The organism is Methylomonas sp. 2F7, assembly GCF_057126975.1.
This window is the reverse complement of sequence record NZ_CP195203.1, coordinates 3,973,553-4,088,895: the sequence shown is the minus strand read 5'-3', so window position 1 is coordinate 4,088,895 and position 115,343 is coordinate 3,973,553. Positions and strand designations below refer to the sequence as shown.

Here is a 115,343-nt window from a genome sequence, read left to right as displayed (position 1 = left end):
CCAATGATTTTAGCGTTTGCATTTTTTCGATAGCGTCCTCGACATCTTGCAATACCATGCTTTCAGTCAATTCCAGTTTGAGCTTTGCCGAGTTGGCGCCTGTGTTGTTAAGAATCCTGCAGATTGACTCGACGAAATCGGACTGACGGAACTGTCTGGCGCTCACATTCACCGCAAGTTGTAAATGCTGGGTGAGCGGATTTTGTTCCCAGGCCCGAAGTTGCTCGCAGGCGCATTGCAATACCCACTCGCCGATAGGCAAAATCAAGCCGGATTCTTCGGCAAGCGGGATAAACTCAGCCGGCGAAATCATGCCTTTTTGCGGATGTTGCCAACGTAATAACACCTCTGCGCCAAAAATATGGGCGTTTTTATCTACCTGTGGTTGGTAATGCAGGCTTAGCTGTTCTTGGGCCTGGGCATGGCGTAAATCGAACTCCAGCAATACGCGCGATTCCAGTAACGCCTGCATCTGCGGATCGAAGAAGCGCAACGTGTTGCGGCCGGCATCCTTGGCCTGATACAGGGCCGCGTCGGCGCGCCTAAGCGTGTCGTCGAACGAGTTGTTGTGTTCGTCGAATATGGCTATTCCGATACTGATAGAGGCGAGATGTTCTTTGCCGTTTAACAACATGCCGGTGTTGATGGCGCGCAATATCTTGTGCGCCACTTCTTCTGCATTCGTGGTTGCCTCCGCTTGTGCGCTGCCCAGATTTTCCAGCAACACGATAAATTCGTCGCCGCCCAACCGGGCAACGGTATCGCCTTGACGGACGCAGGCCTTTAGGCGCGAGGCAATTTCTATCAATAGCTGATCGCCGATTTGGTGGCCCTGAGTATCGTTAATCGTTTTGAAATTATCGACATCTATCATCAACACCGCGCCATGCTTACGCGCGCAACGGCTGTTGTGTAAAGCCTGCTGCAACCGGTCTTGCAACAGGCGCCGATTAGGCAGGTCGGTGAGCGGGTCGTAATACGCCAGACGATGAATGGCAGCTTGTGCTTCCTTGTGCTGGCTGATGTCGGTAAAGGCCGCCACATAATTGCAGGTATGGCCGTCCGCGCCGGTCACAACACTGATCGTCAGCCATTTCGGGTAAATGTCGCCGTTTTTACGCCTGTCCCAGACTTCGCCTTGCCAGAATTTTTCGCGCTTCAGTGTGGCCCACATTTCCCGGTAAAACTCTTGACTGTGGCGGCCGGATTTTAAAATCGAGGGCTTGTTGCCGATTACTTCGTCCGGCTGGTAACCGGTCAGCCGGGTGAAGGCGTTATTGACGCGCAGGATGATATTATTTTCGTCGGTAATCATGATCCCTTCCTGGGATTCGATTGCCCTCTCGGCAATCCGCAATTGACTCTCCGCCCAGCGGATGTTGCTGATGTCCCGGCTAATCACCACCATGCCTTTGCGTTGGCCGTTTTCCTGATAAATCGGCGTTTTGCGTACCTCTATTTCGATCGAACGGCCCTCGTCGTTGACGATGTGATCTTCGAACATGATCAAGTGCCCGGCCTTCCATACCGCTTCTTCGTCCGAAAATAGTTTTATATGCTTATCCAGTGCGTCCGGTTGTTGATCCGCCAGCTCCAGATAGGTCTTGCCCTGCCAATCCATGCCGTCAAATCTGAACAACTGTTGCGCGTGCTCATTGGCGAATAACAAGCGGCCGTCGCCGTCTTTGAACAGAATGGCGTCGGGAATGGCTTCTATCAGGCTGATGAGTTGCTGGCTGAGGGCTTTTAGCTTGCTTTCGCTTTCCTGTAGATCCAGTTGCGCCTGCGTGCGCACGGCAATTTCGGCTGCCAGTTGCTGATTGCTCGGTAGTTTCAATGCATGCGGTACCAACTTGAGGAGCAATATGGCGGCGGCCAGGGAGATGGTTGCCGTCAAGGCTTTTATGCTGGTATCCAACCAATACAACGGTTGCCAGATCAGGAAGATGGACATCAAGTGCGATGCCCCGCAGGCCAGAATAAATGAGCTGAACATCAAATAGATGCCGCGAAACTTCAAGTCTCGGCGTTGCGATACGACGTAAGCCAGAATGACGGCAATCGCGAAATAGGCCAGGGTGATTAACGCATCGGAAATTACATACGACCAGAGCAGGCCGGGCGTCCACTTTAAGCAAAACCCGTGCGGCATTAGTCCACCCGCACTGAAAAAATCGAAGAATGGTGTTTTCACGCTAATTTTCCAGCACGGTTTGGTCCGGACGTGAACGTGGACGGGTTTTGTGTATCGGACAATCCTTGGCTAAGCTCGGTTTTGTGCGCTCCAGGCAGTCATGGCAGGCGGCGCGAACGAATGGTGTGTGTTTGCTGAAGTATTTATCGAATATGCCGGTATCGAAAACCTGATGTACGTCGCCGCCACAGCCTTGCAGATTCAGTTCGACGCCGGCCTGCATCCAGTCGCAGATTAGCGAGATGGTGGCAATGCCGCACATATTGAATGTAGGGATGTTCTCGAGCGTTATCTTGGCGCTGGCGCGCGGATTGATTTTTGCGTGGGCCTTGCATGACGCCAGCAATTTATGGCATTTTGCAAACTCCAACGTGTTACGGATAGTCACCTCAAACAATTCACCTGTTACCGATACTTGCATAGATGAACCCCGATGCATTCAAAATTTTGGATTCTGCATCATATGTAAATGTGGATCGTCTGAATATCAGTCAATCTGAAATTCCAGGCAAGTAAAGATGTAATTTTGTGTGGGTCCATTCCTGGAGTTATAGGTAAATGACTACATGTTCAGGCGGTGTGCATCATAGTAGCGGATCAATTCGGCGTTATTGCTGATGTGCAATTTTTCAAACAGCCGGGCTTTGTATGTACTGACAGTCTTGTTGCTGATTGCCAGGTCCTTGCCGATGTCGTTCAGGCTTTGGCCCTTGGCCAGTAACTGCAAGATTTGAAACTCGCGCTCGGATAGTTTTTCATGCGGTTTGTTTAGCTCGGAGCTCTCGAATTCAAAGACCATTTTTTCGGCGAGTTTAGGGTCTATAAAACGGCCGCCGCCGGCGACGCGGCGGATCGCTATCAATAACGTCTCCGGGTCGTTATCCTTGGTTAGATAGCCATTCGCACCGGTTTTCAACGCGCGTGAGACGATTTGTAATTCGTTATGCATGCTCAAAATCAGGATGGGCAATGTCGGATATTGGCCGCGAATCCGGCTGATCATTTCCACGCCGCCGAGATCGGGCATGGTCAGATCCAGTAGCACCAGATCAACAGAATTTTCATCGAGAAAACTCAACAATTGCTGGCTGTTTTCGGCTTCGCCGACGACGGTAATATCGGTGGAGAGTGCGAATAGTTGTTTGAGACCGCCTCGCACAATGGCATGGTCGTCGGCAATGATTAGTCGGATCATAGTTCTGGTCTTTTAGGGTTAGCGGGGATACGTACCTGGATAGAGGTACCTTGGCCCGGGACACTGGAAATAGTGGTTTCTCCGCCCAACATCAAGGAGCGTTCCCGTATGCCGATTAGGCCGAAAGATTTGGTCTTAGTGGGCGCATTCGCGTCGAAACCACGACCATTATCGTAAATTTCCAGGCAATAGTGGTCCTTATCCAAATTGACGGCAATTTTTACCGTGCTGGCTGCCGCATGTCGCAGCACATTGGTCAGCGATTCTTGGGCGATCCGAAAAATCACGATTGCACATTCCTCGTCCATATCGAAATCATCTTCCGGATACAACAGATCGCACTGAATCCCGGATTGTTCCGCGAATTTCCTTACCAGCCACTCCAAAGCCGGCACTATCCCCATTTCTATCGCCGAGGGACGTAACGAGGTTGCCACATCGCGGGTAACCTGGATAGTTTGGTCCAGTAATTCCATGATGTTGCGGATTTGTTCGGCCAGTCCCCGGTTGTTAATTGCGAATTTCATGCGAAGCAGCGACATTTCCATGCGCAGGGCCGTCAACATTTGTCCCAGTTCGTCGTGAACTTCGCGGGCCATGTGCTTGCGCTCTTCTTCGCGGGCCTTTTCCCGGCGGGCGGCCAGTTGCCGCAATTGTAAGCGGGATGATTCCAGGTCTTTTTCTATTACTTTCAGCTCGGTGATGTCCTGCGATGTGCCTATGCCGCGCACGAAACTGCCATCCCCGGCAAATACAAGATCGGCGCGTTCCCTAAGCCATTTTATCTTACCGTTCGCCACTATACGGTGTTGGATATCGTAAGGCGCACCACGCATGGCAGCCTGCCAGGCTTGGTGCACGTAATGACGGTCAGCCGGATGGACACATTCCATGAAGCGCTCGTAGCTTATAGGCGTGCCTAAAGGCATACCGAAAATTCGGTAATTTTCGTCAGACCATTTCAGAGAACTGTCGCCAATGTACAAGGACCAACTGCCTAAATGCGCCTGGGCCTGGGCGTGAGCCAGATGCGCTTCGCTTTCGCGCAAGGCATTTTCGATCAACTTAAAATTGCTGACATCCATGTTAACCCCGACGATTTTTTGCCTGCCGCTCTTGGGATCGCCGGCTATGATGGCTGAAGCCTGAATGAAGCGTAAGGCGCCGTCGCTCTTCCGGCGAATTCTAAACTCCCAATGCTTTTCCTGTTGGTCTCGAATTAACTTGCGTAGTGTGGCTTCAGTGCGCGGTAAGTCTTCGACCACTACCAAGGTAGCCCAGGTCTGGTAGTCTATGGGCGTTCCCACGGGAATACCGAACATCTCGTACATGCGTTCATCCCAATCCCCGACGCCCAACGCCAGATCCCACTCGCAAATGCCGATTGCAGCGGCTTTGGTGGCCAGGCCCAAGCGCTCACTGTAATTGCGAAGTCGCTCTTCCGCGCTCCGACTTTCGGTTATGTCGCGCGCCAGACCGATGGTGCCCAGCACATCGTCTTTATCGTCGATGATGGGCGCTTTGATCGTTTCAGTCCAAGTCTCTCGCCCAGCATCGAAAGCTCTCTCGGTCAGCGATACTTGTTGCCGAGTCAGCATCACTTCTTGGTCAACCGCGCGATAATGCTCGGCCAGGCTTTCCGGCCAGATATCGAAATCAGTCACATCTTCTGAATCACGCAGACTGTCGATGCCCACGGCGGTTAGCCAATGTTTGTTGGCTTGAATATATTTCCCGTTTTTGTCCTTCATCCAGGCCAAGAATGGCAGGCTATCGTACATCGCACGCAGACGGGCTTCCGACTCGCTGATGCGTTTTTGCGCGGATTTCAATGCGGTGATGTCGGTCACCAAGACGAAAAATCCTTTCACTTGCCCTACCGCGCCATCCGGCAAATAGGCGGCTTGCGTATGCCGAGCTGCGCCCGCGAAATTGACGATGGTGCGCTCAAAATACTGTGGTTCTCCTTTCAGCACGGCATCTATAAACGGCTTATTCAGCGTGTATAGTTCATCGCCGATGACTTCGCGAATATGTTTGCCGAGCAAGTTTTCGGAGGTAAAGCCGAACCATTCCTCATAGGCTTTGTTGCCAAATTTGTTGATAAGATTTTTGTCCCAGTAGCCGATCATCGCCGGCATATGGTTGAGTACGGAACGCAAATTCTGTTGGTGCTCTAAAACTTCGGCCGCCTTCTCCGGGTTATTTGGCAACGAGGTATCCGAAAGTATTGTTAGCCATGCCGATATAGTGCCATGCCGGTCCGTTAGACCTCGACCGCTGACGCTGACGCGGACATCGCTGCCGTCTGCGCGTCTTACGGTTAATTCGATAGCTTCCGCCATACCTGGGCCAACGGGCTTGAAACACGGTAAAAGCGCAACGGGAAAAGGCGTGTTGCCGTCAGCGGAAAAAAGGTAATGTTGATTCTGCCAATCGGCTGTTGAGCCAATCCCCAGCAAAAGTTCGGCGGAGCGGTTGACGCAGATGATTTGGTGCGTCGTGTCGAAAACGATGACGGCTTCTTTAATGCTGTCGATGATCCCGTACAGCAAGTCGGTTTCAAGTTCAAAATTACTCAAGTTGAGTCGGCGGTTTGGCATCTCGACGAATTAGCAATGGTTTGGGAATGCAAGCATAAACGAGCTATGACATTTTTCGGCAAAGAAATTAGCTGGCATTCTCGGGCAGCCGAGGGAATACCGTCCCGGCTTCACTTGTCGGCGGATTGGCCTACACTTTGGGCATTATCAATTCGAGAGTCGCCCGCATGGAATTTAAAGACTATCTAAAAATCCTCGTCCAACACGATGGTTCGGATCTGTATTTGACGGCTGGCGCCCCGCCGGCGGCAAAGTTTCAAGGCAGCTTAAAACCGCTGGAAAACGTGAAACTTAGTCGTGAACGCATCAAGGAAATTGCCGACGGCATTATGGACGCCGAGCAACGCGCCTCCTTCGAACATGTGCCGGAAATGAATTTGGCTATTAGCGAAGAAGGAATTGGGCGGTTTCGTGTGAATATTTTCAAACAACGCAACTGTTACGCGCTGGTGATTCGCAACATCAAGGTCGATATTCCCAGTGCAGACGCCTTGGGTTTGCCGCAAATCCTGAAAGATAAAATCATGGAAAAGCGCGGGTTGATTTTATTTGTCGGCGGTACGGGTTCCGGTAAATCGACATCCCTAGCAGCGTTGATTGATTATCGGAACAGCAACTCATCCGGGCATATCATCACCATCGAAGATCCTATCGAGTTTGTACATCCGCATAAAAAGTCCTTAGTGAATCAGCGTGAAGTTGGCGTCGATACCCTCAGTTATGAAGATGCGCTGAAAAACACTTTGCGGCAGGCGCCGGATGTAATTCTGATCGGCGAAATTCGCAGCCAGGAGACGATGGAGCATGCCTTGGCTTTTGCCGAAACCGGGCATCTGTGTTTGTCCACCTTACACGCTAATAATGCCAATCAGGCGCTCGACCGAATTATCAATTTTTTCCCGGAGGAGCGTCGTCCGCAGTTGTTGATGGACTTGTCCTTAAATCTGCAAGCGTTTATTTCGCAACGTCTGGTACCCACCGTCGAAGGCAAACGGGTGGCGGCTATCGAAATTTTGCTGGGTACTAAATTGGTCAGCGATTTAATCCATAAAGGCGATATTCACGCCATCAAGGAAGCGATGGAAAAATCCGAAAATATCGGCATGCAGACTTTTGACAGCCATTTACTCAAGCTCTACAAAGGCGGGGTAATCACCTTGGAGGAGGCCTTGCGCAACTCGGATTCGCCGAACAATTTAAAACTGAAAATCAATTTGAGCGAAGGTTTGGGGTCGGCGACCAAAAAGCCCAGTTCTCTGGCTGGCAGTCTTGCTTTGGAAGAAATCACCAAGAAAGAGGGTGATGAGGAAAGTGAGGGACATTAAGGAAACTCCAACGAATGTCCCAAACATCTTTGCTTTGTCGTACAACGAAAGCGGGAAGCCCGGAAATTCAAAAAACTGGATTTCCTATTTTGGGAATGATGGGGCTATCAAAACATAAAAACGGACGATGGGCCATTTTGCAAGCGAGTTGCAATCGATAGATTTAGCTATCGTATTCCCAATGGAATTAGCGTGTTCATAGAGCCTAAAACCGTTTTGAACAGGCTAGGATAAGTCTGCGACGCTGAGGATCCTATAAACCTCGTAGGCTGGCTGCTGATAAGGATGGCAAGCCAGCAAGGTTTGCACCACCGTTTTAATTAAATCATCGGCGCAAACCATTTCTATCTTATATTCAGCGACCTGCTGAATTTCACCGATACTGCCCAGATAAGGGTGGCTACCGGCGAGAGGCCGGAATTGGCCCTCGCCCAGCACTTGCCAGGCACAACTGTCGTAATCGCCGATACGCCCGGCCCCTTGCTCGAACAACGCTTGTTTTAGCTGTTCGGCATGGCTGACCGGCACATAAAAACTCAGTTTATACATAGTGCCGGATGCCAGGTGACCATGCCAAGCAGGTTAGGGTTACGAACATCAGCCGGTAGCCAGTAAAAACACGCCCCACAGCACTACAACCAGCGTAATTTCCTCGATCATGTTGATGGCGGCCTGTCGGTCCGCTCTGTTCAGCATGGCTGTTTGATTGGCTTTTTGATCGCGCATATGAACGGATTGATGAAGCATAATCTCCTCCTAGTGGTGGTTGGTATAGCTACGCATTTGTCCGACTAATACCCCTTGTATTTCCACTTGCTCGGGCCGGTAACGCATGGCCTGCATTGAGGAATTGGCGGGAATTAGCAGGGTTTCGTGTGGGTACTGCTCGATAAATTTCAATGTTGCTTCGGCTTTTTCAACCAATGCAACGACGATTTCGCCGTTACGGGCATGGCTGCGTTGTTCGATGATGACCCAGTCGCCGTCGAAGATGCCTTCTTCCTGCATCGAATCACCCTTTACTTTCAGGACATAACAAGGGTTCTCGGTTTTCAATTCTTCCGGCACAGCCATATAAGAAATGTTTTCGATGGCTTCTATCGGTCTGCCGGCGGCTATGGTGCCGACAAAAGGCAGCATGCCGGATGCCACGGTTTTGTTGACCAGCGATTTGGCGTGTTCGGTCAGGCGAATGCCGCGTTGCTTGCGCTCCGGTGCTTCAATCAAATTGGCGTCGATCAGTGCCTTGATCTGGCTGTGCAATGAACCGCGCGATTTCAAACCCATCGCCGCGCACAATTCTTCCAGTGTCGGCGGATGACTGAATAGCTCCTGATTTTGTAGCAGGAAGTCGAAAATTTCTTGTTGCTTACGGGTAAGTGTCATGTTTGTTCTGCATTTGTTTTGTAAAAGCATACAATGAAAACAAATGCAGAACAAATAATTTTTTCAGGTTGCCGGAAAAATTTGCTATTGGTGGGTTGCTGTGGATCAGGAGCGACGAAAAACAGGCTTTTCGAAGAGGCTATTTTTTAACCTGGCCCTTATATTTCCGTTGGCCGTCATACCCGTGAAAGCGGGAATCCAATTTAGCAACTGGGCTCCCGGCTTTACGGGAGCGAGCTTATTTAGAAGTGTGGTTAATAGCCGTTGCGTAAGGTCCAGTGAGACTGAAACCGGTCATTCTGCAAAAAGCAGGCATTTTCGGATGTTATTGCCGCGCTGGGAAACGGAAGTAGAAAGCCGTTACCAGCGTTCCAACGGGGTGGACTGGGCGTTTTATCGAAAGTGTTATTTGCTTGCGTCAGTGACGCATTTCTTGGTGAAGCTATTCTTCGCAGCGCCTTTCAAGTTTTTCTCGGCAGCTTTTGCATCGCAGCCGGCTTTAGCGGCAGTGATTTTGGCGTCTTTCTCGCATTTTTTAAGAAAGCTATTTTTGGCGGCGCCAGCCAGCTTTTTTTCAGTAGCCTTGGCTTCGCAAGCTGCGTCGGCTGCATACGCCGTTTGGCTCAAGAAAAATAAAGCTACTATTGCCAAAATAATATTTTTCATTAGGTATCCTCCGAATAGATTAATAGAGCGCTTATTCTGTAGTTGCTGAGGTTTGGATGGCTCTCGCAATTGACCCTCTGTTGCTTGCCGTTTACCGCAAGAGGTCTTTATGCCCCAACAATCGTTATTTTCAACGCAAGCGGCTAAGTGTCGCGTGATGAACGATTTTCTCAACAGTAAAACGCTAGCCCTTCAGCACTATGGTTTCGACGTGGTCTCCCCCTCTGGCCGACAGCGTGATTTTGTCCTCCTGAGCCAACCAACCGATACTTCTTTGAATGATGGCCTCTTCCTCCGGCAGTACATAAACTAATTTGGCAACCGGTGTCGCGCCGTTTTCAGCCAAATGATGCCAGATAACCCCAGCGGTCAAACCTATGCGTTCGTGCATGGAAATTACGATTGGCGCGGTTTCACTTGGCTCTGCTTCCACAGTAGGCTCTACTTTAGCGGCTTTGGGCTTTGGATTAGCTTTTTTCGCGGCTGCTTTAACAGTGGGCGCCGGGGCTTTTTCGGTACTTTCCGGGGCAGTCGGTGCTTCAGTAGCTGTTTTTACGGCTTTAGGCGTTGTAGTTGCTTTGGGTTTAGCTTTGGTTTTGCCCGGTGCGGTGGACATTTCTTGTGCTGTTTTAACGGCAACGGATTTGGTAGGGGATTTTTTAGTCGCTTTCGCTGGAGCAGGCTTTTCAGTGGCAGAGACTGACGTTTCAGATGTTGGCGTAGTTTTTTTCATATTGGCTTTCAGACGGTCAAGGGTAGAGTTGTTTCCAGCATTCGGGCTTAGCGTATTCCGTTACTGAGAGTTTAATCGAGATTTTAACCGGATTTACAAATCGATTGCTTGTTAAACAAACGGCCATAAAAAAACCGGTATCAGCTTAGCCGATACCGGTTTGATATTACGAGCCCAAGCTGTGTTTAGTGTACGTCTTTCCAGTACTCTTTTTTCAACAGATAGGCTAGTGCGATAAACATCAGGATAAAGAACAACACGTATTTACCCATTTGTTGTCTTTCCAGTTGCACCGGTTCGCCGACGTAAACCAGGAAATTGACCAGGTCGTTGACCATTTTGTCGAATTCCTGAGGTGTCATTTGCCCCGGTTGTTCCAGTTTCAGACCGGTAATGACGTCATGGCCGTCGATTTTCTGGGTAATCGCCGATTGCGTACCTTGCAATTGCCAGAACACGTTGGGCATGCCGACATCAGGGAACACGACATTGTTAACGCCCAAAGGTGCTTTTCCCGGCTCGGCATAGAAGCTGCGCAGGTAGGTATACAACCAGTCGGCGCCGCGCGAGCGGGCAATCAGCGACAAATCGGGCGGCGTGGTGCCGAACCATTTTTCCGCATCGTGCGCGTTCATCGCCGAATGCATCTGATCGTAGATGCCGGCCCCAAAAGGTGCCACCACTTTCAGAACTTCCGCTTCATCCAGCTTCAGATCGATAGCGATACGTTTGTAGCGGATATGTTTTGCCGAATGGCAGCCCAGGCAATAGGTAACGTAATATTTCGCGCCGCGCTCCATCGCCATGGTGTCGCTTAAGTCGATGTCGGCGCTGTCGAGTTTGACGCCACCGCTGGCCAGCACGTTGAAAGGCAGCAAAAATAAAAGAGTGTAGAGTATCTTTTTCATGGCTTAATCCAGGCTCTTTTTCAGGTTTTTTGCAAAACGAATCAGTACGGCAGATATGCCGGACCAGTTCGGCCTTTTCTTGGCGATAGTGCCGCCGATATTGTCGGGAACTTGCTGTACCTCAACCACTTCATCGACTAAGGCCAGTAGAGCCGGAATGCGATCTTCCAGGCTCGGCTGGTCGGTCAGGCGATTCGGTACCGGTTTGGTTTTTTCCCAGCGGGTATACAGAGGCATCAACAGGAAAAATCCGAAGTAAACTGCGGTCAATACCCGAGCAACAGTGGTGGCACCTGGCGTAGCAGGCTGAGTTCCCAAATAACCCAAACCGATAAAGGCGACTACAAACAATGCCACGGCTTTTTTGAAGATGCCGCCACGGTAACGGATGGATTTGACCGGGCTACGATCCAGCCAAGGCAGCATGAACAGCACCACAATCGCGCCGCCCATCGCAATCACGCCGGCAAACTTATCCGGTACTGCGCGCAAAATGGCGTAAAACGGAGTGAAATACCAGACCGGCGCAATATGTTCCGGGGTTTTCAATGGATCAGCCGGGATAAAGTTGGCGTGTTCCAGAAAGTAGCCGCCCAATTCCGGCATGTAGAAAATCACCGTGGCGAAGAAGAACATGAACACGCCGACGCCGACGATGTCCTTGACGGTGTAGTAAGGATGGAAAGGAATGCCGTCGACCGGATGTCCCCAAGGGTCTTTTGATTGCTTGATTTCAACGCCGTCAGGGTTGTTGGAACCCACTTCGTGTAAGGCGACAATATGCAGGAACACCAGGATTAACAATACTAGAGGCACGGCGATGACGTGAAACGCGAAAAAGCGGTTCAACGTGGCGTCGGACACCACATAGTCGCCTCGCACCCACAGCGATAACTCGTCGCCGATCACTGGAATCGCGCTAAACAAGGAGATGATGACCTGGGCGCCCCAGTAAGACATCTGTCCCCAAGGCAGCAGGTAACCCATAAACGCTTCCGCCATCAGGCAGACGAAGATCAGCATGCCGAAGATCCAGATCAGTTCGCGCGGTTGCTTGAACGAGCCATAAATCAGGCCGCGGAACATGTGCAGATAGACCACGATGAAGAACGCCGAGGCGCCGGTGGAGTGCATATAACGCACTAGCCAACCCCAGTTGACGTCGCGCATGATGTATTCGACCGAGTCGAAAGCCAGTTTGGCATCCGGCTTGTAGTTCATGGTCAGTAAAATGCCGGTGATGAACTGATTGACCAGCACCAACAGGGCCAACGAGCCGAAAAAATACCAGATGTTAAAGTTTTTGGGCGCGTAGTAATGCGCCATGTGTTCATTCCACAAATCGGAGAGTGGAAAACGCTCCAGCAGCCATTCGCTGCATTGATTCATTTTTTGCTTCATGCTGGGTTTGCCTCGCTTTCTTCGCCAACGACAATCAGATTGTCTGTTTCATATCGATAAGGCGGTATCTCAAGATTGGTAGGGGCGGGAACGCCGCGATACACACGACCGGCCAGATCGAACCAGGAGCCGTGACACGGGCAGAAGAAACCGCCTTTCCAATCCGGGCCCAAATCGTTAGGGGCAATTTCCGGGCGAAACGTGGGCGAGCAGCCTAAGTGCGTGCACAGGCCGACCGCGACAAAAATTTCCGGTTTAATGGAGCGCAGCGGATTTTTGCTGTTCTGCGGCTGCATGGATTCGTTGGATACCGGGTCAGCCAATTTGCTGTCCAGAGTCGCTAGAGTGGATATGACCTCCGGCGTCCGATTCAAGACCCACACCGGCTTGCCGCGCCAAGCCACGCGAATTAGCTGGCCGGGTTCCATCTTGCTGATATCGACATCGACGGGCGCGCCCGCTGCCATGGCTTTGGCGCTGGGCTGCATTTGCGAGAGAAAGGGGACGGCCAAATAGCCGGCACCCACTGCACCAACCACCGACAGTGCCGAGGTCAGAAACTGGCGTTTGGAATGATCGACGCCTTCGTGGTTCATAAGTAACACTCCTGATGATGTGATGTATATCGCGATACATCGATTATTATAATTTTCAGCAAATATACCCTACTGTCCGTGATTATTGAAATTGTTCTTGCGACAGCGCTATTCAAGGGTTTCAGGCCTTTGCGGATAGTGAGAATCATCACTTTAAAGCAACTGTCAACGCGCTTAGAAAGGCTTGATTTTCTTCCGGTTTCCCGACGGTGACGCGCAGGCAATTGTGTAACAGCCCGCCTTGAGGGGACAGATTCTTGATCAACACGCCTTGCGACTTCAGTGAGGCAAATACGTCGTCTGCGGCTTTGTTAAGGGTGCGGAACAAAATGAAGTTAGCGGCGCTGGGGTAGGCTCGAACGCTAGGCGTCTCCTCTAAGGCTTGGAGAACCAAAGCGCGCTCCCCTCGTAGCGTTTGGGTTTGTTCTAACAGAAACTCGCCATGATCCAACGCAAATCCCACCGTGATTTGGGTCAGGCAATTGATATTGTAAGGTAAGCGGACTTTATGCAACTGCTCCACAATGGCCGAATCGCCGGCCAAAAATCCCAAGCGTAACCCGGCCAGTCCCAACTTGGAAACGGTACGCATCACCAGTAAATTAGGATAATGTTCCAGCTCGCCGATAAAGCTGGCGTCGGCAAACGGCGCATACGCTTCGTCGACCACTACCAATCCCGGTGCTAGGCTGAGTATTTCCTTGATGGCTGCGGCATCGAATAAGTTGCCGGTGGGGTTGTTGGGATAGGCGATAAAAATCAAGGCAGGTCGAGATTCGGCAATCGCCGCGCGCATGGCCGGCATGTCCAGTTCAAAACTGTCTGCCAGCAATGGCACGCCTCGGTAACGCAGGCCCAGGCTTTGCGCCACTTGTTTGTACATCACAAATCCGGGTTCCGGTGCCAACACGGCGGCATCGGCGCTTAAAGCCATTAGTAATATTTGAATGATTTCGTCGGAGCCGTTGCCGAGCAGCAAGGCCGCTTGCTCCGGAATGCTATTCGCCCGGCGCAATGCGACTGCCAGTGTCTTGGCTTCCGGGTCCGGGTAGCGGTTGATCGGGCAGGTCTTTAGCGATTCCAACCAGCGTGCTTGAATATCTTCCGGCCAGCTATAAGGATTTTCCATGGCATCGAGTTTGATGAAGTTGCAGGCATCGGCGACATGGTAGGCCGACATGGATAGAACTTCGGAGCGGAACAGCGTTTCGAGCGGTTGGGTTGGCATGTAGTCAAACTCTGCGGAATTGGAACGAGCGGCATTGATATTACACCCTAGGAAACTGGGTTGGCCGCGAGGGCAAAAAATCGGCGGGTTTTAACAAAGCGGAGGACGAACGTATAACCTTGAAAACCAGCCTCTTGCGTCCCCGTTGACGCGAGTCGCTCGCTACGGTGCGGGCGGATATAGGGCGCGGGGATAATAACACTGCTTGCTGGAGGTGGCAAAGGGATTAGGCGGCAGAGCGGGCTAATATGCCGATTTGCCTTTGGCGGCGGTGATGCTTATGGCGATACACTTTTATGGCGCGTCAATTATAGTAGGTCAGGTTGCCGCTATCGCGGCTTCCTGACGATTTGCTTTATAAGGTTACCACTGCGACTCGCCCGTTTCCGGGTCGTACATTTCGTGGAATATTTTGTGGCGGTTGGCGATCAATTCATCGATGCTGGGCGAGTTGCTCATCGCTCTGGAAATTGCCAGCTTCATGGCTTCGTAGTTAGTGCGGTACAAATCCTTGCGGTCCAGTTCCGGGTTTTCCGCGCAGGAGGGGTCGATCCAGATCATGGCAATGATGCACAACTCGTTGGCTTGTAGGCGCGGAATAATGCCGTCGGCGACGCTATCGATCACCGCGTCGGCAACTGCGGACTGTACCGGGCCGCCCAATAAGTTGACGTAAGCCGAGGATTTGATCGTGACTTTTGGCACCATGATGGTGGCCGGACGCACTTGTTGGTTGGTGGCGCGGATCGCGAACATGCGCGTGTGGCCCGCAGTTTGCCCCATCAGATTGGCAAAGGCATGACCGGCCGGGCCTTTGACGTCGCCAATCAGAATTTCCGGCATCGCGTCGGTGCCTTGGCCGTCGCTGGAAAATACGGTGGCTTCGCCGGTTCTAAACCAATAAGAGTCTGACATGGTGCGTCCTCGGAGTATGTTAGGAAAGGCCGCATTCTATGCCCACGCTGGGCTTGCGGCAATAGGCGGGCTTATCCGGCTTGGGGTTTAGATTGGTGGCTAACCATCTCTGTTTATTTGGGGCGGAGTGCTATTGGTGCATGCGATCCTTATGCACTCAGGTAAGGCTGGAGAACTAATAGGTCCCACAGCGAATCCAGTGTAGCCGCTCGTCTCCCGCCTGCGCGGGTATTTAAAGTCCGAGTAAAAAATGTCCAGTGGCGCTATACCTGCAAGGCTTTTACCGCACTGCGCAGCAACTGCAAACATTGGCGATTGGCGGCCAAATCCAGCGCGCTGAAATCGTCCTGCGTACTGAGTAGCGGATCGGCGCCGGCTTCCAGCAATTGCTTGACCACAGCGTGTTTGCCACTGGAGGATGCATAAGTCAGGGCGCTGGCGCCACTGGGATTTTGATAATTAATATCGATGCCGGCCTCTAGCAACAAGCCGATGCAATCGCCCGCTTCGGCAAAACATGCGGCCCACAGCGCGTTGTTGCCGTAAGCGTCCAGCGCGTTAAGATTTGCACCTTGCTTCAACAGATAGTTCAGTACATCGGCCCGGCCTTGTTGGGCGGACAGAATCAATGGGTGCTTGCCGTGCGGATTGAGGTCCAATTGAAAGCCGTTTTCCAGCAACCAGGCGTCTATTTCGGGAGTAATAGTCATGCGATAGGGTGCGGTTTAGACCAGCGAGGGTCGGTGGAGTAAGGACAGATGGCCGACACCGGCTGTTTTCAATTTGTCGGCCAGCTCGTGACGCGCCAGTTCGCCTTTGCCGCGCAGATACTTCAATTCGCTACCGGTCAGCAAGGTGATGGCGATGAGCTTTATTTCGCCGCCTGCAAGCGTTAAAGTTTTGGCGGGTTCGCTATTAGCCCCCAATAAGGCGCCAATTTGGCCGCGGCCGTCCTTGATGTGATCGATAGCAAATTCCATCGATAGCAGTTCCCCGTTCAATAGCCTTTCGCTTAAACGCGGGAAGCCGGCCAAGGTATGGCTGACTTCGGCGGTCAGCGGAAATAACCAGGTGTCGGCGAATTTAGCGAGCGGTGCGTTCTCGGCGGCGCCGGAATCCGGGCTTTCGATAAACACTTCCAAGCCCAGGCCGGTTTCCGGTCTGTCGCGCTCCACCCAGGGGTCGGATAAGCCATCGGAGATCACACAGGCGTTTTGGCCGTGCCGCGCAGCCAGCCAAGCAGCCCCGGCCGGCCATTCCGGGCCGTCGCTCATCGGACCCATCAAGGAAGTCAGGGCGGCTAGGTCGGAGCCCAGCCGTTCTTTCAAGGCTTGGTGGCGGGACTCGGTCGCCATCCGCAGGCGGTCCGCATAGGTCAGGCCGACGATGTGTTCAGTCTGCGGCATGCGTTGCCTCCATCGCTAAGGCTTCCCAGCGCTCACGAGCGGTAAAACTGACTTCTTCGTCGGCGTCGTCAAGCATCTGCTTCAGCAGTTCCGGCTCGGCGCGCAGCGCCACTTCATAGCGTACGGTCCAGTCTTCGTCCTTGCTCATCATGGCTAGATCGTCGACCTCCATGCGCTGCGCGACGATACGGCGGATGTTCACTTCTTGATCGTTGGCCATCAAGCCCAAACTCACGCTGGGTATGCGCTCCGCGACGGTGCGGCGTACTTCATTGTCCGGGTCGGCGACTAAACGGAATAGTCGGCCTTTGGGCAAGCGTTTGGCAACGTAAGTGCGTACCAAGTAATCCGGATCGTTGGCCATTAACTCGAGTTGGGTTTCCGGCAGGCGGTCGGCCACCGTGACTCGCACTTCCCGGTCGCTGTCCTGGCTTAATTCCAGTAGCCATTCCACCGGCACACGATAAGCCAGTACCCGGCGCACGGCCTCGTCGGGGTCGGTCAATAAGGGGCGTAAATGATTGGTCGGCAGATACTGGGCCGCAATTGCGCGCCGTTCCCAGAACGGGTCTTGGGTGTAATTTAACGCGTAGACCGGATGCGCTTTGAAAAAACGGTCGATTTGCCGGCCGCTTTCTGCTACTACGCAGCGATCACCCGGCTTGCAGGTGCCTGTGGCGAGTAAGGTATCCCGGTAAGCGCAGTGGGAGCAGTCGGCCAACGGGGTTAGATCAAATTGATCTTGTTCTGCTAAGGATGAGGCCGACATCTAGGCGGCCTCCGCCAAGACCGGCAGCAACTGCGGCGTGACTTGCGCCAGCCAGACTCTGATGCGCTCGTCGGTCAAATGCGGTTGGCCGCGTTGATCTAGTACCAGGCCGACGAATTGATCGTCGATCACCGAGTCGGAATGTTCGAAGGTATAGCCTTCCGTGCTCCAGCGGCCGATCATCTCGGCGCCGAATCCGTAGAATACCCGGTAAAGTTGGATCAGGGAGCTGGCGAAGCGCGAGGCGTAGCGTTCTTGATGGCCCAAGCCGAATAGCGCGATCCGTTTGCCGGAGAGATCGACGCCATTCAGGGTTGGTACGAACTCTTGCCAGCTGCGCTCCTGACATCCGGCTCCCAAACCGGGCAAGTCGCCTATGCCGTAGCTGGGAGTACCCAATATCAGCGCGTCGTATTGCAATAGTTCTTCGGGTTTAACCCGATTGATGTTTTTGGGCTTGTCGGCCAGCTCTTCGCCCAACAAACTGAAAATCTTTTTTGCCACTAGACGGGTGCTGCCGGTATCCGTTCCGAAAAAAATGCCGATTTTGCTCATAAATCACCTGTAATCGAGAGTGCGGGATAAGGCTTGTGCAGCCGTTTTAAGCTTCTCAGCAAATTTTGATCCAGATTTAAAATCAGTCTGCTTGTCTGATTTTTTTGTTTTAGATCAGTTAGATAGATATTTTTGCCGTATTTTCCGGTTGAGGTCTGTGCAGGCATGTCTACAATTGCAGGACGGTTGGGGTGATTTGTGACATAGCGGCGCGGATTGCCCGTTAGATTGAGGTTGGATTGTTAGCGTCAAAATGCAGCTCTCCAGCAAATGCACGAGGTCCCGTTATGTAGCAGTGACAGTATCTACGGCTATTGCAATAAGCCGGTTTCTTATAAAACGGGATGAGCTAAACGCCTGTTTTAGAGCAAGCTGATTAAGTGGTTATTCTCAATCCAGCCAAGCATATTCATTATCGTAAAAAATATTCAAGGACGCCTTATGGCAATTCTGCGCTGTAACAATTGTGCCTATATACGTGAAGTGCCGAATGAACATGTGGGCAAAACGGTTAAATGCCCGGTTTGCGAACAAGCATCGGCAATTCACGATACCGTAGTTTTTGTGAAGAAACTGATCGATAAATACGGCGTGTTGTTGGGTAAATATCGAGAGTTAGAGCAGGCGGGTAGCCCCGGTGCGGAAGTTTTGCGATCCGACACGCGCTTGCTTAAAGTCGAAGACGTGGATTTGCATAATACTGCGGTGATGACCAATAGTATGCAATACAAGCCTATTATCAGCTGGTTTGAGCGTAAGAATGTTCAGGTCGAAGTAAATCATAATGCCTTGGATACGCAAGGTTTTTATGATGAAGTGGCGGTTGAGTTGGGCGATAACTTTCCGGTCTTGCAGGAGGTACTGGATAAAATTAGAAAAGCCCAAAGAAATAACTACGCATCGGTAGTTTTGAATTTAAACGATTACAGTCAAAATCAAATTAAAACGATTACCGGATTTTGTAAAAACCTGTACGAATTCTCGTTTGTTGCCAAGTATTTTTATAATAAAAATGAAAAGAGAGTCCATCTAACTTTACAGAGTATGTCGGCCATCGTTGGATTTTTTAATGGTGAATGGTTGGAGTGGTATGTGTTTATGAAATTGCTGAAACACTTCTACGAAAGTAAAGGACTTTTCTCTTGCTTAAGAAACTTTAATATTCAGTTTGCGAATGAAGATAAATATGAAGTGGATGTGTTTTTTCTAATTAATGGGTGTATACCGGTATTTATAGAGTGTAAATCCGGAGAATTTCGTTCCTTTATCGAAAAGTACTGCAAAATGCGGCGCAGACTGGATATCGCCAAGGAAAACTTTCTGTTACTGGTCTTGGGTGTTAGTGATGAGCAGGTGTTGGGGCTAACCAAAATGTACGATATTACCTTCGTCAATGAGACGGGGTTTATCAAACACATTGCCGGGCTGACGGTGCAATAATCAATACCGTTTTTAGCTTGTGGTAATTGAGTTATTTTTCCCTCTTTTGCTGTTATTTCCAGAATCTATGGTAGTATGAAAAGGCTTTGAGCAAGCAACCGGATTAAAATATACAGTCATAAATTTGTAATTTTAATGTGGTTTAAAAAAACACTTAAATATCAATTGATAGGATTTGTATGAACACAGTAAAAAAAACCTTGGCTTCATTTTTAGTGATCGCCGCAGCATTAGTTTCCACATCAGCTAATGCAAACAGCGCTGGCGACGCCAAAGTTCGTGCAGCCGGTGAAGCTACCGTTGCCAAAGTAGAGGAAGCTGTAAGTTTGCTGGAAAAAGGCGACAAAGAAGGCACTTTGAAAGCGCTGGGCGATGTTCGTCAGTCACAAAAAGAGTTCCGCTACGAGCAAACCGAGCGTTTGCGTCAAAGAGCTGGTGACAAACTGAAAGTTGCCCGCGATGAGATCGAAAAAGGCGACGCTAATGCCACTGCTAGTTTGAAAGCGACTCTGGATCTCTACAAAGAAATGATGAAAGTATATAGCGCCGCTCACTAAGGACGCATCTAATCAATCCAAGCTGGATTGATTAACGGCTGCCACCGAAAGACCTGTTTTCTCGGTGGCTCCCAACTAAATAACACTGTTTTCTCGATGTTTATGCCTATTTGGCACCCCGCAAACATCGACTTTTTAAAGCTTACAATCGGCAAACAATTTCTCAAATTCCTGAGCCGGTAATGGCTTTGCGAACAAATAGCCTTGTCCGAAATCGCAACCTGCCGCAGTAAGCAAATCCCGTTGGCTTGACGTTTCTATGCCTTCGGCAATCACTTTTATTCCCAGTTTGTGGGCCATCACGATGATTGCCTCGCATAAGGCCATGTCGTCGGAGCCTATCGCCAGATTGCGGACGAAGCTCTGATCTATCTTCAGGTAATCGATGTCGAACTTTTTCAGATAAGACAACGAGGAATAGCCGGTGCCGAAATCATCCAGCGACACCTGAATACCTGCGTCGCGGAACGACAACAGTTGCTCGGCCACGCTGCTATTGGCATCCAGTAACAGGCCTTCGGTAATTTCGATGACGACGCTTTGCCCGGAAAGACTCAGCGCCTCCAATGTGTCCAGCCAATCGCGATGACTGTCGCGTTCATTCCGAAACTGGACCGGCGACTTATTGATACTGATCTGGAATTTTTCGTGTATCGATTGCCGCCAGCGGCTGGTTTGTTCGGCGGCTTCCTGAAAAATCCAATTGCCTATACTGCTGATCAAACCGGTTTCTTCGGCAATCGGAATAAAATCCGCTGGGTTGATCAGGCCGCGTGTCGGATGTTGCCAGCGGATCAGTGCTTCCGCTTTCCGCACAGTATTGGTAGCCAGTTCGACGATGGGTTGGTAACACAGATAAAACTGCTGCCCCGCCAAGGCCAGTCGTAGGTCGTTGCTTAGCCGTAGCCGCGCCTGCGCGGATTCCTGCATGGTCGGGATGAAGAAACAATATTGATTCCGGCCCTGGCGCTTGGCGGCATACATTGCCTGGTCCGCATGCTTTAACAGAGATTTCAGGTTGTCGGCATCGTCCGGGTAAAAAGCGATGCCGATGCTGGTGGAAATATAGGCAATTTCGTTACCCAACTGAAAGCATTCAGTCATTTTTTGCAACAGGTTGCCGGCTATGCGCTCGGCGTTGCCGGGCTCACCGACATCGCTCAGGATCACAGTAAATTCGTCGCCGCCCAGGCGGGCTACGGTATCGGTCTCCCGCACGCTGGCCAAAATGCGTTGGGCGGCGATTTGCAGCAACTCGTCGCCCATGTCGTGTCCCAGGGTGTCGTTCACTTCCTTGAATAAGTCCAGATCGATAAACAACAGGGCCAGACGCTTATGTTCCCGGTGGGCTTTTTTGATGTCCTGGCTCAGCCGGTCGTAAAACATGCGCCGATTCGGCAATTGGGTTAATGGGTCGAAATTGGCTTGTTGCCAGATCACGCCTTCGGTTTTTTTCTTTTCGGTAATATCGGAAAATAAAGCCACCCGCCGCTGCATGGTCTGCTGAGCATCGAAGATGGTATTGACGGTTAACCACTTGGCATATATCTCGCCGTTCTTACGCTTGTCCCAAATTTCGCCCTGCCAACTGCCCTTGCTTTGAATGGCTTGCCACATGGCTTCGCTGTGGCTGCTGCTGTTTAGAATGTCTATGTGCTTACCGACTACTTCATCCGATTGGTAGCCGGTAATGGTGGTAAACGCGGCGTTGATTGTGAGGATGCGATCATCTGAGTCTGCCAACAACATGGCCTCGCTGCTGTTTTGATAAATCAGCGCGGCCTGTTGTAGGGCTTCTTCGATACGCTTACGTTCGGTAATGTCCCGGGCGATAGCCAAGTTATAGCCGACGTTGGCGTATTCGAAATAATTGGCCACCACTTCCACCGGAAATAGCCTGCCATCCTTGGTTTTGTGGATGGTTTCCAACTTATTCGAGCGCTTAATTTTCAGTTCCGCCCAATGCGCGGCCCAGACTTGCCGTGGAAAGCAAGGGTCTACATCAAATACGCTCAACCGCAACAGTTCTTGATGGCTATAGCCCAAAGCCTTGCAAGATTGGTTGTTGACGTAGATGAAGCTGGCATTCTCGGTAATCAAATAAGCGCTGTCGTGCATTTGATCCATGCCAAAGCTTAATTGGGCTAAGCGCCTGCGCGAGGTTTTTTGCTCGGTGATGTCCCGAAAACTCCAAACCCGGCCGGCCGGTTGGCCGTCCAGATATTGTGGTTGGCAATAGCTTTCGATAAAGCGGCCGTCTTTAAATTCCAGTTCGCTGGCGTAGCGTTGCTTGGGGTATTTATAAATCTCTTTGATGCGGTTTAGGAAGGTGGTTCGATTTTTTAGGAGTTTCAGGGCATAAGTCAGCGATTTTTCGTCGTCGCCGATCTTTAAAGAACCTGCCGGGATGCCCCAAAGCCGCATGAATTGAGGATTGAAGGTGGCGATTTTGCCGAACAGATCGACTACCAATATAGCGTCGGTGCTGGAGTCGAGCGCGGCTTGAAGGATTGATAGCGATTTTTGCAAACTGGCTTGTTTCTGCTTGGATTGGACCATGACTCGGCTACACGTGCTAGCACGTAACTCTAGCAAAGGCTTATTTAAAAGGTTGTTTTATAAGCCTAGCCGATTCCGACAGTGCCGTACCTTTTTATATGGATCAATACCAAATGCTTATTGACCGGCAAAGTAATGCATCGCCCCCAGCAAGGGGGTGCGCGGATTCAAAGCCAACTTAACCGACAATTTGGCGAGCATGGGTTGAAACCGGCCCTTGGCGACAAAAGCCTGGATAAATTCCCCGGATTCCAAAGCCGATCTGATTTTCGGGCCGATACCGCCGCCGATGAATACGCCGCCGGTAGCGAAGGCTTTTAAGGCCAAGTTACCTGCTTCGGCGCCGTAAAGTTCCGCAAACAAGCGCACGGTTTCACGGCACAAGGGGTCTTCTCCGTCCACGCCCAGGCGGGAAATCAACGCATTACGATCCACACCGCGCGCTTCGGCTGCCGGAGGCACTGCCGGGCAGGGCGGGGCAAAGCGGATGTGCGCCAGAAAATCGTAGATATTGCTGAAGCCGATACCGGACAACACCCGTTCGCAGCTGACATGAGCAGGATAACGGTCGCGCAGATAAGTCAAAAGTTGGTCTTGTTGCGGGTTTTGCGGCGCAAAATCGCAATGACCGCCTTCGGTGGCGATGGGGTGATACTGGTTGCCGTCCCAATGCAGCATCGCTTCGCCGAGACCGGTGCCGGCGGCGATTACGGCGATGTTGCCGGTTTGCGGTTCGGCATTGGGGTTGAGTTCGATGAAGTCCTGGTCTTGCAGATGCAGCATGCCAATCGCCATCGCTTCCAGGTCGTTCAACAATTTCACGCGTTCGGTGCTCAAGCGGAGTTTGAGCTGTTCGCCGTCCACCAGCCAGGGCAAATTCGTCGTCTGACAGCGTTGATTGACCACCGGGCCGGCGATGCCGAAACAGGCTGACGACACTATTGGATTGTCGCTCAGAAACAGATCCAGAATTTCCTCAAACGTTTGAAACTCGCCGCTGGCAAAGGTTTGTTCTTGTAAACAGCTCAGCGTGCCGTCGGCTTGTCTGTCGAGTAAGGCCAGAACCGTTTTGGTTCCGCCAATGTCGCCGGCTAGAATCATATGCGTCCTCATGAGGTTGGGGTGGCGTTGTTGAGCAAGTGGATCAAGGCATCGAGTATCGCGTTGGCCAGCGCATGCGGCGGCAGCTGGTAAAACGCTTGCCAAGCCAGCGATACGCATTCTTCGTAATGATCGCGGTATTGCGGATGCTGCTGTAGCCAGCTAATTCTGACCGCATGGCCGATCAAAATATCCGTGACCAAGGTGTCGTCAATGTGTAGATCCGGATAATCGCGGACGATGGATGCTAGTGCGCGTAAGGCCTCGACGCTCAATTGCCGGTAAACCGGCGCCTGAATTTTATTCAGAATATGGTTGATATGCAGCCTGAAGCTTTGTTCGCCGGCGGTCATTTGCGCCAGCATGATCTCGCTGTCGATCCGGCGTTTGCTATTGTATTTTTCACCAACCATCAGGCCTTTGCAATGATGCAGCAAGTCCCAGACTCCGGCGAAGAAGGCTTCGTTCTCACGGCCGACGCTGCCTTGCTGTTCGCGCCAGGCATACCAATCGTCGGCGTCGCCGCGGTCTTTTGGGTTCATCGATTCAGGGAAACGCGCTGCGGTTAAATCGCGATGCGGACCTTCGCAGTGCAGGGTTTCGACTTGGCCGAGCTGGTTTTCACTGTTGTTGTAATCTTCCAGGGTCTCTTGCAATAAGTCCGCGACTTGATGCGGCGGCAGGGACAAAATATCGCTAAACGCCTGATCCAGCGAGCTGCTGCTCAGACGCTTTTGTCGGGCGATAATCAATTGCAGAATGTGGCCGACCCGGATCGTGTGCATGTCGGCGAACAACTCCGGCTTTAACTTGATCAGCATGCCCAGGTAGATAATCAATTCCTGCACGATGATCTGCTGGCTACTGTCGTTGGGGTTAAAGGTGCGGATGGTGTCCAGGATTTGCCAGGAATCGGTCGGACGACGCAAGGTGGCTTTGCCGCTGTAGGCGCGGCCCACGGTCAAGCCATGCTGGCGCACCAGTATCTCGGTGGCGGCCTGTTCCAGGTTGATGTCATATTTGCCCAGTAAGCTGGCGCAGCGACGTACCACATTCCAAGCGTGGCGGTCGCCGGCGCGGACATAGACTTCTTCCAACAAGTCGCGCACCCGTCCCGGCTGGTTATCATCGTTGCGTAAGCCGGTGTCGTAATCAAGCCCGTGACGTTGGCAGAGTAAGGTGAGAGCTTCCAACTGGGCATAGAGGTTGGGGTTATTGCGCAACTGTTCCACTAGTTGGTTGTCGTCACCGATTTCCCACTCGGTCAATACGAAGCTATCCAGTGCTTGCGAGGCTTGGTTGTTGTGGGCCAGCAAATTGGCGAAAGGGCGTTCGACTTCTTCCCAACTGGCTTCCGAGAAACTAAAACCGTGCAGGTTGCCGATTTTTTCGTGGCTGGCGGTTTGGACAAAATCGGTTAATAGCCCGAGCTTAACCGGCGTGCCTTGCACATTGCCCTGGCTGAGTTGTTCGATAAAGCCCAGCAACACTAGCCGGTCTTCATTGCCGAGCATGTTGTGCTTGATATTGATGACCAATAGAGGCTGAGCGGGGTTGTCCCAGTGGCGGATGATGTAGGCCAGTTCGGTACGCAACCGTTGAATCAGCAACTGGTTGTCCATCGCAATGTAGAATCCTTTTTGGTTCATAAATTGCGGTAAAAACAATAAAGGTTCGCCTGCAAGCACGTAAAGCTTGGAGGTGGCTAGCGTGCGTAGTTGCCTTAAGGGCCGACCAGTGAGTCCAATACGGTCGTTGCGGCCCACTTGGGTGTAAGCAGCGGCTAATTCGCTGGCGTCTCGCACTTGGATCGGCGCGATTTCAGTTAAAGTTTGCGACGGAATACCGCGCTCGCGCAATTCGGCCTGGACTTGTTCATCTTCCGCCAGCAAGGCGATCTGCAAAGTAGAGTTGGGGTATAAGCGGGTGGATTTGTAGCGCCCCAGCGGGTCGATGTCGTCCACGCCGATCAAGCCGTCTTGCAATAATCCGCCCAGGATATACAGACTCTGCGCCCAGACCAGCGGCACGTTTTCGTTGGGGACGCGAGTTTGGCTATGCGGATGGCGCTTTTCGGCGCTGATGGCGCTTTCCGGCACGATGTAAAGTTCCGGCAGCAACCATTGGCCGTTTTGTTCCACCAGCAGGTCTTCCAGGCGGCGGCGATAATCGCCAACCCCTTCAGTATCGCCGGCAAACAGCTTATTCAGTAATAAGTAGCAGAAAAACAGCGGCCATTCGCATTCGATGTCCATGAACTGTTTTAATTCATGCGGTTCGTAATGCAGACGCTGATGGTCTTCGATCACGGTTTGATGACCGTCCAGCAGGAAACGTTTGCAACCGTAGCGGCCTTGCAGTTTGTCGACAATCAAAGCCTCGGTGCGTTCGCGTAGCGCTTTATTGTCTACCGCGAAGGCCGGAAAGCCGGTAACGCTGAGCACCGCCGAATCGACTTCCTTGGAGATGGATTCGCGCGGCAGCAGAGCTTCCAATGTGATGCGGGTGCGGGCGATGTCGTCGCTGATCACGTGGATGATCGCAGTTTGCCCGCCGTCCTTGCCGAACAAATTGCAGCCTGACATGGCTTCCAGCGCGGCCTTGGCCATGCCTATCGAGCTGGCATTCAATTCCGCCAGACCGTGATTCATTTTATTGCCGCGTTCCCAGATGCCATAGTCTGGCGTGCGATAAGCCCGGCTGACGTAATGCACCAGGTTTTGCACGAAATTGACTTCGTCGATGCTGAACACAATCCGCAAGCCCGAGGCGGTCATTTGCGCCAGCATCAGCAGGAACAAGGAGGTCGCGTCCAGTTGCAAATGGCCCCATTCGCTGTCGCCCACCACCACTTCGCCGCTAGTGGTTTTGTATTTGGCGTGCAGCGAGTCCAGTGGGTCCTGGCTGTGTTTGAATTTTTCCACCTTTGCCGCTTGCCGCATCATCGCCGTCAACAGACCGCGCATCAGTTTGACGACGCTTTGTTCCAGTAAATAGGTGCGTTCCTGCTGGCCCTCCACTTTGCGGTAAGCCAGTCCCAGGCCCCAGGCCGCCAAAATGCTGTAGACATTGTCCCGCACCCAGGCGTCGGTGTAATTGCCGTGTGTGGTGACGGCGGTACTGGCCGGTAGCAGGCCACTTATCCAATCCTGGCGTTTCAGGATAATATCTTGAACTTGCTGATAATACTGGTCGAGCGTCTCGGTTTGACTGGTCGGCATCATGTATTTAATGGATTGTGAGGTGGCGTTTAAAGAATTGGGCACTCAAGCCTTGGGCAAGGTAACTCCGGTTTGGCCTTGATACTTGCCGCCGCGATCTCTATAAGAGGTTTCGCAGACTTCGTCGCCGCCGAAAAACAGCATCTGGGCGACGCCTTCGTTGGCGTAGATTTTGGCTGGTAGCGGGGTGGTGTTGGAAAACTCCAACGTCACATGGCCTTCCCACTCCGGTTCCAGCGGGGTGACGTTGACGATAATGCCGCAGCGGGCATAGGTCGATTTACCCAGACAGATGACGAGCACATCGCGCGGAATCCGGAAAAACTCCACGGTGCGTGCCAAGGCAAACGAGTTGGGCGGAATAATGCAGACATCGGATTTCACATCGACGAAGCTGCCTTCGTCAAAATCTTTCGGATCGACGATGGTGGAATTGATGTTGGTGAAGATTTTAAATTCGTTGGAGCAACGTACGTCGTAGCCGTAACTGGAGGTGCCGTAAGAAATGATGCGGCCTTGCGCGGATTCACGGACTTGCCCGGCCTGAAACGGCTCAATCATGCCGTGTTGCTCGGCCATGCGGCGAATCCATTGGTCTGATTTTATGCTCATGTTGCTGGTTGGGTAGGGAAAAATAACAGAGCGTTCAAAATAGCATATTAGGGCGGAAAAATCGCTAGTTGCCTTGCTGAAAGGGGCTAATTTGTTGAGGTCTGGCGCTTGCTTGTTTTCGGTTACAGTGCGACAAACAATCTCGGGTAGGTCACGGTGTCGCGAATGCGGTTACGTAACAAGCTTAAAGTGTCAGGGAGCGCTGCCGCACACCCTGACCTAGGCCAACCAGCTTGTTCTTATAAATTAGAAAAACTTATTTACAAAATAAGACGACCGGTCGCATAATAAGGCCCATGACGAAGTTAGCACCCAAACAGCTGAAAAAAGACAAGCTCCTGGAGCAGGGCGTCAGCTTGCTGCTGGAAAAAGGCTATCACGCCACCGGCTTGAAAGAGATCCTGGATACCGTGCAAATTCCCAAGGGCTCGTTTTACGCCTATTTCGAAAGCAAGGAACGCTTCGCGGCGGAAGCAATTCATCACTACATCGAGCCGTTTATTGTGCGTTTATCCGGCCATTTGCAAGACCCGGAAACGGACGGCTTGGCGGCGTTGAAGGCTTACTATTTGGGGTTGATAGCCGAGGTGGCGCAAACCGGTTTCAAGGGCGGTTGCCTGTTGGGAAACTTGATGGGCGAGATTGGCGATACTAGTCCCTTATGTCGCGATGCTTTATTGGATGCGGTTGGTCGCTACAGTGCCTTGCAGCAAGCGGCGTTGGAGCGCGGACAAAGACAAGGTTCAGTAAGGCTGGATCGCTCAGCGAAAAGCATGGCGGATTTGATGTTGAACGGCTGGCAGGGCGCGCTGTTAAGGATGAAAGTTGAGCAATCGGTAGAGCCGTTGCAGGCGGTTTGTCGGGATTTGTTGGATGATTATTTTAGGGTGTGAATAGATACAGTTTTCTGAAAACTGTCATGAACCATATTGCTTTTGGATGAGTTATTTGAAAATCCTATTTATCCTGATTCCACTGTGTTTTTGTTTAGGAGGATGTTCCGAGCAATCAGAGACAACCTCCTCAAAGAAGTCAGAACGGCCTGTTGTTGAACTTGTTGAAAAGCCAGAAGCGTTGGCAGCTGTTGTTTCAGAGAACCCAGTAGAGCCTCCCAAAAAGTCGGAAGCGATTCCTACAGAGCTCGCGGTCGACAATGCGGTAGCATTGATTTCCGAACTTCCCGAAATCAAAGCGTGGTCGGACTATATCGAACAAAAATCGCAAGGTAAGGTGCATGCGGCATTATTAACCCCAACTAAAGAGCCACAAGACATAGATGGAAAGCAATATTGGCCGGTTGATTTCTTTGAGAGTCAAGACACTCATATGCATCGTTGGGAGTCGTTTTGGGTGCGCATTGATGGAAAGGAAATATTGGTAGATGATTTGGCCGACGGTCTGATTAGCTTGCAGAACTGGCGAGATCAAAAGAAGCCGTTGGAACGAATACAATCTTAAAGAACCTTAGACATGCTAGACGCCGGAATCGCAACTTTTAAAGAGGTAACAACTGTGGACATTCCACCTGAGCAACGAATTATGAACAACGATCCTAAACGCATCATCGACGATGCGATGCAATTAGAACCCGCTATCCGCGCCTTCATTGCTGAAACGCTGTTGGAATCACTGGATTTTGAGGAAGACTTTCCAGTATCAGCCTCATGGCAGGCAGAAATTCAGCGTCGTTGTGCCGCCATTAATAACGGAACGGCTCGACTCGTCGATCACGAATCAGCGATGGCTCAATTGCGCGCAAGCCTTGCCTAATGCGGGTTATTTGGAATGATGAGGCATTGACCGAAGCGAATGCAGCTACCTTGTATTATCGGGAAAAACAAGCGGAGTTGGGGCAGCGTTTTGTCGATGCTATCGAGGACGCGGCAGCAAAAATCGCTCACCGACCATTGCTGTATCGCAAATTAGCGGGCGATGTTCGCAAATGCAAACTACCTCACTTCCCTTTCGGCATTGTTTACAGCGTTCGAGAGGATGCGATATACATCCTCGCCGTGATGCATATGCGACAAGAACCGGGTTATTGGAAGAATAGGATTAAATCGTAACTCTGACGCGAGAATTGCGTAGGCTGGGGTGAATGAAATGAAACCCAGCATTGACAAATGCTCAGCTGGGTTTCACTGCGTGGTCTTCGGCTCGCTTTCGCTCTACCCAGCCTACGAATCGAAATAACCGCTGCCCACCCGGCAGCATTTTTTAACGCCGGTAAATTAGACGACCGGTCATTTATTAGGAGGCCATCATGCCCAAATACATTATCGAACGCGAGATTCCCGGTGCCGGGCAGTTGACGCAAGCCGAACTGCAAGGCATTTCCCAAAAATCCTGTGGCGTACTGCGCGACATGGGGCCGCGCATCCAATGGCTGCAAAGCTATGTCACCGGCGACAAGGTGTATTGCATCTATATCGCCGACAACGAACAAGCGATTCGTGAACACGCCGAGCAAGGTGGTTTTCCGGCCAATCGCATCGAACAAATTACCACCATCATTGACCCGAGCACGGGCGATTGATATACCAAACCTCTGTAGGATGTGCTGAACGCAGTGAAGCGCATCGATCGCGAATGATGCGCCTCCTCACGTCGGCACATCCTATGGGCGAAACCACAATAAAAACACTCGGGGGAGAAACTCATGACATTTAAACTAAGCACCTTTACCGCCGCGCTAATGCTCGGCACCGCCAGCATGTCCGCCAACGCCGACGAAACCTGCGCCTCGCCGTACATGGCGAAAATCACCGGCCAGGAAGATTTTGTGTACATCTGGACCTTGGGCGCGGAAGGCGTTGGCGACGAGCAGGACAAACTGGTCACCGTTGACGTCAATCCCAAATCCAAACAATACGGCAAGGTGATCGGCAGCTTGTCGGTGGGTGGTCGTAACGAAGCTCACCATTCCGACTTTACCGACGACCGTAAATTTCTGTGGGCCGGTGGTCTCGATACCAACAAGATTTTCATCTTCGACGTGGCCACCGATCCAGCCAAACCCAAGCTCAGCAAAACTATCACCGATTTCGTCGCCAAGAGCGGCGGCGTGGTTGGCCCGCACAGCTTGTACGCCTTGCCGGGCCGGATGATCATCACCGGCTTGTCCAATAACAAAGATCACGGCGGCCGCACCGCGATTGTGGAATACAGCAACGCCGGCGATTACATCGCCACTTACTGGCTGCCGACCGACAGCAATCTGGAAGGGGCGATCAAATCCGGCAAATACGCCGACGGCTATAACTACGACGTGCGGGTACTGCCGCGTAAAAATTTGATGCTGACTTCCTCGTTCACCGGTTGGTCGAACTATATGATGGACTTCGGCAAGATGTTGGCCGATCCGGAAGCGATGAAACGCTTCGGCAACACCGTGGTGCAATGGGATTTACACAGTCGCCAGCCGAAGAAAGTCTTCGACGTACCCGGCGCGCCCCTGGAAATCCGCTGCGCCTGGGCGGAAGATCATAACTACTGCTTCACTAGCACCGCGTTGACTTCCAAAATCTGGCTGATTCATCAAGACGACAAAGGTGAATGGCAAGCCAAGGATGTCGCGGACATCGGCGAACCGGCCAAAATCCCGCTGCCGGTGGACATTTCCATCTCCAGCGACGACAAAACCTTGTGGGTCAACACCTTCATGGACGGCAAGACCCGTCGCTTTGACATCAGCGACCCGTTCCACCCCAAACAAGTGTTCGAGCAAAAAATCGGCGCGCAAGTGAATATGGTGTCCTCCAGCTGGGACGGGAAACGCTTGTATTACACCTCGTCGTTGCTGGCGAACTGGGATAAGAAAGGCGCGGACAACGAGCAATTTTTCAAAGCCTATAGTTGGGATGGTAGCAAGTTGACCGAGCAGTTCTCGATTGATTTCACCAAAGAGAAGCTGGGTAGGGCGCATCAAATGCGGTTTGGGGCGTATGCTTTATATGGCAAAGCGCCGAAATAGACGCTTTGGTTTTTGGGAGACGCAAGATTTTGCGTCTCTAAATTAAGCTGCCCGCAACATGAAATCTACATGTACAGCATCGTATGGAAAAATCACTTTGCCGCCATCTGTTTTATCCAGTAGGCCGCAATTCAGCAGGGCGGTCACATCACCATGCACCGCCTTGACATCGCGACCCAAGCGGCGTGCCACTTCACGGACCGTTAATTCGCCGGCGCCGGTCATGGTTTTCAACAGCTGCCAGCGTTTTACGGTTAGGGTTTTCCAGAGCTGCTCTTCGGATGAGAAACCGATAAACGCGCCTTGTGGCCGTCCGCTTTCCCAGGAAGCCAGAAATTGTTCGGTTGCCGTCTCGCGGCTGGTGATACCAATCGTTACTTCATTCATGTTGCGCACTCCACAGATCTACATCGTGCCAAAAATCGGCCAATAGGCGGCGAGGTGACTCAAACTGGTATAAGGTTTCAGTATCAGCACCCGTGTGTTTATGATCGCCTTTGCCCGCTTCATTGTTGTAACGCAACACACAGTCGCCGTTGACGACAAACGCCAGCCGGTATTTGAAAGCATGAGTACTTCCCGGAACAGGCGTTGGTAGTTGCCACAATACCAACTCGGCGAAACGATTGTCGTCGAGTATTACGCGCTGTTTGAGCAGTAATTCCGCTTTCCTGTTGGAGATAATAACAACAGGGCGGGCGGAGTGCCAACTTGGGGGTTATCGATATAGTGTCGCTGGTGCGACGGCTGGTTTAGTTGTCGGTTCTCGCACCGACAGGCGAGGTACTTTCTTTTGCTCCGCCAAAAGAAAGTACCCAAAGAAAAGGCGGCCCGGACGCCGCTTGTTTCCTGCGCTCCGAAGCTTTTATCGAGGGTCGGCAGAAGGGGTTTCCCAGCCCCTCCGCCGACGTGCGGCATCCCTGCCGCACCCCTTCGGGCTATTCTCGATAAAAGCTCCGGTGCTCGGCGCGGCATACGGGAAAACTCCTTCCCAAGTATTTACAGTGTGCATTAATGAATGACGTGCCTCACTTTGTTTCAACATTTCCAGGATGCTTGAACTTGTTGCTTGGACATTGACTATGATTAAAAAAAATAAAGTAATCTGAGAAAGCCTATGGAACGACTATTTCGCGTGCTTGAAAAAATTAACAGCATCTTGTTACTGCTTGTCTTTGTTGGGGTAGGCATTCTCGTCGGTGGGGTGTCGTTATTTAATAACGACCTGCAGCAAAATCGAGGAACTATAAAAGTTCCATCTGGGGAATCAGCCTCCAGAGACAAAATACTTCTTCGCCTTGATCGGGTTCAAAACATTATCGGTGCAAATGCCCAAATGGTGTCGTTGACTGCTGAGAGAGAATCAGGAGGTTTTTCCTCAGGTGGCTACAACAGTTCTGAAACAAGGAATATCCTTTTTTTGATGGGATCGGACAAAACGGCACGATGGTTGTTTCCTAAGCAAAGCAATGTAGTGCTGACTACTGAGCAATTACGAGAGGAATTTAAGGATGCACGAGATAATCCCACTAGAGCATTATATTTCGAGTATGTAACTCTGGACACAAATGCAGACGGAAAGCTTTCGTCTAAAGACTTATCCAGCATCGGTATTTCTAATCCTCAAGGTTTAGCTTTTATTGAAATGTTAACCGGAGTATCTCGGGTGCTTTCACATCAGCTGCTTGATAGCCAGCGTCTTTCAATCGTCTATCAGTCTGGAAACGTAGTAAGGCACGCAATCATTTCTATCGTAACCATGAAAATAGACAAAGACCAGGAGCTGATTCGTTTACCGGATGAGCTTTAAGCAAGTAGCGTCGATGAAGCACATCGTTCGCGATAGTAAATTTCGATATTCCGGGATGGTTTTCTTACCGTATGCCGCGCCCGAGCACCGGAGCTTTTGAACGGATCAGCCCGCAGGGGTGCGGCATGGATGCCGCACGTTGCCGAAGGGGCAGGAAGCCCCTTTCGGCAACCCCGTTCAAAAGCTTCGGAGCGCAGGGAACAAGCGGCATCCGGGTGGCTTTTTCTTTGGATACTTTCTTTTGGCCAAGCAAAAGAAAGTATCGCGGTTGTCGGTCCGCGAACCGACATTAACACAAGCTGTCGCGACAGCGACACCAAATCCCAAAAGTAAACAGCATCCATGAAAATTCTCTATCGCCCCAGTCTACTTTATCTGAAAGCCGACGCCGGAGCGTCCGCCGCAGCATTCCCGCGCTGGAGCATGGGAACGATAGGATTCGGTATTCTCTGTTTACTGACAAACACAGCCGTTCTTGCCGAAGAGCAAAATCAAAAGCCCTTAGCCCCCGGCTACACCGCCCTACCTTTCGAACCGGCAAAACCCGGCACCTACACCCTGCCAGTCATCAATCCAGCCGCCAACGGCAAAGTATTAACCACCAACAACCAGCCCAAAAAACTCCACGACTTGATGGGCGACAAAATCGTCATACTCAGCTTCATCTACGCCGCCTGCAGCGATGTCAACGGCTGTCCGCTGGCCACGCAGGTGTTGCACAAAATCAGCCGGCAATTGCAAAAACAGCCGGAATTGGCCGACAAACTCAGATTACTAACGCTCAGCTTCAACCCCACGCAAGACACGCCGGAAATTATGCGCCATTACGGCGAGGGCTTTAAAACCGGAGATTTTGATTGGCAGTTTCTGACTACGCGCGACGAGGCCGCTTTGCAGCCGATTCTGGATGGTTATCAGCAAAACGTGCAAAAAGTCTACGACGACAAAGGCAAATTCACCGGCACGTTTTCGCATTTGCTGCGGGTGTATTTGATCGATAAAGACAAGAACGTTCGCAATATTTATAGCGTGGATTTTCTGCATGCCGACACCCTGATCAACGATGTCAAAACCTTGCTGGCCGATGCCAAACCGCAAGCCGCGCCGCTACCGGCACAGGCTGAAATGTTGTTTCAGCCCGGCGACAATAAGCAAAACTACCAACAAGCCGATTACCAAACTCGCTCCTTAGCGCTGGCCCAGCGTCTGGGGCAGCCGGCTAACTTGCTGGCGTTTGCGGAACAGCCGCCGCTGGGTTTACCGAAATTGCCCGTGCCCAAAGACAATCCGCTCACGCCTGCCAAGATCTCGCTGGGCCGCAAGCTGTTTTTCGACCGGCGCCTGTCGCTGAACAACACGTTTTCCTGCGCGATCTGCCATATCCCGGAGCAGGGGTTTAGCAACAACGAAATGACCACTGCGGTGGGGATTGAGGGGCGTAGCGTTCGGCGTAACAGTCCGACCTTGTATAACGTCGGTTATGCGCAATTACTATTTCACGATGGCCGTGAGAATAGCCTGGAACAACAAGCCTGGGGGCCGCTGCTGGCGCATAATGAAATGGCGAACCCGTCGATTGGTTATCTGGTGGATAAGCTAAAAGCGAGTGCCGACTATCGCGGGCTGTTCGAAAAAGCCTTCAACAAAGGGCCGACTATGGAAACCATCGGTCAGGCCCTGGCCAGCTATCAGCGCACTTTGAATGCGGCCGATTCGCCGTTCGACCGTTGGTATTTCGGCAAACAAAAAGCGGCGCTCAGCGAGGCGGGGCAGCGCGGATTTGCCTTATTCACCGGCAAAGCCGGTTGCAGTGCTTGCCATAGCATCGGTGAAAAATCCGCCTTATTTACCGATCAAAAACGCCATAACACTGGTATCGGCTATACCGAGTCCATGCAAAAAGTTTCGGAAAAGCAAAGAGTGCAAGTCGCGCCTGGCGTGTTTGTGGATGTAAACAGCGACAACTTGAAAGGTTTGAATACGGAGAAACCGGGCGATCTGGGCTATTACGAGATCAGTCAAAATCCCGCCGACCGCTGGGCTTACAAAACCCCGTCGCTGCGTAATGTCGCGCTCAGTGCGCCCTACATGCATAACGGTTCCTTGCCGACTTTGGCTGAGGTGGTGAAGTTTTACAATCAAGGCGGCGTGGCCAACGAAAATTTATCGCCCTTGCTCAAACCGCTGGGCTTGTCCGAGCAGGAAAGCGCCGACCTGGTAGAGTTTTTAAAAGCGCTGACCGGTGCCAATGTCGGCACCTTGATTTCCGATGCTTTTGCTGCGCCGGTCGGCGATAGCGGAACGGCGGCGCAGCCGATACCGGACGGCGGTAAAGGTCGATAGCCGCCGGGTTGACCGGTTTTTTGTCACAAAATGGTAATATGACGCTGATAACTTAGCAGGATCATTGGACCTTTAGACTAAACATGCTTATGTCGAACTTGAAAATCCTGGTCGTGGAAGACGAAGACGCTATCCGGGAGATGCTGGTCATGGTGCTGGAGCAGGCCAATTTATCTGTGATCGCTGTTGGCAGTGCCGAGCAGGCAAGGGAGAGTCTGGCCGATAACATGGTGGATTTAATTATCTTGGACTGGATGCTGCCGGGAATCAGCGGCGTGGAATTGGCCAGACGCCTGAAAAACGAACCGGGTTACAAAGAATTGCCTATCATTTTGCTCACCGCGCGCGGCGAAGAAGAGGACAAGATTCGCGGTTTGGAAATTGGCGCGGACGATTATGTGACCAAGCCTTTTTCGCCGAAAGAACTCATCGCCCGGATCAAGGCCGTGATGCGCCGGAGCGGTAAGTTGTCGGAATCCGGTCAGCTCAGCGTTGGCGACCTGACCCTGGATGCCGAGCAGCATAAGCTGACCATCGCCGGCCGCAGTCTGGAAGTCAGTCCTACCGAGTTTAGATTGATGCAATTTTTTATGACCAATCCCGACAAGGTCTACAGTCGCACCCACTTGCTGGATCAGGTCTGGGGGCGTAGCGTGTACATTGAGGAACGAACTGTGGATGTGCATATTCGCCGCTTGCGCAAAATTCTGGCCGAATATGGCCGCGAGGAACTGATTCAGACCGTACGCGGATTTGGTTACCGCTTTTCGATGGCAAACTGATTTTTCATGCAGCGTTGGCAGCGGGAAATAAATATTGCGATTGCGTTACTGATACCGGCTTTGGTGCTGAGTTTTTTTGTCGGGCACTTCAGCCATTTTTTGTTGGCGATTACGCTATTTCTATATATCAGGCAGACCATCAGCGTCAACAAGCTGGAACGTTGGCTCAGTCAGGGCGGGGTCGGCGAGCGGCCCGATTTTAAAGGCATCTGGGGCGACATCTACTATCACCTGTATAAAATCCGCAAAAGTCAGAAACGCCGCAAGAAAAAGCTCGGCAAGATGCTGGAGAGTTTTCGCAAATCCACCAGTGCCTTACCCGATGCGATTGTGGTGTTGGGCGCGTATGGCGAGATAGAGTGGAGCAATAAGGTCGCCCACGATTTTTTGGGGCTGAAACGATCCGATAATGGCCAACGGATTCCTAATCTGGTGCGGCATCCGCTGTTTATTCAGTATCTAAAAGATCAGGATTACCAAAACAAGATCTGCATTCCATCGCCGATCAACGAAAACATGATTTTGCAAATCGGTATTTTCCCTTACGGTGCCGGCTTACGTTTGTTGATGGCACAGGATGTCACCCATCTGAAAAATATTGAACGGATGCGTACCGACTTTGTGGCCAATGTGTCGCACGAGTTACGCACGCCGATTACCGTGTTGCGCGGTTATCTCGAGACCTTGCAAGAACTTGACGACGGTACCGGTCCTTACGCGCGCTCGTTTCAAAACATGGCGGCGCAAACCGAACGCATGCAGGCATTGATAGACGATTTGCTGCTGCTGGCGCGCCTGGAAAGCAAAACTAAAAAGTTCGAATGCGTCAATGTTCCGGAGTTGCTCGGGCAGGTTTGCCGGGAAAGCGATCTGCTGGAACGGGACGAGCGCCGGGTCGAGCTGGTTTTGGATAGCCGAGCCAATGTACGTGGCGATATGGAGGAACTGCGCAGCGCTTTCAGCAATCTGTTGGTCAATGCCATGAAATATTCGCAGCCTAGCTCACCGGTTAAAGTGAGTTGGCGGGCCAAGCCCGACGGCAGCGTTTATTTTGAAGTGGAAGACTTTGGCGACGGAATCTCTAGTGTGGATATTCCCAGGATTACCGAGCGCTTTTACCGCGCGGAAATTAAACGCAATCAAAAAATCCCCGGCACCGGTTTGGGGTTGGCCATCGTCAAACATGTCTTGGTCAGGCATGATGCCAAGCTGGACATTGAAAGCCAACTGGGCAAAGGCAGTAAATTCCGCTGTGTGTTTCCGCGGCAGCGCGTGTGTTGAGGCGTGGCTGAATCGCGGTTAAAACGTGGCCGGCGGATTGGCGAATCGGTAAGTTTGCGAGGCGGATTTTTTGGCGGCATCCATGGCCGCTTGCTTCAGCGCTTCGGTATTGTCGGCATCATAAGGGCAGATGGCGATCCCGATACGGCAATTGAGTTGGGCTGTGTCGTGTTCCAGCGTAAACGGTTCGGCGAGTTTTTCGATAATTATTTTAGCGATGCGCTCCACGCTGTCGATTTTTTCCAGTTCGGTGAGGATAATCGCAAATTCCGCACCATCCATTCGTGCTACCAAATCGGTTTCGCGGACATTAGCCAGCACCCGTTGCGCGGCTTCCTGCAAAATGCTGTCACCTTGTGCATAACCGAAGCGCTCGTTAATGTCTTTGAAGTGCTCGATGTCTACCACCAGCAAGGCCAAAAACCAGCCACCGCGCTGCGCTTTTTTTATGTCTTGCTCCAGTCTGTCGTAAAACAGGCGGCGGTTACCAATACCCGTGAGCGGATCTAAATTAACCTGTTTCCACAGTTGTTCTTCACCGAGCTTGCGCTGGGTAATGTCGAAAAACAGGCCGATGCGCTTTAGCGGGATACCGTTGCCGTCGAAAATGGTGTTGATGTTGAGCTGCTCGACATAGAGTTCGCCGTTTTTACGTCTATTCCAGATTTCGCCCTGCCACTTCCCTTTGGTATTGATAGTTTGCCACATGGCTTGAAAAAAACTATCGTCATGCCGGCCAGAGCTCAGAATCCGGGCGTTCTTGCCGATTATGTCTTCGGCGGAATAACCGGTAATGCGGCTGAATGCCGGGTTAATCGAGACGATAGTGGCATCCGCTTCGGTGATCATCATCGCTTCGCTGCAATTTTGGTAAAACAACATGCCCAATTGCCGATCTTCTTCAGCCAATTTGTATGCCGTGATGTCTTGCAGAATACCGGTCATACGCGGGCTATTGCCGAGTTGGTGGCAACCGGAGCCGCGAATCCAGCGGATTGCGCCGTCGATGCGGCGAATGCGGCATTCGAAATCCCAATTGCTGTGCGTGGCGCGAGCATGCTGGAAGCCGGCATTGACCATGTCGCGATGCTCCGGTGCCACATGGCCGAGAAAAGTATGATAGGTCCAATGCGGCAGCAGATGGCTGTAGCCGAAGATTTGGTCGTGTATGTCTGTGCGTTGCACCGAATAATCTTGTAAGTCCAGGTCCCAGGCGCCGGTATCGATGGTTTCCAATGCAAAACTCAAGCGGGCTTCACTTTGTTGCAAGGCCTGGTTGATTTGTTGTTGATGGAATAAAGTCAGGGCTAGAGGTATGCCCACACTAGCGAGGATGAACAGGTAAAACCAGATGTTTAGCAGGCCGCTTTGCAGGTGTGTGGTGGCGAATGCGCCCAACTGATGCTGCAAACCCCACAAGGATTGAATGGCGGTCATTGTCACCAAAAGCAACACGCCGTGACGGCCGAATCTGACCGCCGCCCAAACCACGAACAGGAAGGCCCAATAAGTTTCGCCATAAGCGCTCAGCAGGTTGGGAAACCAGCTTAAAAACACCGCTTGGCCGCTCAAAAAACTCGTTGCTATTAAGGCCAGCGTTTCCAACGCGCGTTTGGGGGCAAACCAGTCTTTCGGCCAGTGTCGCCAGATCAGAATCAAGGGCGTGACCAAGGCGATTCCGAATACATCGGCCATCCACCAGTGCAGCATACTGGGCAGCAGGGCTTCGGCAGGCAGATATTTGCTTAAAAACAACGTCATGGGGCCGATCAGTGCGCTGAAGCAGGCGGCGATGATGCCTGTCAACGTCAGCCAGGCAAAATCTCGAGGATGCCGCAGCGATAACGAAAAGCTTGGGTTGCCGAGCAGCAGCCAGGCGCCAAGCCAGGATTCCAGGATATTGCCGGTAGCGATGCTGGCGGAGATTAGCCAGGAGTCGCCGACCAGCATGCCGGCAAGAAACGCGCCGATGAACACGCCCGGCCAATAGCGCTTACCGCCCAACAGAAAGGTGGCCATCCCCAGGCCGGCAGGAAACCAAACCAGCGTGACATTGCCGTTGTCGGAAAAAAAAGCCAATACCAGTTTGGCCAACATGGCGTAGAGCAGGGCGATACCGACTATTTTTAGTCCAACGATAATGCGCGGAGTAAAGCCCATGAGGTTTTGGAATGTGTGCTTGTAAGTTGAAAAGTGTATATCAGTAGTCTGTATTCTCCAGTTTTTCACTCTGGTTTTAATGCGAATCGGTCGAGAAAATCGCAGACAAGCAAGCGGATAACTCTATAATTGCCCGCATTTTGAGCTTGACCGAGGAGTGGGGATGATTTCCGAAACGGTTGTTGAGTTATCGCGGGCGCAGTTTGCGCTGCATGCGGTGCAATATTTTCTATTCGTACCGTTGACGCTGGGTTTGTCGCTATTGTTGGCGGGCATGGAATCCTGGTTTGTTATAAGCGGGCAGGGCGTTTACCAGCGGTTGACGCAATATTGGGGCAAGCTGTTTGTCATCGGTTTTGGCTTGAGCATGGCTTCTTCTCTGGCGATGGCTTGTCAATTCGGGACCAATTGGTCGTATTTCTCGCATTATGTCGGCGATGTGTTTGCCCTCCCTTTATTGCTGGGGTTTGCCGGTTTGTTTATAGCCGCCAATGGGCTGGGTTGGTTTTTGTTCGGTTGGCAGCGCTTGGGCAAGTGGTCCCATCTTGTGGTGACTTGGTTAATCGCTATCGGCTGCCACTTGAATTTGTTTGGCTTTCTGATTGCCAGCAGCTGGATGCAAAATCCGGTGGGTGCGGAATTAAATCCGCAAACGCTGCGGCTGGAGTTGCTCGATTTATCGCAGGTGCTGACCAATCCGCTGGCGTGGGCAAAGTTTGTGCATAGTTTGCTCGCCAGCTATGTGGTTGCTGCGGGTTTTGTGTTGGCTATCAGCGCTTACTATTTACTCAAGCAGCGCGAAATCGAACTGGCGCAACGTTCTTACCGCATCGCCGCGGCTTTTGGTTTGGTGACTGTGATTGCCACTATGGGATTAGGCGATGTCAGCATTTATGGCGCGGGTGCGATGCAGCATAACAAGCTGGCGGCCATTAACGGTCTGCCTAGTGATGCGACTCTGGAGCAAAATCGCCAGCGCATCAGCAATGGCGTAAAAGCTTATGCTCTGCTGCAAGAATTGCGCGACGACAAAAAGGAGCCGGAATTGCTGGCGGCATTTGCCGCCGCCAAAGTCGATTTGGGCCATGCCTTATTGCTGAAGCGCTGGCGGGAGAGCGTGACCGACGCCAACCCGGCGCAGATAGAATTAGCCGTGCGCGCCAGCGTGCCGGCTACCGCGCCATTGTATTGGGGATATAGATTGATGATTGCAACTGGCGGATTGCTGGCGCTGCTGTTTTTAGCGGCGAATGCCGTCAATATCCTCGGTTGGCGCCATACCTGGTTATATAAGGCCAATGTTTATGCCTTACCGTTGCCGTGGCTGGCGAGCGGCAGCGGCTGGTTTATCTCGGAGTTCGGCCGGCAGCCCTGGTTGGTTGCCGATATGTTGCCCACCTGGCAAGGTGTGTCCACGCTGACTGTCGCCGACCTAGCAGTCAGCCTAGCGGCTTACGGTTTGGCATATACCGGGCTGCTGGCGTTGGCTGTGATGTTAACTTTAAAATTTATCGAGCAGGGCAGTGTAGAAGTGTTGCCGTTTAACCAGGAGCCAAGTCATGTTGCTTGATTATGAAATGCTGCGCTTGGTCTGTTGGGGGGTGTTGGGCTTGTTTGTCGTGGGTTTTGTGCTGAGCAGCGGTATCGAGATCGGCGTCAGCATGTTGTTACCGTTTTTGAATGCCTCAGAAGCGCAGCGCGCCGAGCTGGTTGCCAGATTGGCGCCAACCAGCGCCGGCAATCAGGTCTGGCTATTGGCAACCATCGGTGTGTTGTTTGCCGGCTGGCCGACAGTGTATGCGGCGACGTTTGCCAGTTTTCAGCCTTTGCTGTTGTTGACGGTGTTATCGCTGTTCGTGCGGCCTTTGGGATGGTATTTCAGAGCTAGTGTGACTCGCGAAGACTGGCTAAAAAAATGGGATAAAGCCCTGTTTATCAGTGGCTTGCTGCCGGCGGCTCTGTTGGGGGTGATGGCCGGCAATCTATTGAAAGGTGTGCCGTTTCATTTGGCTAGCGATATGCACATTGCTTTTCTGGGCAGTTTTTCCGGGCTGTTCAGTCCGTTTGCCTCGCTGGTCGGTGCTACCTGCGTGGCATTATTGACGATGCATGGCGCGATTTACCTGCAAACGCATACCCAAGACGCGCTTTATCAGCGCAGTAAAGCCTTGGCGATGTCCGGCGGCCTGGCTTTTTTGGTGTTGTTTGCGCTGGCGGGCGGCTGGATTACCCATCTGGAAGGCTATCATGTCACTACCGACATCATGCCTAGTGGCGTTTCCAATCCCTTGACTAAATTCGTGAAGCGCGGCGACGGTTTGTGGCTGGACAATTACGAGCACGAACCCGCCTTATGGGCGTTGCCAGCTTTGGCTTTTGTGTGCGGGATAGCCGGGTTGGTGCTGTCGCGTCTGGATAAGGCTTATTGGGCGCAGCTGGCCAGCGCGGTGACGGTGGTGATGGTGATTTTGACCATGGGTGTGTCCCTGTTTCCGTTTTTGGCACCGTCCAATATATCGTTAAACAGTTCGCTGACTATTTGGGACGCCAGCGCCAGTCAAGTGACGTTGAGCTCGCTGCTGTGGGTGACTGGCGTGCTGCTGCCGCTTATGGCTATTGCGACGCGCGGCCTATATAAAATGTTACCTTGAGCCCATCAATGTTCATTTGGGAAGGACTACATGCATCGAGACTTCCTTAACCGGGCTAACTCTGCTAAAACCTAGTTTCCTAACAACTATAATTAATACAGGTAGGCGCATCATGAAGAAAATCCTTAATCACACCCTGATCGGCGTTCTGGCATTTATCCCGATTATGGTGATTGTGCAAATCGTCTTGTTCGTAAAAGACCGGCTTACAGATTTGTTTCAATTCGTTTACGGTTACTCCGACAATTATCTGGTGACGTTTCTGTTGTTTGCCGCCAGTTTCGCGACCATTACCTACGTGGGACATCGGGTCAGCCTGGGCCGGTTTTCCATCATTGCGATGTTCGAACACTTGATCGAGCGGATTCCGCTGCTAAGCACGATTTACCGCGTGACTAAAAAGCTGGTGAACATGATCGCCGGGCATCAGTTGCAAGAACCGCGTGAAGTGGTTTACATCGAATATCCTAAAGACGGCATTTGGGTACCTGCCTATGTCACCAACAAGACCGACGACCGTTATGTGTTGTTTGTGCCTACATCGCCCAATCCTACTTCAGGTTTCGCGGTGATTGTCCACGAATCGAAAGTGATCAAGTCGGACATGAGCATCGAGCAAGTGACTAGTTTTATCATCAGCGTCGGCGCCGATTTCGAAAAAGTCGCGGAAATCGCCAAACTACCCAAGTAAGTTTGTCTGTTTGTTGCAGCGATGACCTATCCGCTGCAACAAAATCCCTTCTCGGCTTGATGCCGTATCAGCTAACCGGACTGTCATGCACGATCCAAGCTATTTACTCGCCGAAGCACTCGGCAATCGCCTAAACATCCTAAGTCTACGTCTGGCCTTGTCCGAATCCTGTACCGGCGGCGGTATTGCCAAGGCAATTACCGATGTACCGGGCAGTTCCGGATGGTTTGATCGTGGTTTTGTTACCTACAGCAACGATGCCAAGATCGATATGCTGGGTGTCAAACCGGAGACTTTGGCGAGAGTGGGTGCGGTGAGCGAAGAGACTGCTTTGGAAATGGTGGCGGGCACTTTGACAAATAGTCTGGCCGATCTGGCTTTGGCCGTCACCGGTATTGCCGGGCCTGATGGCGGCACGCCGCTAAAGCCGGTCGGAACCGTATTTATCGCCTGGCAAAAGCGTGGCGCTAACGGTGCTTGCTTGAAGAAACAATTCAGCGGCGACCGGCAGTCGATACGGCAGCAGGCGACGTTGTTTTGCTTGCAGCAACTTTTACACATGCTGGAAAACGCGTAATCCCGGCGATTTTTATTTCTTTGGCAGCGGCTGACAAAAACAATCGAGGTGTTTCCAGGGACTGCTCTGCAAATAGCCTGGGTTCAATCCGGAGTTGGAACTGGGCTTGATTGGCCAAAAAGCTTTTAACCCCGGCCCACAAGTTACGCTAAAATGCCGCTTCTTTTCCTTGCGGATGTTGTCGCCATGTTGAAAAAACTCTTTCTTTGCACAGCTGTTTCCTTGTTGCTAAACGCTTGTGCCACCAGCCCCACCGGCCGCTCGCAGTTTATTTATATGCCGGACAATCAGGTCGATCAGATGGGTTTGCAAGCCTTCAGCAGTATGAAGAGCAAAAACCCGATCAGCGGCAATCAGCGCTACAGCCAGTTCGCCCAATGCGTGGCGTACGCTATTACCCAGCAAACCGGCGGGCAATGGGAAGTGGTGGTGTTTGAAGACGAATCCTTGAACGCCTTTGCCCTACCTGGCAACAAAATCGGCGTGCATACCGGACTGATCAATTTGGTGGATAACCAGGACCAGCTGGCGGCGGTAATCGGTCATGAAATTGGCCATGTGTTATCCAGACACAGCAACGAGCGCTTGTCGCAGGAAACGGCGGTCAGCACCGGTTTGGCCATGGTGCAAGCGGTGACGCAGCCGCAAACCGCCTTGGGTCAAACCGCATTGGGCCTGTTGGGCGTGGGCGCGCAATATGGCGTAATCCTGCCGTACAGCCGGATTCACGAAACCGAAGCCGATACCATAGGCTTGGATTTAATGGCCAAAGCCGGCTTCGACCCGCGGCAAAGCGTCAATTTATGGTTGAAAATGGACAAAGCCGCGCAGGGCGGTCAGCCTATCGAATTTATGTCCACTCATCCATCGCATGCCAGCCGCATCGATAATTTGAATCAAAATATGGGCAGAGCCGTCCAGCTACAGCAACAAGCCTGGGGTGCCGGCAGACAACCGCGTTGCAGCAAATAATGAACCCGCATTTATCCCAGTTACATCCGTACCCGTTTGAAAAGCTTGCCACGCTGAAACAAGGCATTACGCCGCCAGCCGATAAAGCGCATATCGCGCTGTCGATTGGCGAACCCAAACACGCCACTCCGCATTTTATTCAAGAAGCTTTGCTGCGGCATTTGCATGGCTTGACCCAATATCCCACCACCAAAGGTTTACCGGAATTGCGTCAGACTATTGCCGACTGGACTTGCCGCAGGTTTGGGATTCCGGCCGGCGGTGTGGATGCCGAAACCCAGGTATTGCCGGTCAATGGCACTCGCGAGGCTTTGTTTTCCTTGGTGCAGGCGGTGATTGATCCGGCTGAGAAGCCGGTGGTAATCATGCCCAACCCGTTTTATCAGATCTACGAAGGCGCCGCTCTGTTGGCAGGTGCCGAGCCGTATTATCTGAATACGGTCGAGGCCGACGGCTACTTGCCGGACTTTGACAGCGTGCCGGAGGCGATTTGGCAACGTTGCCAGTTGATCTTTATCTGCTCGCCGGGCAACCCGACCGGCACGGTGTTGACGCCAGCCGATCATCTGAAATTATTAGCTTTGGCCGAAAAATACGATTTTGTCATCGCTTCGGACGAGTGTTACACCGAGCTCTACGACGACGAGGCCCATCCGCCGCAAGGCTTGCTGCAAAGCGCTTATCAGGCCGGCATTACCGATTTCAAGCGCTGTGTGATTTTCCAAAGCTTGTCCAAACGTTCCAATGCGCCCGGCTTGCGTTCCGGCTTTGTCGCCGGTGACGCCGAGGTGTTGAAACAGTATTTTAAATATCGCACCTACCACGGCTGCCCGATGCCGGTGCCGACCCAGCACGCCAGCATCGCTGCCTGGAACGACGAGGAACACGTCAAGCTTAACCGCCAGTTGTACCGCGACAAGTTCAGCGCGTTTATCGAAATTTTGCAGGATGTTTGCGAGATCAGCCGGCCACCGGCCAGCTTTTACATTTGGCTCAAGACGCCGATCTCGGATACGGAGTTTGCGAGGAAGTTGTTTGCCGAGCAAAACATTACGGTATTGCCCGGCAGCTACTTGTCGCGCGACAGCGGCGGCATCAACCCCGGCGCCAACCATGTGCGGATTGCCCTGGTGGCTCCTATCGAAGAATGCGTCGAAGCCGCACAACGGATTAAAGCCTTTCTAAATGAAAACCACCCGTAGGATGTGCTGAACAAGGTGAAGCGCATCGGTCGAGAAAGCGATGCGCCTTCTGCGTCGGCACATCCTAACCCCGTTAATCACTAACCCTAAGAAATACCATGTCAAACCTGGAAACCATCATCAACGACGCCTTTGAAAACCGCGCCGAAATCAGCCCGTCCACCGTCTCCGCAGAAGTCCGCGAGGCAGTCGCGACCGCTTTAAATATGCTCGACAAAGGCGAGGCCCGCGTTGCCGAGAAAAAAGACGGCGATTGGGTCACCAATCAATGGCTGAAAAAAGCCGTATTGCTGTCGTTTCGCATCAACGAAAACAAAGTCATCGAAAGTGGTGACGTGCGTTACTACGACAAAGTGCCGACCAAATTCGGCCAGTACAGCGAAGCCGATTTCGCTCAAGCCGGCGTCCGCGTGGTGCCGAATGCGGTCGCCCGTTACGGTTCATACATTGCGCCCGGCGCGATCCTGATGCCGTCATACGTCAACATCGGCGCTTACGTCGACAGCGGCACCATGGTCGATACCTGGGTAACGGTCGGCTCTTGCGCGCAAATCGGTAAAAACGTGCATTTATCCGGCGGCGTCGGCATCGGCGGCGTGTTGGAGCCGCTGCAAGCCAACCCCACCATCATCGGCGACAACTGCTTCATCGGCGCCCGCTCCGAAATCGTCGAAGGCGTCATCGTCGAAGACAACTGTGTGGTATCAATGGGCGTCTACATCGGCCAAAGCACCAAGATTTTCAACCGCATGACCGGCGAAGTAAGCTACGGTCGCATCCCGGCCGGCTCCGTGGTCGTCTCCGGTAACCTGCCTTCTAAAGACGGCAGCCACAGCTTGTATTGCGCGGTGATCATCAAGCAAGTGGACGAAAAAACTCGCAGCAAAACCGGGATTAATGAGTTGTTGCGGGATTGAATTTAGCGTCAGAACGGTAAGCTGGGTAGCGCGGAAGTGAAACCCAGCCACGGTCAAAAACGGAAGGAGTGAGAGATGCTCAAAAAAACTAGAATGATTGTAGGTTTAGTTATCTCGTCGCTCGCCTTGGTGTCGATGTCTTTAGCCGCCAACGCAAGTAACGAATATGCAGAAAGCAGCATAGGTGATTTCAATTCCGGCCAATTGTTTACCTTGCAGGATACGAACAATATCTTTAAGGGCACCCATGGCTGGTCTGACGAAGGTAACTTCGATGGTTTCCGGTTTGTCGTTCAAGAAGGTCGGCAAGCCATCATAGATTTTAACTATTCCTTTATAGGGCTTGCGGCGAATGAAGCCCAAGCTTGGGTTTGGGATCTCAGTTCGTTACCGGCCGGTACTTCTGCTTGCACACCGCAAGCCGGTTTAGCTGACAGCTGTTCTTTCGTATTCGGTTCTCAGCACATCACTAGCCAAATCTTCGAGTCGCAAGCAGGTTTTGCCAATCCGTCTTCCTGGAATTTTGTCAACTTCGATCAACTCAGGTTAACTGCTGGAACTTATCTTTTGGCCGATAATTTTCGCTTTGATAACTTAGGTGCAAGCCAAACAATTACTGGGGTGTTTTCTTATTCCATCAATATTCAACAAACTCCGGTCCCATTGCCTGCGTCGGTGTTGTTGTTCGGAACTTTTTTTTGGATGCCGCCACTGTTTCGCCGATTGACCATGTAGCCTTGATCGAGCGAAGCGGAATATGGGGAGAAGGTCTGTCCGCTTCGTACCTACAAATTCAATAACTAACTCGAAAATCCCACTCTCTCCGCCCGAATCGTAAACACCATCACCAACTCTTCATCCTGTTGCAAGGTCAGCGGCGTCGGCAGGCCGTCCGGGCCGGGTTGCTGGCCGATGATAGGCTCGATGCAGACATACTCGGCTTTTTTATCGCTCCAAATACCAAACGCCAACGATAAATCTTCCGACAACGGCGATATATGGCAAGCCATCGTGACCGCGTAATCGGTTGTGCTCAATTTGACCGGTGCCGCTGGCGATTTCGCGTGGTGAACTCTTAAACTATCGTGCGGGAGCGTTGCAACTTCGATCTGGGTATCCGCAATGTCGATAAAGCTGTGGGGCGAAATCGAAAAATAAGGATGAAAGCCGGGGCGAACCAGCGCGGTTTCCGACACCGCGCGAATCCGGGTGCTGACCGTCAGGGTTTTGCCGTTTGCTTCCGTCAGCTCTTGCCAATCGGTGATTACCTCGACAGAGCCCCAATTCACATCAGCGGGCGCGGTGAGGTTTTTTTGATGCGGCAGGTCGCTGTCGCAAGGTGTTATCCGATATTCGCCGTGTTTAAGCGCGAAGGGCGGTGTTAATTCTTCAAAGTTGGGTATGCACAGATACACGCCGCCGCGCGAGCCGCCGTCTGGTTTGTCGTGTAAGGGTTGGATAATATGAATATCGTCTAACTGCCAATTGATCAGGGTGCCCGTGTCGGTGAATTTCATTGGGGAAATATGTCCTGTACTTTAATGGTGTTGCGGTATGGGGTGGGACGAGTTCGGCTCCGTGTATTGCAAGTGAATTGAATTGAGCTGATTTTCTCGGTTAAAAAAGTGCTTTAGCGGCTATTGTAAACAACGAGGCCAATAAAATGGGGGATTTCGGCTTGTGGTGCCGAAGTTTCAGCTAAACGATGCGCCCAAGTGACTATGGATTAACGCCAATTTGCCGGGCTATCGACTATGAGAAAATCAATCCGGACACGCGTTTTTTTCAAATCGAACTGATGCAAACAATCGATATTTTTTCCTTGAAAGATCATGCCGGTGACTATCAACACTGGCCGTTGCAGACCCAATTAATGATCAATGGCTTGCCGAGTTCTTGTTATGTACCGGGCTACCGGCTTTTACATCAATTTCAAACGCCGGCCCACGAATACCTATTAATCTGCGATTGGGATTGTCCCTTTGAAGAAGCCACGGAGATAATCTTGCTGGATGGCCAGCTCAAGGTGTTGGCGGCGCGTTCGTTTGCTGTGCCCTACGGCTCATTTTTGTTGAACGAGGTGTTGGTGCTGGACGAAGCCAATTTAAAACTGACGTTTTTTCGAGATGAACATTGGCAAGTGACTATTACGCCGCATAACTTGCCTTGCTTGCATTTTTCCAGCAGGAGTTGGCTGCCGGCATTAAGAACGCGGATACAGTTGAAACGGCTTTAGACATTTTGAGTGTCCGGCTGGCGTCTCTCGCTGTGAGTGTTGAGTCGGCATGAGGGATTTTCGAGGCCGACTAATGCATTTGTATATCGAGCTGGTAAGCTAGCGTTCGCGAATCAAAATACTGCGATACCAAGCAGTTGAATTCAGGACGGAAAATAGTTTTGCGCAGGAGCGTGGGGTAGGTGAGGGTACGTTAACGCATGGCAAGGATGAGCGGCTATGCGTTACAATGCTGCCACTAGTGCCAAGGAGGCCAAACAGCATGAATGCGAACCCTTTCGATACGCTGCAGCCGCGCACCTGATTTTAATGCCGCTTTGCCGGCTCCGTTTTTCTCTTCAATCCTAACCTGCGAGCACACCATGCCAGAAAATATTTCCAATAATGCCCTAATCCTCGCCCTGCTATCCCTGAACGGCGAGATCGCTATCCAAAAAGATTATCTGGAATCCGGCGAGATCCCGGAAGACGAGGTGACCGACGAGGAAGAAGTGCTGGACGATTTGGAGCAAGCCTTCATGGAATTTGTCGATGTTTACAAAGCCCGTGCCAAAGCCGACGACTCACTGCCCAGCATCGAAGAACTGCTGGCCGGCGAAGAAGGCTAACACTGCATGATCGTAGTTTACGGCATCAAAAACTGCGATAGCGTCAAAAAGGCGCGAACCTGGCTGGAAGCGCGGCATATTGCCTACCGCTTCCACGACTACCGTGTCGATGGACTGGAAGCAGCTTTGCTGCAAAGTTTTGTCGATGCGCTGGGCGTGGATGCCGTGCTTAACCAGCGCAGTACTAGCTGGCGCCAATTGGACGACGCCCAAAAATCCGATTTAACCCCCAACAAAGCCGTGCAACTCATGCTGGCTGTGCCGACCTTGATCAAGCGCCCGATTCTGGATGATGGACAGCAACTGATCGTCGGCTTCAATCCCGATCAGTACCCTACCGAATAATGAGCGAAACCCTTTCTTTGTTAGAAGCGCTGATTCGTCGCGAATCAGTGACCCCCACCGATGCCGGTTGTCAGGATTTGCTGGCGCAACGTTTGACCAAGCTTGGCTTTACTGACGAACGCCTGAATTTTGCCGACACCCAAAACCTCTGGCTGCGAAAAGGGCAACAGGCGCCGCTGTTCGTATTCTTAGGGCATACCGACGTGGTGCCGACCGGGCCGTTAGCGGCTTGGGATTCGCCGCCGTTCGAGCCGACCATCCGCGACGGCAAGCTATACGGCCGTGGCGCGGCGGACATGAAAGGCGGCATCGCCGCGTTTGTCACGGCAGTGGAGCGATTCCTCGCCGAGTATCCCGAACATAAAGGCTCGATAGCCATCATGATGACCAGCGACGAGGAGGGCATAGCCACTCACGGTGTGGTCAAAGTGGTCGAAGTGCTGGAACAACGCGGCGAAAAGATCGATTGGTGTCTGGTGGGCGAGCCGTCCAGCGATAAAAAAATCGGCGATGTGATTCGGGTCGGGCGGCGCGGCTCCTTATGCGCAAAACTAACGGTTTTGGGAATCCAAGGCCACGTGGCTTATCCGGAATTGGCGGAAAATCCGATTCATACGTTTGCGCCGGCTTTAAAAGAGTTGACCGAGGAAGTGTGGGACCACGGCAATCAATTCTTCCCGCCAACCCGCTTGCAGGTGTCCAACATCAACGGCGGCACCGGTGCGGAAAACATCATTCCCGGCCAGGTGGAAGTGCAGTTTAATTTGCGTTTTTGCACTGAGTTGGATGAAGCCACCATCAAGAGCCGCACCCAAGCGATTTTGGACAAACACGGTTTTAAATACGATCTGCAATGGCGATTGTCGGGTAATCCGTTTCTGACTTCGCAAGGCGAATTAATCGACGCCACGCATGCGGCGATTGAAAGCGTCTGCCGCTTCCAGACTTTGGACGATACCGGCGGCGGCACCTCTGACGGCCGTTTTATCGCGCCGACCGGTGCGCAAGTGATTGAGCTGGGGCCGTTGAACGCCAGTATTCACAAAGTTAACGAACATATCGGTCTGGATGAGTTGGAAGTTTTGAGTCGGATTTACCAACAGATTTTGGTGAACTTGCTGGCGTATTAAGCAGGTTCTTAAAATATCGGGCACTCCCGCTCCAGCGGGAGCCCAACTGCCCAGACAGGACTCGCACCCAACCTGTTTAAACAATTGCCTTCTCCCGGTCGTCACCTACTCGGCCTCTAATGCTTTGCCCAAACCGCTAGAAAGTTAGAGCAGCGCCGGCCACACGATTTAACTATTCCGAAGCGCCCAAGAGATTGTCTTCAAGCATTGAGTACCGATGGTTTGATGCCGACGCCGGATACTAATCGCAACGACCACGCTATACTTTTAAGCGCAGATTTAGGCGTTAATTTGGTCGACGGTCTGAAACGGAATATTCCGATATCAACAGGGGAAAGCATGACTACTGGCCCTGCTCCACAAAAGTTATTGGCGCGCTACCGGCATTACTATCCGGCACTGCTGATTTTGCTGATTTCGCTGTCTGCCTTGTTTGTGGCTTGGCAAGATCTGAATTGGCGTTATCAGCAGCGTTTACAGGAATATTTCGATTTCGAAACCCAACGCCTTACCAGCGACATCAGCAAACGCATGGCTTTGCATGGCCAAACGCTACGCAGCGCAGCCGGCTTATTCGCCGCCAGCGACGAGGTTACCCGAGAGGACTGGCGCGCTTTTGTCGAAATGCTGGAGTTGGATCGCAGCCATCCCGGGGTGCAAGGCGTGGGCTATACGGTTCGGATTCCCGCCGGGCAGCTCGAACAGCATATTGCCGATATTCGTCGCCAGGGTTTTCCTGACTATGTAGTTAATCCGTTAGAGCCGCGCACCGAGTATTCCAGCATTATCTACTTGGAACCGTTCAGCGGCCGCAATCTCCGCGCGTTCGGTTACGATATGTACTCAGAACCGATTCGGCGCAAAGCGATGGAGCGCGCGCGGGATAACGGCGAGTTGGCCTACACTGGTAAGGTGGTTCTAATCCAGGAAACCAAGGCCGATTTACAAGCCGGAATGTTGGCGTACTTCCCGGTGTATCGCAACGGCAGCATCCCGCAAACCTTAGAGCAACGCCGTTCCGCTCTACTGGGCTGGGTATACATTCCTTATCGTATGAATGACTTGCTGAAAGCCATCCTGGGACAGGATTTATTGGCCTTGCGCCTGGAAATTTTTGATCAGGACGATCTCAGCGCCGATGGCCTGCTTTACGATAGCCAGACCGGCTTGGTGCCGGCAGCGTTTAAAACCCAGGATGATGCGAAGACACGCAGCCAGCGTCTGGATTTGGGCGGGCATTTTTGGACATTGCGTTACACGGCCATGCCAGCCTTCAGCAAGACCGCCAAATTCGAGCCGCCCTGGGTTGAAGTATTGGCGTTGGTGCTGATCAGCTTTTTGCTGTTTTTTATTACCTGGGCCTATATCAATGCGCGCCGAAACGCGGCGATTGCCCTGCAATTGACCGAGTCGTTACGGCAAAGCGAAAGCCGGTTCCGCAGCTTGTTCGAAAACTCGCCGGTGGCTTATCTGGCAATGGATAGGCAAGGTAATTTGTTGGATGTGAATCCGCAATTGTGCGCGCTGCTGGACTACGACGTTGATGAACTGATAGGCCGAAAATTGTTTGAGTTTGTTGCGGCGGAATCGGTTCAGGATTTTCAATTAAAACTGCAAATGCTCAATCATTATGGTTTGTTGGAATGCGAATTGTCGTTGCTGACAAAATTGGGGCACATGCTGACCGTGATTCTCGACGGTCGCTTGCAAGGCGATAAAACCCGTCCGGCGGTTATTCATTGTATTTTGACCAATATTACCGAGCGTAAGCGCGCCGAAGATAAGCTGCAATTGGCGGCCAGGGTGTTTAGCGATGCGCATGAAGGCATCACCATCACCGATGCGGCCGGTAACATTATCGATGCTAATCCGACATTTTGCGCAATAACCGGTTATACCCGCGAGGAAGTGATCGGCCGCAATCATAGTATTCTGCAATCGGGAAAACATGATTCGCAGTTTTATAAAAACTTGTGGCAAACCCTGCAAACCGAGGGCTGTTGGCAAGGCGAAATTTGGAATCGCAAGAAAAGCGGCGAGTTATATGTCGAATTGCTGACGATCTCGGCGATGCGCAACCGCACCGGCGAAATTCTGAATTATGTCGGTTTGTTTTCCGACATTACCCAAGCCAAACTCCAGCAGCAGGAACTCGAGCGCTTGGCACATCACGATCCATTGACGCAATTGCCCAATCGTATTTTGTTCAACGACAGATTTTGTCAGGCCTTGGCGCGCTGTAAACGCGATAGTACGTTATTGGGCGTCGTGTATATGGATCTGGACGGTTTCAAACAGGTCAACGACCAGTTCGGCCATGAAGCTGGCGATACATTGCTGATCGAGGTGGCTGAGCGGATAAAGGCTAATCTGCGCGAGGATGATACGGTGTGCCGATTAGGCGGCGACGAATTTGCCTTATTGATGGGCGGTCTGGAATCCAAGCCGCAGTGTGAGCAGGCTTTGCTGCGTGTTCATCAGGCGATTTCCCAGCCCTACTATATCGGCGGGCAAACCGCGAAGATTGGTGTCAGTAGCGGTATTACCTTATGTCCGCTGGATGTGGGTACGCCGGATTGCTTACTCAGTCACGCCGATCAGGCCATGTATCTTGCCAAACAGCATGGCCGCGGCTGCTATGAATTTTTTCAGCTCGGTTGAGTCTGCTCAGCAAGCGTTTAATTTTTCAACTCAATAAGAGGATATACCTATGCGTTGCCATCAAGTCGATTTTCAGATTATCGGTCATGACATTCAAATGGTCGAAGTCGAGCTCGACCCCAAAGAAACCGTGATCGCCGAAGCGGGGGCGATGACCTATCTCGAACAAGATATCGACTTTGAAGCCAAGATGGGCGACGGTTCCGGCGGGGTGATGGATAAACTGTTTGGTATCGGCAAGCGTATGCTGACCGGCGAGTCGGTATTTTTGACTCATTTTACCAATCACGGTTCGCAAAAACGCCGGGTGGCGTTTGCCGCGCCGTTTCCAGGCTCAATCGCGGCATTGAATATGGCTGAATTGGGTGAGGAGGTGATTTGCCAGAAATCGGCGTTTTTGGCGGCGGCTTTCGGCACTCAAGTTGACATTGCCTTCAACAAACGTTTGGGCAGCGGCTTTTTCGGCGGCGAGGGCTTTATTCTGCAACGCCTGCGCGGTGACGGTATGGCTTTTATTCACGCCGGCGGCACGGTGATCCGCAAGGAATTGCGTAACGAAACCTTGCGTCTGGATACCGGCTGTCTGGTGGCCTTCAGCGGAGACATTGATTACAACATCGGCATGAGCGGCGGCTTGAAAAGCATGCTGTTTGGTGGCGAGGGGCTGTTTCTGGCGACCTTGAAAGGTACAGGTTCGGTGTGGATCCAAAGCATGCCGTTTTCGCGTTTGGCGGAGCGGGTGCTAAGCCAGTACCGGCCGTCGGTAGGGCAAGATACTCAATAGTTTATTACCGCAACGGTTCGGCGGCCGAATTTAAGACCGACGTTCGGCATCACGACCAGTATTTTACCCATAGCGCGCAGATTGACTTGTTCGTGTAGCGCCAGCCCTGCTAGGGCGAAAAGTTGATGCCATTCGCTAAGCGTACGTTCTCGGCCTTGGGTAGCCATAAACATCTGCATATCGAAAGCGGCACTGGCAAAATCAGCTGGGGAATCCGGCATGGCTAATTCCATAATGGCAATTACAGCCCCGGTGTCGCCAATCGCCGCGGCAAGATTGCGCAGGGTGCGAACGCAGTTTTGCTGGTCCATCCCGTGCAGAACCGCGCTGAGCAGGTAAATGTCTTTACCGTTTTTGGCGGCGGGTGCCCACTCTAACAGGTTGCCGGCCACGAAACTTACGCGGTCAAGCAGTTGCGGCGCGGCATGGATGGCCCAATGGTCAGCCGCGGTATCAATGACTTGTGGCCGGTCGAACACCACTGCGCTTAGATGGGGATGCAGCTTTAATAAGGTCAACGCTTTACTGCCTTTTGAACCGCCGACATCGATAACGCGCTCGAACCGTTCCCAGGCAAAATCACGGGCGTAACTGTCGCCCGTTAAAGCTTCGACGCTGTCCATCGCGCGGGCGAACAATGCATCGAATTCGGTATTTCGGTCCATATGTGCATACAGTTCGTTGCCGTGCACACTCTCGAACGGTATGTTACCGGTGCGTATGCTTGGCTCCAATTGTTCGAACCATGGCCGGCTCATCTCGGGCGCGTTGTGCATTAAAATCATCGCGCGAACATTGTTTGGATGATCTTCCCGCAAGTAATTCGAGAGTGCATTGTTTTTGAAAATTCGTGGCGAAATTTCTTCGAATATACCCAGCGCGGCCAGCATGCGCAGCAGCCGATAGACTGCGTCCGTTTGCGCCGAAACCCTTGCGGCTAAAACTTCGGCCGCAAGCGCTTGATTCGCCAGCGTCGTTGCTATATCCAGCCGAACGGCAACATATAGTGCCCGCGATTGCCAGAAAGCCGAACCGATCTGGATTAGCCTAAAGGGAGGCGGGATGATTTTACGGGGCAGTTGCTGCAACCAGTCCGCGAATTTCAGTAACTTGCTAAACAGGTAAACCGCACCGGCGTGCTTTTGTAATGACATTGGTTATGCTCCGTTTTATGCAGACGGCTTAGGCGCCAAGCCTGCGGAAAACAGGCGGCCGTTGAAAGCGGCGAGTTGCGCCAAGAATGCGGTATCCATCGGGTGGCCCATTTGCTCTTCGAAAATATCTTTCAGCAGCATCGGCATCATTGCCAGACTGACAAAAGCCAACCGCAGAATGTCGGGATCGATCGACGCGGACACTTGCCCGCTGGATTTAAGTTTTCCCACCTTTTTTGCGCCGTTCGTGCGTCCGCGAGCCAATAGTTGTTGAATAAAACGCCGGCCCGGTCCCTGTTTGAGTGCCAATACTTTCAAGATCAGCTTGGGGAATTCCGGATGTTCGGCCATGATTTGGTAATAAAGGTTGAGAAAGTCGGCAAAGCCATCGACCGAATCCAGCATTTGCCCATTCAGTACCTTTAACAGCGGTGCCATCGTGTCGCGGATCATCTCTTCGTAAAGGCCTTCTTTGTTGCCGAAGTAATAGCGAATCATTGACACATTGGCTTCAGCTTTCTGCGCGATCAGGCGAGTGGTGACTTTGTGGTAGTCGTCGGATAGAAAACTGTCGAGCGCTGCTTTTAACAGGCGTTCCCGCACTGGGTCGGCCGTGGGTTCCGGGTTGCAAGGCATCGGTTTCTCCGGGGTTTCGTTAAGCGAAAGCTAGATTAGCAATTGGAAGCGGGAGCCGCCAGGCGTTTTGTCAATCAACTTCAAGGGTTTGATTGAGCTACACTTTGCAGGCAGGCGGCGGAAAGCCTTTGGGGCCGTTATGTTCGTCTGACGCTATGCTTCGAAACCCGGTTTCGACCGAGCGAGTGAGTTTATAACAGTCCATGCTCCGCGAACGAAAAGGGCTGGCCGTCGCCGACGATGAAATGATCCAACACGCGAATATCGAACAGGCCTAGGGCCTGTTTCAGTTTGTCGGTGATTTGCCTGTCCGCCTGACTGGGTTCATTGATGCCGGACGGATGGTTGTGCGCAAAAATCACCGCTGCTGCGTGGTGAAACAAGGCCCGCTTTGCCACTTCGCGCGGATAGACGCTGGCACCGTCTATGGTGCCGCGAAACAGCTCTTCCCATTGAATCACTCGATGCTGATTGTCCAGAAACAGACAGGCGAACACTTCGTAACTGTAGCCGCGCAATTGGGCACTGAGATAGGCACGAGTGATCTCCGGGCTGGTCAATGCATTGCCGCGCTGCAGGATCTCGGCGAAATGCCGGCGGGCCATTTCCAGCACCGCTTGCAACTGGGCGTATTTCGCATCGCCTAAACCGTTACTCCGGCAGAAGCGTTGTTGATCTGCGCCGAGCAAAGCTTGCAAGGAACCGTATTCGCTCAACAAATCGCGGGCCATGTCCACCGCCGATTTGCCGGGGGTGCCGGTACGGAGAAAGATCGCCAGCAGTTCCGCGTCGGTCAGTGCGGTAGCGCCGCGTTGCAACAGTTTTTCGCGGGGTCGTTCGTCCGCGGGCCAATTCTTGATGCTCATCAACTCCTCCAGGCCGTTAATCATTGATTTTAAGCATAGAAGAAGCGTCTAGAGTTTGCCATGAGGCACAACTGAAAAGTTTAAATGGCCAATTGCTCCGAGAATTTAGGTATGTTGCACCCAAAGGTTGAGGAGAAGGGGGCGTGGGAGCCGCAACGCTTTGGCATCGTTGCCGCAGCTTGACGAAAGGAGCCTGCGCTACTTTCGTCAAGCTTATCCAGCGGGAAATGCTTACTTCAGATGTGCAATCAGGAACTCCCCAGCAACCCCAACGCACTCAAACTAGGCAAAAAGAAATAACTGCCGCCGCGCGTCGTCACAAACTGCTGAAACCCGCAAACCCGCCGCCGCAATGGTTCATCCTGAATCGTAAAATTACGATTTTCCGCCACGCCGCTGCCGATCAACGGATCGTCTTCGTCGTACAAACCGGCGAATTTGACGCTGTTGATCCAGGTGTGTTGCACAAATTCGAACTGGCGCTCGATATTCGCGTTCAAGCAGATGAACAACAAGCCGCGCTCCTTGCCGTCGTCTTTTGCCGGGTTTTCCAGAAAATTGCCGTAGCTGCGGCCGCGCCGCAGGATGCGATGGCGGTTGGCGACTTTTAGCGCTTCCGCTTCGGTAGCGCCCAATCCCACTGCTCTGGGATTGGCGCGGCGAATGTGCGAGCCCAGCGGGCAGCCGGTGCCATGCGGGTCTTTGGTAAAGTTAAAACTGTTATCGACCTTGTTAGGGTCGGTGTCCTGATTGGGCTCCACCACTGCACCGCTTTTCCAGCGGCCGACGAACTTGGCGGCCAGATAGTCGGCGGTGATACCTTGGCGTGCGGCTTCTTCTTCCATGAATTGCCAGAACGCGCCGACATCTTGCTTCAACTGGCGTAACACCAGATAGGTGCCGTTTTTGCCAAAGGCTTCGCCGGCAGTACCCAACTGTGGCATTTTGGTAAGCTTGCCGTCGTATTGATTCGGATAACCCAGCAAAAACTCGCCGGTGGCAATTTCGCCAGAGCCGGTAGTGGTAGGGAAGCCGTCTACGACAGGGTCGGAAATGCCGTCCGCAAAGCCGAAATGCTCCAAGGTAAAGCCGTTGGCGTCCTGCTTTTTCTCGCCGGCATCCAAGCGCTGCACGACGCTCAAGCCGGCGCCCTTAAAGGCCTTTTCATGGTATTTCTGGCTGGCGTTGTGGATAGCGTCGTTTTTGGAAAACAGCATGAATAACATATCCACCCGTTTGGCGCCGCTGCCCCAATCCCACACGCTAGGATCGTTGATGCCACGGTCGCCCAATAGGGCCGAACGATGCTCGGAATGCATGCCTTCCCGGAAGGACAGCTCAAAGCTGTACAGGCTGTCTTTATCCAGATTTAGCTGTTCGAAACCGGAATAACTGATTGCCAGGTTTATGCGGTTTTCGGTTTCGTCGGTCGGTTTATCTGCGCCGTGGCTGATTTGCTTTTGTTCGACCAGATTTTTCAGCCAGGGCTTGGTTTTGCCGGCATCGTCGATTTTTAACAGGTAATAGCTACAGTTGGCCATATGCTTGTTATAGCCGCTAAACACGATGCCTTGTACGTCTTCTAATTTATCGATGGTGGTCATTGTTGGAGTCCTTTTATAAGCATTTCAGCCAAGCAGCCAGATTGGTCGTGGAAAACAAGCCTTCGTGAATCGCCCGGTTATTGGCGACATTTTTCACGGACAAATCGATGTAGGCGCTATACCAAACCAACTCGGCGAGCTGGCTGTTTCTGGCGAAATTTTTGAAACGTTGTTCGTCGCGGGAGCCGCCGCGCAAGGCCAGCCATTGCGTATCCGGAAAGCCGCGGTCCTTACCCAGTTGGGTGTTGCTCCACACCGCGGTCAAGCCGACGCTGGCGTGGTCGATAAATTCGCCCAAGTAGTTTTCCCAGCTGCCGTCGTAATTGCTCATGAACAGCAGGCGTTTATTGCCGGGCAGAATCACCCAGCGGGCAAAATGGATAGTAACGATGCCACTCAGATCGCCCTTGGTAGCCACCAGTTTGGCCACCAGATTGATGCCGGCCAGCACCACTCGCAAGGTGGTCAACCTGAACCAGCCGGGTTTGATGTCGATGACGCTGGTTAGATGGTTTTGCAATTGCCGGTCTTCCACGCGCTGAATAGCTTCCATTTGCTCGGAAACAACCCAGGGCTTGTCGTCCTGTTTGTCGCGCATCTCGTTCCAGCGCAACAGCACCGCGAAGGCGACGCCGGCGATCAGTACCAATACTGCCAAAAACTCCACCAGCGGCCCGAACATGCCGAAGAAGCCGCCTACCAGCAGAATGCCTAATACCCCCAGCAAACCATTGAATATCATCTGGCCGGCACTATTTAAAAACGGCTGCGGCGTGGGTTTGTTGATGGTGCCTAAATGCTTGACGATCTCGGCATGAATCTCGGCGGGCTGTTTAGCCGCCAATTCCGGGCGATTGGCATCAATATAGTCTTGGATACGCTGGCGGATTTGCTGTTGCTCGACAATCGTATTGCGGGTCTGGCCGGGGTGGGCGACGTAAAAGGCATTAGCACCGAAATCGTTTTTCAATAAATAGTCGGCCAGTTGGCTGGTGTTATTGCCCGGATAATCCTTGCAGCAGCTATACACGGTATTCACAAAGTCCGGATTACCGGCAAGCAAATCGTTGATAAATTGCTTCACGTCGCCGTCGATATTGGCTTCGAAAGCCAGTAGCGCCGGCTCGCCGGTATCCACCTCCGAGGGATGCGTGCCGGGGATAACGAAAAAGGTGCAGTAGTGCAGTTGTTGATAATTGGAAAATTTAATCACCGGATTGTTTTTGATATCGGTGCCTATCGGCGCCAGATACGCCTCCAGCTTTTGTAGCTGGTCCGGCAATATTTCCGTGATAACGGTCATGGGGTTTTGTTGCATACACACGTCCTCTTGAAATTATTATCGTGCTGGTGAAGAAATTACCGATCAAAGCTCAGGACAAATTGATCGGGAAACGGTCCGTCGTACAAGATGCCGCTGGAAATTTTTAAGTTGTTCAAGCGCAGCAAACTGGCTACCAAGGTCGGAATCTGGATGCGGTTGATGTATTCGCCAAAACAGCGGTGCATGCCGTCGCCAAAGTGCATATACCGATCCAGAGCGCGATCGTCACGCACACTGAGCGGCTCCGGCCAAGCGCTTTCGTCGAACATCGCCGAAGCGGTAAACGCGAATACTTCGGTACCGGGCGGTATCTTGACGCCGGCAACCTCGGCGCCGTTTTTGCAATGTCGGCGCATAGCCGCCGCCATGGTGTTGAAACGGAATACGTCGAAGCACAGATGCAATAGCTTGTCTTCGTCATCGACCGCCTGTTTGGCGCGTTGCAATACATCCGGCTTGCTGAGCAATTGCTCGACAATCAAGGTGGTGGCCATTGAGGTGGTATCCAGCGCGCCGACGATCAAGCCGGAGATGTTGCGGCGAATGCCATCGTCGTCCAGATCGTGCTCGCCGTCCATGCCCATTTTGATTAGCCGCGACAGAAAGTCCTCGAACTGTTCGCCTTGCTTGATGCGTTGTCGGCGTTCGGCGATCAGATTGAGCAGATACGGCCCCATTTCCCGGAACGATTGTTCGGCGGTGATTTGAATGCTGCGATTGTTGCTGAGATTTAAAAATAGATCGTGAAACAAGGAACGCATCCAGCGCATCATCGTCACTTCGTCAGGTCCAGGTACGCCTAGATAATCGCGGATAAATCGCCGCGCCACCGGCCGCGTTAACTGCGACACCATGTCGATTCGACCCACCGGCAAGGCGGCTTGGATCATCTCGTCGCAATGCTGACGGACGATGCGGCGAATCAGTTGGTCTTCGCCGGGTTTGATGACCCGGCGGAGCGCGCCTTGTTCTTTGCTATAGGCTTCAGAGCGGTCCATGCCTAAGAAAAACGGCCCGTTCAAACGCTGCATATTCGGGGCGTTGATTTCGGCGATGGTGAATTCGGTATCGCGAGCCAGCGTCTCGCGCACGTCGCTGTCACGGGTGACCAAAGCGCGTTTGCCCAGTACCAACACCGGCTTATGTTTGCGTAACAGTCCGAATAGCCCGCGCTGCACCGAGGCGCCGGTCAGCATGGCGATGCATCGCGCCAGGTAGTAACTGACGATATTTTGCGGCGTGGTCGACGTGGGGTGATGGTCCGGCACTGGTGTCGGCGCTGGCCGATGCTCGCGGTACATTTTCAAGGCCAGGGCGCCGGTGGGTGTGGCCGACAATTGCTCGACAAAAGCCTGGTAGGCGGCCGGCAATTCTGTTTTGGTAGGCTGTACGCCGCCGAATTGGGCCGGCAACAAAACCGGAGCGGATAGCGCGGCCAGGCAATAATCGGCAATGGTGGGGCCGTCGCCCAGCAAATAGGCTCTGCCGTCGGCCAGCAGGGTGTCCAGCTCCGCAAAGATCGCTTCGATTTGTTGTTTGCAGGGTTCGATTTGTCCTGGATCGGCAGGCAGGGATTTTTCCATGGCTTTAGCCAATACGGGATAAGCGCGTTCGGCCAACCATTTTTGCCAGTTAGGCACCCGCTGTTGCCAGAACGACAGCACCGTTTCTTTGTGTGGTAGCAACATCGCGTAGCCGTAATTGCGCGTCGCCAAGCCCAATTTGTCTACCAGCAACGCCAGTAAGCGTTCGGTTTCCGCCATGCCTTTCTCGTCGCGTGGATACAGCCTTAGTTCGGCAGGCAAACGGGCATTGATGTATTGCAGCGATTCGCGCATCGTACATAAGGTTGCTTCGCTGGTGATCAACACCGGCATGGCCTTAGCATCGGCGCCTGCCAACAGGAAGGCGGGTAAGTGCAGCATCGGCACGCTGCCTTCTTCCCGATACGGCACCCCGCCGTAGTCGAGCATCCAGCGGACTAATTCGCTGATATGGGATACCGGAATCGTCAATAAACGATTCAGTTGTTTGGAGTTGGCTCCGCGCCGCGTACTTCCGGGTTTGATCATGATTCCTTCCTCTTGCTTGCTATTGTTATAGTTATTAATGCTATAGCTGGCATAACCGGCGACCATTAGTCGTATCGGCTTGAATGGCATGTTGATATGCGCGCTTGGTAAAACAACTTGCCGGGCTGCTTACGCACGCCGTTATCGGCGGCCAAGCAATTGTTAATCCACCCGTGAACCAAACGCCGAGCTTTAACGGAATATCAATAATAGACCAATCGTAACTAATTGAAATAAAAAGCGAAAGACAAAATGTTGCTTAGCAACAACCGTGCCTAAATGCGAAGCACGTCACAAAACGCGCTGGGCTGCGCCCGCCTGGTACCTAGCAAACGGAAAGCTTCTCTGCCGCTGGAATCGGCTGCAAATCTTCCGATTCTTTCTCTGCGGACCTTAATCAGATTGTCATTTGCCGCTGCCTATAATCCGGGCCTCTTCACAACGCTTAGGAGAAGTCGCCATGCAATTATTAAAACCCAGCTGTCAATTCTTAAAACCGGCCAAACTGGCATTGGCAATAGCCGGCTTGTTAGCGCTGAACGCGCCGGTATTTGCACAAACCGTTGATGTGCCGCAAATGGAGCAAGGCATCCAGATCGGTGATTTAGCGCCTGGACGCGCTATCGTCTGGAGCCGCGCCGACCGCCCGTCGCGCATGATGCTGAAATATGCTTATAACCCGCAGTTTAATGACGCGATTAGTGTGCGCGGTCCGTATGCCTTGGCCGAGACCGACTTTACCGCCCGCCAAGACCTGACCGGTTTACCCGAGGGCAAAGACGTTTATGTCAAAGTCTGGTTTGAAGATTTGACTAATGCCCGTGGCAAAAGCGAACCGGTGGTGGGGCATTTTCATACTATCGGCAAACGCGACGATATTCGTTTTGTCTGGGGTGGCGATACCGCCGGCCAAGGCTGGGGCATCAACGAAAGCTTCGGCGGCATGAAGATTTACGAAGCCATGCGCCAAGTGCAACCGCAGTTTTTCATTCAAAGTGGCGACAATGTGTATTCCGACGGCCCGATTCCGGAGAGCAAGCTGGCAGAGAATGGTCAGGTCTGGACTAACGTGGTGACGCCGGAAGTGAGTAAAGTCGCGGAAACCTTGGACGAGTTCCGTGGCCGCTACAAATACAATCTGTTAGATGAAAACGTCCGCCGCTTCAATGCCGAAGTGCCGCAAATCTGGCAGTGGGACGATCATGAAGTGGTCAATAACTGGTCGGATTCCAAGGACTTAAGCAATGATTCACGCTACACCGAAAAAAATATACCGACGCTAATTGCCCGCGCCACTAAAGCCTTCCTGGAATATGCACCTCTGCGTCCGCACGACGCCGAAGAATCCGAGCGGATTTATCGCAAAGTTTCCTACGGTAAATTGTTGGATGTGTTTGTGCTGGACATGCGTAGCTATCGCGGCCCGAATACCGCCAATCTGCAAACCCAGGAAAATGCCGAAACCGCTTTCCTCGGTGCCGAGCAAATGGCTTGGTTGCAGGATGAGTTGAAACGCTCCAAAGCCACCTGGAAAGTCATCTCCGCCGACATGCCGATTGGTTTGAATATCGGTGATGGCAATACTGCCCAAGGCCAAGCGCGTTGGGAAGCGGTTGCGAATGGTAACAACGGCCCGGCAGCAGGTCGGGAACTGGAGGTTGCTCGCTTGTTGAGTTTTATCAAGCATGAACATATCAACAACCTGGTTTGGTTGACTGCCGATGTCCACTATGCAGCCGCGCATTATTACGATCCTGCCAAAGCGGCATCCAAAGACTTCGCGCCGTTCTGGGAATTCGTCGCCGGTCCGTTAAATGCCGGTTCCTTTGGCCCCAATAGCACTGATGGCACCTTCGGCCCACAAGTAGTTTTCTCCAAAGCGCCGCCAGCCGGCCAAGCCAATCTGTCGCCTTACGCCGGCCTGCAATTTTTTGGTGAAGTGAATATCGACAAAAAAAGCCGCGCTATGACGGTGGATTTTAAGGACATCGACGGTGCCGTTGTCTTCAGCAAAACCCTGCCGGCGGAAGCCGAACGTGAGCGCGGGCACGATCATCACGACCGCGATCACGACTAACACCAAGTTGCCGGGGCGGTATTTGCCGCCCGGCAATTTCTCTGGTTAAGCCATTTAACTTCAAGCAAAATAAGGACTCCATTTATGTTGAAACCCACGTTATTGACAATTGCCATGCTGGCTGCAATCGGTGCGCAAAACAGTGCTCAGGCGCTGCCGCACAGCGAACATCACGAACATGCCAGTGCCGGCCCCTTGGTCATAGGCCATCGCGGCGCGTCCGGCTATCGTCCTGAGCATACTCTGGCTGGCTATGCCTTGGCGATTGAAATGGGTGCGGATTTTATCGAACCCGATTTGGTACTGACCAAGGACGGCCAAATGATTGCTCGCCACGAACCGATGATAGGCAGTACCACCGATGTGGCGAACCACCCGGAATTTGCTGATCGTAAAACCACCCGCATGGTTGATGGTGTGGCAGTAACCGATTGGTTTGCCAGCGACTTTAGCTTGAAAGAAATCAAAACCCTGCGCGCCATCCAAACCCGCGGTCGCGATAATTCTTATGACGGCGAGTTTGAAATCCCAACCTTGAACGAAGTGATTGCGCTGGCCAAGCTGCAAAGCGAAAAAACCGGTCGTCGGATTGGCATCTACCCTGAAATCAAACATTCCACCTATCACGCCGATCTGAAGAACGCTAAAGGTAAACCTTTATTCGGTAAAAATTTCTTCGAAGACAAGCTGCTGAAAAAGCTACATAAGGCATACGGCAACAGTGCTTGCGCGCCGGTGTTCATCCAGTCTTTCGAAGTCAGCAATCTGCAATATTTGAACCGCAAAACCGACATCAAATTGGTACAGCTGATCGATGCGGACGACGTCAATGCCGACGGCTCGATGTCGCTGGTTGCGCCGTATAAACAGCCGTATGACTTTGTCGTGAAAGGCGATCAACGTACTTTCGCCGATTTGCTGAGCAACGACGGTCTGGATTTTGTAAATACCTACGCGGATGCGGTAGGTCCGTGGAAGCCTTATCTGGTGAAAACCGTAGCTGTCGATTTTGACCGCAACGGCGATGGCAAAATCAACATTAATGACCGTATTGTCGAAGGTAGCACCGGCGTAGTAGAAATGGCCCACGACAAAGGCTTGCTAGTGCACACCTGGACCTTCCGCAATGATGCCAGCGGCTATGGCTTCGCTGACCCGCAACAGGAAATGACTTATTACTTTGATTTGGGTGTGGATGGCTTGTTTACCGACTTCGCCGACACCGGAGTAGCTGCGCGCGATGCGTCGATTAATGCGGAACATGCCGGTTTTCTGGGACGTTGTGAATCTCGCGACGACGATGGACATGAAGGTCATGCGCGCCATCATGTTCGCTGATTTGTTGTAATTCTTTAAAGTAAAACCCGGCGCGGGCGGTGCCGGGTTTTTAGGTCTGTCCTTAAATTATGTGATGCCTAGTTGGATATAAATCTACAAGTTGGTCTGTGGGTGAAAATGGGCAAGTTGCTAGTCTCCAAATCTCATGCCTTTCCCGTTGTACCATAAGTTCTCTCCGGCAATGGCCTGTTTTGGGCGTCACGTAAAAGTCTTTCCATATCCCCAAGTACGATGGAATTAAACGTCGATAAATTTTACATTTTTTAGTGGAAGTTGAGTATTCTTCTGGGTAATTTATAGCATAAAAGTCATATATATCAATTTATTAGCTATTTTTATTTTAGATTGGCCCATATTTTGCTTTGTTGCAGAGGCGTGCAGCCATTTTAGCTGCTGCCATTGAAAATTTAACTTCTACTTAATTCTGGAGATACTATGAAAACCAATGCTTTTGCGGCGCTTGTTGCTGCTGTGCTACTAACCCCAGCCGCACATGCGGGATTTGTGAATGGTAATTTTGAAACCGGCGATGCGAGTGGTTGGACAACTGGCGGCGGCTACAGAGGTAACGAATTAAACTCAACTCTGGATCCTGTGAATTACTTGCCAGGAGGCAGTAACTATAATTCTTCCTTAAACCATTCCTCTATTGTGACTGCCGGTTTTGATGCTAACACAGGGAACAATCTTAACCGAGTCTATAGCGGGAATTACTCATATCGTGTGGAAGACACTGTTACTGGCGGTTATGCTTCCGCGATTACGCAAACGGTAAGCAATTATCAAGACAGCAGCATTTTCTTTGCGTGGGCTGCGGTATTGCAAGGTGCTCACGGTGTCAATGATGCCGCAACTTTCAAATTAACGTTAACAGATTTGACCAGTATGTCAGTTTTGGTAAACAGAGAATATAACGCGGCTACTACCGGTTCAGGCGTTGACTCGCGTTTCACCTATAACGCTTCAACCGGATACTACTACACTGCTTGGCAAGTAGAGCAGTTGACTAACCTTACGTTAGGTCATACTTACCAGCTGAGCTTATTGGCTGCGGACTGCGAGCCAACCGGGCACAGAGGCTATGTCTATCTCGACGGTTTCGGTGCTGTGACTCCTCCGGTGGTGGATAACGGCACCGTTCCAGAGCCAGGTACCTTGGCTCTGTTAGGTGGCGGTTTGTTGGGTATGACCCGTTTGGCGCGTCGTAACGGTAAGGTTAATGTGATCGCCGCTTAATTAAGTTGTCGTAAACAGCCTGAAGATTGGAGCGGGCAGTTGGAAAAATTTGAATGCCCGTTCATGATGTTAGTTTTTTCTTTCAGGCCGTTTCTTTGAGATGTACCGCAGACTTCGGTTTGCGGTACTCAATGTCAAGCTGGCGCCTCCGAACAGTTTGAGCGTTACCGGCGGGTGTTAGGATTCGGAAAAAATAGTTGCTGCTTAATTTTCTCACGTAGCAATGCGAGAGCCTGGTGATCATCCCAGCCGCTCATAGTAGAGCCGTCCGCGAAGACGACGATAGGTGTCACCATTCGCCCCATCCCAAAGAAAAATCCAATATCGTTCATCATTTCGTGCGGATATGAACAACCCGGGCTAGCAGGTTCACTAGGTGCATTTTCGCGCATCATTGCCTGCCAGGATTTTGCGGCATTGCTAGAACAATAAATATTGGCTGCTTGCCGGTAGCCTTCTTCGGTTAATCCAACCGGTGCAACAAAAGCGGAAACATCTTCTTGCTCAAAGGCTCTTTCAAGTTTTCGGCAAAATGGACAATCCGGAGCCGACCAAATTACCGCCACTGCCGGTTTTCGGCGTTGAATAAAAATAAGATTTTCAAATGGCAGATACTTGATCTGTTCTTTCAGCCAATTTCTTTTTCCTTCTGAGTTGTTTTCCAAGGGGGAGCGAATGCTCCAGCCTTGAGTTCTTACATTTCCCAGCCAAGCCATATCTTCTCGAAAATAGGCGGAAGGAGCACCCGGCTGCCCCGAGCGGACGGCATAAAAGCCCGGAAAAATAGTGGGTTCGATGTGGTGTCCTTCCCGCAACGCTACACGTGTTTCTCGTTCGAACGCGGTTTTAGCCTTGGGTAGGTCAGGTTTCCAAGAGGGGCTGTCAGCAAGCGTGCTTTGGCCTGCTATACAAAGGGTCGCGATTAAAAAGCTTTTTAATGTACTCATGTGATTTTTGATGTCAGATTTCTTTACAAGACATTGTCAGAAATGTCCGGCCGGTGATTTCAGCGTCTGCGGTTTTTGCAGATGCTATTCGGAGTAGGAATTTAACGCTGTTGGGGGCATTTTGATAAGACCAACCGATCTGACGGGCCGCTATTTTATCTCTACTGCTGCGCGGTTATTAAATATATTCCTGGCATTTTACAGCCATTTGACATCGATCAAATGGCCTTATCCGATCAATGTCATGATGTTGTCCAAGCCTTATGGCTTGAAGTGCATCTCCTTTGATAATGCGCAGTTGCGCGGCAAAGGCGAATTATAAAAACATCGTCACAACCGGAAAACTTATGAAATTAATCAGCCAAGTATTATTGTTAGTTATCGCAGTAACCACCCTGGCCGCATGCGGCGAGCAAGGTGTTGGCCCGAGCAAACCAAAAGCTGATTCCTCTAAAGAAATTAAATAAGCGGCTTTAGCTTGGAATGCGATATTGCCGTGTCTTTTCGGTCCGGCAATATCAATCCGGGACACCGGCGTGGGCTGTGCAATTTATAGTGCAAGAATTAACCGCGGTTCTCAACGCGCTTAAATTGTGGATTTTTATCCCGCGTTGCTTAACGGAAATAACCCCTTGTTGGCTTAAATAAGCAAGCTGTCGGCTGACTGTTTCAATCGTCAGACCCAGAAAATTGGCGATATGCAGACGGCTCATCGTTAAATTGAATGAGGTGCTGGAAAAACCCAATGCTGCATAGCGTTGCGAGAGCATCAATAAAAAAGTCGCCATCCGTTCCTTAGCGGAGCGATGTCCAAGCAAGATAATCTTGTCGTGATCGGACGCAATTTCCTTACCTAAAATTCGCATCAGCTGGCTATGTAAGCTAGGTATCTTGCCGCATAATTCATTGAGATTGCTTAACGGCAGTTCGCAAACCGAGGCGGTTTCCAGCGCAACTGTGGTACAAGTAAAACGTCCATATTGCAGCGAATCCAGCCCCATCAATTCTCCGGGCAAATAAAATCCCATGGTTTGTTCTTCGCCTTCCGCGTTAGCGATAAAGCTCCGGAAAGAGCCTGATTTAATGGCATACAAACTGCGACAAGTATCGCCTTGCCGATAAAGTAAATCGTCAATATGCAGCGGCCGCCGTTCGCGAATTATATTCACCAGTTCTTCGACTTCGGACTGTTGTAGACCAAATGGCAAACATAATTCGGACAGCTTGCAGTTTTGGCAATTGACCTTGGTGGAGTTGGTTTCAGTCACGTTTGCCCTTGGTTAATGTCGCTGTAAATTGCATAGTAACAGAGCTTGATAAATTACTTGCCTTGCCTTGTGCTCGCGTGAGATTTTCCGCGTCTTTCCTGGTCCAGCCAGGCTTGTCCAGCTGACTGCATCCGATTTCCGATACGCCATCCTTTCGTGACTATGGTATTTTAGCGACCCTATATCGCGCCGCCATTCGCCGGCTTACAACACAGGAATATTCGCAAAACAATGGGTGTACAGGAAAACTTCGAACAACTCCCGCTAAAAGAATTCACCGAAAAAGCCTACCTGGATTACTCCATGTACGTGATTTTGGACCGGGCTTTGCCGCACATCGGCGACGGCCTGAAACCAGTACAGCGCCGGATCGTGTATGCGATGTCGGAACTGGGTTTGACCGCGCTGGCCAAGTACAAAAAATCGGCACGCACCGTCGGTGACGTGCTGGGTAAATACCATCCGCATGGTGATTCTGCTTGCTACGAAGCCATGGTGTTGATGGCGCAGGACTTTTCTTATCGCTATCCGTTAATCGACGGCCAGGGCAACTGGGGTTCACCGGACGACCCAAAATCCTTCGCGGCGATGCGTTATACCGAATCCCGCTTAACCGCCTATGCGCAAACCCTGCTCAGCGAATTGGGTCAAGGCACGGTGGACTGGACCGACAATTTCGACGGCACCTTGAAAGAGCCCAGCCTGATGCCGGCCCGCTTGCCGAATGTGCTGTTGAACGGCACCATGGGCATTGCAGTGGGTATGGCCACCGACATTCCGCCGCACAATCTGCGCGAAGTCGCCAACGCCTGTCTGCAATTACTGGACGATCCTGAAACGCCACTGGAAAACCTGCTGACGCATATCAAGGGGCCGGATTATCCAACTGATGCCGAGATCGTCACGTCTACCGCCGATATTCAAAAAATGTATGCGACCGGCAATGGCTCGGTGAAGATGCGTGCCAAATATGAGCTGGAAGATGGCAACATCGTCATCACCGCTTTGCCGCATCAAGTCTCCGGCGCCAAGTTGCTGGAACAAATTGCCGCGCAAATGCTGGCAAAAAAGCTGCCAATGATCGAGGATTTACGCGACGAATCCGATCACGAGAATCCCACCCGCTTGCTGGTTATTCCCAAGACCAAGCGCATCGATGTCGATGCGGTAATGTCGCATTTATTCGCCACCACTGATCTGGAGAAAAATTACCGGGTCAATATGAATATGATCGGTTTGAACGGGAAGCCGCAGGTCAAAAATCTACGGATGATTTTGACCGAATGGATCAGCTTCAGAACCGAAACCGTGCGCCGCCGTTTGCAATATCGCTTGGATAAAGTGCTGGCACGTTTGCATATTCTGGAAGGTTTGCTCATCGCTTATCTGAATATCGACGAAGTGATTGCCATCATCAGAGCCGAAGATCATCCCAAGCCGGTTTTGATGGAGAGGTTTGGCTTGAGCGATTTGCAAGCCGAAGCCATCCTTGAACTGAAGCTGCGCCACTTAGCCAAGCTGGAAGAAATGAAGATTCGCGGCGAACAAGACGAATTGGAGCAAGAACGGCAGGCGCTGGAAAAAACCTTGGGTTCCGAGCGATTGCTGAATCGTCTGATCCGCAAGGAAATCGAGCGCGACGCGGAAAAATACGGCGATGATCGTCGTTCGCCCATCGTCGCGCGTGATGCTGCGCAGGCGTTGGATACCACAGAGCTAATCGCCAATGAGCCGGTCACTATTATTCTGTCGCAAAAAGGCTGGATACGCGCTGCGAAGGGTTACGACATCGAGGTGGAAAGTCTCAGCTATCGAGCCGGCGATGCCTATTTGTCGTCAGCGCGAGGCCGAACTACCCAGGCTGCTTATGTGTTGGATTCCACCGGGCGGGTCTATACGATTACCACCCACGATCTGCCGTCCGCGCGCAGTCAGGGTGAGCCGCTGACAGGTCGGCTTAATCCGCCGCCCGGCAGTTTGTTTACCGATGTGTTCACCGGGCAGCCTGACGATTGGTTGTTGATTGCTAGCAATGCAGGTTATGGTTTTCGAGTGCAGTTAAAAGAACTGCAAAGTAAAAATAAGGCCGGTAAGGCCCTGTTGAGTTTGCCGACTGGCGCCAAAGTTTTAACCCCAGCGTCAATTCCAACTGGTCACGACTTGCTGGCGGTTGCAACATTGCAGGGCAGATTGTTGATATTTCCGGCGTTGGATCTGCCCGAGCTGGCGAAAGGCAAGGGGAATAAGCTGATTCAGATTCCTGGCGGGGACTTGGCTTCCGGTAAGGATGCGGTGGTTGCGGTAACAGCGCTGTCGACGAACAGCGAATTGAAAATCGTCTCCGGTAAACGGCATGTCACGCTCAAAGCTATGGATATTGCTCAATATACCGGTCATCGTGCCAATCGTGGCACAGCATTGCCGCGTGGCTTCCAAAAAGTGGACGGACTGGACTGCGTCGTGGATTAAAACTTCAAATACATTATGTCGATGTTTGTGCTGATCAGTAATAGGCTAAAAAGAGTTTGTTAGTGAAAAGTAAAAAATCTGTTGACGTAATTAATCTATGTCTTTATGATAGCGATCTTTCTGGAGTGCTTCTGCTCTTCGGGATAATAAGAAGGTCAATTCGGGGTATAGCGCAGTCTGGTAGCGCGTCTGCTTTGGGAGCAGAATGTCGGGAGTTCGAATCTCTCTACCCCGACCAAGATTTGCGCTTGTAGCTCAGCTGGATAGAGCATCGGCCTTCTAAGCCGAGGGTCGCAGGTTCGAGTCCTGCCAAGCGTGCCATCGCAAAAATTCATCATTATGGTGAGCGTAGCTCAGTTGGTAGAGTCCCGGATTGTGATTCCGGTTGTCGTGGGTTCGAGCCCCATCGTTCACCCCAATAACTTGTTGAATATCAACGGGTTTCAGTTTTAAAAGCATCATAATAAACTTATCTGGTGAAAAGTCTGGTGAAAAAGATTTTCCAAGATTCGTCGGTTTTTTTCAGCCATCCACCCGTCTTTTAAGCAAAGAACTAGTTCGGCACTAATCCTTGGTTGGTTTTACAACACGGATTTCTTTGTCATACGTTTTCAGCATTCGCGCTGTTCGATGACCGCTTGCAATTAGCTTGTCCTCATCGCTACCTTTCGTATCAGTAACACCTTTTCGTTTCAAGTCGTGAAAGGCAAAGTCAACAAATTCAGGATTCATCTCTTTTGCTAGTTTTTTAATCCGTGCCATAGCGGTTTTAAAGCTGCTCTTTTCAATCCGACGCCCCGTCTTTTTGCTAAAAAACAAAAAGAGCTCTCCAGGATTTTCGGGTAAAGATTTTTCTCGTTTGGCAAAGATTTCAGCTCGTCTTTCAATCAACGCATTAATGGCATTATTTAATCTGTCATTCCAGGCATTGATTGTGTCGCGGCTTCCTTTATGCCTTACTACTAATAACCCTTCTTCCTGACAGCGGGCATCAGTAAGTTCAAAAACTTCAACGAGGCGCATTTTGCATAAATATGCTAGCTCCATAGCTGGTCCCATGTAATCATAGGGTGATTGACGTGCTGCTTTTAATAAAATTTCATAATCTTCATCGGATGGCGTGTGTTGACGAGGATTCTCCTCGGTTTTAATTAGGGATTCCGCAAAATTTGTCTTAATTTTTCCATACTGTACGGCCCATTTACATAGGGCTTTGATGTATGAGAGCTCACGGTTAGCACGAGTGACTGATTCTTCAAGCCTTTTATCCAGATAGCGCCGTGCAAAAACCGTATCCCAAGCAGTAATTGGCAGATCACCCAATAGCTGATTACTAGATGTTTTTCTCATGCAAATCGACCGATGACACCCTAAATAATCATCTTTGGTTGTTTGCATATATTTATTCCAGGCTTTTGTTTTCTGGAACTCAAGAGAAAGCGTTAAAAAAGTAACCTGCGTCTGTTTCTTGGTGTTTTCGAATGCATTCCAAATCTGAGCTAATGTAGCCTTACTCGAACAAAGTTTTCTGGATCGCCATTTTGATAAATCATTATCAAAGTATTTTTGCATCCATTTGCCCTGGCCCGAACTGTTGTACCAGACATAAGGTGGCACTTTATCAAGCATAACGTGCTGTGGGTGTTTTGTGCTAGAACGGGGTCTGCCTTGTTTTTTAGCGCTCATAAAATTCAATGTCTCCATAGTGGTTATCGTTAACTGAATCGATTTTTGCACCAACTCCAAGCGCGGCATTTAATGCATCTATTGTTGTGAAAATCTGATTGTTTTTGCCAAAAAGAATTTTCACGCCATTTTTTTTCAGGCAGTTTTCTACGTCAGCCATGCGTTCATAGCCTGTCGCACGTTTTAAGTCTTCATAAAATATTAGTGTCATAGTCGTGATAAATGGTGGTTTAAGTTTTGTTAATCTTATGATTGGGGTTTTTAAGATTCGCTCATTAATGTTAATCAATTATCTGAAGAACAGTCCGTATAATCCAGTCATGGTCGTATTATAGGTTGACATATGAAAATCGGAAACAAGGTGCATAGTGTTATTTTTTATGTTCATGGCGATTAATCCTGAAACATTCATGTTGCAAATCACTCATGCGTTGTTAAAATGCATGCACGTTTATTTCATTCAGAGTAAAAAGCATGGCAACTTATCACGAGCTACAAGACCAGATTAGAACGCTTCAAGCACAGGCCGAGGCACTTAAAGCCGAAGAATTACCTTTGATCATTGCAGACATCAAAAAGAAAATTGAAGAGTACGGCATTAAAGCTGATCAGATTTTTGGTGAATCTGAGCTGCCTATCCGTAATAGCCAGAATAAGGCGTCTCTATCAACAAAAACACCTCTTGCAATGAAATACGAGTGCGAGGGCGTACAATGGTCCGGCAGAGGCAAAAGGCCGAAGATTTTTACCGAGGCAATAGAAAAGGCTGCTGCGAATGGAATAACATTAACAATGGATGACTTTTTAATAAAAAATAGCGCATAAAAATGCTACTTGATTTATTGGCTAGGTGCTTTTATAGCTCATATCACTACAAATCGTCTGAAAACAAATTTCACAACTCCTTATGCTTTTGAGCGCCTGCTTATCAAAGCATCTATGAAGAATTATTTTTCATTAAACGTTTAAAAATCGAAGTTGTTGATAGTTTTTCTTGTGCTTTCAGTATTTTTTCTTTTATTTGATGGGTTATTTTTTTAAAAAAGTCAAAGCATGTATAAATATTGTTAGAGTTTTGTTTGTTTTTTACAATATCCCTGTTATTTAGATTATTAATAGGATTAACTTTCACATTTTCTATTTTTGGTTCATCTTTTTTGTTAAAGATTGATAGCCCAAAAACTTTAATGTCCGTTATTTTTTTGTCTTTACCGTGTGTTAAGACTATGTCACCCGCTATATAAGCAGTCAGAAATATGCAGAAATCATTTCCTTTGATGCGATTTAAAAGATGGCTGACTTTTTTATCTGCAACTTTGCGATTAACCAATTTTCGTAGTGTTTGCCAAGTCTTTACGCATCCTTTGGGCAATCCTAAAAATTGTATAGACCTGAAGTCCCATGTTGATCTGAATGCTTCAATCCTGACATTGTTACCGGAGAGTATTCTATTGAACGATGCTAAGCTAGATGGAACTATAGACTTGGTCATGTAGCTTAAAAACGTTCCGATTTCACGGTTAGTGTCTTGCCATTTGATTAGGGGGTTATCAATATCTTTGACTTTGAAGGCTCTCGTTAATATTGATTGAAGCTTGCTCTTAATGCTCTCTTCAAAGTAAATCAGGACATGCCAGTGCGGTGTGCCATCAATATTGGCTTCCACTACACGCACGCCAAAATGCTGGTTCTTGTATCTGAAAAAAGACTTTGTGATTTTATGCCATTTCTTTGAAATCCATTCGTTGGCATCTATGGCTGTAAGCCTGCTTAAATTAAATGGTGACACATGGTATTCAGCAGGAGCTGTTATGGTAATCATTGCTGAAAGCATGCCATTTTTTTGAGCATATTCATCAATGCCTTTTAGCATGCACCATTTTTCAGAAAACACCTGCTCTTTTGTCTTAATCGTATCTGCGAGGCTTATGTCTTTTCCAGCTTTTTTAGAAAAAACAAATGTCTGCTTTAGGTGTTTTTCTTTTCTTTTATCGGAGATTTTTTTCCTCTTAACCGCTTGATCAGATGCATAGGGCGAGTGCTCGTTAATCAATCCAATGAGATTGCGTAAATGCTCTCGATTCTGTTCAATCGTTTGTATAAGTTTATTTCTCCACCAGCTCTCATCAGTAATGTTAGATAAGAACTTTTCTTTAGATTTGTGCTGTGGCAATCTGATTTTTGGGGCTTGTATTGATTTGTTTTCTTCAGAATAAAACAGTGCCACTAATGCTTCTGGGTCGCAATGGTTGGTTGTTAAATAAAGTTTATTGATTTTTTTGCTAATTAATTTAGCTGATTTTTTTACGGCTTGATAATCAAAATCAAGCATTTCTCTGTCAACAAAATTCAATGCGTTATGAATTCTATCGATCCATTTGGTACAATGAATTGGGCTGTTCGTTTCGCTATCAATGATTTCTATAATCGAACAAGCCGTATCTTTGTCTATTAGGTTTAATGCTTGATAGAGTTGCGGGCTTAAATCTTGATCATGACAATCAATGTTGTTATGATAATCAAGCTCTTCCTGATAAACATAATTCATAAATAATAATCAAAATTATTCTATGATAATCTTGATAATGCATAGTGTTAATACATGACTTATTAATCATGTCTTTTTGTATGAATTTTTGATGAGATTGGATTTGCTATTAACGTTAAAATTTACGGCCAAGCTAAAATCACAAGGAAAGTGAATAGGTCTAAATAACCCATGTTGTGGGACAATACGTTTAGCATCAGTAGAACGTTTGATGCTTAACAATGGCAGCGTTTAGGACGAAAAATAAGACTGTGAACACCCAATCAACAATCACCGCATTCCACGCAAAATATTTCGCGTACGACCTGACTCGTCGCCATAGTGCTAATGATGCGGGACGCCTATCTCAGTCTCTGTTCGATGCTTCCGTCGATCTCAATCCTCATCAAATCGAAGCCGCATTATTTGCATTACGCTCGCCCTTATCGAAAGGCGTTTTGCTGGCCGATGAAGTGGGTTTGGGCAAAACTATCGAGGCTGGCATTGTTCTTTGCCAATATTGGTCGGAACGCAGAAGGCGTTTATTAGTGATTTGCCCCGCATCGCTACGCAAGCAGTGGGCGCTAGAGCTCGAAGAAAAATTCAACCTGCCTGCGGTCGTGTTAGATGCCAAAACTTGGCGTGACGCGCTCAAAATGAGCAAATCCCCGCTTAATCAAAAATGCATCGTTATTCTGTCGTACAACTACGCAAACAAGATACGCGACGACCTAAAAGCCATCTCCTGGGATTTAGCGGTAATAGATGAAGCCCATAAACTTCGTAATGCTTATCGGGAAAGTAACAAGATCGGTCAAGGTCTGCGCTGGGCGTTAGAAGATTGCCGTAAGCTGTTGCTAACAGCTACGCCGCTTCAAAACTCACTGCTTGAGTTATATGGTTTATCGACATTGATCGATGAACACTTGTTCGGCGATGTCGACGCCTTCCGTAGCCAATACGTTAATGCCGGTGGTGACCTGGATGGTTTGAGGCAAAGGCTATCAGGCTTTTGTCGCCGTACACTTCGAAATCAAGTTACTGAGTACATTCGTTATACCGAGCGCCGAGCAACCACATTTCCGTTCCGTCCCACTGACGACGAACACAAGCTTTATGAAGCGGTCACGGCCTTTTTGCTGAGGGAAAACAGCTATGCCATCCCCAAACGCCAACGCCACCTCACCGAATTAATTTTACGCAAACTGCTGGCATCATCGTCATTAGCAATTGCTGGTACGCTGGAAACCATGAAAATCAGGTTGGAAGCGCTACGTGATGAAAAAATCAATGATGATCCTGAGTTTACTGAGCTGTTGATAAGCGAAGAAGATATCGAAGACGAACTTCTGGATGAAATTCTCGATCTCGATTCACCGGAAGACGACAGCGGCAGCGAAACTCCGACAATAGATCGCAAACTGCTAAATCTTGAGATTGCCGAACTGGACGGTTTAGCGAATTGGGCAAAAGGCATTGGGACAGATACCAAAACCCGCACCTTGCTGAATGCCTTGGATATAGGCTTTCAGCAAATGGCCACCACCGGTGCCCAACGTAAAGCGCTGATCTTTACCGAGTCGCGCCGGACACAGGCTTATCTAAAAAATTTCTTGGAAGCCAATGGCTATGCTGATCAAGTCGTTGAGTTCAGCGGCACTAACAATAGCTCCCAAGCAACCGCGATTTACGAAAAATGGTTGGCTGAAAATCAAGGCACTGGGCGCATAGCTGGTTCCAGGGACATTGATATACGAACGGCGTTAATTGAGCATTTTCGCGACCACGCCAGCATACTGATTGCCACCGAAGCGGCAGCGGAAGGCGTTAATATCCAGTTTTGTTCGTTATTGATAAATTACGACTTGCCTTGGAACCCTCAACGCGTCGAGCAACGCATTGGGCGCTGCCACCGTTATGGACAGCAACACGATGTCGTAGTGATCAACTTCTTAAATGAACGTAATGACGCCGACCGCCGCGTTTTGCAGTTACTGACAGAAAAATTCAATCTGTTTAATGGCGTGTTTGGTGCTTCTGATGAAGTGCTGGGTTCCATAGAATCCGGTGTGGATTTTGAAAAACGTATCCTGACCATCTATCAACAATGCCGCACTCCTGATGAAATCGAAGCGGCATTCAAAGCCCTGCAAGCGGAGATGGACGAGCGCATTCAGGCTCGTATGACTGATACGCGCAAAATGCTGTTGGAAAATTTTGATGAAGACGTTCACGAACGGCTGCGCGTTCGATTACACGACGCCCAAGTTCAATTGGATAAGTTTAGCAAACGTTTCTGGTCGTTAACTCATTTCATGCTGAGCGATAAAGCCAGATTTATCGATGCAGAGTTATCCTTCATCCTAACCAAACCACCCAAGCAATACATCCAGCCTGGTCGGTACCACCTGATATCGAAAACGGCACCGGAAACCAAAGCCGATGGCATAGAGGATCAACATGCGGAGTACGGCAAATATTTGTACCGATTGTCTCATCCATTAGGGGAGTATGTAGTCGATGAAGCCAAGGCATTAGCCACAGTACCTTCACGGATCAATTTTAACATCAGCCAGCATCCGACGCGGTTGCATTTGGTAGAAGCGTTAAAAGGTAAACGCGGCCATTTAATGCTGACCCTGCTTGCCATCGAAAGCTATGAGCGCGAAGAGCATTTATTGTTCTCCGGCTTCGATGATCAAGGTCAGCCATTGGATCAGGAAACCTGCGAAAAGCTGTTTAGCTGCATGGCCGAAGATGCGGGAACAACTGCAATATCGGATGCAATACAAGCCAAGCTTGCCGCAGATGCTCAACAGCACATCAAAGCCACCATCAGTCAATCCCTGGAAGCCAATAACGTTTACTTCAACGAAGCCCGTGAAAAGCTGGAAAAATGGGCCGACGATCTCGTCCTGGCCGCTGAAAAAGCCCTAAAGGACACCAAGGAGCAAATCAAAATACTTAAACGTCAGGCTCGCCTAGCTACCAATCTTGATGAACAACACGACATTCAGCAGAAAATCATCAAACTGGAAAAACAGCAGCGTCGGCAACGGCAGGAAATTTTCCAGGTGGAAGATAGCATCATTGAAAAACGCGATGCACTGATAGAATCACTGGAACGTCGCCTGACGCAAAAGACGGAATCACAGTCGTTATTTACGATTGAATGGCATGTCGTGTAATGACTGATAAAAGTTGCCGATCATCAATACCCCGCTGGATTGGTCTCCTGTTCTTTAGCTGACAAGCAGAACAACCAATGGATAATTCCATGGAAAAAAAAGCAGGGAGAAATTGTGAGCCATTTGGATGATTGGCCAGACTAAAAACAACGTTGTCCCGGATACCAATAATAATTTTTAGCCGCATTACCGCGCATTAACTAACACAGCCTGACATGAGCAAATACGACGATCTCGTAACGAAGTTAAAAGAAATTTTTCAGATTGATAAACCCGAGCTGGATTTCGGCGTTTATCGCATCCTTAATGCCCGAGTAGTTGAGATCAATGATTACCTGGGAAATCGTCTAAAAGCAAAGGTGGCCGAAAGCTTGGCATCATCTGGAGCCGCCAATTTGGAAGGCTTGCAGAAGGAACTGAAAGACAAGGAAGCCCAATACACCGCAGATGGCATCGATCCCAGCTCGGTGCCAAAAATTCAAGAGATCAAACAAAAGCTGGCTACCTATACAGCCAGCAGTTCGGAACATGAAAACGCCGTTTTCACCCATTTGCTGACCTTTTTCTCGCGCTACTACGACAAAGGCGATTTCATCAGCCAACGCCGCTACAAAGGCGATACCTATGCCATTCCTTATGCCGGTGAAGAAGTGATCTTGCACTGGGCCAACAAAGATCAGTATTACACTAAAAGCGGGGAAAACTTTTCCAATTACGCTTTCAAACTCGACGATGGCCGCAGTGTGCGCTTCCGACTAGTCGCGGCGGATACCGCCAAGGACAACCGCAAGGATACTGACAAAGAGCGCCGTTTTGTTTTGATCGATCAGCAGTCACGGACTGTGAACGATGATGAAGGCGAAGAATACCAAGAGCAATTGGAGCCTGTCGCCGAAGAAAATGGCGAACTGGTATTACGCTTTGAATACAAGGCCATGCCCAAAGGTAGCAAGCAGGATGATCTGGTGGCTCAGGCCGCCAAAACCATCCTCAATCATCCGATTGTCAAAGCTCACTGGCTGGATTTAACCAATCGAGAACCCACCGAAAAAAATCCGCAGCGCACCTTGTTGGAAAAATGCCTTGCCAATTACACCGCCAGAAATTCTGCCGATTATTTCATCCATAAAGATTTAGGCGCTTTCCTGCGCCGCGAGCTGGATTTTTACATCAAGAATGAAGTGATGAACCTGGACGATGTGCAGCATGCCGAGAAGTTTGCCGACATCGAACACAACCTGCGCATGATCCAAACCCTACGCTCGATTGCTCTGGATTTGATTACTTTCCTGGCCCAACTGGAAGATTTCCAAAAAAAGCTGTGGCTGAAAAAGAAATTCGTTGTCTCAGCCCATTACTGCATCACACTGGATCGCATCATTAAAGATGCACCTTCTTTGCTCGATGCCATCGCTGCCAATCCTAAACAATGGGCGCAATGGAAAGGGTTGGGTATGCTAGATGGTGAAACCGATCTAATCAATCAGGCGGCAGTCGGTACCGTCGACTATTTACAGGAAAACCCTTACCTGATGGTTGATACCGCCTTGTTTGATTCGTCATTCAAGCAATCGTTATTGGCGGCAATCCATGATTTGGACGATAGCCTGGATGGTTTACTGATCCATGGTGATAATTTTCAAGCGTTGAATATTCTTGATAAAACCTTTGTTAACAAAATAACAACTACGTTTATCGACCCGCCATATAACACTGGTGTTGATGAATTTGTTTATAAAGACAATTATAGTCATTCCTCTTGGGCAACATTTATAGAAAACAGAATATCGAAAGCTAAAATTCTTTTTTCGGAAAAATCGCTTTTTTTCATGACTACTGACTTCGTTGAAGTAGCTACTACTAGATTCTTATGCGATTCAATTTTTGGTCAAAATAACTTTGTTGCAGATATTGCTTGGGAAAAACGATATACAAGAAGCAATAATGCCAAAAAATATTATAGTTTGAAGGATACTGTAACAGTTTACAGAAGCTCAGAAGCATTGACCGAAATTAAGGAACCACGGTCAGATAGTTCAAAAGATAACTATACAAACCCTGACAACGATCCTCGTGGCGTTTGGATTAGTTCGTCCTATGTTAATCCAGCAGAGAAAGCAAAAAGAGCAAATTTAGTTTATAAAATAAAAAATCCTTTTACCGGGGCGGAAGTAGAGCATCCTACACATGCTTGGAAATATGATATAGAAACACACCGTAACCATGTTTCTGAAAATAGGCTTTATTGGGGATTGGATGGTGGTTATGAGTATCCTAGGCTTAAGTCTTTCTTGTCAGATGCAAAAGATGCGATGGTTCCCGTTGACGTATGGAGTTATAAAGATGCAGGTACTACAGATGATGGTGGTACGTTACTTAAACAGATGTTTGGGTCTTCATTATTCGACAATCCCAAACCTATTAAATTGATAAAAAAATGCATTGAACACATTACAGGCGAAACTAGCGCCCCCATTATATTGGATTTCTTTGCTGGTTCTGGTACTACAGCACATGCATTGATTGATGATTTACGCGAGTCTCAGCAGAAAAAAAAATATATCCTGGTAGAGCAAGGTGATTATTTCAATACTGTCTTAAAACCCCGCATCCAAAAAGCTGTATATTCCGCCGACTGGAAAGAAGGCAAAGCCACCGCTTCGCACACTGGCATTTCCCACGCCTTCAAGGTTCTAAAAATTGAAAGCTACGAAGACGCCCTGAATAACCTGGAGCTTCGCCGTACCCAGCAACAAACGGATTTACTGGAATCCTTGCCGCAATCTGCGCAAGACGATTACCTATTGAGCTACATGCTGGACATCGAAAGCCGTGGTTCGCTGTTATCCGTTGAACAATTCGCCAAACCTTTCGATTTTAAACTCAAGGTTACCGTCGATTCGGCGGGAGCCTATGAAGAACGGCCCATCGATTTGGTGGAGACCTTTAATTATTTGATCGGCTTAAATGTAAAACTGTTCGACATGCAAATCGATAAAGGTTTCGTGTTAGTCACTGGTGTATTACCCAGCGGCGAGAAAACCTTGGTGTTATGGCGTGATGTTGAACAAGTCGATTATGAAGCCTTGAATCGTTTGTGCGACAAGTTGGCAATCAACCCAGCAGACAGCGAATACGAAGTGGTTTACATCAACGGCGACCACAATATTCCGGCAGTATTCACCAGCCTTGAGAACGAAGGCGGCATAACCAAAACCCTGAAAATCCGCCAGATCGAGCCTGAATTCCTGAGCCGGATGTTTGATGTGGAGACGGTGTGATGGTAGGCGAGATTGTTTTTTACCAGCAGGAAGACGGAAAAGTAAAAGTCCAAGCCCGCTTGGAGAATGAAACCCTGTGGATGACCCAACTGCAAATGGCGGAGTTGTTTCAAACGACTCAGCAAAATGTTAGCCAGCATGTTCAAAATATTTATGCCGAGGGCGAGTTATCACCGGAAGCAACTTACAAGAAAATCTTGTGGGTTCGCGAAGAAGGTAATCGTCAGGTAGAACGTGCGCTGGATAGTTACAACTTGGATATGGTCATTTCAGTAGGTTATCGCGTCAAAAGCGTCATTGCTACCCGCTTTCGTATCTGGGCTACCCAGCAACTGAAGGAATACATCATCAAGGGCTTTGTCATGGATGACGAGCGCCTGAAAAATCCACCGGTCGCAGGTTCTACGGTGCCGGATTACTTTACGCAAATGCTGGAGCGGGTGCGTGACATCCGTGCCAGTGAACGTCGAATGTATTTACGGGTGCGGGAAATTTTTGCTCTGGCGGCTGACTATGAACCTTCATTGCCGGAGACCACCCGCTTTTTCAGTACCATTCAAAACAAGCTCCATTTTGCCGTCACCGGCATGACCGCTGCCGAAATCATCGATGCCCGCGTCAATCATGCCAAACCCAATGCAGGCTTAACGACGTGGGCTGGCAATGATGTGCGTAAAACCGATGTCACCATTGCCAAAAATTATCTGTCAGCGGATGAGGTGACCGAGCTTAACCGTATCGTCACTATGTGGCTGGATTTTGCGGAAGATCAAGCCAGTCGGCGCAAGCAAGTATTTATGCAGGATTGGGAGCAAAAGTTAGACGATTTTTTGCGATTTAATGATCGTGAGGTTTTGCCTCATGCTGGCAAACGTACAAAAAAGCAGGCCGATAGCAAGGCGCATTCGGAATATGAATTGTTTGCGACGCAACGTCGTGCTGAAAAAGAAGCTTTAGGCGAGCGCGACCAGTTCGAGCAGTTGGAAGCGGCTGCCAAGTTACTGACCAGTGCCAAGCCGAGGGATAACAAATGAGCGATGTTAAATATGTGACGCAGTGCGTCTCAAATCGGATGCAGGCAAAATGCCAACGGAATGGGTAGTGGGATGAGTAAGAATCGTAAACGCAGCTTCCACCAGGAGTTGGTCCTAAACCAATTCATGATGAGTTTTTTCAAAGGTGGTAGTTTGTCGGCATTGAAAGATCGCTTGGGCGAAGACCGGCATGAAGGCATCGACGAAGATGGGCAAACCGGTTTTTTCCACGAATTGCAGCATACCCTGTTTGCAGTGGATCGTATCAGCCACCAGGATTTACGCCGCTATGACCTGAACATAGTGCAGCATTGGAATGCCATCACCGAGCGGCGCAATAAGCTGGAAGGCACCGTGCTGAACATGAAGTATTTTCAGTACCTGTCGTTGCTATTTACCGAAATTTATCTGGATTGGTATTTTAATCAGAGGCAGCAGTTACTGAATGGCTTGAATGAGTCCTTGCAGACCTACAATCACGCCCAAGATGCCGAACATCGTTTCCAGGCTTTTGACGCGGACGAGTTAAATAAACTGGCATTTTGGAATGCCACTGGCAGTGGTAAAACTTTACTGCTGCATGTAAACATCAAGCAGTACCTGCATTACTTCCAAAACGGCAAGCACGATCTTTACCCCGACAAAATCATCTTGCTGACCCCGAATGAGGGTTTGTCGCGGCAGCATTTGGATGAAGCAAAATTATCCGGCTTTGACTTCTGCCATTTGTTCGATAAGAAAACCACCAATGCCTTGTTTAAAGGTGCCATCGAAATTATCGACATTAACAAGTTGGGCGATGAAATGGGCGACAAAACAGTCGCGGTCGATGCCTTCGAGGGCAACAATTTAGTATTGGTCGACGAAGGCCACCGTGGCACCGGCACGGCAGCAGGTGCCTGGATGAGTCGGCGTGAAGCCTTGGTGCATGGCGGCTTTGCCTTTGAATACTCCGCTACATTTGGTCAAGCTGTTGCCAAGGGTTTGACCGTTAGCAAGGCGGAAGACGAAATCCGTAAAAAGAAAGCCAAGATGTTATTTGAGACCACCAATTTGAAAAAATTGGATGATGATCAAAAAGCACAATTGATGCTGACCAGCACTGAAAAGCGCAAAGCCCGCACCATGGCGACCAGGGAGATTTACGCCAAAGGCATACTGTTCGATTATTCGTACAAATTTTTCTATGAGGACGGTTACGGCAAGGAATCGCTGATTCTCAATCTGAAGGACGACGATTATGAGCAAGAGGATATTGCACGCCAATACTTTACGGCCTGTCTGCTGAGCTTTTATCAACAGCAATATCTATGGGGCGCAAACCGAGACAAACTGGCCGATTTTAATATCGAAAAACCCTTGTGGGTGTTTGTCGGTAATACCGTGTCTGGCGAAGATTCCGATATTTTGAATGTCGTGCGATTTTTGGCGGGATTCTTGAACGACGAAGCCAAGACCAAACGATGGCTTCAAGATTTGCTGTCCAACACGGCGCGACTTCTGGATAGCAAGGGTCGCAACATTTTTCATGATCGGTTCACACCATTAATGCAATACACGGCTGATGATGTTTATGCCGGGATTTTGAAAAAACTCTTCAATGCCGATGTCCGACAACGCTTGAAAGTCGTTAACCTGAAAAGCAGCAAAGGTGAACTGGTTTTGCGCGTCGGCGATTCCGAACCGTTTGGTCTGATCAATATCGGCGACGATACCGGATTTTTTAAGGAAGCCGAGAAATCGGAAAATGCCAAATTGTTTGATACCGAAGCCGATGATTTTGGCGGATCAATGTTTGGCACCCTTAACGATAAGGATAGTCGCCTGCATGTATTGATCGGTTCCCGCAAGTTTACCGAAGGCTGGAGCAGTTGGCGGGTTTCGACCATGGGCCTGCTAAACATGGGTAAAGGCGAAGGTTCGCAGATTATCCAGTTGTTCGGGCGTGGCGTGCGTTTGAAAGGCAGAGACTATTCGCTGAAACGCAGTACACCATCGCAACGTCCCAAAGGCGTACATTTGGAACGCTTGGAAACACTAAACATTTTTGGCGTGAATGCCGGTTACATGGCGGCCTTTAAAGACTATTTGAAGGAAGAAGGCATCACACCATCCGATGAACTGATCGAGCTGGATTTTAAAACCAGTATCAATTTGCCCTCAAAGCCGCTGAAAACCTTGGCCTTGAAAGATGGTTACAAAGATAACCAGGTTAAAGGGTTCAAGCGAACCCATTATCCGTGGTTGTATGAAGTACCTAGCGAATTTAAAGGCAAGATCAAGTCGGCGCATATCGAGCTAGATTTGTATCCCAAAATTGAGGCGCTGAGCAGCCAAGATAAAGGTAGTGGTAAACCAGATATTAATGTCCGCATCAAAGGCAAACTGGCCAAACAAAACATGGCTTTGTTCGATTTCGACCGGATTTATTTGGCGGTTCAGGAATTTAAGCAACTCCGCGCATGGAGTAATCTGCGGTTGGACAAAGCGCGATTGATGGGCTTTTGCCTGAGCAGCGATGATTGGTACACGCTATATGTTCCACCATCCGAATTAGTGATCAACACAATTGCCGATATTCGTAAGCAAGAAGATATTCTGATAAGGCTGTTGCTGGACTATACGGATCGCTTCTATAAATCGTTGAAAACTGCTTACGAAGGGCAGTTCTATGACATTGTAAATGTCAAAGAAGACGATGCAATATTGTTGAAGCAATACCACTTCGAAATCGTCAATGACGACGATGGCGAAGAGTATGAAAAGAAAATCAGAGCGCTTCAGGTTTTGGTGGAAAGCGGGAAATTAGGCGAAGCCAGTAAATGGAATGCGGGCCAAATGGTCGCAATATGTTTTGATCGCCATTTATATTATCCCTTGTTTGCCGTAGAAGGGGATGTTCCGCTAAAAATGCGTCCTCTGTCGTTTGATGCCCCCAGTGAAGTGCAATTTGTGCGTGACTTAGAGGAATTTTACCGTTCAACCGATGGGCAAAAAATAATTGGCAACCGTAGTTTGTATTTATTGCGAAACGCGGATACCAAGGCAAAGGGCTTGGGTTTTGCGTTGGCTGGTAACTTCTATCCTGATTTCTTATTGTGGCTGGTAGATGATGCTACTGGGCAGCAATGGCTAAGCTTTGTCGATCCCAAAGGTTTGCGCCAAATGAGCCTGAACGATCCCAAGCTGGGTTTGTATAAAGAGGTCAAAATATTGGAAGAAAAGCTGGGTGATCCAAAGTTGAGTTTAAGCGCTTTTATTGTGTCACCGACTCCGTTCAATAATCTGCTAAACGTTTCTTGCGAAAAAGAAGATTTAGAGGCTTGCAATGTATTGTTTATGTCTGATGGACAGAAATATTTGCATAAAATGTTTGAAGTTTTTTCTACCTTGCAAGCGTAGGAAAAATCAAAAAATGCCACAAATAAGGAAAATCAATGGATAAGATTACAGAGTCACTCTTGAATACATTTTCTGAGCAATTCGAGCTTAAAAAGTTATCAGATTCAGTGAAGTTTGAGCATTTTGTAAACTATTGTGTAACAACAAAAAACTATAGAGGAAGTTTTGAGTTGGAAGATGTTCACAGTGGTTCAGGGGGAGATTCGGCAATTGATGGGCTAAGCCTAATTGTTAATGGGCGTTTAGTAACAGATGAAGACGAGCTGAAAGAAGTTGTTGCTGGTGTTGGTCACTTGGATGCTGACATTACATTTATCCAGTCAAAGTCTTCATCTTCTTTTGACGGGTCAGAAATAGGAACATTTATACATGGTGTTAAAGATTTTTTGGCTGAAACCCCGAGATTGGTTCAGAATGAAAAAATAATAAAAATGAAAGCAATGTGGGATTTATTGATATCAATGTCGTCCTATATGGTTAATCGAAGACCAATTTGTAGATTGTATTATGTTTGCACCGGAAAATGGGTCAACGATCAAAATCTTCTTGCAATCATTGATTCGGGAAAAAAAGAGATAGAAGATATTGGTATATTCGAGACTATTCACCTTGAGCCAATTGGAGCTTCTGAAATACAAAAGTTATTTCATGAAACAAAAAACAAGTTGACTACAACTGTTAACTTCCAAAGTAGAATTACTTTGCCAGATATTGATGGAATATCTGAGGCTTATTTGGGTGTTATTCCTTTTTCTGAATACCTTAAGCTTGTACAAGATGAAAATGGAACAATTCATAGCATATTTGATGATAATATTCGTGATTTTCAAGGTGATAACTCAGTAAATAAAAAAATTAAGAATACCTTAGAAGAAGGGAAGTTTGATCTTTTTTGCGTTCTTAACAATGGTGTGACTGTAGTTGCATCTTCTCTGACGCCTGCCGGAAATAGATTTACTATTAGAGATTATCAGGTTGTAAATGGCTGTCAAACGAGTCATGTTCTCCATGATTGTCAGGCCATCAAAGGAATAGAAAGCGTCTTTGTTCCAATAAAAATTATTGTAACCGAAAATGACGATATTAAGACCAGCATCACTCTCGCAACAAATAGTCAAACGGAAGTAAAAACCGAACAACTTGAAGCCCTGAGCGCATTTCAAAGGAAGTTAGAACTTTACTATAATGCTGAAAAAACAACCATTCCCTTGCATTATGAAAGAAGATCGCAACAATATAATTCCGATGCAAGCATAAAAAGAACTCAGATAATATCTATTCCAATACAAATTAAATCGTTTGCTTCCGTTTTTCTAGATTCGCCTCATCTAGTATCTGGTTACTATGGAACTATAGTTAATAGATTTAAGGGGAAGATATTTTCCAATGAACATAATTTGTCTTCATATTATGTAAGCGCGCTTTGTTACTATCGGATTGAACAGTTTTTTCGGAATGGCGACTTGGATGCTAGATACAAAAAAGCACGTTTTCACTTAATGTTTTTAGTTAGGCTTATTGTGCTTGGTGAAAAGCTTGAGCCATTTAACAGTAATAAATTCGACAAATCCTGTGAGTCTTTTAGAGATAAGCTCTTGGATGATGAATCAGCGTTAAGAATTTTTAAGAAAGCTGCAAATTTGTTTGATGTGTCTGGAATTGAAAAAGATAAGCGTCAATATAAATCAGAGTCTGATACTGAGCTGCTCATTAAAGCATATAGGGATCATAAAGTGGTTTAGTTAGTATGCTAATAATATGATGGTATCGATAGGTAGCTTAATCAAGGTCTGTAAAGAGTTTTTTATTGTTGATAAGCTCTGAGGATATGAGGGTTGTAAAACGCATGATTGTTGTTTAAACAGATGTTGGAAATGCATTTCTATAAAACAGAGTATTATGGCTTTTTTTGATTTTCAAAGTTAGGTGTGTTTGACTTTAGAAAAATATTACTGTTTTGTGTTGAAATTATTAGGCATTTTTATAATCTAAGCTAAACTATTAAATATAGAAATATGTTTTTCATATTAAGCCAGCCGACCCAATGGGGGTACATTTTTCGCCATAAAGGCTCGAATCCCCATTGGAGCTGGCAAAGGCTCTGCCCTTTGAACCCACACTACCGTGAGTTCCTGCGGAATTTAAGGAATACCTTTAAATGGAATTTGAGGCAAACATGGATAGTAAAATTGATAGGCGATCCCAGTGGATCAAGATTCGGGTTACCAATGGTGAAAAGCAGGTAATCTACGATAAAGCGGCATTGGCTGGTTGTAATGTTGCCGATCTGATCCGGCAAAGCCTATGTCGGGTCAAAACCTGGACTGCCAAAGATATGGAAATCGAGCGCGAAAGGATTCGCGAAATTCGCCGCATCGGGCAAAACTTAAACCAAATTGCTAAATGGTGTAACCAATATAAGGCTGCCGCAGAAGCTGTGCAGGTTCTGATTTTACTAACGGCAATCGAGCAAAGCTTACAAAAGCTCGTTGTTCGGACTGCTAGTCAGTCAGGCGGAGTTCGTGTCGAGAATGGCGAGGCGAACGATGCATATTAAATTTTTAGGGAGAGGCCAAGGGAAAGGCTCATCGGCAATTAGATACGTGCTGGGCGACATTGATCATAAAGGGCAAGAAAGAGCCTTTGCACCAGAAGTTCTGCGCGGGAATCCGTTTCAGATCGGAGCGCTGGCTGATTCGTTACAGTTCAAACATAAATATCGCTCGGCGGTGATTGCATGGCATCCTGAAGACAAACCATCTGATGAGCAAATTCAGGAAGTGCTTGATGAGTTCGAGCGACTAGCTTTTGCAGGTCTTCAGCCAGATCAATTCGATTACACAGCAGTCTTACACCGTGATGCCGACAGCGAACATATTCACATCATCATTCCGCGCGTTGAACTTTCATCGGGTAAATCTTATAACCCGTCGCCACCCGGTTGGCAGACCTATTACGACACCTTACGAGATTATTTTAATGAAAAATATGCCTGGAGAAGTCCTGATGTATCGTTAAACCCTGGCATTGCAAGAATTACGCAGCCACGCTGTGATGCTTTAATAAAAGGTGCGCGGCTTGAAAGCAAAAAAATTATTGAAGACTATTTGCTTAACGAGATCGAAGAGGGTCGGATATCGAATCGGGAACAAATTGTGATTGCGCTGCAAGGATTGGATTTTGAAATTCCGCGCTTGGGACGGAACTACGTCACGATTTTGGACAGGGAAACAAATCAAAAAATACGCTTAAAGGGAGTTATATATGAGCAGTCATGGAGCATTGAACGAACGCTTGAACCAGAAAATTCAGGCAAAGCCGAGGTCGATCAAGAAACAAGACAATCAAGAACAGATGCTGCTTTTGCAGAGCTTGAAATACGAATATCAGAACGCGCTCGATACAATCAGAGTCGATATGGTAAACCAGTTCCAGGCGTTGGACAAAGACCTGGTGATGAATCTACAGGAAAGCCAAGGCAGTGCAAAAAAGCTGAACAAGTTGCTCAGGATGAGCTGGATCAAGCAGCTCGCTATCGGCGCGAGTCTTTGTCTCGGCATCTTTGGCGGCAGCTGCGCGACGATGCAATATTTTGCGAATCAGATAAGTGTGCAATTACAGGAAATCCAACGGAACAAACATATCTTGGATATGCTGAATCAGCAGGGTGGAAACATCAGCTTAAGCCGGTGCGGGGAGTATCGCCAAATTTGTGCAAGAGTGGACGAGAGCCAGGTTTTCCAAGATGGATTCAGGATTTTAAAATAGGGATAGGGACAGCATATGACAGAATTGGAACGGCATTTAGCCACGGCTTTGGAAAAATTATCGATGCAATACTCGCGGGACATGAGCGAGCTGAATCGGCAAGTTGTGCACTTGTCAAAGCACGTGGCTTTATTGACAGAGAGTTACAAGGGGGTGATGGAAGTATTGGCGACCACTCAAACAAAATGACAAATAAACAGCTTCAAAAGGACATAGTTGAATTACATTTGTTATCGATTAATTTTAAAAGTCCTGCTTCAATCTGACAATTCAGAAAACGTATTTCAACTTGAACAGGCATTAACAGGCACAGTTCGGCCATTATATGAAGTGGCCGTTGCGCAAAGCTTTACATAACGAACAATTGGAACCACTTGAAAGTTGCCTGTGAATGGCTAGTTAACCTTGTAAAGATGGCATTCAAAGACCGCTAGTGATCGGTAGCTACGCACTCACACAAAAAAGGGATAGTATTCTCCATTGCTTCTTTGCAGCAAAATCTAGTAAAAGTGAGCCTTGATTTACCTGTGTTACATTAAGAAGTTACGGAAGTACCAAATTGAATGCTTGTGATAGTGAATAACTGAAAATTTAGTGCAAGTAATCTATATCTAATACTAAGCTCACAAGCCTTTGTTTGAGGGCGTGAGACAAAAAATTTCATCGAAAATAGCAAATATGGCAAAAACATTATTAACACGGATAAGCAAGTTAGAGCAATACAATGTTACGGATAAAACTGTGTTGTGGGAAGACACTGCTGAAAACCGTTGGCACAATGTGTATGGAGAGCTCAACGTAAATGACAATGCCATTTTTTTAGCGAGCAAAAAATTATTAATTGGCACAATCAGCCAGATCAATAAACTTAAAAGCATACAGTGTACTAATATCCAGGAAGTAAATTGTTCAAATGACCAGTTTTTACAGCTGCACGAAATATATCCTGAACTAATTTCGAGAGTAAAAGCCAATTTTCAGCCTTTTATTCACCCTCAAAAAGTAAATATTAGTCAACTTATTGCCTCTGCAATGTCTGAAAATTTTGTGAGTTATTACATTCTATCAGGCATAGATAAATACAATGAGCTAAAAGGGAATTTTAAGAGTAATGATCGCATTGTAATTATAAATTCCAATAAACAACTTGAAAATGTAAAGCTTAACACAAATGCTGGCTTGATTAATTTTCCTGCAACAGCTGATGTTAACATCAGTGTAGAAGGATTAACACTGGATGAAATGCTTAAAAAAAATAAAAGCATTAAACGTAAAAGTTCCATCTCCAATAATGTTAATAGAATTGAAAAGATAAAAATAGAAATTACTGAAAACGGCAGATACAGATTCGATACATTCTTTTCCTACCACGATGCGCTCTTTAATAAAAGAGTTTATGGCAGCTCTACCAATAATTCAATTTTAAAAATACGATTAGAGCCCAATGAAACGGTTTACAAAGTTTCAATGAGCAGTAAAGATATTAATGAAAAAGAATTTACTTTTTGCAATGAAAATAATCTAATTATTGTTCATCGCGACACATCGGCAATGGCCACAAGCAAACAAACTCAAGGCGACACCTTTTCTCATAAGATGAAAGTAGGAGATTATTTTTATTTGTGTAGAGGTAATACCAATCTTGAAGTTATCGGGAAAATTATTGGTGAAACTGAAAAATGTGAATATGGAAGTCTTGGAGATGATGGATGGTTGCAACGATCTTATGAAATTATATCTGAAGCAGTTAATGAAAATTCATATCAGGGTGATAAAAAGTGGTGGACGCCTAACAATAATTCGACATGTATTGCCATTCCACAACACGAAATAAGTGATGCAAACCAAAAGCTATTCATACCATTTTTCAATACGAAGTTTGAATATGAAGCAACGCCTTCAACTTCAGGTAATTTATCAAAACTAATGAATATGCCATTAAATCAAATCTTATTTGGTCCGCCAGGAACAGGAAAAACATATAACACTATCAATAAAGCCTTGGATATTATAGGTGAAAATATTGATGGGAAATCAAGACAAGAAATAAAAGAAATCTTTGATGCCAGGATGCAAGAAGGGCAGATTATGTTTACCACATTCCATCAGAGTATGAGTTATGAAGACTTTATAGAGGGTATAAAGCCATTGAAACCATTGATTGGTGATTCATTTGTAAAATATGATGTTCAAGATGGGATTTTCAAAAAGATTTGTAATGAAGCGAAATCAAATTATGAGAATGCAAAAGCTGAAAATAAAAGTAAAATATCTTTTGAGTCTGCATTCGATAAATTGAAAGAAGAATGGGAAGCCAATCCTGGAATTAAATTTCAATTAAAAACTGTAGGCAAAGACTTTACAATTACCGGATTTACGAACCATTCAATTCAGTTCAGAAAAGCAAGTGGTGGAATCGGCCATACATTAAGCATTAATACATTGAAGGAACTGTACTATGGCTTAAGGAAATTCGATTTTAATCAAGGTGTTGGTATTTATTATCCAGCTATCTTAGAAAAACTAAAATCTTACTCCTTAAGTGGGTCGATTGATACCGTAGAAAAAGCATTTGTACTTATCATAGATGAAATCAATCGTGGCAACGTTTCGCAGATATTCGGAGAATTAATTACATTAATTGAAGATGATAAGCGTCTTGGAAAAGACGAAGAATTAGAGGTCATTTTACCCTATAGCAAAGAAAAGTTTGGAGTGCCTTCTAATCTATACATCATTGGCACAATGAATACTGCTGATAGAAGTGTAGAGGCTTTGGATGCCGCATTGCGCAGACGATTTATTTTTGAGGAAATGCCACCGAAACCGGAATTAATAGCCTCAGAAGGCAAATTGAAAGAATACAATGGTGTTGTAGCTAATATCAATTTGCCTGTTGTACTTGATATAATCAATAAACGTATTGAGAAACTACTAGATAAAGACCATCAAATTGGGCACAGTTATTTTATGTCGGTTTCGAGTGTAGATAATTTGAAAGTAGCTTTTCAGAAAAAAATCATTCCTTTGTTGCAAGAGTATTTTTTTGGTGATTATGGAAAAATAGGATTGATCTTGGGTAAAGAATTCTTTGAACCAATGGAAATGTCTAAAGAGAATATATTCGCTATTTTTGATGATTATGATGCTTCCGAATTTTCTGAAAGAACCATCTACAAGATCAAAAGAGTTTCAAGCATGCCAGATGATGATTTTGTTGCAGCTATCAATTCACTAATAGTAACAAATTAAGCTTGCGGATATGGAAAAATACATTAGTATTTTTGAGCATCAGACACTTAAGCTAAATCAAGAGGTTGATGGCGTTAAGTTTGATGAGCCCAAGCTTAAAGCCCTTCAATCTTACTATGGCGATAAAGGTGTTCCTTATTTTCATTTAATTCATAATGGTGTTTGCTTTAATGAGTATGTAGGAGTTATTCAGATTGGTGGAACAGTTATTGAGGTTTTACCAAAAGCAGATAATGCGTTTGCTGGAAAAGATGAGAAAAAACAATGGCGTGATATTTTGATTGATATGCTTTTTGCAGTTGGTATTTTTGATATTCACGCTCCTAGTAGTAGCTCTTTAAAATTAAAATCCAATTCTATTCTTGATTTGTATTTTCAACTCTTTATCAAAGAAGTTGAGTATTTATTACACAACGGATTGATTAAGAAATATCGCAAGAAAGAAGAGAATGTGACAGCATTAAAAGGCTGCTTGCTGTTTGGAAAGCATGTACAGAAAAATATTACACATCAGGAACGTTTTTATGTCAGACATGCCATTTACGATGTAGAACACAATCTTCATTGTATTCTTTATAAAACCATTAGACTCCTTAAACAAATAAATATCAATACCGGATTACATGGCCGTATTGGAGCTCTAATACTCCATTTTCCTGAAATGCCCGATGTAAAAATCACTGAGGCAACTTTCAATAAACTTGTATATAACAGAAAGACGCAATCATATAAAAAAGCTATCGATATAGCTAAATTACTGTTATTGCAATACCACCCTGATGTAATAAAAGGAAGAAATAATGTTTTGGCTTTGATGTTTGATATGAATAAATTATGGGAGCAATTTGTGTATGCAAGTCTGCGTAAACATAAAAAAGCTAATGCAACCATTACAGCTCAAACTTCTAAATTATTTTGGCAACCCGAAAGTGGTTATCGGTCGAAAATTAGACCTGACATTATTGTTAATAAAGAAAGATATGATTGTGTAGTATTAGATACGAAATGGAAAAATCTGAATGGTTACAATCCTTCCCCTGATGATTTGAGGCAGATGTATGTGTATCACGATTACTATAAAGCAAAGTGGGTGGCTTTAATATATCCAGGAGTAGAATCATCTAAGTCTGGGGTCTATTTAGACACGAAAACTGGGAAAGAGACGAATAAAGAATGTAGTATAATTTCCTTATCAGTAAAGCCTGATGTAAAAAAATGGCAAAAAGATATTAATGATCGTTTGGAAGCTTGGATGTCGGAGCGTGTTGATAGCTAACACAATTCGATTAAAGTGGGCTGGGCACACACCGTCCTGTCCAGGCGAAATTAATGCTGGTGCAACGGTTGGATGAATATTGTAAAACTCAATTTTGAATTCCCGCTGTCCGTGAGCATATTGTCATTCGGAAATTTGGATTGAGTTTTTTTGTGGGGCTTTTTTTGCCAGTCAACCTACTCATTGTCTGTGGTGGTTTTTTGTTGACATCAAATTATAAGTTTGTATAAAAGAATAGAATTGGTATGAAAGTATCATGCTATTTTTCAATATATTAATAGCAATCGTATGGTGACCAGCTTTGTTGTTGCTCTTTCAACTCACTAAGAGGAACTTTAATTTCCTTCATTTCTTCTTTATAAAGCGGAAATGGTAGTTTATTAATTATTAAATCAAAATATTCTTGTGATGCATCAATTAATAAGTTTTTTGTGTAGAGCAAGTTTAAAGAGGCATAGGTGGCCAATCTAAATTCTTGGTAGTGTGTTTCATCATTAAATTCAAATTCTCTCCAATACTTCGAAAAAGACATTAATGATTCTGGCTTGTATATGCCAATACTATGCAAAGCCTTAATCAGTTGAATTATTGACGGGTTTGATTCTTCTTGCCTGAACAGAAATGTTTCGTGTATATCAGAATTAGATTGAGGAGATAACCAATCATGCTTCTCATCATATTGAACATAGTCAACGTAAAATGCTTCTTCTCTGCTGGCTATGATAGAGTTGCGAAAAATCCAGTCAACACCCATTGGTCCATCTAAGTAGTATTGATCTAAATTGCTAACAATATAGGCAGATAATTCTTTATATTTACTAGCATTCCAGCTGCACAACTCAGCATATATGCCTTTAGCAAGATGCTCATTAAATTTTTCTAACTGCCGATTAAACTCAGTTCTAAGACTTTTAGGGCAGCGTAAAGCGTCCAGCAGTATTAGATATTTGGCTGCTTCTTCTTTTGAGAATTCATCAATTACTTTCGATGCACGATAATGCTTGTGTTCTAATAGGCAGTTTGAGGAATTATTCAGTTCAATACAATTTTCGTAGATTTTTTCCAATCCAACAGAAATAGCCTTATGCAAATCTTTGTCTGATAGTTGGTTAAGGTCTTTTATAGCCCGATGTTTCATATCCTTAATTTCCTTGTGTAAATCAAGCAAGCCAAGTGCGTCATTCCCTCTTTTGTGATGCATGCGTTCGGCTAAAATGAGACAGTTAGTTGTCAGTCTCTTTTGACTATCTGGTCAATGTTGGAAACGATCATTAGGATGAAGGTTTTCTACTATGTCTTTATGCTGGCTTTTTTATCTGCTAGCTGAAGAACTCTTCACTTTGGATGAAAAATCATAAATCGGCCCGTACATTGTCGCATAATCGATAAAGCTCGATTAGATACCGTACGTCAAGCGACGCACGATGGCGGCCACTGACGTTTTGCCTTGCATCAATTTTTAGTTGTTCGAATAGCTGTCGCCGTTTGTCACTATTCATTTCAGCCGAGCCCAATAATGGCAACAGGATACTGTCGGACGGCAAAATTCTGAATTTGGCGAAACCTATAGAAGAGCCTGCTTCATATAGCGTGTCGATCCACCATTCGTCTAGTGGTAGCCCGTCGGCATAAATGATTTCCCCCGGTTGAATCGATTGGTTTAATCTCTCACAGAGAAATTGAGGATTAACGCCTTTTTCCCGGCATAACTTGCGACTGATGCCGTGTAGCTGTTGTGCTTCAAAATCCCAGTCCGTCCAGTGTTCAACAGAGTAGGGATTGATGAGATAGCTTTCAATATCTCCGGCAGCATCCGACCAAGCAACCTCGATTGGATAGCTAGCCGAGGCAAAGCTGCTGGCTTCAACGTCAAGAAATCGCGGCAATAAAATCATTTAGTGATTATAGGGCGATAGCGCTTTGCGATACATCACCTCTTCGTAAAGTTCTTTCAGTGTATCTACCCGACGCGAATGAAGTTCGAAACCGTCTTCACCATACCAGTAGATTATCCATCCGTTTCCAGTGTCATTGATAGAGATAAAGAAGTCTGAGTGACCGAGACAGAGCCGTACAAGCTGTCTATAAGTGTACGCTTCGGATACAGTCCCGTCCGTTTCGAAATAATTGAGCTCGTCTATGAGTTCATTGATCGATGGCGTACATATGTGCAACTCCACATCGCCTTTTTGAGTGCGGATGGTTTGCAAAAAATGAAATTCCGGCGACATTTTGTATAACGTGAATCCAAAACTTAGAGCGCATCGAAGAATGTCTATGAATTCTGGAATCTGTTTTTGCAGATTCGGTAATTTGTTAATAGCATGACTTAAACGATGCGCTACTCGCCAGAATAATCGCAAGGCATCTTCATCATTGATATGCAGTTTTATTGATAACTCTGTCAATAAGTTTGACCGGTCATTGCCAATAATATATTTGCCTGGCTTTATTGAGTTTTTAACTATTTTGAATGTACATGGATCAATATAGTCGATATGATAAAATTCCTTATCATTAATGTCAAAGTGGAACTCTATTAAATAGAAGCCTGTTCTATCTAATTGCGAAGATCGCTTGACTGAAATGATGTTAATTTCTTGTGTTTGTTGCATATCCGTTGCCTCATTTTGTTCAGTATATTATTAATTATTACACAGCTATATACAAATCCAGAAGTATGCTGAAAATAATATTTTTGATGGTATTGACTTCAGTTATTAAGTGGCTCACAATGGTTGCTCAACTTTCCTTTAACCGATATGAGACAATTATTATTAAGCAAATTAAATATAAAGAAAATCGCATTAGAAACATCAAGAAATTACAAATCGTTTACTAACTACCCGTTAGAAAAGCAGTCAATTAACGCAATTTGCTATATCATCGCACGAGATTATTTCAAGCAGCATTTTTCGGAGCCAAACAAAACTTTCACTCCCAGTATTCATCCGCAATTGCAAGTCTATTTGCGATCAATGGATGTCGATAAAAATTCCACAACAAACCTTTATGATAAACACGACAGAGAGTTATCAGAACTGTCTGAGCGCGTCGTCAATAATGTCTGGACAGATATCGAAGAATTACGCACAGTTTTTGAGTCTCGTAATGACGGATATCAAGAGTATCAATCAAAAGTAGACATAGAAAGGACGCCTGAAGTAAACGAGATGAATTCTGTTAAATCTGAAGAGGAAGGCAGCAAAAATATACCTGACCAGGCTGAGCCAGAATCTTTTTTTAAAGTTTTTGATGGAGAATTATTGCAAAAGCTACACGAAAAAAACAGCCAATATGACAAGGAAGTTCGTCGAGCGCTTAAAGAAATCGGCGAATCAGATTCAGGTACAAGACCTTTGCAAAGAGTTACTACCGAGATCATAGATAAAATTCAGACTTTGAAGGGAAAATATCCCAACATGATCCCGTTTTTGGATTACGTCGATAAATGTGCCGCTTTGAGTGTGCACAACCCATTTCAAGAGTTTTACATGCCGCCTGTTTTATTAGTATCTAAACCTGGACTAGGAAAAACAGCTTGCGTCAAGGATGTAGCCGCAGCCATTGGTGTGCCTTATGGATTTGTAGATTATTCGACAGCATCGGCGGCGTGGATTTTGGTCGGTGTTAGCTCTGTCTGGAACTCCGCAAAACCAGGATTAATCTACGATTTACTGATTAAAAAAACTAATTCTGCAAACAGCCTTATTCTTTGCGACGAAATCGATAAAAGCAAGCCAGGTGAGGATAAATATCCGCCCATTAATGTTTTTTACCGATTGCTGGAAAAGGATATGATGCGCGATTTTACCGATGAATATTTACCGCAACTGGAATTGGATGCCTCTCGCGTGATGTATGTAGCCACTGCAAATAGCACTGAAACCATTCCAGAAGCGATTCTGTCGAGATTTCATGTGATTTATATTGAGCAGCCTGGACCGTCGCAGCTCAGAACGATAGCGAAATCGATCTATCGCTCAATTATCGAAAGTGAGTCGTACCGATCATTTGCATCTTCGCTGAAAGATGAGGTTATTGATTGCCTGTTAGGTTATTCACCTCGCCAAATCAAAGTCGTGTTAAAGCTTGCATTCGCTTCAGCAGCTTACCGACTCCGACACGAGAAAGGTATAGAGTCCATAACGATTGAGACGGAAGACCTGGACTTGCCGGAAATTGAGACCGATTCGCGTCAAATTGGGTTCGTCTGGAATTAGGCTGTCCTAAGATTTCCAATCAAAGGTTAAAGCGCCTTTGATTGGTTTCAGGCAGATAATGATGGGCAACGTTACGCAAAATCATTAGCTGAACATGGTTTGCGTTTTGCTCAGCAAGCATTAAGTAAATGAATATTTTTCCACATAAAAACAATGGCCTATTGTTTTTTTTGGATAAATGAATAGCTGTTTTTTAAAAAATTTTACACATCAAGTGAACCTTTTTAGGGGGTTCTGCAAGTAAAGGGGCTAGACGAAATGGAGCAACGAACAAAGCTTCAAGCGTCCAGCGTATTAGGTAGTAACTTAACCCTTAACATTTAATTGATGAGTATGAATACTTTAAATAAAACTTGGTCTACTGAAGTTAATCGATCTGAAATCCGCAATCTGGCCGGGAAAGGCAATGTTGAAGCCCAATTCCGTCTTGGTCAACTGTATCAGAATGGTGAAGGCTTTACCGAAGACCTGACAAAAGCTGTTCACTGGTTTCGTAAAGCAGCTGCTAATGGAAGCATTTACGCCCAAAATCATTTGGGCGATATGTATCAGCATGGCCGTGGAGTAGATAGGGATATTGATGAGGCAATGTTTTGGTTTCGCAAGGCCGCCGACCAAAACGATCCGATTGCTCAAATCAATCTTTCAGAATTTATTTTAAGGACATCAAGAACTGAGGAAGATGTTCAAAAAGGTTTGAATTTGCTACATAAAGCTGCTGAGGCAAATAATGTCGAAGCTCAATATTTACTATCTGAAATTTATTTAGCGGGTGAGTATGTTGAATGTGACCTTGATCTTGCATTGAAATGGGCTTTGAAAGCTGCCAATCAAGGACTCTTTAGAGATTTGATGCTGGGAGTGGACGAGAAGGATGCATCTGCGGTTCATGCTCAAAAAGCAGTTTGCTACCGTAAGGCCGCCCCACAGCCTCACGCTGGCATTCAGTTTAAATTTGGGATGTGGTATTTCCACGGATTTTTGCGCTTTGAACAAGATCATCAAAAAGCGCTTGTTTGGATGATTCTTGCCGCCTCAAATAACCATCCAGAAGCCACAGAGTTTCTAGCTTCAGGCATAAAACATGGAATTTGGACCACACTTGGCTGCAATTTTCAGGAAGCCAAGCAACATCGATTGTTTGATTTGGATGATATAGATCAACATGATTCTGAATCATCTCACAGCACAAAATTTTTTATTGGTAATGGCGGGATAGACGTTCTATTCACCAATTACTTTAACTCACATCAAGCTCGTCAAGGGGAGTTTTATCTTAGCTGGAATACGGGCGCTGCTAGGTTGTTCGTGCCTGATGTGCAAAGCCATGTGCTAAGTGAAATGGCTACAGGCAAAAAAGCATACATCATTGAATATTTCAACGGTATTGAAATTGTGTTCGACGATCATACGGAATCACCGTTCTACATTGGGATTGCGCTAAGACAGGCGGATCGAATAATAGGAAAACCAGCGAAAGGCGTTAGCTTGATTGTCTACACTCAGAAAGGCGAAGAGTACCGGATTCCGGCTGAATTGAAAGTATCGAAGAGAAATTATGAAGTGGGCTTGCCTTTCAAGTCCGAGTCAGGCAACGCAAACAAAGAGTATTTGTCTTCCATATTGGGTCACTTAAAAGGTGTTTATGTGATCTCGTAATTTTAAGCGAAGGAACGCGCATTATCAGCTGATTATGCGCGTTAACTGCTGGTCGCTAAAAATTAACCCTGAAAGCTTCAATTTTTATTATTGAAGTGGACCCTAATATGAGAGAACTGATAATGAATTCAAGACCCGTTAAACATCTTCAACAATTTAACAAACGTTATCCTCAAGCTTGGCAAACGGTTGACAGGTATCGTGAAAAATTCAGCAGTAAATTACCTGGCTGGCCGAGTTGGTGCTTTACTCCAACGGATGTATTCCATGAAATAGCAGTTAATGAGTTGGACATAAGCCAAGCACCGGTCGATCTTGTTGATGACTTTTCAACGCTTATAGCCCTAAGCAAATGGCGCATTACACAAGGAATCTACCGTTTTGATTTGACCACAGAAAAGGCTTTGATCGATTCAGCTATGACGGGTATTCTTCCAGTTGACGTATTTTACAAGTTACCTGAATGGTGTATTTATATCGAGACCAATGACGTTAGCTATCTTGATGAAAAGGTTTACGGATTTTTTGTTAACTTGGGGTATCACAGCCAGAAAAAACATAGTGAATTAAGAATAATGTTAGATGGTGAGCATGGGTTTACACCGGTGACTATTTTGCTTGGACCCTGGGACTTAAAGGAATCGCTCAATCGGCTATTTTCCTGTGGAAAAATTCCTAGCTTATTGTCTTTAGACTCTGAAACGCTGGCGTTGCTCAGTGAATCGATTGCAAATTCGCTTGCCCCATTTCTATCCCTGATCCTATACCTATGCAGTGAAAAACCTGACTATTCCTGCAAATTTTCATCAAATTATCCGCAACCCAAAAAAACCAAGAGAGGGGCAAGGTTCTTTCCCCCTGAAAAACCAAAAATTATAGAGGTGGGTAAGTCAATTGGAACTAGGCTACGTTCCTTATCCAATAACCAGACAACCCCGATCAATGCAAGGACTGTGCGACCTCATATGAGACGAGGTCATTGGCATCATTACTGGCGAGGAAAGAAAAACGCTGGACGGAAAAATCAGGAATTAATTTTAAAATGGCTGCCGCCCACAGCAGTAAATACCGAAGACTATGTCGTGAATTGCGATGGCTGGATTCAGGATGCGGCATAGACTAAATGCTTAAGTAAGATGGAAACCGGGGGTACAGCACTAAGCGCAGGCTCTCCCCCTTTTTTCTTTACTGTTGCAGTAAATTGTCTGCGATAGTTTGCTTGGCTGGATGGCACCGATTAGATGCTGAAAATGTTAGGAATAGTGCGGGGAATTAAATTGTAGAAAAAATAACATGACAATTGAACACAAATGCAGCTAATTCCCAAAGTTCAGTGTTTTTGACTCTTGCCTAGCTCCATCAATATCTGCAATGTTTTTAGCTGTCCATCTGCTGTCAATTCGGATGTTGGATCAATGCCAGCCATCCGTTGAGCGTAGATAACTTTAGCTCCTGGGTAGCCGGATTGACTGGCTTTTTCCAGCCAATTCATTCCAAGATTCTCATTGGCATCGGTACCAATGCCTTGAAAAATCATTTCACCTAGTTCGAATTCAGCGATAGGAAAACCTGCTTCTGCCGCTTGCTGTAGCCAATAAATACTGTCTGTGTTGCTTGCGCCACTTTTAGTCTTATGGCCTTTTTCATCTTGTCCCTGAAAAAAACCGTTGCGGTATGCTAACCCTAATGTTGTCATGGCAATAACATTACCATTTTCAGCACGATGCTTTAGCAGCGGAATTTCATCTTCGGTGAGGTTATTGATACGTTTTTCTAACTGATTGTCCAGTGATGCCCAATCGCCTGCATTCAAAGAAAGATACCAGTCAGACGGATCAATCCCTCTGCTTTGTTTACCAGTTGAGTTTTGTCCACTTGCTACTGATTTTGCTTTAGTCAGCATCGTGACGCCAGGCGGGGGCAGAAAATAAAATTCATCGACCAGAGATGTTTCAAACCACGGTTGCTGATCATCCAGTGTTTGCTTGCGAATGATAGTTGCAACGTTTTTTAGTGCATCTTCAACTGTTAAACCTGTTTGCTGAAGCTGTTGTACCAGTGTTTCGGAATAGAGACTATTGCTGCGACCTTTCCCATCCTCTGCAAACTGACCAGGTGCAGTCGAATACGCGATGATAGTGCCATTAGGAATGGTAATTTTTGCCAAGCCTAGATTTGAAAAATCCCTAAATGATTTACTAGAGGCCGCAGGTCGAAACGGGTTGTTTCGGCAGGCATCCAGAATCACAATGTTAACTGCAGACTGCGCAGATTGTAGGCGATCAATAAGCATTTGCAGAGGAAAAGCTTTAAGTGGAACGCTTTGTTCCCCGGTTGGCTGCATATCGACAGGCACCAAATAGTTAGTGTTATTGACCTGCATGCCATGGCCAGCATAAAAAACCAAAGAAATTGCACCTGGCGGCAGGCTTTCAGTAAAATTCCGAGTAGATGTAAATAATTGCTCACGATTGAGGTTGTGTTCTGTTTTTACTTCGAACCCCAGCTTCTGCAATGTCTTGCTCATCAATGCGGCATCGTTTTGCGGGTTAACCAACGGGCTGAATGCATAGGCGCTATTTTCTAGTATTAACGCATACCGTTGGGGCGCATGTGCTGCTTCGTCAGCTGAGCATATGCGTACGAAGGTGAAAATGCCTAATGTGCAGCACATTAAGACGCTTAATAAATGGGTTTCGTTAGATTTCATTTTTTAACGTTGCCTAACTCGACTACATCGATAATACTTGGCGTGGTGCGCAATTGTTCGATTAGAGCACTGATGTTGTTGTGATCGTCAAATGCAATCCATAGCTCCCCACTTTCAGATGGGCCTGCAGTAATGTGTGCACCAACTTGGCGTAACAAAATCACTAAATTACCGAAGGCTAAATCCGGGGAGAGCGTTAGTTTAATGTCTGCTGTAGTAGTGCTTTCCGGCATACTGCGATACTGGGCTGCATCGGTTAGTGCATCCACAGGTTTATAGGATTGCCAAAGCATGACGCTTTGAATAACAGCGACAAAAGCCATTGCTGCAAACGCTGGTGATAATCCCCAATCGGAACATGAATCCAGGAAACGTTGCCATTTATATTTAATCGACTTGGCTTGCCGAGCTTCGATAGCTTGTAAGAGTCTTTCGAGTCCTTCATCTTCACGGCGATTAGCTCCCCTGGACATGACAGCACGCCCAATGGCTTGGACAAACTCAACTTCAGCTCGCAATTCGGGATGCTGAGCTAAACAATCTTCCATAAAAGCCTGGGCTTCTGTATCCAATGTTCCATTGACGTAAAAAGATAAGTCTTCACGGAAGCGTTGCAAATCTGCTGGATTGATCATTAGTTGTTACTCCCTGTGATACCTAGCTTGCTTAGGCAATCTCTGATTTTCCTTACACCATAAAAAGCACGGGTTTTTATGGTATTGAGTGGTTTTCCTTGTATTTTTGCTACATCTCGCTGCAACATCCCCATCCGGTGAATCCAAAAAGCCGCTGTTCGTTGATCTTCATCCAATTTATCGAGACAACCGTTAATAATTTCATTTAACTCATGGGTGTCGTATTCGTGTGAAATGCTCCACGATTCGTTATTTGAATAATCGTTTAAGAAACCTTCACTATCATCTATGAATTTACGCCCATAACGTTGCATGGTTTGAGCCTTTCTTTTAGCAATGCCACATAACCAAGTAGAAAATTTGGCCGACCCATTGACATCGAAGCGCTTGGGCTTATTTGAAACAGTAATAAATGTTTCCTGAACGATGTCATTCGCTAAATGATCGTCAAGAACCAAATGACTAGCAAATTGGAAGACTATGGCTTGGTAGTGTCGATATATTTGCTCAATCGCTTTAAGATCGCCATTGGCGATTTTGTCAAGACATTCAGTGAGTTGGGGATTGGGTAGTTCAACCATAAACGATAATTTCAGTCCGAATGAAATAAAGATTGGATTATTGGCTGGGTGTCATAGAAAAGTGGTAAACCCAGTAAATCAATATCAACAGCCAGTATCGAGCGCGGCATTAAACACTGTTCAAGCCTGATGAACAAGTTCCGTTTTGCACAAGACATGCTGTTTTCTGATGAAGCCATTCACACTCTAGTTGCATGTACAGCATTGAATGCAGCCTTCAATAAGTTGATTGGCTAAAAAATCATAAAAAACATTAACATAGAAAAATTTTGATTGTGGAAAGCGTAAATTTTTACAAAAAAATCAAAATTAATTGAACCTTTTTAGAGTGTTCTGCAAGTAAGTGCTGCTGGATACTTAATGAAGCTGGCAAATGTCTAGATTCATTATGTTTTCAGTAATTAACCCTGCTGATTTCAATGCGACAACATTGATTTGGCATTATCTACAGGACAATAAAAATGAAATCAAAAGCTCTTAAACATCTTAAAAAAATCCATCAACTCTACCCTGAGACTTGGCGATTGATCGATAACTATCGACTAAATCGCGGAAAAACATTACCTGATTGGCCAAGTTGGTGTTTCCTTCCGATGTCAAGATTTCTTGGCATTATGACGGAGCAGATTAAAAAAAATAAAAGGGATTTAACCGTCGACAATTTTACAAAACTGATAGCACTGGGTACGTGGCGCATTACGCAAGGGATTTACCGCTTTGACCAATCACTTGAAACTGCATTAATTGCCTCACCAATAAGTGGTGATTTTCCAGTAGAAGCATTCTACAGATTACCTGAATGGTGTGTATACATTGAAACTGGCAATATTTATCTTTGTGGTGATAAAGTTGACGGTTTTTTTGTACATTTAGATTATGACGATGCAAAAGGAAAGAGTGAGTTATGTTTGCTGATAGACATCAAAGAATCGCTTCTTCCTTTTTTTCTTCCTATGGGAAACTGGGGATTATTAGACTCTATTAACATGCTTTATGATGATTTTATTGAATTTCAGCCTGAGTACAGCTCCTTCGTCGACAATTCTCTTAAAGCAAATTTGGCACATGACCTACAGCAGTTTTTGTCTTTAGTTCTATATATCTGCAGTGAAGCCCCTGAATACTCTGGAAGCCTACCCAGCAAGCCACAGCCAGTTAAAATCAAGAAGGGATTGCGCTTTTTTGCTCCAGAAAAACCTAAGATTATTGAAGTTGGTAAATCAATCGGAAAAGCCTTAAAGTCATTGGAAGAACATGAGAGAGAACATATAAGTGGCCGGTCAGTTCGTCCTCATATCAGAAGAGGACATTGGCATCGATTCTGGGTTGGCAAAAAAAATGACAATTTTCAGTCTCGGGAGATGGTGTTTCGGTGGTTGGCTCCAATGGGTGTGAATACTGACTATTTACTGAATTCTAGCAGTGACATTCGAGATGCCGCATAGCTTTAACATCTGAGATGCATCAGGGGTTAGGACAAAAACGATGTCATAGCCCCTGAAGTGTAATGTTTTTAAAAAATACAACTCATTCAATGCCAAATTGTTCTCAAGCAAAAAAATATTTCCGAATGCCAGTGGCAAGATATTAGTGCGAAATCAAGAACTGCGGCTCTTCATTGCTACCGCCTGAGATCAAAGGTAGCTTAAACCACCTATGATTTTTGGTATTTATTAAAACGAGATTGTTGCGCTTGAAGCGTTGTTTTTATTGATTATCTTTTCAAAGGCGTTTTGCTCGTATGCTGAACATAGCAAATCAAAGAGTACCTGACTATCTAGGATGCTTGATGCATTAATGTATTCTTCAATAACATTAATGAATAATGAGCCATATATGTCCTCAGTCACATCATCTGGATCGTAATCATTAATATCGTGATTAAGGCTATTTCCATAATGGAACAAGAGAAAGCCTAGATTGTAATAATCCATATAACTACCACAAACATGAGGTTGCACCACGGAATAATCATGTCCGTTTTCGGTTTGAAATAAAAAATTAAAGCTTTCAGAAAAATTGCAACCATCATGGAAGTTGATATGGATGTCAAATTTAACAGAATATTGGTGGTCGCCATGATCAAATTCTTCGAGATCAATAGTAAAGTTTTTAACCCACTTGCGTAAATCAATCATAAATAAAAGACCAAGTTGTTGTTAACATGTCTCTATTATGGCGATTAAGCGTGGAAAACCAATAGACATTCTAAATTTATTTTCTGTTCTGAAAATGTCTATTTTCAACCCAGTCATTAAGCACACAGCCTCTTTGACCGGATCAAACATCAATTTAACATGAGCGCTACCTGACAAAATCATGGCAATCACCATTTAATGGTCTAATTACTAGTCTTGTTGTCGAATCACTAACATCAACTTATAATCACATAAACATTATGAGATTATAGATATGAATAAAGAAAAATTGAATGCTGCTTTTGATGCTCTTGAAGAGAAAACCATTGGAATTTTCTCAACATTATTGAGTGATGGATTTTATGATGAGCTTAATGAATATTTTAAAACAAACATATTACGGAAAGCTATTGTTAATAGAAATATCGAGGCCATAGAAGTGCTATTAAAAAAAGGTGCAAACCTTTATTCAGAAGAAGGAGTGGATTCAAGATTTCCGATAGTCTTTGTATTCTTGTACCCAGAAAGCGAATTCGACATAGAGAGTGAAAAAGTATTTCTTGATCGCTTTCTTAAACTTCTGCCCGAATTAAGCATTACAGATGTAAGTGGCAACACACTTATGCATCTTGCTTGTATTGATAATCGAATTGAATGCCTTGATTTTATGGTTAGTAATGGGATTAGCGTTGATCAATACAATAATAGAAAAGAGACGCCAATATTTACAGCAGGATTCTTTGGGAGCAAAGATTGCCTAGAATTTTTAATTTATATGAATGCAAAAATTGATTTTATTAATCAAGAAGGGAAAACGCCGCTCTCAGTGGCGGTAGAGAATGATGAAGCAGATATCGAATGTATAGAGATTTTGCTTAAAAATGGTGCTAATGTGAATCATGTTGACTTTGATGGTCGAACACCAATTTTCTATGCAGCACAAGCTGGTGACCCAGATGTTATTGCGTTATTAATTAAATTCGGTGCCGATGTGAATCATTCTGACTTTAACGGGGATACCGCAGTTTTTTTTGCGATACTAGAGGATAATATTGAGGCTCTTAAGGTACTGATTGAGAACAATGCAAATCAAAATCATGTAAATCTTGATGGTCTTACGCCTATTTACACTGCTGTGGAGCTTGATTGTTATAGCTGTGCAGGGCTTTTATTATCTAATGGTGTTAATCTTGAGCATGACTATCGGGAAGTAGTTGGGGGTGATAAGGAAATAAAAATTGCGGATTTAGCTGTGGGAATGAGTGATTCAATTGCTGACCTGATTAAGTCTCACCAAGAAAACATAAGTCTTCAAAATATTATTAACAATACAAATAGTGTTGAAGAAGGTGGTCTTCGGTTCTAAAAGTTTGCTTGTTTTTATGATGCATAGCTCGCTTGGTTTGATGCTAGGAAGTAAAATTGTTTTTCTGGCCACAAAATAAATCTGCTCGAATAGCATCTCAATCGTTCGATTTTTCTACATCTTATTGGTTTTTGCTGTAGCGGTTTTTCAGCGGCACGGACGGGCAGGTTTTTATAGAATTTGCTTTCTCGCATCCGACCTATGGTCGATACGAAAGCACTCATCAAAGCCAATACAAGCATCAAATAAATCCCCTAGAAAAATAGCTTATGGGGGATTTCTCTTTAAGTCTTAGCAGTGTCAAATTTGTCTTTCGATTATTATTTTTTAGATTCCCCCTTTTACCCGCTGTGTTATAAGGCCACGTAACGGAAGCGAGGCTTCAATTTTCAATATTGCATCTACTCTCCTGGTGTCGAGTGAACACAGTCGAACTTTTAGATCACTAAATATTGGGCCACCATTGATTTGCTTAAGCATTTCAGCCAACACAATACAGGCAGCCATTGCTCCAACGAAAGGGACTGCGACTGATTTGCCTGCAAGCATTAAGCGACCACACTCGTCAGCACCAAGCAACTGATATGCCGGATTGTTATTAACTTGGGCTCTATATCTAGCCTCTCGCTTAGTTAATTCCTCATTAGACTCTTGCGGCCAAATCATGGATGCTTCACGTGGATTGGGCCAAGAATGAAAAGAGATAGTGTCAAAGTTGCAGGATTCTCCCCCAAGTCCACTATCAAAAATTGCGGTATATCCTGCTTCTGATAACCACTGTCGTGGCTTATTTTCGTCGAAACCAGAAAGAGCGATAAGCGGTTCTTTAGCGGTGCGCTTAAAATTTTCATCTATTCGCCTCTCTAGCAGTCTGGTAGTGAATCCACGTCTTTCAATCCATTCTGCAACAACACGCGTTTTCAATCTACCTATGGAGTTAACAGATAATATGGCCCCTGTTTCTACATTTGGATTTTCAACAAAGTCGTCGTCGCATAAAAGAAATGTTGTATCTTTGGGCGAAGGATACGGAAGTGAAACAAGTCCCCACAGGTAAGCTTGTCCAAGATGGCCAAGCCCAAATATACCGACATCACACGGTAATTCAACTAGTGGCTCCCCTATGGCATCAGGATGATCTGGCGGGAGATCAGGACGCCAGAGCGAAAATGAAATAACACGCCTGGTAGCTGTAACACTTATGTTGGCAAATTCAGTGAATATTTCACCAATTGCAATTGCCGCCGCCGCTATACTTGCAAGAGGGCAGTATGAACGTTCAGGCAGTCGATAGACCTGTCGGGATGGGCCTACTGCAATACACCATCCATCATATGTAATTCTTACTGCATTATCATCATCCGTGGCGTTTCCAAGTATCAAGTAACGGTTATTAGATCGAATTTCGTTCTGCGTAGAAGTTTTTGCACCAAGTTCTTTGATCGCATCTCCAAGTGTCTCAGATTGGACTACAGGAACTAAACATGGAGCTAGCAATACATCGGAAGAAGTTTGTGCTATTACTTCTCCTGCAAAACACTTTACACCGAGATTGACCGCTGTTAATAGAGCAAGCTGCAAGCCATATGATGATTTAACGTCATTGCCAACATTTATATGTAGTCCTCTTTGCGCTCGGCGTTGGTGAGAGCTTTTAAGTTCCAAGGCATTTTTATCCAAAAACAGTTTATCAATGCGTGACAGGCTATTTATATCCAAAGCTTTAGAATCCATAAGATCACCATAATTTGAGACTCACCGGAGCATCGGGGTCATTGTGAGAAAAAGACTTCCAGCGCCCTTGCCCTTGAAATACGTGTATTCCTATTCCAGCGAGAGAATATTTAGATGTGTTACCGTATTTGGGCATGATAAGTGCGATATGACCATGCATTGGAATCATAGGATTGCTTTTATCGACACGACTTTGTCTAACATCGGCTGTAGGATGGGTGTGCACATCAGCTATAACCCGCAAACCCTTAGCTGAGCAAATATCCCATAACTTAGAGAAGCCACTACCATTAAAGATAACGATTCCGCTTGAAAGTGCATTGCGGTCTAAATCATCGTAACAAATGAAAGTTTCAATGCACTGTTTAGGTGAATTAGCTTTACCAAGTAGGAATGCTCCACTTTCTCGGCACCCATTGCCACGCTTACGCAATTCTGTAACCAGACGTAGCCAAGTTAGGTATGGAATCTTGATATGCCGTTCAGCAACCATAATAATCCTCGCAATTAAGCCACCGGTGTACTAGGCTGATAAAGTCAGTCAGAGTATTTTGTTCAGTCCAAATATATTGCGGATGATTTTTCGGCCAATCGGCATGTCCATTTCTTGCTTGCCTATCAAATGGATGATAAAACCCTTGTCCTGGGGCAACCCATCCAGCCACTTTGAACACACTTTCCACAACCGAACCAGGACGGCCTTTCGGCCACTTGTCAGTTTGAAGGTAGTTACTGTTATCTTTGTCCCAAAAGGCACCGGTCATAGGCTGGCTGCCATAGCCATCTACATTCCAGCGCACCAAAAATTGATTAGGGCTGTTTGGACGTGTCGCTGCCTGAATCCAAGTGAACACATATGGCCAATTATCATCCGACACTTCCTGAGTAAGCCCCCAATATTTTTTTGATTCGCCAATCAGAAATTCTGCTTGTTTCAAATCATTCGCCAGTAACCGTTGAGCTGTCGTAGCAACCATAATCTTTACCCTTGAGGCGTAATTTCGCGAACCAAATCAAATACGAGTTCACAAGAACCTCGTTGAAGCAATTCGCCCAAATGTTGGTCTGGTCGTGGATGTTCATCGTTCGGTTTTAATGCGAGTATTAAGTCAGCGCCGGAGCTGGGGTCAATGTGAAAACGCAATTTTGACCAAGATGTCACCGTTGCAATAGTTGCTGCGGGTGAGAAGTGTCGTTGGTGGTTAACACCATTAAAAGATACCGTTACATTGACTCGATGGACTGCACTAACATGCACATGTTTATGTTTGTGAAGCTCAAGGCTTTCGATAGAAGAATCAACGCTGGTGGGCTGATGGGCATCAGATTCATCATTTGGGGAGTGAATTCCGTCTTCGGCTTCACCGATGAATACAATTCGTCCTTCGTCCAACGGAAAATCTAATTTTACTAGTACATCTCTGAGAGTTTCTTCGAGCTTTGCCCTTACAACTTGGGGGCTATTATTGCTGTGCAAGAAAAACTCCACGCTCTGATTATCAGTGTTTTTACTTATTTCTTGATTCATTTCTTTTCCCTTCTTACGCCTTTAAATGGTGTTTTGTCGGATGTTTTCACATCCATAAATTGCCCTGTTTCAGAATCTCGCTTTACCCAATTTCCTGAAGGGGTTTGGGTTTGAGAGCGATTCTTTATTGCGCCAATACGTTGGTTATCGCCTTTGGGTGGATTTGTAGCCATACCTGTCTTTAGTTCTGATTAAATTAAGCTGTTTAACCTGATTTCAAAAAAAACCAGTCGCAAATAGGTTATCAGGCCGATCTGATTAAATCAATACGTTTAAGCAGATTTTTTTAGGCCCTTGAAAGCTTAAGGCGAGGACCGTTGGCTTTGATGAAATCGATGAGCAGGGGGGCGGCGGCTGGTGCCTTTTACGTAGTTTTATGCTAAGTTTATTTTATGGCTTGATAAATGAATTCGATGCCACCTGACTCAGCTACCTCTTCAGAACGTAAAATGTATCCTTGGGTAACTAGTTTTTTTAGTCTTGTGCTGGCGTTTTGAACACTAATCTTCAATTCTGCGGCGACTTCAGATGCAAGTACCCTTTTTTTAACGAGCACAAATTCCAGTAGTTCTTGACTAGATGATGTGAGGATTGGACCAAGGATTTCGTAAGAGTCTTCATTCCAAACGGTTAATGGTTGTTCCTTGGCAATCGCAGCGTAATTCCAATTATCGAGAATATCTCTATTTTTTATCTGCATAAGAAATATGCCCTTGTGTTCGCGATAGTGCTTTGCAACAGAAATCACGCTCTCCCTTGGAAAAGAAGCATCAGTAGCTTCGATATCAGCTAACGAGATTCCAAAAATTCGGCATGTTGGATGTGCGTCTATGTAATCAACTAATTTGCGAAAAGTCTCTTTTCCTTGAACATTTCCAAATGGGTGATCATCGTTTGTGAAATTTCTGAGATTAAGTATCAATGAATTCTGTTTCATTTTATCAGTTTAATCAGAATTTTTTACGTTAGTCAAGTAAAAAATCAAAGCAGATATGGGTTCCATAGATTTTTGCCATGTCTGATTGAAATAAAAACTCAGCTAATTTTCCATCTTTATAACCAAGTCTTACTGCACAATTCTCTTGTCTTACTAATATAGTTGCGTTAAATTTAGAAGCTGCATCACTACTACTTTTAAGTCCCAAACCTCGACCTTCATCTTCAGATCGGCTGATTTCTCCTTTTGTGAAAACTTTTTTCAGAAGTAATTCATCATAATTAGTTTCTGATTTTGATATTTCTTCTGCAAGTTTAGGGTATTTTTTGTTTAATATTGGTTTAAGAGTTCCGATAATACCTTTACCGCTATCTGATATGACTGTTTGTATGTGGGGCTTTATTCCATTTTTATAGCACTGTAATGCTACAAAGCCTGGGATAGGTGACTCAGAGTGATCTCTAACATTTCCAAATAATTCCGTTAATACAGTAAACGCGGCCTGGGAATATTTATCTCCAGCATGAGAAACAAAGCTTAATTTTAATTGTTTAGGTATTGATTCGTCTGGGTTGATTGGGTCAATAGCACCAAATTCAACAAGAATATCATTCCTTCCCTTTGCTTCAAATATTTCAGGACGTTCTGGTAAAACTGATGCGTCACTACGTAGATGTTCAAAAAAGCCTACGCGGTTAAGGTAAGATAAAGCGTCATTTGAGTGAGTAAAATCTATAACAACAGTTTTACCTTTAGATAAAAGCTGGTTTGCTAATGCCATGAGTCGTGCTGCAGCTTCTAAAAGTATTTTGCTGTCTTTGGGAAGAACAAATACAATCGTCGATATTTCAGAATCCAAAGGACTGCCAACATCAGATAGTGTCTGTTCAAATAAATTACAATCGATCCACTTTTTTTTAGGAAATTCTATGCGAATTTCTTTATTACTCGACAAGTACCAATGAAAATCCTCATCATGAAAAAAGTCTTTCTTATGAAAATATAAACATGAGTTCACTGATTTCTTATCTAAATCGAGTTTCTTAGCAATTTCTTTTGCTTTAATTCCCGGTGTTTTCTGTAAAAATTTTATAATTACGTCGCGCATCATGCTTACTTTTTAATCTTTTTTCTATATTAGACTGTCGCATAAATAGCGGTTTAGATGGCTATTAATTTACTAGAATTTTATGGTTTTTTCCATTATTGTGTTGGCGATACATCATGCAAGCCGCGAGTTAGCGCTTCCAGTAATTCAAGATTTTCCTCAAATCGTTCTCTCATATCTTCAATTAATTGGTAATGCTCTTGCTCACCAGTTTGAGTTTGCAGAATTTTGCTGATTATTTGCCTGCTTGGTAAGGATAAAATCGTAGCTATTTCTCGTCCCAGCATTCTGGCGCCTGCTCTTACCTCGTCATAATCTTCAGCATCAACAATGTCTTCATAATTGTTATATAAACGGGCGCGATTCCAATCGCCGATATAATTACGCAGGATAAATGCAATATCCGAAGCGTCTTTTTGCGCTTGTGGATAACGTTCGCTCCAGGCAATGATTTTTAACACAATCAATCCGATTGGCGTCACTACATGAACATCCAGGGCTGGGTTTTCCCTGAGTCTGACAACTTGGGTGTTGTCATAGGCTTCCTTAAATCCAGTCACACTCATTTTTATGCTGTATTCGGGCGGCCAAATGATATTGCCGTTTGACTCAATATCTCCAAACGGTACGATATCCACCGGGATTTTTCCATGGTAGCGCAACCGTTGAACCATCTTGTCGCTTTCCAATTGACCAGTTGCGATCAATTGACTTTTAAGCTGTTCAAAGTCCTGCCAACTTGCCACCTGAACTGCCAAATCGATATCTTTTGTCGCTCTGGGGGCTTTAATGCCAAAAGCTTGTTCAAAGATGATATCTCTCGCGGTCGCACCAATGATAAAAAACGGCAGGTTGTTTTGTTCGGCAATATCAGAGATCAAAGAGTAGATCGAGAAAAACGGTTCTCTAATCTTCCCGGAAATGTTCAGTAAGTTCTTGCTCATAAATGATTTGTGCCGTTTCGATGTTTCTTGGGTCGCCGCTGGCCATCAGGTCGGCATATATGAGTATTGGGTTAGCTATATCTGTGCGGTTGATTTCGCCCTCGACATCCCAAAACGCCTCTAAGATTTCGATATCGCCTGCCGGGTCTTTGCGTAATTTATTGATTATTTTTAGTTTGCCAGCCCATTGTTGCATGACATAGATGGTAACGATATGTGGCTTTAAATAATGTGTGAGTTTATCTGCAGCAACTTCCCCCCCCCAGTAGGCTTGCAGATTATGCAGTGGCGCTTGTTGCCACCAATTCGGATCAGGTGCTAGATATCTTCCTGTTTCAAGTTTGGGTCTGAGTTGTTCTGGATAGGCAATCATCCAGCGCTCTAATAATTTTTTCCGATTTTTCAAGCGTCGACCACGCGCACCCATGTCAATTATATATCCCATCTGGATCAAATCCTTGAATACCAAGGCCACTGTTCCCAATGCTGCCATTGCGGTTTGAGCAATCTCACGATAAGGCGCATTAACCAAATCAGGACGACATAGAAGAGCATAAACGATTTTTAAACCGATTGGGGTGAACGCCCGGTTTAATATCTTGCCGGTTGCGGGAGTCTCAGGTGGTTTATTGCCTTTTATATAAACATATACAGGCAGGGCATTGATATAGGCATTTCCGGCAGCATCGAGAAACCAAATATTCATAGCTTTCAGTCGCTCCGCCATAAGCGGGTTTATGTAGTCGGTGACTAACAGCCCATGTTCGCTTGTTTGGTTGAATTGATGGATGATGGCCCCGAGAACCGGGTTAGTTACTCTCGCTTTCATTTCAATTGCAACTGGTACGCGCGCTACTCCGGTGTCTATAAAGCCGGTCGCAT

Annotated in this window: 100 protein-coding genes and 3 tRNA genes (2 of these 103 running past the window's edge); 50 read left to right on the top strand and 53 right to left on the bottom strand. The window is 47.6% G+C overall.

Annotated elements, in window-relative coordinates; translation table 11 throughout:
- The 4 genes from ACR64Q_RS18370 to ACR64Q_RS18355 form a co-directional block, all read right to left on the bottom strand.
- Positions 1 to 2,194 carry the 5' portion of a putative bifunctional diguanylate cyclase/phosphodiesterase gene (locus ACR64Q_RS18370; RefSeq protein ID WP_051427002.1) on the bottom strand. It extends 353 nt beyond the left edge of the window, so the window shows 2,194 of its 2,547 coding nt (coding positions 1-2,194); the start codon lies at positions 2,192 to 2,194; its stop codon lies beyond the left edge, outside the window.
- Between the two features lies 1 nt (position 2,195).
- Entirely contained in the window at positions 2,196 to 2,615 is a 420-nt protein-coding gene (locus ACR64Q_RS18365) for a hypothetical protein (RefSeq protein ID WP_313732639.1), read from the bottom strand.
- A gap of 141 nt (positions 2,616 to 2,756) precedes the next feature.
- Positions 2,757 to 3,389 carry a response regulator gene (locus ACR64Q_RS18360; protein WP_026602329.1) on the bottom strand — a complete coding sequence of 211 codons (633 nt, stop codon included), beginning with the start codon at positions 3,387 to 3,389 and terminating at the stop codon, positions 2,757 to 2,759.
- Positions 3,386 to 5,971: a PAS domain S-box protein gene (locus ACR64Q_RS18355; RefSeq protein WP_483823390.1), complete on the bottom strand. Its 2,586-nt coding sequence runs from the start codon at positions 5,969 to 5,971 to the stop codon at positions 3,386 to 3,388. The genes ACR64Q_RS18360 and ACR64Q_RS18355 overlap by 4 nt, the downstream gene beginning before the upstream one ends.
- Positions 5,972 to 6,159: 188 nt before the next feature.
- Here ACR64Q_RS18355 and ACR64Q_RS18350 point away from each other — a divergent pair, with 188 nt between their 5' ends.
- Positions 6,160 to 7,317 carry a PilT/PilU family type 4a pilus ATPase gene (locus ACR64Q_RS18350; protein WP_313732636.1) on the top strand — a complete coding sequence of 386 codons (1,158 nt, stop codon included), beginning with the start codon at positions 6,160 to 6,162 and terminating at the stop codon, positions 7,315 to 7,317.
- A gap of 225 nt (positions 7,318 to 7,542) precedes the next feature.
- On the opposite strand, the gene ACR64Q_RS18345 is transcribed toward ACR64Q_RS18350, so the two are convergent.
- The 14 genes from ACR64Q_RS18345 to ACR64Q_RS18280 all read right to left on the bottom strand — a co-directional run bounded on the left by ACR64Q_RS18345 (position 7,543) and on the right by ACR64Q_RS18280 (position 17,880).
- Positions 7,543 to 7,866, bottom strand: a complete 324-nt coding sequence (locus tag ACR64Q_RS18345) for a YqfO family protein (RefSeq protein WP_020484578.1) — start codon at positions 7,864 to 7,866, stop codon at positions 7,543 to 7,545.
- A 48-nt stretch (positions 7,867 to 7,914) separates the two neighbouring features.
- A complete protein-coding gene (locus ACR64Q_RS18340; protein WP_165385910.1) occupies positions 7,915 to 8,064 on the bottom strand; it encodes a hypothetical protein in 150 nt (49 codons plus the stop codon).
- A 9-nt stretch (positions 8,065 to 8,073) separates the two neighbouring features.
- Positions 8,074 to 8,703 carry a transcriptional repressor LexA gene (gene lexA, locus ACR64Q_RS18335; RefSeq protein ID WP_020484580.1) on the bottom strand — a complete coding sequence of 210 codons (630 nt, stop codon included), beginning with the start codon at positions 8,701 to 8,703 and terminating at the stop codon, positions 8,074 to 8,076.
- A gap of 405 nt (positions 8,704 to 9,108) precedes the next feature.
- Complete coding sequence (locus ACR64Q_RS18330; protein WP_020484581.1) at positions 9,109 to 9,369, bottom strand: hypothetical protein; 261 nt, start codon at positions 9,367 to 9,369, stop codon at positions 9,109 to 9,111.
- Positions 9,370 to 9,553: 184 nt separating this feature from the next.
- Complete coding sequence (locus tag ACR64Q_RS18325; RefSeq protein ID WP_313732633.1) at positions 9,554 to 10,102, bottom strand: winged helix-turn-helix domain-containing protein; 549 nt, start codon at positions 10,100 to 10,102, stop codon at positions 9,554 to 9,556.
- 185 nt (positions 10,103 to 10,287) lie between these two features.
- Complete coding sequence (locus ACR64Q_RS18320; protein WP_020484583.1) at positions 10,288 to 11,010, bottom strand: cytochrome c1; 723 nt, start codon at positions 11,008 to 11,010, stop codon at positions 10,288 to 10,290.
- A 3-nt stretch (positions 11,011 to 11,013) separates the two neighbouring features.
- The gene (locus ACR64Q_RS18315) at positions 11,014 to 12,411 is read right to left on the bottom strand and encodes a cytochrome b (protein ID WP_020484584.1); all 1,398 of its coding nucleotides are present in this window, start codon (positions 12,409 to 12,411) and stop codon (positions 11,014 to 11,016) included.
- Positions 12,408 to 13,007 carry a ubiquinol-cytochrome c reductase iron-sulfur subunit gene (gene petA, locus ACR64Q_RS18310; protein ID WP_020484585.1) on the bottom strand — a complete coding sequence of 200 codons (600 nt, stop codon included), beginning with the start codon at positions 13,005 to 13,007 and terminating at the stop codon, positions 12,408 to 12,410. The genes ACR64Q_RS18315 and petA overlap by 4 nt, the downstream gene beginning before the upstream one ends.
- 148 nt (positions 13,008 to 13,155) lie before the next feature.
- The gene (gene hisC / locus ACR64Q_RS18305) at positions 13,156 to 14,235 is read right to left on the bottom strand and encodes a histidinol-phosphate transaminase (RefSeq protein ID WP_313732632.1); all 1,080 of its coding nucleotides are present in this window, start codon (positions 14,233 to 14,235) and stop codon (positions 13,156 to 13,158) included.
- A 363-nt stretch (positions 14,236 to 14,598) separates the two neighbouring features.
- Positions 14,599 to 15,150, bottom strand: coding sequence for a formaldehyde-activating enzyme (fae, locus tag ACR64Q_RS18300; RefSeq protein ID WP_313732631.1), 552 nt, complete (start codon positions 15,148 to 15,150; stop codon positions 14,599 to 14,601).
- A 263-nt stretch (positions 15,151 to 15,413) separates the two neighbouring features.
- Positions 15,414 to 15,860, bottom strand: coding sequence for an ankyrin repeat domain-containing protein (locus ACR64Q_RS18295; RefSeq protein ID WP_313732630.1), 447 nt, complete (start codon positions 15,858 to 15,860; stop codon positions 15,414 to 15,416).
- Between the two features lie 15 nt (positions 15,861 to 15,875).
- Positions 15,876 to 16,556, bottom strand: coding sequence for a hypothetical protein (locus ACR64Q_RS18290; protein WP_313732629.1), 681 nt, complete (start codon positions 16,554 to 16,556; stop codon positions 15,876 to 15,878).
- Positions 16,543 to 17,325 carry a 4Fe4S-binding leucine-rich repeat protein gene (locus ACR64Q_RS18285; protein ID WP_026602318.1) on the bottom strand — a complete coding sequence of 261 codons (783 nt, stop codon included), beginning with the start codon at positions 17,323 to 17,325 and terminating at the stop codon, positions 16,543 to 16,545. The genes ACR64Q_RS18290 and ACR64Q_RS18285 overlap by 14 nt, the downstream gene beginning before the upstream one ends.
- Positions 17,326 to 17,880: a flavodoxin gene (locus ACR64Q_RS18280; protein ID WP_020484592.1), complete on the bottom strand. Its 555-nt coding sequence runs from the start codon at positions 17,878 to 17,880 to the stop codon at positions 17,326 to 17,328. It abuts the gene before it with no gap.
- A gap of 441 nt (positions 17,881 to 18,321) precedes the next feature.
- Here ACR64Q_RS18280 and ACR64Q_RS18275 point away from each other — a divergent pair, with 441 nt between their 5' ends.
- Positions 18,322 to 19,320: a hypothetical protein gene (locus ACR64Q_RS18275; protein ID WP_313732627.1), complete on the top strand. Its 999-nt coding sequence runs from the start codon at positions 18,322 to 18,324 to the stop codon at positions 19,318 to 19,320.
- A 179-nt stretch (positions 19,321 to 19,499) separates the two neighbouring features.
- Positions 19,500 to 19,877, top strand: coding sequence for a hypothetical protein (locus tag ACR64Q_RS18270; protein WP_026602315.1), 378 nt, complete (start codon positions 19,500 to 19,502; stop codon positions 19,875 to 19,877).
- Positions 19,878 to 20,012: 135 nt separating this feature from the next.
- On the opposite strand, the gene ACR64Q_RS18265 is transcribed toward ACR64Q_RS18270, so the two are convergent.
- The 4 genes from ACR64Q_RS18265 to dcd all read right to left on the bottom strand — a co-directional run bounded on the left by ACR64Q_RS18265 (position 20,013) and on the right by dcd (position 27,370).
- Positions 20,013 to 22,436, bottom strand: a complete 2,424-nt coding sequence (locus ACR64Q_RS18265; protein WP_026602314.1) for a sensor domain-containing protein — start codon at positions 22,434 to 22,436, stop codon at positions 20,013 to 20,015.
- Positions 22,437 to 22,553: 117 nt separating this feature from the next.
- Positions 22,554 to 23,537, bottom strand: coding sequence for a glucokinase (glk, locus tag ACR64Q_RS18260; RefSeq protein ID WP_313735038.1), 984 nt, complete (start codon positions 23,535 to 23,537; stop codon positions 22,554 to 22,556).
- Between the two features lie 8 nt (positions 23,538 to 23,545).
- The gene (locus tag ACR64Q_RS18255) at positions 23,546 to 26,803 is read right to left on the bottom strand and encodes a phosphorylase b kinase regulatory subunit alpha/beta (RefSeq protein ID WP_483823389.1); all 3,258 of its coding nucleotides are present in this window, start codon (positions 26,801 to 26,803) and stop codon (positions 23,546 to 23,548) included.
- Positions 26,804 to 27,370: a dCTP deaminase gene (gene dcd / locus ACR64Q_RS18250; RefSeq protein WP_036275936.1), complete on the bottom strand. Its 567-nt coding sequence runs from the start codon at positions 27,368 to 27,370 to the stop codon at positions 26,804 to 26,806.
- 296 nt (positions 27,371 to 27,666) lie between these two features.
- On the opposite strand from dcd, the gene ACR64Q_RS18245 reads away from it, so the two are divergent.
- The 6 genes from ACR64Q_RS18245 to mtoX all read left to right on the top strand — a co-directional run bounded on the left by ACR64Q_RS18245 (position 27,667) and on the right by mtoX (position 31,343).
- On the top strand, positions 27,667 to 28,263 hold the full coding sequence (locus tag ACR64Q_RS18245) for a TetR/AcrR family transcriptional regulator (RefSeq protein ID WP_026602310.1): 597 nt from the start codon (positions 27,667 to 27,669) through the stop codon (positions 28,261 to 28,263).
- A gap of 55 nt (positions 28,264 to 28,318) precedes the next feature.
- Positions 28,319 to 28,828, top strand: coding sequence for a hypothetical protein (locus ACR64Q_RS18240; protein WP_155931120.1), 510 nt, complete (start codon positions 28,319 to 28,321; stop codon positions 28,826 to 28,828).
- 81 nt (positions 28,829 to 28,909) lie between these two features.
- Entirely contained in the window at positions 28,910 to 29,140 is a 231-nt protein-coding gene (locus ACR64Q_RS18235) for an addiction module protein (RefSeq protein WP_026602308.1), read from the top strand.
- Positions 29,140 to 29,436, top strand: coding sequence for a type II toxin-antitoxin system RelE/ParE family toxin (locus ACR64Q_RS18230; protein WP_026602307.1), 297 nt, complete (start codon positions 29,140 to 29,142; stop codon positions 29,434 to 29,436). The genes ACR64Q_RS18235 and ACR64Q_RS18230 overlap by 1 nt, the downstream gene beginning before the upstream one ends.
- Before the next feature lie 197 nt (positions 29,437 to 29,633).
- Positions 29,634 to 29,906, top strand: a complete 273-nt coding sequence (locus ACR64Q_RS18225) for a DUF4242 domain-containing protein (protein WP_026602306.1) — start codon at positions 29,634 to 29,636, stop codon at positions 29,904 to 29,906.
- A gap of 123 nt (positions 29,907 to 30,029) precedes the next feature.
- The gene (gene mtoX, locus ACR64Q_RS18220) at positions 30,030 to 31,343 is read left to right on the top strand and encodes a methanethiol oxidase (protein ID WP_026602305.1); all 1,314 of its coding nucleotides are present in this window, start codon (positions 30,030 to 30,032) and stop codon (positions 31,341 to 31,343) included.
- Between the two features lie 42 nt (positions 31,344 to 31,385).
- Here mtoX and ACR64Q_RS18215 read toward each other — a convergent pair whose 3' ends face one another.
- Both ACR64Q_RS18215 and ACR64Q_RS18210 read right to left on the bottom strand, forming a co-directional pair.
- Positions 31,386 to 31,730 carry an HVO_A0114 family putative DNA-binding protein gene (locus ACR64Q_RS18215; protein ID WP_026602304.1) on the bottom strand — a complete coding sequence of 115 codons (345 nt, stop codon included), beginning with the start codon at positions 31,728 to 31,730 and terminating at the stop codon, positions 31,386 to 31,388.
- The gene (locus ACR64Q_RS18210; protein ID WP_483823433.1) at positions 31,723 to 32,001 is read right to left on the bottom strand and encodes a toxin-antitoxin system TumE family protein; all 279 of its coding nucleotides are present in this window, start codon (positions 31,999 to 32,001) and stop codon (positions 31,723 to 31,725) included. The genes ACR64Q_RS18215 and ACR64Q_RS18210 overlap by 8 nt, the downstream gene beginning before the upstream one ends.
- Positions 32,002 to 32,460: 459 nt before the next feature.
- On the opposite strand from ACR64Q_RS18210, the gene ACR64Q_RS18205 reads away from it, so the two are divergent.
- The 4 genes from ACR64Q_RS18205 to phoR all read left to right on the top strand — a co-directional run bounded on the left by ACR64Q_RS18205 (position 32,461) and on the right by phoR (position 37,559).
- On the top strand, positions 32,461 to 33,153 hold the full coding sequence (locus ACR64Q_RS18205) for a hypothetical protein (RefSeq protein ID WP_026602302.1): 693 nt from the start codon (positions 32,461 to 32,463) through the stop codon (positions 33,151 to 33,153).
- Positions 33,154 to 33,495: 342 nt separating this feature from the next.
- The gene (locus ACR64Q_RS18200) at positions 33,496 to 35,496 is read left to right on the top strand and encodes a cytochrome c peroxidase (RefSeq protein ID WP_026602301.1); all 2,001 of its coding nucleotides are present in this window, start codon (positions 33,496 to 33,498) and stop codon (positions 35,494 to 35,496) included.
- Positions 35,497 to 35,585: 89 nt separating this feature from the next.
- On the top strand, positions 35,586 to 36,278 hold the full coding sequence (gene phoB, locus ACR64Q_RS18195) for a phosphate regulon transcriptional regulator PhoB (RefSeq protein WP_026602300.1): 693 nt from the start codon (positions 35,586 to 35,588) through the stop codon (positions 36,276 to 36,278).
- Between the two features lie 6 nt (positions 36,279 to 36,284).
- On the top strand, positions 36,285 to 37,559 hold the full coding sequence (gene phoR, locus ACR64Q_RS18190) for a phosphate regulon sensor histidine kinase PhoR (protein ID WP_026602299.1): 1,275 nt from the start codon (positions 36,285 to 36,287) through the stop codon (positions 37,557 to 37,559).
- Between the two features lie 18 nt (positions 37,560 to 37,577).
- Here the strand turns inward: phoR and ACR64Q_RS18185 are convergent, their stop codons facing one another.
- Entirely contained in the window at positions 37,578 to 39,719 is a 2,142-nt protein-coding gene (locus ACR64Q_RS18185) for a diguanylate cyclase domain-containing protein (RefSeq protein ID WP_313732624.1), read from the bottom strand.
- Positions 39,720 to 39,882: 163 nt separating this feature from the next.
- On the opposite strand from ACR64Q_RS18185, the gene ACR64Q_RS18180 reads away from it, so the two are divergent.
- The 8 genes from ACR64Q_RS18180 (at position 39,883) to ACR64Q_RS18145 (ending at position 47,464) form a co-directional block, all read left to right on the top strand.
- A complete protein-coding gene (locus ACR64Q_RS18180) occupies positions 39,883 to 41,289 on the top strand; it encodes a cytochrome ubiquinol oxidase subunit I (protein WP_313732623.1) in 1,407 nt (468 codons plus the stop codon).
- Positions 41,279 to 42,370 (top strand): cytochrome d ubiquinol oxidase subunit II, encoded by a 1,092-nt coding sequence (gene cydB, locus ACR64Q_RS18175; RefSeq protein ID WP_026602296.1) that lies wholly within the window; start codon positions 41,279 to 41,281, stop codon positions 42,368 to 42,370. Before ACR64Q_RS18180 ends, cydB begins: the two co-directional genes overlap by 11 nt.
- A 112-nt stretch (positions 42,371 to 42,482) precedes the next feature.
- Complete coding sequence (locus ACR64Q_RS18170; RefSeq protein ID WP_020484616.1) at positions 42,483 to 43,061, top strand: DUF502 domain-containing protein; 579 nt, start codon at positions 42,483 to 42,485, stop codon at positions 43,059 to 43,061.
- 85 nt (positions 43,062 to 43,146) lie between these two features.
- A complete protein-coding gene (locus tag ACR64Q_RS18165) occupies positions 43,147 to 43,638 on the top strand; it encodes a CinA family protein (RefSeq protein WP_026602295.1) in 492 nt (163 codons plus the stop codon).
- A 186-nt stretch (positions 43,639 to 43,824) separates the two neighbouring features.
- On the top strand, positions 43,825 to 44,610 hold the full coding sequence (locus ACR64Q_RS18160; protein WP_026147142.1) for a M48 family metallopeptidase: 786 nt from the start codon (positions 43,825 to 43,827) through the stop codon (positions 44,608 to 44,610).
- Entirely contained in the window at positions 44,610 to 45,812 is a 1,203-nt protein-coding gene (gene dapC, locus ACR64Q_RS18155) for a succinyldiaminopimelate transaminase (protein ID WP_313732622.1), read from the top strand. Before ACR64Q_RS18160 ends, dapC begins: the two co-directional genes overlap by 1 nt.
- A 98-nt stretch (positions 45,813 to 45,910) precedes the next feature.
- Entirely contained in the window at positions 45,911 to 46,729 is an 819-nt protein-coding gene (gene dapD / locus ACR64Q_RS18150) for a 2,3,4,5-tetrahydropyridine-2,6-dicarboxylate N-succinyltransferase (protein ID WP_313732621.1), read from the top strand.
- Between the two features lie 75 nt (positions 46,730 to 46,804).
- Positions 46,805 to 47,464 (top strand): hypothetical protein, encoded by a 660-nt coding sequence (locus ACR64Q_RS18145; protein ID WP_313732620.1) that lies wholly within the window; start codon positions 46,805 to 46,807, stop codon positions 47,462 to 47,464.
- 65 nt (positions 47,465 to 47,529) lie between these two features.
- Here ACR64Q_RS18145 and ACR64Q_RS18140 read toward each other — a convergent pair whose 3' ends face one another.
- The gene (locus ACR64Q_RS18140; protein ID WP_313732619.1) at positions 47,530 to 48,246 is read right to left on the bottom strand and encodes an aldose epimerase family protein; all 717 of its coding nucleotides are present in this window, start codon (positions 48,244 to 48,246) and stop codon (positions 47,530 to 47,532) included.
- Between the two features lie 188 nt (positions 48,247 to 48,434).
- Between ACR64Q_RS18140 and ACR64Q_RS18135 the strand changes: the two genes are divergently transcribed.
- The 6 genes from ACR64Q_RS18135 to ACR64Q_RS18110 all read left to right on the top strand — a co-directional run bounded on the left by ACR64Q_RS18135 (position 48,435) and on the right by ACR64Q_RS18110 (position 54,493).
- Positions 48,435 to 48,965, top strand: coding sequence for a hypothetical protein (locus tag ACR64Q_RS18135; RefSeq protein WP_313732618.1), 531 nt, complete (start codon positions 48,435 to 48,437; stop codon positions 48,963 to 48,965).
- A gap of 362 nt (positions 48,966 to 49,327) precedes the next feature.
- The gene (locus ACR64Q_RS18130) at positions 49,328 to 49,573 is read left to right on the top strand and encodes a hypothetical protein (protein WP_020484624.1); all 246 of its coding nucleotides are present in this window, start codon (positions 49,328 to 49,330) and stop codon (positions 49,571 to 49,573) included.
- Positions 49,574 to 49,579: 6 nt separating this feature from the next.
- Positions 49,580 to 49,918, top strand: a complete 339-nt coding sequence (locus tag ACR64Q_RS18125; protein WP_313732617.1) for an ArsC family reductase — start codon at positions 49,580 to 49,582, stop codon at positions 49,916 to 49,918.
- Positions 49,918 to 51,048 carry a succinyl-diaminopimelate desuccinylase gene (gene dapE, locus ACR64Q_RS18120; protein ID WP_313732616.1) on the top strand — a complete coding sequence of 377 codons (1,131 nt, stop codon included), beginning with the start codon at positions 49,918 to 49,920 and terminating at the stop codon, positions 51,046 to 51,048. The genes ACR64Q_RS18125 and dapE overlap by 1 nt, the downstream gene beginning before the upstream one ends.
- Positions 51,049 to 51,387: 339 nt before the next feature.
- Positions 51,388 to 53,709: a sensor domain-containing diguanylate cyclase gene (locus tag ACR64Q_RS18115; protein ID WP_313732615.1), complete on the top strand. Its 2,322-nt coding sequence runs from the start codon at positions 51,388 to 51,390 to the stop codon at positions 53,707 to 53,709.
- Positions 53,710 to 53,758: 49 nt separating this feature from the next.
- A complete protein-coding gene (locus ACR64Q_RS18110) occupies positions 53,759 to 54,493 on the top strand; it encodes a TIGR00266 family protein (protein WP_313732614.1) in 735 nt (244 codons plus the stop codon).
- On the opposite strand, the gene ACR64Q_RS18105 is transcribed toward ACR64Q_RS18110, so the two are convergent.
- The 6 genes from ACR64Q_RS18105 to ACR64Q_RS18080 all read right to left on the bottom strand — a co-directional run bounded on the left by ACR64Q_RS18105 (position 54,487) and on the right by ACR64Q_RS18080 (position 62,149).
- Positions 54,487 to 55,647, bottom strand: a complete 1,161-nt coding sequence (locus tag ACR64Q_RS18105; protein WP_313732613.1) for a methyltransferase — start codon at positions 55,645 to 55,647, stop codon at positions 54,487 to 54,489. The genes ACR64Q_RS18110 and ACR64Q_RS18105 overlap by 7 nt on opposite strands.
- Positions 55,648 to 55,662: 15 nt before the next feature.
- Entirely contained in the window at positions 55,663 to 56,283 is a 621-nt protein-coding gene (locus ACR64Q_RS18100; protein ID WP_313732612.1) for a TetR/AcrR family transcriptional regulator, read from the bottom strand.
- A gap of 191 nt (positions 56,284 to 56,474) precedes the next feature.
- A complete protein-coding gene (gene radC / locus ACR64Q_RS18095; protein ID WP_313732611.1) occupies positions 56,475 to 57,149 on the bottom strand; it encodes a RadC family protein in 675 nt (224 codons plus the stop codon).
- A gap of 248 nt (positions 57,150 to 57,397) precedes the next feature.
- The gene (locus ACR64Q_RS18090) at positions 57,398 to 58,753 is read right to left on the bottom strand and encodes a Dyp-type peroxidase (RefSeq protein ID WP_020484630.1); all 1,356 of its coding nucleotides are present in this window, start codon (positions 58,751 to 58,753) and stop codon (positions 57,398 to 57,400) included.
- A gap of 13 nt (positions 58,754 to 58,766) precedes the next feature.
- Entirely contained in the window at positions 58,767 to 60,071 is a 1,305-nt protein-coding gene (locus ACR64Q_RS18085; protein WP_313732610.1) for a hypothetical protein, read from the bottom strand.
- Between the two features lie 41 nt (positions 60,072 to 60,112).
- Entirely contained in the window at positions 60,113 to 62,149 is a 2,037-nt protein-coding gene (locus ACR64Q_RS18080; RefSeq protein WP_313732609.1) for a cytochrome P450, read from the bottom strand.
- Between the two features lie 460 nt (positions 62,150 to 62,609).
- Here ACR64Q_RS18080 and ACR64Q_RS18075 point away from each other — a divergent pair, with 460 nt between their 5' ends.
- The 3 genes from ACR64Q_RS18075 to ACR64Q_RS18065 all read left to right on the top strand — a co-directional run bounded on the left by ACR64Q_RS18075 (position 62,610) and on the right by ACR64Q_RS18065 (position 66,800).
- Positions 62,610 to 64,226: an alkaline phosphatase D family protein gene (locus ACR64Q_RS18075; RefSeq protein WP_313732608.1), complete on the top strand. Its 1,617-nt coding sequence runs from the start codon at positions 62,610 to 62,612 to the stop codon at positions 64,224 to 64,226.
- Positions 64,227 to 64,310: 84 nt separating this feature from the next.
- Positions 64,311 to 65,564: a glycerophosphodiester phosphodiesterase gene (locus ACR64Q_RS18070; protein WP_026602279.1), complete on the top strand. Its 1,254-nt coding sequence runs from the start codon at positions 64,311 to 64,313 to the stop codon at positions 65,562 to 65,564.
- A 435-nt stretch (positions 65,565 to 65,999) separates the two neighbouring features.
- A complete protein-coding gene (locus tag ACR64Q_RS18065; protein WP_026602278.1) occupies positions 66,000 to 66,800 on the top strand; it encodes a PEP-CTERM sorting domain-containing protein in 801 nt (266 codons plus the stop codon).
- Between the two features lie 164 nt (positions 66,801 to 66,964).
- Here ACR64Q_RS18065 and ACR64Q_RS18060 read toward each other — a convergent pair whose 3' ends face one another.
- A complete protein-coding gene (locus ACR64Q_RS18060; protein ID WP_313732607.1) occupies positions 66,965 to 67,747 on the bottom strand; it encodes a thioredoxin fold domain-containing protein in 783 nt (260 codons plus the stop codon).
- 121 nt (positions 67,748 to 67,868) lie between these two features.
- On the opposite strand from ACR64Q_RS18060, the gene ACR64Q_RS18055 reads away from it, so the two are divergent.
- Positions 67,869 to 68,069 (top strand): hypothetical protein, encoded by a 201-nt coding sequence (locus ACR64Q_RS18055; RefSeq protein ID WP_026602276.1) that lies wholly within the window; start codon positions 67,869 to 67,871, stop codon positions 68,067 to 68,069.
- Between the two features lie 196 nt (positions 68,070 to 68,265).
- Here ACR64Q_RS18055 and fnr read toward each other — a convergent pair whose 3' ends face one another.
- Positions 68,266 to 69,015, bottom strand: a complete 750-nt coding sequence (fnr, locus tag ACR64Q_RS18050) for a fumarate/nitrate reduction transcriptional regulator Fnr (protein WP_026602275.1) — start codon at positions 69,013 to 69,015, stop codon at positions 68,266 to 68,268.
- Between the two features lie 231 nt (positions 69,016 to 69,246).
- Here fnr and parC point away from each other — a divergent pair, with 231 nt between their 5' ends.
- The 4 genes from parC (at position 69,247) to ACR64Q_RS18030 (ending at position 71,902) form a co-directional block, all read left to right on the top strand.
- Positions 69,247 to 71,484: a DNA topoisomerase IV subunit A gene (gene parC, locus ACR64Q_RS18045; RefSeq protein WP_313732606.1), complete on the top strand. Its 2,238-nt coding sequence runs from the start codon at positions 69,247 to 69,249 to the stop codon at positions 71,482 to 71,484.
- Between the two features lie 161 nt (positions 71,485 to 71,645).
- Positions 71,646 to 71,722 (top strand) — tRNA-Pro (locus ACR64Q_RS18040).
- Positions 71,723 to 71,728: 6 nt separating this feature from the next.
- A tRNA-Arg gene (locus tag ACR64Q_RS18035) sits at positions 71,729 to 71,805 on the top strand.
- Between the two features lie 21 nt (positions 71,806 to 71,826).
- Positions 71,827 to 71,902: transfer RNA gene (locus ACR64Q_RS18030), tRNA-His, on the top strand.
- Positions 71,903 to 72,048: 146 nt separating this feature from the next.
- Here ACR64Q_RS18030 and ACR64Q_RS18025 read toward each other — a convergent pair.
- Positions 72,049 to 73,170: a site-specific integrase gene (locus ACR64Q_RS18025; protein ID WP_483823388.1), complete on the bottom strand. Its 1,122-nt coding sequence runs from the start codon at positions 73,168 to 73,170 to the stop codon at positions 72,049 to 72,051.
- Complete coding sequence (locus ACR64Q_RS18020) at positions 73,160 to 73,330, bottom strand: hypothetical protein (protein WP_483823387.1); 171 nt, start codon at positions 73,328 to 73,330, stop codon at positions 73,160 to 73,162. The genes ACR64Q_RS18025 and ACR64Q_RS18020 overlap by 11 nt, the downstream gene beginning before the upstream one ends.
- A 314-nt stretch (positions 73,331 to 73,644) precedes the next feature.
- Between ACR64Q_RS18020 and ACR64Q_RS18015 the strand changes: the two genes are divergently transcribed.
- Positions 73,645 to 73,995 carry an H-NS histone family protein gene (locus ACR64Q_RS18015; RefSeq protein ID WP_483823386.1) on the top strand — a complete coding sequence of 117 codons (351 nt, stop codon included), beginning with the start codon at positions 73,645 to 73,647 and terminating at the stop codon, positions 73,993 to 73,995.
- Positions 73,996 to 74,107: 112 nt separating this feature from the next.
- Here the strand turns inward: ACR64Q_RS18015 and ACR64Q_RS18010 are convergent, their stop codons facing one another.
- Positions 74,108 to 75,718 carry a replication endonuclease gene (locus ACR64Q_RS18010; RefSeq protein ID WP_483823385.1) on the bottom strand — a complete coding sequence of 537 codons (1,611 nt, stop codon included), beginning with the start codon at positions 75,716 to 75,718 and terminating at the stop codon, positions 74,108 to 74,110.
- Between the two features lie 251 nt (positions 75,719 to 75,969).
- On the opposite strand from ACR64Q_RS18010, the gene ACR64Q_RS18005 reads away from it, so the two are divergent.
- From ACR64Q_RS18005 to ACR64Q_RS17965, 9 genes are all read left to right on the top strand, one after another.
- Positions 75,970 to 78,885: an SNF2-related protein gene (locus ACR64Q_RS18005; protein WP_483823384.1), complete on the top strand. Its 2,916-nt coding sequence runs from the start codon at positions 75,970 to 75,972 to the stop codon at positions 78,883 to 78,885.
- A gap of 215 nt (positions 78,886 to 79,100) precedes the next feature.
- Positions 79,101 to 82,166 carry a site-specific DNA-methyltransferase gene (locus tag ACR64Q_RS18000; protein WP_483823383.1) on the top strand — a complete coding sequence of 1,022 codons (3,066 nt, stop codon included), beginning with the start codon at positions 79,101 to 79,103 and terminating at the stop codon, positions 82,164 to 82,166.
- Positions 82,166 to 83,200, top strand: a complete 1,035-nt coding sequence (locus tag ACR64Q_RS17995; protein WP_483823382.1) for a virulence RhuM family protein — start codon at positions 82,166 to 82,168, stop codon at positions 83,198 to 83,200. The genes ACR64Q_RS18000 and ACR64Q_RS17995 overlap by 1 nt, the downstream gene beginning before the upstream one ends.
- Before the next feature lie 72 nt (positions 83,201 to 83,272).
- Positions 83,273 to 86,602: a DEAD/DEAH box helicase family protein gene (locus tag ACR64Q_RS17990; RefSeq protein WP_483823381.1), complete on the top strand. Its 3,330-nt coding sequence runs from the start codon at positions 83,273 to 83,275 to the stop codon at positions 86,600 to 86,602.
- 35 nt (positions 86,603 to 86,637) lie between these two features.
- Positions 86,638 to 88,344: an AIPR family protein gene (locus tag ACR64Q_RS17985; protein WP_483823380.1), complete on the top strand. Its 1,707-nt coding sequence runs from the start codon at positions 86,638 to 86,640 to the stop codon at positions 88,342 to 88,344.
- A 416-nt stretch (positions 88,345 to 88,760) separates the two neighbouring features.
- A complete protein-coding gene (locus ACR64Q_RS17980) occupies positions 88,761 to 89,159 on the top strand; it encodes a plasmid mobilization protein (protein ID WP_483823379.1) in 399 nt (132 codons plus the stop codon).
- Complete coding sequence (locus tag ACR64Q_RS17975; RefSeq protein WP_483823378.1) at positions 89,149 to 90,636, top strand: relaxase/mobilization nuclease domain-containing protein; 1,488 nt, start codon at positions 89,149 to 89,151, stop codon at positions 90,634 to 90,636. The genes ACR64Q_RS17980 and ACR64Q_RS17975 overlap by 11 nt, the downstream gene beginning before the upstream one ends.
- Before the next feature lie 412 nt (positions 90,637 to 91,048).
- Positions 91,049 to 93,622: an McrB family protein gene (locus ACR64Q_RS17970; protein ID WP_483823377.1), complete on the top strand. Its 2,574-nt coding sequence runs from the start codon at positions 91,049 to 91,051 to the stop codon at positions 93,620 to 93,622.
- A gap of 10 nt (positions 93,623 to 93,632) precedes the next feature.
- On the top strand, positions 93,633 to 94,898 hold the full coding sequence (locus tag ACR64Q_RS17965; RefSeq protein ID WP_483823376.1) for an McrC family protein: 1,266 nt from the start codon (positions 93,633 to 93,635) through the stop codon (positions 94,896 to 94,898).
- A 274-nt stretch (positions 94,899 to 95,172) separates the two neighbouring features.
- Here the strand turns inward: ACR64Q_RS17965 and ACR64Q_RS17960 are convergent, their stop codons facing one another.
- The 3 genes from ACR64Q_RS17960 to ACR64Q_RS17950 all read right to left on the bottom strand — a co-directional run bounded on the left by ACR64Q_RS17960 (position 95,173) and on the right by ACR64Q_RS17950 (position 97,513).
- Positions 95,173 to 96,099 carry an AbiV family abortive infection protein gene (locus ACR64Q_RS17960; RefSeq protein ID WP_483823375.1) on the bottom strand — a complete coding sequence of 309 codons (927 nt, stop codon included), beginning with the start codon at positions 96,097 to 96,099 and terminating at the stop codon, positions 95,173 to 95,175.
- A 151-nt stretch (positions 96,100 to 96,250) separates the two neighbouring features.
- Entirely contained in the window at positions 96,251 to 96,793 is a 543-nt protein-coding gene (locus tag ACR64Q_RS17955; RefSeq protein WP_483823374.1) for a hypothetical protein, read from the bottom strand.
- Entirely contained in the window at positions 96,794 to 97,513 is a 720-nt protein-coding gene (locus tag ACR64Q_RS17950) for a hypothetical protein (RefSeq protein WP_483823373.1), read from the bottom strand.
- A gap of 147 nt (positions 97,514 to 97,660) precedes the next feature.
- Between ACR64Q_RS17950 and ACR64Q_RS17945 the strand changes: the two genes are divergently transcribed.
- From ACR64Q_RS17945 to ACR64Q_RS17935, 3 genes are all read left to right on the top strand, one after another.
- On the top strand, positions 97,661 to 99,121 hold the full coding sequence (locus ACR64Q_RS17945) for an AAA family ATPase (protein WP_483823372.1): 1,461 nt from the start codon (positions 97,661 to 97,663) through the stop codon (positions 99,119 to 99,121).
- 333 nt (positions 99,122 to 99,454) lie between these two features.
- The gene (locus ACR64Q_RS17940) at positions 99,455 to 100,780 is read left to right on the top strand and encodes a tetratricopeptide repeat protein (RefSeq protein ID WP_483823371.1); all 1,326 of its coding nucleotides are present in this window, start codon (positions 99,455 to 99,457) and stop codon (positions 100,778 to 100,780) included.
- A gap of 107 nt (positions 100,781 to 100,887) precedes the next feature.
- Positions 100,888 to 101,898 (top strand): AcrVA2 family anti-CRISPR protein, encoded by a 1,011-nt coding sequence (locus ACR64Q_RS17935; RefSeq protein WP_483823370.1) that lies wholly within the window; start codon positions 100,888 to 100,890, stop codon positions 101,896 to 101,898.
- Between the two features lie 212 nt (positions 101,899 to 102,110).
- On the opposite strand, the gene ACR64Q_RS17930 is transcribed toward ACR64Q_RS17935, so the two are convergent.
- Genes ACR64Q_RS17930 through ACR64Q_RS17920 form a run of 3 tightly spaced genes read right to left on the bottom strand, consistent with a single transcriptional unit; the run spans position 102,111 to position 104,706 of the window.
- Positions 102,111 to 103,490, bottom strand: a complete 1,380-nt coding sequence (locus ACR64Q_RS17930) for a caspase family protein (protein WP_483823369.1) — start codon at positions 103,488 to 103,490, stop codon at positions 102,111 to 102,113.
- On the bottom strand, positions 103,487 to 104,125 hold the full coding sequence (locus ACR64Q_RS17925) for an anti-sigma factor family protein (protein ID WP_483823368.1): 639 nt from the start codon (positions 104,123 to 104,125) through the stop codon (positions 103,487 to 103,489). The genes ACR64Q_RS17930 and ACR64Q_RS17925 overlap by 4 nt, the downstream gene beginning before the upstream one ends.
- Entirely contained in the window at positions 104,125 to 104,706 is a 582-nt protein-coding gene (locus ACR64Q_RS17920; protein ID WP_483823367.1) for an RNA polymerase sigma factor, read from the bottom strand. Before ACR64Q_RS17920 ends, ACR64Q_RS17925 begins: the two co-directional genes overlap by 1 nt.
- Before the next feature lie 461 nt (positions 104,707 to 105,167).
- On the opposite strand from ACR64Q_RS17920, the gene ACR64Q_RS17915 reads away from it, so the two are divergent.
- A complete protein-coding gene (locus ACR64Q_RS17915) occupies positions 105,168 to 106,151 on the top strand; it encodes an AcrVA2 family anti-CRISPR protein (protein WP_483823366.1) in 984 nt (327 codons plus the stop codon).
- A gap of 228 nt (positions 106,152 to 106,379) precedes the next feature.
- On the opposite strand, the gene ACR64Q_RS17910 is transcribed toward ACR64Q_RS17915, so the two are convergent.
- Positions 106,380 to 106,844, bottom strand: coding sequence for a hypothetical protein (locus ACR64Q_RS17910; RefSeq protein WP_483823365.1), 465 nt, complete (start codon positions 106,842 to 106,844; stop codon positions 106,380 to 106,382).
- Positions 106,845 to 107,118: 274 nt separating this feature from the next.
- On the opposite strand from ACR64Q_RS17910, the gene ACR64Q_RS17905 reads away from it, so the two are divergent.
- The gene (locus ACR64Q_RS17905; protein WP_483823364.1) at positions 107,119 to 108,210 is read left to right on the top strand and encodes an ankyrin repeat domain-containing protein; all 1,092 of its coding nucleotides are present in this window, start codon (positions 107,119 to 107,121) and stop codon (positions 108,208 to 108,210) included.
- Positions 108,211 to 108,537: 327 nt separating this feature from the next.
- Here the strand turns inward: ACR64Q_RS17905 and ACR64Q_RS17900 are convergent, their stop codons facing one another.
- From ACR64Q_RS17900 to ACR64Q_RS17860, 9 genes are all read right to left on the bottom strand, one after another.
- Complete coding sequence (locus ACR64Q_RS17900) at positions 108,538 to 109,944, bottom strand: hypothetical protein (protein WP_483823363.1); 1,407 nt, start codon at positions 109,942 to 109,944, stop codon at positions 108,538 to 108,540.
- 4 nt (positions 109,945 to 109,948) lie between these two features.
- Positions 109,949 to 110,437, bottom strand: a complete 489-nt coding sequence (locus ACR64Q_RS17895; protein ID WP_483823362.1) for a hypothetical protein — start codon at positions 110,435 to 110,437, stop codon at positions 109,949 to 109,951.
- Positions 110,427 to 110,921, bottom strand: a complete 495-nt coding sequence (locus ACR64Q_RS17890) for a DUF7665 family protein (RefSeq protein WP_483823361.1) — start codon at positions 110,919 to 110,921, stop codon at positions 110,427 to 110,429. Before ACR64Q_RS17890 ends, ACR64Q_RS17895 begins: the two co-directional genes overlap by 11 nt.
- A gap of 5 nt (positions 110,922 to 110,926) precedes the next feature.
- A complete protein-coding gene (locus ACR64Q_RS17885) occupies positions 110,927 to 111,472 on the bottom strand; it encodes a hypothetical protein (protein WP_483823360.1) in 546 nt (181 codons plus the stop codon).
- The gene (locus ACR64Q_RS17880; RefSeq protein ID WP_483823359.1) at positions 111,469 to 111,645 is read right to left on the bottom strand and encodes a hypothetical protein; all 177 of its coding nucleotides are present in this window, start codon (positions 111,643 to 111,645) and stop codon (positions 111,469 to 111,471) included. The genes ACR64Q_RS17885 and ACR64Q_RS17880 overlap by 4 nt, the downstream gene beginning before the upstream one ends.
- A 212-nt stretch (positions 111,646 to 111,857) precedes the next feature.
- Positions 111,858 to 112,409 carry a MarR family transcriptional regulator gene (locus ACR64Q_RS17875; RefSeq protein WP_483823358.1) on the bottom strand — a complete coding sequence of 184 codons (552 nt, stop codon included), beginning with the start codon at positions 112,407 to 112,409 and terminating at the stop codon, positions 111,858 to 111,860.
- Between the two features lie 28 nt (positions 112,410 to 112,437).
- On the bottom strand, positions 112,438 to 113,520 hold the full coding sequence (locus ACR64Q_RS17870; RefSeq protein ID WP_483823357.1) for a hypothetical protein: 1,083 nt from the start codon (positions 113,518 to 113,520) through the stop codon (positions 112,438 to 112,440).
- A gap of 92 nt (positions 113,521 to 113,612) precedes the next feature.
- A complete protein-coding gene (locus ACR64Q_RS17865) occupies positions 113,613 to 114,461 on the bottom strand; it encodes a nucleotidyl transferase AbiEii/AbiGii toxin family protein (protein ID WP_483823356.1) in 849 nt (282 codons plus the stop codon).
- Positions 114,424 to 115,343: the 3' portion of a type IV toxin-antitoxin system AbiEi family antitoxin gene (locus ACR64Q_RS17860; protein WP_483823355.1), read on the bottom strand. Its footprint extends 106 nt past the window's final position; the window shows 920 of its 1,026 coding nt (coding positions 107-1,026); its start codon lies beyond the right edge, outside the window — the gene reads right to left on this strand; its stop codon occupies positions 114,424 to 114,426. Before ACR64Q_RS17860 ends, ACR64Q_RS17865 begins: the two co-directional genes overlap by 38 nt.

Bases quoted from the DNA above. Each gene is read 5' to 3' on its own strand.
- ACR64Q_RS18115 (WP_313732615.1), top strand. From the start codon at position 51,388: ATGACTACTGGCCCTGCTCCACAAAAGTTATTGGCGCGCTACCGGCAT.
- ACR64Q_RS18080 (WP_313732609.1), bottom strand. From the start codon at position 62,149: ATGATCAAACCCGGAAGTACGCGGCGCGGAGCCAACTCCAAACAACTG.
- parC (WP_313732606.1), top strand. From the start codon at position 69,247: ATGGGTGTACAGGAAAACTTCGAACAACTCCCGCTAAAAGAATTCACC.
- ACR64Q_RS17995 (WP_483823382.1), top strand. From the start codon at position 82,166: ATGGTAGGCGAGATTGTTTTTTACCAGCAGGAAGACGGAAAAGTAAAA.
- ACR64Q_RS18320 (WP_020484583.1), bottom strand. From the start codon at position 11,010: ATGAAAAAGATACTCTACACTCTTTTATTTTTGCTGCCTTTCAACGTG.
- ACR64Q_RS17930 (WP_483823369.1), bottom strand. From the start codon at position 103,490: ATGAAATCTAACGAAACCCATTTATTAAGCGTCTTAATGTGCTGCACA.
- ACR64Q_RS18135 (WP_313732618.1), top strand. From the start codon at position 48,435: ATGCGCCCAAGTGACTATGGATTAACGCCAATTTGCCGGGCTATCGAC.
- ACR64Q_RS18340 (WP_165385910.1), bottom strand. From the start codon at position 8,064: ATGCTTCATCAATCCGTTCATATGCGCGATCAAAAAGCCAATCAAACA.
- mtoX (WP_026602305.1), top strand. From the start codon at position 30,030: ATGACATTTAAACTAAGCACCTTTACCGCCGCGCTAATGCTCGGCACC.
- ACR64Q_RS17895 (WP_483823362.1), bottom strand. From the start codon at position 110,437: ATGGTTGCTGAACGGCATATCAAGATTCCATACCTAACTTGGCTACGT.
- ACR64Q_RS18180 (WP_313732623.1), top strand. From the start codon at position 39,883: ATGATTTCCGAAACGGTTGTTGAGTTATCGCGGGCGCAGTTTGCGCTG.
- ACR64Q_RS18330 (WP_020484581.1), bottom strand. From the start codon at position 9,369: ATGAAAAATATTATTTTGGCAATAGTAGCTTTATTTTTCTTGAGCCAA.
- ACR64Q_RS18110 (WP_313732614.1), top strand. From the start codon at position 53,759: ATGCGTTGCCATCAAGTCGATTTTCAGATTATCGGTCATGACATTCAA.
- ACR64Q_RS18365 (WP_313732639.1), bottom strand. From the start codon at position 2,615: ATGCAAGTATCGGTAACAGGTGAATTGTTTGAGGTGACTATCCGTAAC.
- ACR64Q_RS18075 (WP_313732608.1), top strand. From the start codon at position 62,610: ATGCAATTATTAAAACCCAGCTGTCAATTCTTAAAACCGGCCAAACTG.
- ACR64Q_RS18285 (WP_026602318.1), bottom strand. From the start codon at position 17,325: ATGTCGGCCTCATCCTTAGCAGAACAAGATCAATTTGATCTAACCCCG.
- ACR64Q_RS18215 (WP_026602304.1), bottom strand. From the start codon at position 31,730: ATGAATGAAGTAACGATTGGTATCACCAGCCGCGAGACGGCAACCGAA.
- ACR64Q_RS17890 (WP_483823361.1), bottom strand. From the start codon at position 110,921: ATGGTTGCTACGACAGCTCAACGGTTACTGGCGAATGATTTGAAACAA.
- ACR64Q_RS18350 (WP_313732636.1), top strand. From the start codon at position 6,160: ATGGAATTTAAAGACTATCTAAAAATCCTCGTCCAACACGATGGTTCG.
- ACR64Q_RS18265 (WP_026602314.1), bottom strand. From the start codon at position 22,436: ATGGTCCAATCCAAGCAGAAACAAGCCAGTTTGCAAAAATCGCTATCA.
- ACR64Q_RS18100 (WP_313732612.1), bottom strand. From the start codon at position 56,283: ATGCCTTGCAACCCGGAACCCACGGCCGACCCAGTGCGGGAACGCCTG.
- ACR64Q_RS18280 (WP_020484592.1), bottom strand. From the start codon at position 17,880: ATGAGCAAAATCGGCATTTTTTTCGGAACGGATACCGGCAGCACCCGT.
- ACR64Q_RS18130 (WP_020484624.1), top strand. From the start codon at position 49,328: ATGCCAGAAAATATTTCCAATAATGCCCTAATCCTCGCCCTGCTATCC.
- ACR64Q_RS18060 (WP_313732607.1), bottom strand. From the start codon at position 67,747: ATGAGTACATTAAAAAGCTTTTTAATCGCGACCCTTTGTATAGCAGGC.
- ACR64Q_RS17940 (WP_483823371.1), top strand. From the start codon at position 99,455: ATGAATACTTTAAATAAAACTTGGTCTACTGAAGTTAATCGATCTGAA.
- radC (WP_313732611.1), bottom strand. From the start codon at position 57,149: ATGAGCATCAAGAATTGGCCCGCGGACGAACGACCCCGCGAAAAACTG.
- ACR64Q_RS18020 (WP_483823387.1), bottom strand. From the start codon at position 73,330: ATGGCTGACGTAGAAAACTGCCTGAAAAAAAATGGCGTGAAAATTCTT.
- ACR64Q_RS18225 (WP_026602306.1), top strand. From the start codon at position 29,634: ATGCCCAAATACATTATCGAACGCGAGATTCCCGGTGCCGGGCAGTTG.
- ACR64Q_RS18245 (WP_026602310.1), top strand. From the start codon at position 27,667: ATGACGAAGTTAGCACCCAAACAGCTGAAAAAAGACAAGCTCCTGGAG.
- dapE (WP_313732616.1), top strand. From the start codon at position 49,918: ATGAGCGAAACCCTTTCTTTGTTAGAAGCGCTGATTCGTCGCGAATCA.
- ACR64Q_RS18325 (WP_313732633.1), bottom strand. From the start codon at position 10,102: ATGAAAAAAACTACGCCAACATCTGAAACGTCAGTCTCTGCCACTGAA.
- ACR64Q_RS17885 (WP_483823360.1), bottom strand. From the start codon at position 111,472: ATGAATCAAGAAATAAGTAAAAACACTGATAATCAGAGCGTGGAGTTT.
- ACR64Q_RS18185 (WP_313732624.1), bottom strand. From the start codon at position 39,719: ATGGGCTTTACTCCGCGCATTATCGTTGGACTAAAAATAGTCGGTATC.
- ACR64Q_RS17975 (WP_483823378.1), top strand. From the start codon at position 89,149: ATGCATATTAAATTTTTAGGGAGAGGCCAAGGGAAAGGCTCATCGGCA.
- ACR64Q_RS18170 (WP_020484616.1), top strand. From the start codon at position 42,483: ATGAAGAAAATCCTTAATCACACCCTGATCGGCGTTCTGGCATTTATC.
- ACR64Q_RS18295 (WP_313732630.1), bottom strand. From the start codon at position 15,860: ATGACTATTACTCCCGAAATAGACGCCTGGTTGCTGGAAAACGGCTTT.
- ACR64Q_RS18205 (WP_026602302.1), top strand. From the start codon at position 32,461: ATGGAACGACTATTTCGCGTGCTTGAAAAAATTAACAGCATCTTGTTA.
- ACR64Q_RS18025 (WP_483823388.1), bottom strand. From the start codon at position 73,170: ATGAGCGCTAAAAAACAAGGCAGACCCCGTTCTAGCACAAAACACCCA.
- ACR64Q_RS18105 (WP_313732613.1), bottom strand. From the start codon at position 55,647: ATGTCATTACAAAAGCACGCCGGTGCGGTTTACCTGTTTAGCAAGTTA.
- ACR64Q_RS17990 (WP_483823381.1), top strand. From the start codon at position 83,273: ATGAGTAAGAATCGTAAACGCAGCTTCCACCAGGAGTTGGTCCTAAAC.
- petA (WP_020484585.1), bottom strand. From the start codon at position 13,007: ATGAACCACGAAGGCGTCGATCATTCCAAACGCCAGTTTCTGACCTCG.
- ACR64Q_RS18200 (WP_026602301.1), top strand. From the start codon at position 33,496: ATGAAAATTCTCTATCGCCCCAGTCTACTTTATCTGAAAGCCGACGCC.
- ACR64Q_RS17925 (WP_483823368.1), bottom strand. From the start codon at position 104,125: ATGATCAATCCAGCAGATTTGCAACGCTTCCGTGAAGACTTATCTTTT.
- ACR64Q_RS18085 (WP_313732610.1), bottom strand. From the start codon at position 60,071: ATGCAACAAAACCCCATGACCGTTATCACGGAAATATTGCCGGACCAG.
- ACR64Q_RS18145 (WP_313732620.1), top strand. From the start codon at position 46,805: ATGCTCAAAAAAACTAGAATGATTGTAGGTTTAGTTATCTCGTCGCTC.
- fae (WP_313732631.1), bottom strand. From the start codon at position 15,150: ATGTCAGACTCTTATTGGTTTAGAACCGGCGAAGCCACCGTATTTTCC.
- ACR64Q_RS17970 (WP_483823377.1), top strand. From the start codon at position 91,049: ATGGCAAAAACATTATTAACACGGATAAGCAAGTTAGAGCAATACAAT.
- ACR64Q_RS17960 (WP_483823375.1), bottom strand. From the start codon at position 96,099: ATGCATCACAAAAGAGGGAATGACGCACTTGGCTTGCTTGATTTACAC.
- ACR64Q_RS17880 (WP_483823359.1), bottom strand. From the start codon at position 111,645: ATGGCTACAAATCCACCCAAAGGCGATAACCAACGTATTGGCGCAATA.
- ACR64Q_RS17915 (WP_483823366.1), top strand. From the start codon at position 105,168: ATGAAATCAAAAGCTCTTAAACATCTTAAAAAAATCCATCAACTCTAC.
- ACR64Q_RS17865 (WP_483823356.1), bottom strand. From the start codon at position 114,461: ATGAGCAAGAACTTACTGAACATTTCCGGGAAGATTAGAGAACCGTTT.
- glk (WP_313735038.1), bottom strand. From the start codon at position 23,537: ATGATTCTAGCCGGCGACATTGGCGGAACCAAAACGGTTCTGGCCTTA.
- ACR64Q_RS17955 (WP_483823374.1), bottom strand. From the start codon at position 96,793: ATGATTTTATTGCCGCGATTTCTTGACGTTGAAGCCAGCAGCTTTGCC.
- ACR64Q_RS18165 (WP_026602295.1), top strand. From the start codon at position 43,147: ATGCACGATCCAAGCTATTTACTCGCCGAAGCACTCGGCAATCGCCTA.
- ACR64Q_RS18010 (WP_483823385.1), bottom strand. From the start codon at position 75,718: ATGAATTATGTTTATCAGGAAGAGCTTGATTATCATAACAACATTGAT.
- ACR64Q_RS18160 (WP_026147142.1), top strand. From the start codon at position 43,825: ATGTTGAAAAAACTCTTTCTTTGCACAGCTGTTTCCTTGTTGCTAAAC.
- ACR64Q_RS18065 (WP_026602278.1), top strand. From the start codon at position 66,000: ATGAAAACCAATGCTTTTGCGGCGCTTGTTGCTGCTGTGCTACTAACC.
- lexA (WP_020484580.1), bottom strand. From the start codon at position 8,703: ATGACACTTACCCGTAAGCAACAAGAAATTTTCGACTTCCTGCTACAA.
- ACR64Q_RS18015 (WP_483823386.1), top strand. From the start codon at position 73,645: ATGGCAACTTATCACGAGCTACAAGACCAGATTAGAACGCTTCAAGCA.
- ACR64Q_RS18315 (WP_020484584.1), bottom strand. From the start codon at position 12,411: ATGAAGCAAAAAATGAATCAATGCAGCGAATGGCTGCTGGAGCGTTTT.
- hisC (WP_313732632.1), bottom strand. From the start codon at position 14,235: ATGCCAACCCAACCGCTCGAAACGCTGTTCCGCTCCGAAGTTCTATCC.
- ACR64Q_RS17870 (WP_483823357.1), bottom strand. From the start codon at position 113,520: ATGATGCGCGACGTAATTATAAAATTTTTACAGAAAACACCGGGAATT.
- ACR64Q_RS18270 (WP_026602315.1), top strand. From the start codon at position 19,500: ATGAACACAGTAAAAAAAACCTTGGCTTCATTTTTAGTGATCGCCGCA.
- ACR64Q_RS17965 (WP_483823376.1), top strand. From the start codon at position 93,633: ATGGAAAAATACATTAGTATTTTTGAGCATCAGACACTTAAGCTAAAT.
- phoR (WP_026602299.1), top strand. From the start codon at position 36,285: ATGCAGCGTTGGCAGCGGGAAATAAATATTGCGATTGCGTTACTGATA.
- cydB (WP_026602296.1), top strand. From the start codon at position 41,279: ATGTTGCTTGATTATGAAATGCTGCGCTTGGTCTGTTGGGGGGTGTTG.
- phoB (WP_026602300.1), top strand. From the start codon at position 35,586: ATGTCGAACTTGAAAATCCTGGTCGTGGAAGACGAAGACGCTATCCGG.
- ACR64Q_RS18235 (WP_026602308.1), top strand. From the start codon at position 28,910: ATGAACAACGATCCTAAACGCATCATCGACGATGCGATGCAATTAGAA.
- ACR64Q_RS17945 (WP_483823372.1), top strand. From the start codon at position 97,661: ATGAGACAATTATTATTAAGCAAATTAAATATAAAGAAAATCGCATTA.
- ACR64Q_RS18090 (WP_020484630.1), bottom strand. From the start codon at position 58,753: ATGACCACCATCGATAAATTAGAAGACGTACAAGGCATCGTGTTTAGC.
- ACR64Q_RS18290 (WP_313732629.1), bottom strand. From the start codon at position 16,556: ATGCCGCAGACTGAACACATCGTCGGCCTGACCTATGCGGACCGCCTG.
- ACR64Q_RS17935 (WP_483823370.1), top strand. From the start codon at position 100,888: ATGAGAGAACTGATAATGAATTCAAGACCCGTTAAACATCTTCAACAA.
- ACR64Q_RS18275 (WP_313732627.1), top strand. From the start codon at position 18,322: ATGGCAATTCTGCGCTGTAACAATTGTGCCTATATACGTGAAGTGCCG.
- dcd (WP_036275936.1), bottom strand. From the start codon at position 27,370: ATGAGCATAAAATCAGACCAATGGATTCGCCGCATGGCCGAGCAACAC.
- ACR64Q_RS17905 (WP_483823364.1), top strand. From the start codon at position 107,119: ATGAATAAAGAAAAATTGAATGCTGCTTTTGATGCTCTTGAAGAGAAA.
- ACR64Q_RS17920 (WP_483823367.1), bottom strand. From the start codon at position 104,706: ATGGTTGAACTACCCAATCCCCAACTCACTGAATGTCTTGACAAAATC.
- ACR64Q_RS17875 (WP_483823358.1), bottom strand. From the start codon at position 112,409: ATGAAACAGAATTCATTGATACTTAATCTCAGAAATTTCACAAACGAT.
- ACR64Q_RS17950 (WP_483823373.1), bottom strand. From the start codon at position 97,513: ATGCAACAAACACAAGAAATTAACATCATTTCAGTCAAGCGATCTTCG.
- dapC (WP_313732622.1), top strand. From the start codon at position 44,610: ATGAACCCGCATTTATCCCAGTTACATCCGTACCCGTTTGAAAAGCTT.
- ACR64Q_RS18230 (WP_026602307.1), top strand. From the start codon at position 29,140: ATGCGGGTTATTTGGAATGATGAGGCATTGACCGAAGCGAATGCAGCT.
- ACR64Q_RS17985 (WP_483823380.1), top strand. From the start codon at position 86,638: ATGGATAAGATTACAGAGTCACTCTTGAATACATTTTCTGAGCAATTC.
- ACR64Q_RS18070 (WP_026602279.1), top strand. From the start codon at position 64,311: ATGTTGAAACCCACGTTATTGACAATTGCCATGCTGGCTGCAATCGGT.
- ACR64Q_RS18140 (WP_313732619.1), bottom strand. From the start codon at position 48,246: ATGAAATTCACCGACACGGGCACCCTGATCAATTGGCAGTTAGACGAT.
- ACR64Q_RS18360 (WP_026602329.1), bottom strand. From the start codon at position 3,389: ATGATCCGACTAATCATTGCCGACGACCATGCCATTGTGCGAGGCGGT.
- ACR64Q_RS18345 (WP_020484578.1), bottom strand. From the start codon at position 7,866: ATGTATAAACTGAGTTTTTATGTGCCGGTCAGCCATGCCGAACAGCTA.
- ACR64Q_RS17900 (WP_483823363.1), bottom strand. From the start codon at position 109,944: ATGGATTCTAAAGCTTTGGATATAAATAGCCTGTCACGCATTGATAAA.
- ACR64Q_RS18125 (WP_313732617.1), top strand. From the start codon at position 49,580: ATGATCGTAGTTTACGGCATCAAAAACTGCGATAGCGTCAAAAAGGCG.
- ACR64Q_RS17910 (WP_483823365.1), bottom strand. From the start codon at position 106,844: ATGATTGATTTACGCAAGTGGGTTAAAAACTTTACTATTGATCTCGAA.
- dapD (WP_313732621.1), top strand. From the start codon at position 45,911: ATGTCAAACCTGGAAACCATCATCAACGACGCCTTTGAAAACCGCGCC.
- ACR64Q_RS17980 (WP_483823379.1), top strand. From the start codon at position 88,761: ATGGAATTTGAGGCAAACATGGATAGTAAAATTGATAGGCGATCCCAG.
- ACR64Q_RS18000 (WP_483823383.1), top strand. From the start codon at position 79,101: ATGAGCAAATACGACGATCTCGTAACGAAGTTAAAAGAAATTTTTCAG.